107 protein-coding genes, 3 tRNA genes, 1 pseudogene and 1 riboswitch (1 of these 112 only partly in view) are annotated in these 115,343 nt (G+C 48.6%); of the genes and pseudogenes, 39 read left to right on the top strand and 72 right to left on the bottom strand.

All coding sequences use genetic code 11. From position 1 onward, the window contains the following. Positions 1 to 1,211: the 3' portion of a D-arabinono-1,4-lactone oxidase gene (locus ACOQOZ_RS18410; RefSeq protein ID WP_420589612.1), read on the top strand. 211 nt of this gene lie to the left of the window's left edge; 1,211 of the gene's 1,422 nt are visible here — the last part of the coding sequence; the start codon falls outside the window, past its left edge; it ends in the stop codon at positions 1,209 to 1,211. Positions 1,212 to 1,403: 192 nt separating this feature from the next. Here the strand turns inward: ACOQOZ_RS18410 and ACOQOZ_RS18405 are convergent, their stop codons facing one another. Continuing rightward, positions 1,404 to 2,252 carry a phosphatase PAP2 family protein gene (locus tag ACOQOZ_RS18405; RefSeq protein WP_420589611.1) on the bottom strand — a complete coding sequence of 283 codons (849 nt, stop codon included), beginning with the start codon at positions 2,250 to 2,252 and terminating at the stop codon, positions 1,404 to 1,406. Positions 2,253 to 2,386: 134 nt separating this feature from the next. On the opposite strand from ACOQOZ_RS18405, the gene ACOQOZ_RS18400 reads away from it, so the two are divergent. Both ACOQOZ_RS18400 and ACOQOZ_RS18395 read left to right on the top strand, forming a co-directional pair. Then, a complete protein-coding gene (locus tag ACOQOZ_RS18400; RefSeq protein WP_420589610.1) occupies positions 2,387 to 3,289 on the top strand; it encodes an alpha/beta fold hydrolase in 903 nt (300 codons plus the stop codon). Positions 3,290 to 3,469: 180 nt separating this feature from the next. Continuing rightward, a complete protein-coding gene (locus ACOQOZ_RS18395; protein ID WP_420589609.1) occupies positions 3,470 to 4,555 on the top strand; it encodes a BMP family ABC transporter substrate-binding protein in 1,086 nt (361 codons plus the stop codon). An 81-nt stretch (positions 4,556 to 4,636) separates the two neighbouring features. On the opposite strand, the gene ACOQOZ_RS18390 is transcribed toward ACOQOZ_RS18395, so the two are convergent. Then, positions 4,637 to 7,651, bottom strand: a complete 3,015-nt coding sequence (locus ACOQOZ_RS18390) for a ricin-type beta-trefoil lectin domain protein (RefSeq protein ID WP_420589608.1) — start codon at positions 7,649 to 7,651, stop codon at positions 4,637 to 4,639. A 492-nt stretch (positions 7,652 to 8,143) separates the two neighbouring features. Between ACOQOZ_RS18390 and ACOQOZ_RS18385 the strand changes: the two genes are divergently transcribed. Beyond that, entirely contained in the window at positions 8,144 to 9,898 is a 1,755-nt protein-coding gene (locus tag ACOQOZ_RS18385; RefSeq protein WP_420589607.1) for a GGDEF domain-containing protein, read from the top strand. Here the strand turns inward: ACOQOZ_RS18385 and ACOQOZ_RS18380 are convergent. Then, complete coding sequence (locus ACOQOZ_RS18380) at positions 9,891 to 11,687, bottom strand: diguanylate cyclase (RefSeq protein WP_420589606.1); 1,797 nt, start codon at positions 11,685 to 11,687, stop codon at positions 9,891 to 9,893. The two genes, ACOQOZ_RS18385 and ACOQOZ_RS18380, sit on opposite strands and share 8 nt — an antisense overlap. 221 nt (positions 11,688 to 11,908) lie before the next feature. On the opposite strand from ACOQOZ_RS18380, the gene dapC reads away from it, so the two are divergent. Both dapC and ACOQOZ_RS18370 read left to right on the top strand, forming a co-directional pair. Further along, positions 11,909 to 13,102, top strand: a complete 1,194-nt coding sequence (dapC, locus tag ACOQOZ_RS18375; protein WP_420589605.1) for a succinyldiaminopimelate transaminase — start codon at positions 11,909 to 11,911, stop codon at positions 13,100 to 13,102. Between the two features lie 12 nt (positions 13,103 to 13,114). After that, the gene (locus ACOQOZ_RS18370) at positions 13,115 to 13,549 is read left to right on the top strand and encodes a SufE family protein (protein ID WP_420589604.1); all 435 of its coding nucleotides are present in this window, start codon (positions 13,115 to 13,117) and stop codon (positions 13,547 to 13,549) included. A gap of 218 nt (positions 13,550 to 13,767) precedes the next feature. On the opposite strand, the gene ACOQOZ_RS18365 is transcribed toward ACOQOZ_RS18370, so the two are convergent. From ACOQOZ_RS18365 to ACOQOZ_RS18355, 3 genes are all read right to left on the bottom strand, one after another. Continuing rightward, complete coding sequence (locus ACOQOZ_RS18365; RefSeq protein WP_420589603.1) at positions 13,768 to 14,415, bottom strand: hypothetical protein; 648 nt, start codon at positions 14,413 to 14,415, stop codon at positions 13,768 to 13,770. Next, complete coding sequence (locus tag ACOQOZ_RS18360; RefSeq protein WP_420589602.1) at positions 14,412 to 15,770, bottom strand: peptidylprolyl isomerase; 1,359 nt, start codon at positions 15,768 to 15,770, stop codon at positions 14,412 to 14,414. The genes ACOQOZ_RS18365 and ACOQOZ_RS18360 overlap by 4 nt, the downstream gene beginning before the upstream one ends. Positions 15,771 to 15,874: 104 nt before the next feature. Beyond that, positions 15,875 to 16,906: a phospholipase gene (locus ACOQOZ_RS18355; RefSeq protein ID WP_420589601.1), complete on the bottom strand. Its 1,032-nt coding sequence runs from the start codon at positions 16,904 to 16,906 to the stop codon at positions 15,875 to 15,877. Positions 16,907 to 17,178: 272 nt separating this feature from the next. Here ACOQOZ_RS18355 and ACOQOZ_RS18350 point away from each other — a divergent pair, with 272 nt between their 5' ends. Together ACOQOZ_RS18350 and ACOQOZ_RS18345 are read left to right on the top strand one after the other, a co-directional pair. Then, the gene (locus ACOQOZ_RS18350; protein ID WP_420589600.1) at positions 17,179 to 17,583 is read left to right on the top strand and encodes a MarR family winged helix-turn-helix transcriptional regulator; all 405 of its coding nucleotides are present in this window, start codon (positions 17,179 to 17,181) and stop codon (positions 17,581 to 17,583) included. 7 nt (positions 17,584 to 17,590) lie between these two features. Then, positions 17,591 to 18,055 carry a PaaI family thioesterase gene (locus tag ACOQOZ_RS18345; RefSeq protein ID WP_420589599.1) on the top strand — a complete coding sequence of 155 codons (465 nt, stop codon included), beginning with the start codon at positions 17,591 to 17,593 and terminating at the stop codon, positions 18,053 to 18,055. A gap of 43 nt (positions 18,056 to 18,098) precedes the next feature. Here the strand turns inward: ACOQOZ_RS18345 and ACOQOZ_RS18340 are convergent, their stop codons facing one another. From ACOQOZ_RS18340 to fba, 3 genes are all read right to left on the bottom strand, one after another. Then, positions 18,099 to 18,740, bottom strand: a complete 642-nt coding sequence (locus ACOQOZ_RS18340; RefSeq protein WP_420589598.1) for a hypothetical protein — start codon at positions 18,738 to 18,740, stop codon at positions 18,099 to 18,101. Between the two features lie 71 nt (positions 18,741 to 18,811). After that, positions 18,812 to 19,279 carry a bacteriohemerythrin gene (locus ACOQOZ_RS18335; protein ID WP_420589597.1) on the bottom strand — a complete coding sequence of 156 codons (468 nt, stop codon included), beginning with the start codon at positions 19,277 to 19,279 and terminating at the stop codon, positions 18,812 to 18,814. A gap of 204 nt (positions 19,280 to 19,483) precedes the next feature. Further along, on the bottom strand, positions 19,484 to 20,548 hold the full coding sequence (gene fba / locus ACOQOZ_RS18330) for a class II fructose-bisphosphate aldolase (protein WP_068657787.1): 1,065 nt from the start codon (positions 20,546 to 20,548) through the stop codon (positions 19,484 to 19,486). A 206-nt stretch (positions 20,549 to 20,754) separates the two neighbouring features. Between fba and ACOQOZ_RS18325 the strand changes: the two genes are divergently transcribed. Then, complete coding sequence (locus tag ACOQOZ_RS18325) at positions 20,755 to 21,657, top strand: fructose bisphosphate aldolase (RefSeq protein ID WP_420589596.1); 903 nt, start codon at positions 20,755 to 20,757, stop codon at positions 21,655 to 21,657. A 75-nt stretch (positions 21,658 to 21,732) separates the two neighbouring features. Here the strand turns inward: ACOQOZ_RS18325 and ACOQOZ_RS18320 are convergent, their stop codons facing one another. The 3 genes from ACOQOZ_RS18320 to ACOQOZ_RS18310 all read right to left on the bottom strand — a co-directional run bounded on the left by ACOQOZ_RS18320 (position 21,733) and on the right by ACOQOZ_RS18310 (position 24,459). Next, positions 21,733 to 21,906 carry a hypothetical protein gene (locus tag ACOQOZ_RS18320; RefSeq protein WP_420589595.1) on the bottom strand — a complete coding sequence of 58 codons (174 nt, stop codon included), beginning with the start codon at positions 21,904 to 21,906 and terminating at the stop codon, positions 21,733 to 21,735. Between the two features lie 7 nt (positions 21,907 to 21,913). Then, entirely contained in the window at positions 21,914 to 23,074 is a 1,161-nt protein-coding gene (locus ACOQOZ_RS18315) for an ankyrin repeat domain-containing protein (protein WP_420589594.1), read from the bottom strand. A gap of 224 nt (positions 23,075 to 23,298) precedes the next feature. Next, the gene (locus ACOQOZ_RS18310) at positions 23,299 to 24,459 is read right to left on the bottom strand and encodes a phosphoglycerate kinase (RefSeq protein WP_420589593.1); all 1,161 of its coding nucleotides are present in this window, start codon (positions 24,457 to 24,459) and stop codon (positions 23,299 to 23,301) included. Between the two features lie 184 nt (positions 24,460 to 24,643). On the opposite strand from ACOQOZ_RS18310, the gene ACOQOZ_RS18305 reads away from it, so the two are divergent. Then, entirely contained in the window at positions 24,644 to 25,819 is a 1,176-nt protein-coding gene (locus ACOQOZ_RS18305) for a tetratricopeptide repeat protein (RefSeq protein WP_420589592.1), read from the top strand. 82 nt (positions 25,820 to 25,901) lie between these two features. Here the strand turns inward: ACOQOZ_RS18305 and ACOQOZ_RS18300 are convergent, their stop codons facing one another. The 9 genes from ACOQOZ_RS18300 to alaS all read right to left on the bottom strand — a co-directional run bounded on the left by ACOQOZ_RS18300 (position 25,902) and on the right by alaS (position 35,327). Continuing rightward, positions 25,902 to 26,960: a type I glyceraldehyde-3-phosphate dehydrogenase gene (locus ACOQOZ_RS18300; RefSeq protein ID WP_420589591.1), complete on the bottom strand. Its 1,059-nt coding sequence runs from the start codon at positions 26,958 to 26,960 to the stop codon at positions 25,902 to 25,904. An 80-nt stretch (positions 26,961 to 27,040) separates the two neighbouring features. Beyond that, positions 27,041 to 27,934, bottom strand: a complete 894-nt coding sequence (locus ACOQOZ_RS18295; RefSeq protein ID WP_420589590.1) for a thioesterase family protein — start codon at positions 27,932 to 27,934, stop codon at positions 27,041 to 27,043. Between the two features lie 158 nt (positions 27,935 to 28,092). Further along, complete coding sequence (locus ACOQOZ_RS18290; RefSeq protein WP_420589589.1) at positions 28,093 to 30,021, bottom strand: methyl-accepting chemotaxis protein; 1,929 nt, start codon at positions 30,019 to 30,021, stop codon at positions 28,093 to 28,095. A 332-nt stretch (positions 30,022 to 30,353) separates the two neighbouring features. Beyond that, positions 30,354 to 30,430, bottom strand: a tRNA-Arg gene (locus ACOQOZ_RS18285). 43 nt (positions 30,431 to 30,473) lie between these two features. After that, positions 30,474 to 30,550, bottom strand: a tRNA-Arg gene (locus ACOQOZ_RS18280). A gap of 81 nt (positions 30,551 to 30,631) precedes the next feature. Continuing rightward, a tRNA-Ser gene (locus ACOQOZ_RS18275) sits at positions 30,632 to 30,721 on the bottom strand. Between the two features lie 98 nt (positions 30,722 to 30,819). Further along, complete coding sequence (csrA, locus tag ACOQOZ_RS18270; protein WP_420589588.1) at positions 30,820 to 31,014, bottom strand: carbon storage regulator CsrA; 195 nt, start codon at positions 31,012 to 31,014, stop codon at positions 30,820 to 30,822. A gap of 193 nt (positions 31,015 to 31,207) precedes the next feature. Beyond that, a complete protein-coding gene (locus ACOQOZ_RS18265; RefSeq protein WP_420589587.1) occupies positions 31,208 to 32,440 on the bottom strand; it encodes an aspartate kinase in 1,233 nt (410 codons plus the stop codon). Between the two features lie 244 nt (positions 32,441 to 32,684). Next, a complete protein-coding gene (gene alaS / locus ACOQOZ_RS18260; RefSeq protein WP_420589586.1) occupies positions 32,685 to 35,327 on the bottom strand; it encodes an alanine--tRNA ligase in 2,643 nt (880 codons plus the stop codon). Between the two features lie 242 nt (positions 35,328 to 35,569). On the opposite strand from alaS, the gene ACOQOZ_RS18255 reads away from it, so the two are divergent. The 5 genes from ACOQOZ_RS18255 (at position 35,570) to ACOQOZ_RS18235 (ending at position 39,480) form a co-directional block, all read left to right on the top strand. Beyond that, on the top strand, positions 35,570 to 35,773 hold the full coding sequence (locus ACOQOZ_RS18255; RefSeq protein ID WP_420589585.1) for a YgaP family membrane protein: 204 nt from the start codon (positions 35,570 to 35,572) through the stop codon (positions 35,771 to 35,773). A gap of 111 nt (positions 35,774 to 35,884) precedes the next feature. Further along, positions 35,885 to 36,898, top strand: coding sequence for a hypothetical protein (locus tag ACOQOZ_RS18250; protein ID WP_420589584.1), 1,014 nt, complete (start codon positions 35,885 to 35,887; stop codon positions 36,896 to 36,898). Positions 36,899 to 36,900: 2 nt separating this feature from the next. Then, positions 36,901 to 37,143 carry a hypothetical protein gene (locus ACOQOZ_RS18245; protein WP_420589583.1) on the top strand — a complete coding sequence of 81 codons (243 nt, stop codon included), beginning with the start codon at positions 36,901 to 36,903 and terminating at the stop codon, positions 37,141 to 37,143. Positions 37,144 to 37,190: 47 nt separating this feature from the next. Further along, complete coding sequence (locus ACOQOZ_RS18240) at positions 37,191 to 38,081, top strand: alpha/beta fold hydrolase (RefSeq protein WP_420589582.1); 891 nt, start codon at positions 37,191 to 37,193, stop codon at positions 38,079 to 38,081. A 103-nt stretch (positions 38,082 to 38,184) separates the two neighbouring features. After that, positions 38,185 to 39,480 carry an NAD(P)/FAD-dependent oxidoreductase gene (locus ACOQOZ_RS18235; RefSeq protein WP_420589581.1) on the top strand — a complete coding sequence of 432 codons (1,296 nt, stop codon included), beginning with the start codon at positions 38,185 to 38,187 and terminating at the stop codon, positions 39,478 to 39,480. On the opposite strand, the gene ACOQOZ_RS18230 is transcribed toward ACOQOZ_RS18235, so the two are convergent. The 4 genes from ACOQOZ_RS18230 to ACOQOZ_RS18215 all read right to left on the bottom strand — a co-directional run bounded on the left by ACOQOZ_RS18230 (position 39,455) and on the right by ACOQOZ_RS18215 (position 42,860). After that, positions 39,455 to 40,495: a helix-turn-helix domain-containing protein gene (locus tag ACOQOZ_RS18230; RefSeq protein WP_420589580.1), complete on the bottom strand. Its 1,041-nt coding sequence runs from the start codon at positions 40,493 to 40,495 to the stop codon at positions 39,455 to 39,457. The two genes, ACOQOZ_RS18235 and ACOQOZ_RS18230, sit on opposite strands and share 26 nt — an antisense overlap. A gap of 240 nt (positions 40,496 to 40,735) precedes the next feature. Next, entirely contained in the window at positions 40,736 to 41,200 is a 465-nt protein-coding gene (locus ACOQOZ_RS18225) for a regulatory protein RecX (protein ID WP_420589579.1), read from the bottom strand. Beyond that, positions 41,181 to 42,218 carry a recombinase RecA gene (gene recA / locus ACOQOZ_RS18220; protein ID WP_420589578.1) on the bottom strand — a complete coding sequence of 346 codons (1,038 nt, stop codon included), beginning with the start codon at positions 42,216 to 42,218 and terminating at the stop codon, positions 41,181 to 41,183. Before recA ends, ACOQOZ_RS18225 begins: the two co-directional genes overlap by 20 nt. A 159-nt stretch (positions 42,219 to 42,377) precedes the next feature. Then, positions 42,378 to 42,860 carry a CinA family protein gene (locus ACOQOZ_RS18215; protein ID WP_420589577.1) on the bottom strand — a complete coding sequence of 161 codons (483 nt, stop codon included), beginning with the start codon at positions 42,858 to 42,860 and terminating at the stop codon, positions 42,378 to 42,380. A gap of 99 nt (positions 42,861 to 42,959) precedes the next feature. Between ACOQOZ_RS18215 and mutS the strand changes: the two genes are divergently transcribed. Both mutS and fdxA read left to right on the top strand, forming a co-directional pair. Further along, positions 42,960 to 45,587 (top strand): DNA mismatch repair protein MutS, encoded by a 2,628-nt coding sequence (gene mutS, locus ACOQOZ_RS18210; protein WP_420589576.1) that lies wholly within the window; start codon positions 42,960 to 42,962, stop codon positions 45,585 to 45,587. A gap of 185 nt (positions 45,588 to 45,772) precedes the next feature. After that, on the top strand, positions 45,773 to 46,096 hold the full coding sequence (fdxA, locus tag ACOQOZ_RS18205) for a ferredoxin FdxA (protein WP_420589575.1): 324 nt from the start codon (positions 45,773 to 45,775) through the stop codon (positions 46,094 to 46,096). Between the two features lie 239 nt (positions 46,097 to 46,335). Here fdxA and rpoS read toward each other — a convergent pair whose 3' ends face one another. The 11 genes from rpoS to ACOQOZ_RS18150 form a co-directional block, all read right to left on the bottom strand. Then, positions 46,336 to 47,307 carry an RNA polymerase sigma factor RpoS gene (gene rpoS, locus ACOQOZ_RS18200; protein WP_420589574.1) on the bottom strand — a complete coding sequence of 324 codons (972 nt, stop codon included), beginning with the start codon at positions 47,305 to 47,307 and terminating at the stop codon, positions 46,336 to 46,338. 106 nt (positions 47,308 to 47,413) lie between these two features. Then, positions 47,414 to 48,187 carry a peptidoglycan DD-metalloendopeptidase family protein gene (locus ACOQOZ_RS18195; RefSeq protein ID WP_420589573.1) on the bottom strand — a complete coding sequence of 258 codons (774 nt, stop codon included), beginning with the start codon at positions 48,185 to 48,187 and terminating at the stop codon, positions 47,414 to 47,416. A 260-nt stretch (positions 48,188 to 48,447) separates the two neighbouring features. Next, entirely contained in the window at positions 48,448 to 49,350 is a 903-nt protein-coding gene (locus tag ACOQOZ_RS18190) for a DUF368 domain-containing protein (protein WP_420589572.1), read from the bottom strand. A 50-nt stretch (positions 49,351 to 49,400) separates the two neighbouring features. After that, the gene (locus ACOQOZ_RS18185; protein WP_420589571.1) at positions 49,401 to 50,033 is read right to left on the bottom strand and encodes a protein-L-isoaspartate(D-aspartate) O-methyltransferase; all 633 of its coding nucleotides are present in this window, start codon (positions 50,031 to 50,033) and stop codon (positions 49,401 to 49,403) included. A 38-nt stretch (positions 50,034 to 50,071) separates the two neighbouring features. Next, positions 50,072 to 50,824 (bottom strand): 5'/3'-nucleotidase SurE, encoded by a 753-nt coding sequence (gene surE / locus ACOQOZ_RS18180; protein WP_420589570.1) that lies wholly within the window; start codon positions 50,822 to 50,824, stop codon positions 50,072 to 50,074. A 34-nt stretch (positions 50,825 to 50,858) separates the two neighbouring features. Next, positions 50,859 to 51,995, bottom strand: a complete 1,137-nt coding sequence (gene truD / locus ACOQOZ_RS18175) for a tRNA pseudouridine(13) synthase TruD (RefSeq protein WP_420589569.1) — start codon at positions 51,993 to 51,995, stop codon at positions 50,859 to 50,861. A 12-nt stretch (positions 51,996 to 52,007) separates the two neighbouring features. Beyond that, positions 52,008 to 52,484, bottom strand: a complete 477-nt coding sequence (ispF, locus tag ACOQOZ_RS18170) for a 2-C-methyl-D-erythritol 2,4-cyclodiphosphate synthase (RefSeq protein WP_420589568.1) — start codon at positions 52,482 to 52,484, stop codon at positions 52,008 to 52,010. A 54-nt stretch (positions 52,485 to 52,538) separates the two neighbouring features. Beyond that, positions 52,539 to 53,285: a 2-C-methyl-D-erythritol 4-phosphate cytidylyltransferase gene (gene ispD / locus ACOQOZ_RS18165; RefSeq protein ID WP_420589567.1), complete on the bottom strand. Its 747-nt coding sequence runs from the start codon at positions 53,283 to 53,285 to the stop codon at positions 52,539 to 52,541. Then, positions 53,282 to 53,569: an FtsB family cell division protein gene (locus ACOQOZ_RS18160; RefSeq protein ID WP_420589566.1), complete on the bottom strand. Its 288-nt coding sequence runs from the start codon at positions 53,567 to 53,569 to the stop codon at positions 53,282 to 53,284. Before ACOQOZ_RS18160 ends, ispD begins: the two co-directional genes overlap by 4 nt. 384 nt (positions 53,570 to 53,953) lie before the next feature. Then, complete coding sequence (gene eno, locus ACOQOZ_RS18155) at positions 53,954 to 55,246, bottom strand: phosphopyruvate hydratase (RefSeq protein WP_255857537.1); 1,293 nt, start codon at positions 55,244 to 55,246, stop codon at positions 53,954 to 53,956. An 86-nt stretch (positions 55,247 to 55,332) separates the two neighbouring features. Beyond that, entirely contained in the window at positions 55,333 to 56,955 is a 1,623-nt protein-coding gene (locus tag ACOQOZ_RS18150) for a CTP synthase (protein WP_420589565.1), read from the bottom strand. A gap of 357 nt (positions 56,956 to 57,312) precedes the next feature. Here ACOQOZ_RS18150 and ACOQOZ_RS18145 point away from each other — a divergent pair, with 357 nt between their 5' ends. Together ACOQOZ_RS18145 and ACOQOZ_RS18140 are read left to right on the top strand one after the other, a co-directional pair. Then, positions 57,313 to 58,236, top strand: a complete 924-nt coding sequence (locus ACOQOZ_RS18145; RefSeq protein WP_420589564.1) for a hypothetical protein — start codon at positions 57,313 to 57,315, stop codon at positions 58,234 to 58,236. After that, positions 58,233 to 58,823: an outer membrane beta-barrel protein gene (locus ACOQOZ_RS18140; protein WP_420589563.1), complete on the top strand. Its 591-nt coding sequence runs from the start codon at positions 58,233 to 58,235 to the stop codon at positions 58,821 to 58,823. The genes ACOQOZ_RS18145 and ACOQOZ_RS18140 overlap by 4 nt, the downstream gene beginning before the upstream one ends. A 63-nt stretch (positions 58,824 to 58,886) precedes the next feature. Here ACOQOZ_RS18140 and ahr read toward each other — a convergent pair whose 3' ends face one another. Further along, positions 58,887 to 59,888, bottom strand: coding sequence for an NADPH-dependent aldehyde reductase Ahr (ahr, locus tag ACOQOZ_RS18135; RefSeq protein ID WP_420589562.1), 1,002 nt, complete (start codon positions 59,886 to 59,888; stop codon positions 58,887 to 58,889). A 262-nt stretch (positions 59,889 to 60,150) separates the two neighbouring features. Then, a pseudogene (locus ACOQOZ_RS18130) lies at positions 60,151 to 60,351 on the bottom strand (VF530 family DNA-binding protein); the annotation flags it as partial. A gap of 220 nt (positions 60,352 to 60,571) precedes the next feature. On the opposite strand from ACOQOZ_RS18130, the gene ACOQOZ_RS18125 reads away from it, so the two are divergent. Continuing rightward, positions 60,572 to 61,747: a hypothetical protein gene (locus ACOQOZ_RS18125; RefSeq protein ID WP_420589561.1), complete on the top strand. Its 1,176-nt coding sequence runs from the start codon at positions 60,572 to 60,574 to the stop codon at positions 61,745 to 61,747. A gap of 273 nt (positions 61,748 to 62,020) precedes the next feature. Then, positions 62,021 to 63,346, top strand: coding sequence for a YncE family protein (locus ACOQOZ_RS18120; protein ID WP_420589560.1), 1,326 nt, complete (start codon positions 62,021 to 62,023; stop codon positions 63,344 to 63,346). Between the two features lie 62 nt (positions 63,347 to 63,408). On the opposite strand, the gene ACOQOZ_RS18115 is transcribed toward ACOQOZ_RS18120, so the two are convergent. Together ACOQOZ_RS18115 and alr are read right to left on the bottom strand one after the other, a co-directional pair. Then, complete coding sequence (locus ACOQOZ_RS18115) at positions 63,409 to 63,816, bottom strand: MmcQ/YjbR family DNA-binding protein (protein ID WP_420589559.1); 408 nt, start codon at positions 63,814 to 63,816, stop codon at positions 63,409 to 63,411. 157 nt (positions 63,817 to 63,973) lie between these two features. Beyond that, the gene (gene alr, locus ACOQOZ_RS18110; protein ID WP_420589558.1) at positions 63,974 to 65,056 is read right to left on the bottom strand and encodes an alanine racemase; all 1,083 of its coding nucleotides are present in this window, start codon (positions 65,054 to 65,056) and stop codon (positions 63,974 to 63,976) included. A gap of 141 nt (positions 65,057 to 65,197) precedes the next feature. Between alr and ACOQOZ_RS18105 the strand changes: the two genes are divergently transcribed. From ACOQOZ_RS18105 to ACOQOZ_RS18095, 3 genes are read left to right on the top strand one after another with little or no spacing between them, the layout of a single operon-like run. Then, the gene (locus ACOQOZ_RS18105; protein WP_420589557.1) at positions 65,198 to 66,448 is read left to right on the top strand and encodes a DnaT-like ssDNA-binding domain-containing protein; all 1,251 of its coding nucleotides are present in this window, start codon (positions 65,198 to 65,200) and stop codon (positions 66,446 to 66,448) included. Then, entirely contained in the window at positions 66,360 to 67,019 is a 660-nt protein-coding gene (locus tag ACOQOZ_RS18100; RefSeq protein ID WP_420589556.1) for a replication protein P, read from the top strand. Before ACOQOZ_RS18105 ends, ACOQOZ_RS18100 begins: the two co-directional genes overlap by 89 nt. Before the next feature lie 42 nt (positions 67,020 to 67,061). After that, positions 67,062 to 68,102, top strand: coding sequence for an AraC family transcriptional regulator ligand-binding domain-containing protein (locus ACOQOZ_RS18095; RefSeq protein WP_420589555.1), 1,041 nt, complete (start codon positions 67,062 to 67,064; stop codon positions 68,100 to 68,102). 51 nt (positions 68,103 to 68,153) lie between these two features. Here the strand turns inward: ACOQOZ_RS18095 and ACOQOZ_RS18090 are convergent, their stop codons facing one another. Both ACOQOZ_RS18090 and ACOQOZ_RS18085 read right to left on the bottom strand, forming a co-directional pair. Then, a complete protein-coding gene (locus ACOQOZ_RS18090) occupies positions 68,154 to 69,275 on the bottom strand; it encodes a hypothetical protein (RefSeq protein WP_420589554.1) in 1,122 nt (373 codons plus the stop codon). A gap of 124 nt (positions 69,276 to 69,399) precedes the next feature. After that, a complete protein-coding gene (locus ACOQOZ_RS18085; RefSeq protein WP_420589553.1) occupies positions 69,400 to 70,461 on the bottom strand; it encodes an AraC family transcriptional regulator ligand-binding domain-containing protein in 1,062 nt (353 codons plus the stop codon). 161 nt (positions 70,462 to 70,622) lie between these two features. Between ACOQOZ_RS18085 and ACOQOZ_RS18080 the strand changes: the two genes are divergently transcribed. Together ACOQOZ_RS18080 and ACOQOZ_RS18075 are read left to right on the top strand one after the other, a co-directional pair. Next, positions 70,623 to 71,075 (top strand): hypothetical protein, encoded by a 453-nt coding sequence (locus tag ACOQOZ_RS18080; RefSeq protein ID WP_420589552.1) that lies wholly within the window; start codon positions 70,623 to 70,625, stop codon positions 71,073 to 71,075. A 39-nt stretch (positions 71,076 to 71,114) separates the two neighbouring features. Continuing rightward, on the top strand, positions 71,115 to 71,501 hold the full coding sequence (locus ACOQOZ_RS18075; protein WP_420589551.1) for a tautomerase family protein: 387 nt from the start codon (positions 71,115 to 71,117) through the stop codon (positions 71,499 to 71,501). A gap of 117 nt (positions 71,502 to 71,618) precedes the next feature. On the opposite strand, the gene prfH is transcribed toward ACOQOZ_RS18075, so the two are convergent. Next, positions 71,619 to 72,242 (bottom strand): peptide chain release factor H, encoded by a 624-nt coding sequence (gene prfH, locus ACOQOZ_RS18070; protein WP_420589550.1) that lies wholly within the window; start codon positions 72,240 to 72,242, stop codon positions 71,619 to 71,621. Then, complete coding sequence (locus ACOQOZ_RS18065; protein WP_420589549.1) at positions 72,239 to 73,411, bottom strand: RNA ligase RtcB family protein; 1,173 nt, start codon at positions 73,409 to 73,411, stop codon at positions 72,239 to 72,241. The genes prfH and ACOQOZ_RS18065 overlap by 4 nt, the downstream gene beginning before the upstream one ends. 527 nt (positions 73,412 to 73,938) lie before the next feature. Here ACOQOZ_RS18065 and ACOQOZ_RS18060 point away from each other — a divergent pair. The 3 genes from ACOQOZ_RS18060 (at position 73,939) to ACOQOZ_RS18050 (ending at position 77,397) form a co-directional block, all read left to right on the top strand. After that, positions 73,939 to 75,903 (top strand): hypothetical protein, encoded by a 1,965-nt coding sequence (locus ACOQOZ_RS18060; protein WP_420589548.1) that lies wholly within the window; start codon positions 73,939 to 73,941, stop codon positions 75,901 to 75,903. A 152-nt stretch (positions 75,904 to 76,055) separates the two neighbouring features. Beyond that, positions 76,056 to 76,307 carry a hypothetical protein gene (locus tag ACOQOZ_RS18055; protein WP_420589547.1) on the top strand — a complete coding sequence of 84 codons (252 nt, stop codon included), beginning with the start codon at positions 76,056 to 76,058 and terminating at the stop codon, positions 76,305 to 76,307. Positions 76,308 to 76,719: 412 nt separating this feature from the next. Beyond that, a complete protein-coding gene (locus ACOQOZ_RS18050) occupies positions 76,720 to 77,397 on the top strand; it encodes a hypothetical protein (RefSeq protein ID WP_420589546.1) in 678 nt (225 codons plus the stop codon). Positions 77,398 to 77,499: 102 nt separating this feature from the next. Here ACOQOZ_RS18050 and ACOQOZ_RS18045 read toward each other — a convergent pair whose 3' ends face one another. Continuing rightward, a complete protein-coding gene (locus tag ACOQOZ_RS18045; protein WP_420589545.1) occupies positions 77,500 to 78,093 on the bottom strand; it encodes a 2-hydroxychromene-2-carboxylate isomerase in 594 nt (197 codons plus the stop codon). A gap of 97 nt (positions 78,094 to 78,190) precedes the next feature. Beyond that, positions 78,191 to 78,937 (bottom strand): SDR family NAD(P)-dependent oxidoreductase, encoded by a 747-nt coding sequence (locus ACOQOZ_RS18040; protein WP_420589544.1) that lies wholly within the window; start codon positions 78,935 to 78,937, stop codon positions 78,191 to 78,193. 115 nt (positions 78,938 to 79,052) lie between these two features. On the opposite strand from ACOQOZ_RS18040, the gene ACOQOZ_RS18035 reads away from it, so the two are divergent. From ACOQOZ_RS18035 to ACOQOZ_RS18025, 3 genes are all read left to right on the top strand, one after another. After that, entirely contained in the window at positions 79,053 to 80,042 is a 990-nt protein-coding gene (locus ACOQOZ_RS18035; RefSeq protein WP_420589543.1) for a LysR substrate-binding domain-containing protein, read from the top strand. 71 nt (positions 80,043 to 80,113) lie between these two features. Further along, a complete protein-coding gene (locus ACOQOZ_RS18030; RefSeq protein WP_420589542.1) occupies positions 80,114 to 81,319 on the top strand; it encodes a MalY/PatB family protein in 1,206 nt (401 codons plus the stop codon). Positions 81,320 to 81,395: 76 nt separating this feature from the next. After that, the gene (locus ACOQOZ_RS18025; RefSeq protein ID WP_420589541.1) at positions 81,396 to 82,328 is read left to right on the top strand and encodes a patatin-like phospholipase family protein; all 933 of its coding nucleotides are present in this window, start codon (positions 81,396 to 81,398) and stop codon (positions 82,326 to 82,328) included. 36 nt (positions 82,329 to 82,364) lie between these two features. On the opposite strand, the gene ACOQOZ_RS18020 is transcribed toward ACOQOZ_RS18025, so the two are convergent. Both ACOQOZ_RS18020 and ACOQOZ_RS18015 read right to left on the bottom strand, forming a co-directional pair. Further along, positions 82,365 to 83,534: an acyl-CoA dehydrogenase family protein gene (locus ACOQOZ_RS18020; RefSeq protein ID WP_420589540.1), complete on the bottom strand. Its 1,170-nt coding sequence runs from the start codon at positions 83,532 to 83,534 to the stop codon at positions 82,365 to 82,367. A gap of 101 nt (positions 83,535 to 83,635) precedes the next feature. Continuing rightward, the gene (locus ACOQOZ_RS18015) at positions 83,636 to 84,544 is read right to left on the bottom strand and encodes an SDR family oxidoreductase (protein WP_420589539.1); all 909 of its coding nucleotides are present in this window, start codon (positions 84,542 to 84,544) and stop codon (positions 83,636 to 83,638) included. 173 nt (positions 84,545 to 84,717) lie between these two features. On the opposite strand from ACOQOZ_RS18015, the gene ACOQOZ_RS18010 reads away from it, so the two are divergent. Beyond that, a complete protein-coding gene (locus tag ACOQOZ_RS18010; RefSeq protein ID WP_420589538.1) occupies positions 84,718 to 85,695 on the top strand; it encodes an AraC family transcriptional regulator in 978 nt (325 codons plus the stop codon). Positions 85,696 to 85,820: 125 nt separating this feature from the next. On the opposite strand, the gene ACOQOZ_RS18005 is transcribed toward ACOQOZ_RS18010, so the two are convergent. The 3 genes from ACOQOZ_RS18005 to ACOQOZ_RS17995 are packed head-to-tail and all read right to left on the bottom strand — an operon-like array spanning position 85,821 to position 87,553. Further along, the gene (locus tag ACOQOZ_RS18005) at positions 85,821 to 86,411 is read right to left on the bottom strand and encodes a hypothetical protein (protein WP_420589537.1); all 591 of its coding nucleotides are present in this window, start codon (positions 86,409 to 86,411) and stop codon (positions 85,821 to 85,823) included. Positions 86,412 to 86,415: 4 nt separating this feature from the next. After that, positions 86,416 to 86,601 carry a hypothetical protein gene (locus ACOQOZ_RS18000; protein WP_420589536.1) on the bottom strand — a complete coding sequence of 62 codons (186 nt, stop codon included), beginning with the start codon at positions 86,599 to 86,601 and terminating at the stop codon, positions 86,416 to 86,418. Continuing rightward, the gene (locus ACOQOZ_RS17995) at positions 86,591 to 87,553 is read right to left on the bottom strand and encodes a GlxA family transcriptional regulator (RefSeq protein ID WP_420589535.1); all 963 of its coding nucleotides are present in this window, start codon (positions 87,551 to 87,553) and stop codon (positions 86,591 to 86,593) included. The genes ACOQOZ_RS18000 and ACOQOZ_RS17995 overlap by 11 nt, the downstream gene beginning before the upstream one ends. Positions 87,554 to 87,690: 137 nt before the next feature. Here ACOQOZ_RS17995 and ACOQOZ_RS17990 point away from each other — a divergent pair, with 137 nt between their 5' ends. Then, positions 87,691 to 88,158 carry a nuclear transport factor 2 family protein gene (locus ACOQOZ_RS17990; RefSeq protein ID WP_420589534.1) on the top strand — a complete coding sequence of 156 codons (468 nt, stop codon included), beginning with the start codon at positions 87,691 to 87,693 and terminating at the stop codon, positions 88,156 to 88,158. 6 nt (positions 88,159 to 88,164) lie between these two features. Here the strand turns inward: ACOQOZ_RS17990 and ACOQOZ_RS17985 are convergent, their stop codons facing one another. Further along, positions 88,165 to 89,223 carry an AraC family transcriptional regulator ligand-binding domain-containing protein gene (locus tag ACOQOZ_RS17985; protein ID WP_420589533.1) on the bottom strand — a complete coding sequence of 353 codons (1,059 nt, stop codon included), beginning with the start codon at positions 89,221 to 89,223 and terminating at the stop codon, positions 88,165 to 88,167. Between the two features lie 126 nt (positions 89,224 to 89,349). Here ACOQOZ_RS17985 and ACOQOZ_RS17980 point away from each other — a divergent pair, with 126 nt between their 5' ends. Both ACOQOZ_RS17980 and ACOQOZ_RS17975 read left to right on the top strand, forming a co-directional pair. After that, the gene (locus tag ACOQOZ_RS17980; RefSeq protein WP_420589532.1) at positions 89,350 to 90,360 is read left to right on the top strand and encodes a pyridoxamine 5'-phosphate oxidase family protein; all 1,011 of its coding nucleotides are present in this window, start codon (positions 89,350 to 89,352) and stop codon (positions 90,358 to 90,360) included. Positions 90,361 to 90,439: 79 nt separating this feature from the next. Continuing rightward, positions 90,440 to 91,021, top strand: a complete 582-nt coding sequence (locus ACOQOZ_RS17975) for a hypothetical protein (protein ID WP_420589531.1) — start codon at positions 90,440 to 90,442, stop codon at positions 91,019 to 91,021. An 86-nt stretch (positions 91,022 to 91,107) separates the two neighbouring features. Here the strand turns inward: ACOQOZ_RS17975 and ACOQOZ_RS17970 are convergent, their stop codons facing one another. The 10 genes from ACOQOZ_RS17970 to rpsF form a co-directional block, all read right to left on the bottom strand. Next, a complete protein-coding gene (locus ACOQOZ_RS17970) occupies positions 91,108 to 91,566 on the bottom strand; it encodes an NfeD family protein (protein ID WP_420589530.1) in 459 nt (152 codons plus the stop codon). A gap of 14 nt (positions 91,567 to 91,580) precedes the next feature. Next, positions 91,581 to 92,522: an SPFH domain-containing protein gene (locus tag ACOQOZ_RS17965; RefSeq protein WP_420589529.1), complete on the bottom strand. Its 942-nt coding sequence runs from the start codon at positions 92,520 to 92,522 to the stop codon at positions 91,581 to 91,583. A 51-nt stretch (positions 92,523 to 92,573) separates the two neighbouring features. Beyond that, a complete protein-coding gene (locus ACOQOZ_RS17960) occupies positions 92,574 to 93,359 on the bottom strand; it encodes a hypothetical protein (RefSeq protein ID WP_420589528.1) in 786 nt (261 codons plus the stop codon). Between the two features lie 17 nt (positions 93,360 to 93,376). Further along, positions 93,377 to 93,913 (bottom strand): GNAT family N-acetyltransferase, encoded by a 537-nt coding sequence (locus tag ACOQOZ_RS17955; protein ID WP_420589527.1) that lies wholly within the window; start codon positions 93,911 to 93,913, stop codon positions 93,377 to 93,379. After that, the gene (locus tag ACOQOZ_RS17950) at positions 93,913 to 94,518 is read right to left on the bottom strand and encodes a hypothetical protein (protein ID WP_420589526.1); all 606 of its coding nucleotides are present in this window, start codon (positions 94,516 to 94,518) and stop codon (positions 93,913 to 93,915) included. Before ACOQOZ_RS17950 ends, ACOQOZ_RS17955 begins: the two co-directional genes overlap by 1 nt. A gap of 302 nt (positions 94,519 to 94,820) precedes the next feature. Further along, positions 94,821 to 96,212: a replicative DNA helicase gene (gene dnaB, locus ACOQOZ_RS17945; protein WP_420592431.1), complete on the bottom strand. Its 1,392-nt coding sequence runs from the start codon at positions 96,210 to 96,212 to the stop codon at positions 94,821 to 94,823. A 168-nt stretch (positions 96,213 to 96,380) separates the two neighbouring features. Continuing rightward, positions 96,381 to 96,827 carry a 50S ribosomal protein L9 gene (gene rplI, locus ACOQOZ_RS17940; RefSeq protein WP_420589525.1) on the bottom strand — a complete coding sequence of 149 codons (447 nt, stop codon included), beginning with the start codon at positions 96,825 to 96,827 and terminating at the stop codon, positions 96,381 to 96,383. 40 nt (positions 96,828 to 96,867) lie between these two features. After that, on the bottom strand, positions 96,868 to 97,725 hold the full coding sequence (locus ACOQOZ_RS17935) for a hypothetical protein (protein ID WP_420589524.1): 858 nt from the start codon (positions 97,723 to 97,725) through the stop codon (positions 96,868 to 96,870). A 40-nt stretch (positions 97,726 to 97,765) separates the two neighbouring features. Next, the gene (rpsR, locus tag ACOQOZ_RS17930; RefSeq protein ID WP_068659206.1) at positions 97,766 to 97,996 is read right to left on the bottom strand and encodes a 30S ribosomal protein S18; all 231 of its coding nucleotides are present in this window, start codon (positions 97,994 to 97,996) and stop codon (positions 97,766 to 97,768) included. A gap of 14 nt (positions 97,997 to 98,010) precedes the next feature. Beyond that, complete coding sequence (rpsF, locus tag ACOQOZ_RS17925; protein WP_420589523.1) at positions 98,011 to 98,445, bottom strand: 30S ribosomal protein S6; 435 nt, start codon at positions 98,443 to 98,445, stop codon at positions 98,011 to 98,013. A gap of 317 nt (positions 98,446 to 98,762) precedes the next feature. Here rpsF and ACOQOZ_RS17920 point away from each other — a divergent pair, with 317 nt between their 5' ends. Continuing rightward, positions 98,763 to 101,897 carry a DUF7151 family protein gene (locus ACOQOZ_RS17920; protein ID WP_420589522.1) on the top strand — a complete coding sequence of 1,045 codons (3,135 nt, stop codon included), beginning with the start codon at positions 98,763 to 98,765 and terminating at the stop codon, positions 101,895 to 101,897. A 165-nt stretch (positions 101,898 to 102,062) separates the two neighbouring features. Here the strand turns inward: ACOQOZ_RS17920 and ACOQOZ_RS17915 are convergent, their stop codons facing one another. The 8 genes from ACOQOZ_RS17915 to ACOQOZ_RS17880 all read right to left on the bottom strand — a co-directional run bounded on the left by ACOQOZ_RS17915 (position 102,063) and on the right by ACOQOZ_RS17880 (position 112,946). Further along, a complete protein-coding gene (locus ACOQOZ_RS17915) occupies positions 102,063 to 102,794 on the bottom strand; it encodes an MORN repeat-containing protein (RefSeq protein ID WP_420589521.1) in 732 nt (243 codons plus the stop codon). Between the two features lie 742 nt (positions 102,795 to 103,536). Then, a complete protein-coding gene (locus ACOQOZ_RS17910) occupies positions 103,537 to 105,822 on the bottom strand; it encodes a TonB-dependent siderophore receptor (RefSeq protein WP_420589520.1) in 2,286 nt (761 codons plus the stop codon). Positions 105,823 to 106,082: 260 nt separating this feature from the next. Then, positions 106,083 to 108,116: a TonB-dependent receptor gene (locus ACOQOZ_RS17905; protein ID WP_420589519.1), complete on the bottom strand. Its 2,034-nt coding sequence runs from the start codon at positions 108,114 to 108,116 to the stop codon at positions 106,083 to 106,085. A 56-nt stretch (positions 108,117 to 108,172) separates the two neighbouring features. Then, positions 108,173 to 108,484: a DUF2149 domain-containing protein gene (locus tag ACOQOZ_RS17900; RefSeq protein WP_420589518.1), complete on the bottom strand. Its 312-nt coding sequence runs from the start codon at positions 108,482 to 108,484 to the stop codon at positions 108,173 to 108,175. Then, a complete protein-coding gene (locus ACOQOZ_RS17895; RefSeq protein ID WP_420589517.1) occupies positions 108,481 to 108,945 on the bottom strand; it encodes a MotA/TolQ/ExbB proton channel family protein in 465 nt (154 codons plus the stop codon). Before ACOQOZ_RS17895 ends, ACOQOZ_RS17900 begins: the two co-directional genes overlap by 4 nt. A 164-nt stretch (positions 108,946 to 109,109) precedes the next feature. Continuing rightward, a riboswitch (cobalamin riboswitch) is annotated at positions 109,110 to 109,410 on the bottom strand. Positions 109,411 to 109,550: 140 nt separating this feature from the next. Then, positions 109,551 to 111,245 (bottom strand): alkaline phosphatase, encoded by a 1,695-nt coding sequence (locus tag ACOQOZ_RS17890; protein WP_420589516.1) that lies wholly within the window; start codon positions 111,243 to 111,245, stop codon positions 109,551 to 109,553. 287 nt (positions 111,246 to 111,532) lie between these two features. Beyond that, a complete protein-coding gene (locus ACOQOZ_RS17885; RefSeq protein ID WP_420589515.1) occupies positions 111,533 to 111,940 on the bottom strand; it encodes an NUDIX domain-containing protein in 408 nt (135 codons plus the stop codon). Positions 111,941 to 112,061: 121 nt separating this feature from the next. Further along, entirely contained in the window at positions 112,062 to 112,946 is an 885-nt protein-coding gene (locus tag ACOQOZ_RS17880; RefSeq protein WP_420589514.1) for a LysR substrate-binding domain-containing protein, read from the bottom strand. Positions 112,947 to 113,089: 143 nt separating this feature from the next. Between ACOQOZ_RS17880 and ACOQOZ_RS17875 the strand changes: the two genes are divergently transcribed. Further along, entirely contained in the window at positions 113,090 to 113,551 is a 462-nt protein-coding gene (locus tag ACOQOZ_RS17875) for a hypothetical protein (protein ID WP_420589513.1), read from the top strand. On the opposite strand, the gene ACOQOZ_RS17870 is transcribed toward ACOQOZ_RS17875, so the two are convergent. Together ACOQOZ_RS17870 and ACOQOZ_RS17865 are read right to left on the bottom strand one after the other, a co-directional pair. Then, positions 113,548 to 114,045 (bottom strand): nucleotidyltransferase domain-containing protein, encoded by a 498-nt coding sequence (locus tag ACOQOZ_RS17870; RefSeq protein WP_420589512.1) that lies wholly within the window; start codon positions 114,043 to 114,045, stop codon positions 113,548 to 113,550. The two genes, ACOQOZ_RS17875 and ACOQOZ_RS17870, sit on opposite strands and share 4 nt — an antisense overlap. A 34-nt stretch (positions 114,046 to 114,079) precedes the next feature. Continuing rightward, the gene (locus tag ACOQOZ_RS17865) at positions 114,080 to 114,517 is read right to left on the bottom strand and encodes a hotdog fold thioesterase (RefSeq protein ID WP_420589511.1); all 438 of its coding nucleotides are present in this window, start codon (positions 114,515 to 114,517) and stop codon (positions 114,080 to 114,082) included. A gap of 184 nt (positions 114,518 to 114,701) precedes the next feature. Between ACOQOZ_RS17865 and sigZ the strand changes: the two genes are divergently transcribed. Then, the gene (gene sigZ / locus ACOQOZ_RS17860) at positions 114,702 to 115,253 is read left to right on the top strand and encodes an RNA polymerase sigma factor SigZ (RefSeq protein WP_420589510.1); all 552 of its coding nucleotides are present in this window, start codon (positions 114,702 to 114,704) and stop codon (positions 115,251 to 115,253) included. Positions 115,254 to 115,343 lie beyond the last annotated feature (90 nt).

Below are 115,343 nucleotides of genomic sequence, written 5' to 3'. Positions count from 1 at the left end.
AAAACGAAGAACAACTACTGGATGCTATTCGTGGTGCTAACCAGAATATTCGTGCCGTAGGTTCCGGCCATAGCTTCTCAGGCCTGGTTCCGACCGATCAGACCTTACTATCTTTGGCCCGTTTGCGTGGTATTGAGAACGTTAATCCGGAAACCATGGAAGCCGATGTATGGGCCGGCACTCGTTTATCTCAAATCGGTAAGAAGCTGTGGAAACACGACATGTCGATGCTGAACATGTCTGATATCGACACTCAGGCTTTTGGCGGTGCACTGGCAACATCAACCCACGGCACCGGTAAAGACCTGGGAACCCTGTCGACTCAGGTGACCCAGCTGCGGATTGCCGATGCCGCAGGCAACATCACCGAGTGTTCAGCCAACAATAACGCAGATCTGTTTAATGCCGCCCGTAACAATCTGGGTGCTCTGGGTATTGTCACTAAAGCCCGCATCAAAACCGATAAAGCGTATTACCTGAAAGAACACAGCTGGATGATGTCGAAAGACGAGGGCCTGGAACGCGCGGAAGAATTGCGCGACAAGCACCGTCATTATGAAATGTACGCTCTGCCACACGGCGATTACATGCTGGGCATCAGTCTCGATAAAGTTGAAGAGAAAGATATTCCGACCGAACCGCCAAAAGCCAGCGGCGATGCTTATGAAGCGTTCCGCTTGTTATCCAATGTAATTGATTATGCTCCGTTCCTGCGGGCCTGGTTGGTTAACATGGGCGCCAGCGGTGTTGAGCCGGAAACCCGTTACGGTAAATCGTGGGAAATCTACGGCAATCTGCGTGATATTCGTTTTAACGAAATGGAATACACAGTACCTGCAGAAGTCGGCCCGCAGTGTTTGCGCGAGATTCTCGATACAATCGAGAAGCAAAACATCCCGGTCGTATTCCCGATTGAAGCGCGTTATATCAAGGGCGACGATGTATGGCTGAGCCCGTTTTATCAGCGTGATGGCTTTGCCATCAGCTGCCATAACTTTCATGACAAAGACTATAAAAAGTACTTTGCTGCGATTGAGCCAATTTTCTGGAAGTACGACGGCCGCCCACACTGGGGCAAGATCCATTCTCTGGATGCCAATGAATTTGCTGCTCGTTACGATCGTTTCGAAGACTTTAAACGCATTCGTCAGGAAATGGATCCGGATGGTCGCTTCCTGAATGACCACCTGCGTTACACCTTAGGCGTTTAACCCAAAGGTCAGAGGAGTAACCCAAAGAATACGGAGTTTCAGGTAAAGGATTACCAGTGCACCTGAAATAAGCTATGGCTTATCTCATGCAAGGGTAAAATTCGCGTCAACGATTTCACCCTGCTTTCAGCGGCATTTTATGGCCGCTTTTTTATTGCCGATCATAAATAATCCGACAGAAAAATTATCAACTTAATGCGAACTGTCGATATGGTGTTTATTGCGGTTAATCAGCTTCAGAGCCAGTAATGCCAACGCAGTAATCACAACCGTTGCCAGAATGACACTGCTGCCTTCCGCAACAAACATACTGAATAATTCGAACGCTCTGGCCATATGTTTCAGATTCAGCGCCAGCACAATCACAATAAATACCAGACACAAACGGAATAACCATTTACCGATCATTTCGCTGTTATTCAGTTTAAATCGCGCCCAATAAAAGCCGGCTCCCATTAAACCACCCCAGACAATCCCGGCAGCAATATCCATCAGTAAATGCTGCTTCACCAACACCGTCGACGCCATAATGGTCAGCGGCATCCAGATCAGCCATAACATCGGTCGGCCGAATTTCATAAACAATAAAATCCAGCAGTACAGATTTAATGATACGTGCAGGCTCGGACAGTTATTGTAGTCAGTATCGCTGTACTGTTGATGGTAGGTAAGTCGTGAAAAAATATCATTGCCAGTGGCGTAGTCTTTATCCATATAAACCGGGAAAAATTTAAACACCAGAAACGCCAGCGACATACCAATAATAAAGATACTGGCACCCCAGAAATAATCCGCTCTGTGTTTAAACAGCAGCATCGGAACAAACACAAAGATATAACCCAGAGTATAAGGAACAATAAACTCGGGAATTAAAGGCACCAAGGCATCCCATTCGCTGTTACCGTAAAAGGACGTTTCAATACTGTGGCCGCGTTGTCCCCACAAATAACCCACTTCGAAATAGATAAATACCACGATCCCCAGTACTACCCGTTGCCAGACAGGTAAGCCCGGGCGCAAATGATCAGGCGGGTTTAACACCGTTATCTCCTTATTTTTCTACAACATTACTCAACAACTTTTCTTACATAACACGCAGTTAGGCAAGATTGTCCCTGTTCAGGCTGACGGGGATATGCACAATAACAGCATTCATGGAACTTGGAAGTATACGCATGTTAATCAACTACTGGCAGAATCTCAGTGATCTGATCAATGGTGAGCACTGGAGTCTGCCACTGGAAACCGTTAAGCAGCGTCATTGCTTAACTGATTCACGCTTTATCGACATTGATGGCATGCAGATTCATTATCGCGATGTTGGGAATGGCCCGGTGCTGCTGTGTATTCATGGTATTTTTTCTTCATTACACAACTGGCTCGACTGGACTGATATTCTCAGTGATGAGTACCGAGTTATCAGTCTTGATATGCCGAATTTTGGCATCACCGGCCCACACCCGAACGGTTTAACCAAACACCTCTACAGCAATTTTCTTAATGCTTTTACCGATGCGCTGGATATTCAGCAATGTACCATTGCCGGTAATTCGCTGGGCGGATGGATGAGTTATGAATTTGCTTATCGGTATCCGGAAAAAGTCAGCAAACTGATTCTGATCGACAGCGCCGGCTTTCTGTTTATTCCGCCCATGGCACTGGTTGGTATGGGAATACCCTTCGCAGGCTGGTCACTTAATCACACCGCCCTGCCGCGCCAACTGGTACATAATCTGGTGAAGGGAACATACGCCCAGCCACAGAAGCTGACGACCACTATCCTGGATCGTTATTACGACATGATGCGGCGCCCTGGAAATCGCCAGGCAGGCACCCGGGTCATTGCCTATATTCGCAATCACGTCGGCTTCGATACCTCTTACCTGGAGCAAATTCAGCAGCCAACACTGGTGATGTGGGGCAAGCAGGATAAATGGATTCCAGCCAGCCACCTGCAAAAATTTGCTGATCGGATTCCTGGTGCCAAAGCCATTATGTACGACAATTGTGCTCACTTACCGATGGAAGAATTGCCCCACGAATCCGCAGCCGATGCCCGATATTTTCTGCAAAGCTGACAATTAAGCGGAAAATTCGTCGTTTTCCGCCACCCCTCCGACTAAAAAACACCCAGATGTAAACCTAAAAGACTGACTCTGCTTTCGCCAGCGACAGAGTCAGCAGTTCCGTTTGATTTTTGACCAATCAATCAGGAAAATGCGCCGCCTGTTTTTTGTACTTTGATTTGTAGGTTACCAATGCTGCAATTTTCCAGTCGTTCCGGCGCCGTTATCCGCTCTATGCTGTTGGCCATAATATTTCTGACCACATTGCCAACTCAGGCTGCAATAAAAGCGGCATTTATCTATGTTGGCCCGGCCAATCCGGTTGGCTGGAGCCACCAGCACGAGCTGGGCAGACAAGCAATCGAACGCCAGTTCGGCACTCAGGTTGAAACCAGTTTTGTTGAGTTTGTGCCGGAAGGCCGTGGATCGCGCGAGGTACTGCAAAAGCTGGCAGACGAAAACGACATCGTCTTCGCAACCTCACTGGGTTATATGATTCCATCGGCCAGCATTGCCCGTAAAAACCCTCAGGTTAAATTCGAACACGCAACTGGTAACCGCAGTGCCGATAATCTCGCAAACTATGCAACCCGTGCCTACGAGCCGCGTTATCTGGCTGGCATCGTCGCTGGCAATATGACCCGCAGTGGCAAGATTGGTTACGTTGCGGCTCATGCCGTGCCGGAAGTGATTCGTGGCATTAATGCATTTACGCTCGGCGTTAAAGCTGCAAACCCGGACGCTGTCGTCGAAGTTGAATGGGCCAAATCCTGGTACGCCCCAGAGAAAGCCACCCAGCTTGCCAACAAACTGATGGATAAAGGCGCCGATGTGATTACTCATCACACCGACTCTCCGGCAGTGGCTGAAGCCGCGGAAAAACGTCAGGTTTATGTGATTGGCTATCACTCCGATATGTCAGCTTATGCACCGAAATATCACCTGGCTTCTGTGGTTCATGACTGGGCGCCTTATTATGTCAAACGCATTCAGGCCGTTCTGGATAATCGCTGGGCCAGCAGCAGTGAATGGAGCGGTATGAAAGAATCAACCTCCAGGCTGACCAACCTCAGCGATAACATCCCGCCGCTGATTCGTGCTGAAATCGAGCGTGTCCAGGCCGAAATTATGGCCGGAGAAAAGCAGATTTTTGTTGGCCCGATTGTTAATCACCGTGGCCGTACCCGAGTTAAAGAAGGACAGTCATTAAGCGACGATGAGCTGGACCGGATGAACTGGTACGTTGATGGCGTAAAAGGTTCGCTGCTTTTTTTCTGATCATAAAAAAAGCCCTGTGAGATTACTCCCACAGGGCCAACGCCTGACTAAGGCCGTCTTAAATCGTTAAAATTCTCTGCATTAATTCAGTGTGCCGTGCCAACGCTGATTAGCGTTACCATGACCACGGAACATAATCAGCTCATTACCCGCAGCGTCCAGCGCCTGACCGGTATTCAGACGAGCACGAAACATATTGCCAGAGAAGTTAAACTGCTGGTTTTTATTGTTGGCATCACAATCCCAAACCTGAAGTTTGGAATGATCATTGGTGTTACCAGCCGGAATATCCAGGCATTTTGCACCGGCAATTTTCGAAATCACCAGACCCGTCGCCGGATCGTATTTCCATTGCTGATTGTCGTTGCTGTTGCAGTTTTCTACCCGGACTTTGTCGCCGTTATTACCACCCGGTGCAGTAATACACTGGCCTGAGCTCTGCACCCGGAACTGTGCCCAGCGGCCTTCCGGATGCTGCAGACGTAACTCCCATTGCTGGTTCGCCCCGCCGTGATGGCTCCATTGGCCAACGTTTGCACCGTTACCAGTTCCAAATGCATCCGCAACAAACTGACCATTGTGCTTGTTGGCGATTTTGTTACCGGAATAGGTCCAGCGCAGGTTGTTATGATCGATACAATCCCAGATCACAATCTCACCACCGTCGCGCAGGTGACCACGGTTATCCAGACACTTATTCGGATTGGCTTTGTTACGGAACATCTGTGCCTGCTTGTCCCACTGCCACTTCTGATCATTAGCGGTTAGCTGACAATCCCACAGCTGTACATTCACACCGTTGTTCAGATTGTTATCGTCACCCGGAATGTCCATACACTTACCACTGCGACGATCGACAATCGAAACATAGCTGGCCGCCGGATCGATATGTTTGGCCGAGTTGTTAGCCACCGAGCGTTCCCACATCTGCAGGTAAGCTTCAGCCGAGTTCATGATTGCATCATAAACACGACGGCTGGCCTGGTTACGGATGTCTTCCAGGTGATCCGCCAGCAAGCCGTAGTGAGCAATCCCGTCTTTGTTGTAATCAAAGATACGATTACCGGTTTTCTGCTTATCAATGCGGGTGCCAAACTCGGTTTCGAACGGGTAAATCAGTGGGCTGTTGTCAGCGGTATTACGAGGACCTGCCTGGGAACCAATACCACCCATATCGGTTGAGAAAGCCACCGCGTTCAGGAACTCAGTGTCTTCCATTAACGACAGGTACGGGCTCAGACTGCCTTCGATACCATTAGAGCTGCCGTTATAACGCGCCAGGAATCCACCGGCTTTGGCAATGCGCTCATGCAATTTATGTGGACGCCAGCCCGGAGCGTGATTGAGGTGACTGTGAGTCGACACCACACCGGAATAATTGCGGCTTTCGACGATGTCCATAATCGAGCGCGCGGTCTTCGTCGAGGTATGATCCAGTTCGATGATCATGCCCTTGTCAATCATCCGGTTCACCAAATAATTACCCAACTCACTCAGACCATGACGATTACAGTGGAACACACTTTCGTCATAGGTCGGATTCAGACCAATCACATTAAGAATATCTTTCAGCACTGGCAGTTTGCCGATCAATGGGAAACCGGAAGTGAACTTAGCACCCTGAGTTTCTGCATCACAGCCCTGGGTTTCGAAGAAACGACCGGTCGATAACTTCTGACCGACGTTGATGAAACCATCTTCCATCCGTGCGCCACCAAGCTTGTTATCAAAGCGGTGTAACGGGTACATCACACGTACACCGGCGTCGTAGATATCACGCAGCTGGCGCTCAATGCTTTCTTTATTACAGTGGCTGTCTTTAAGGCCACAGTTGAACAGTTCAGAAGCCTCAATCCCCATCAGAACCGCCAGCTTACCGTCAGCAATCACCTGACGTGCCTGAGCCGGAGAGGTAACGATACGGAAGAAGCCTTTCCCCGGACCGCCCTGTTGGGCATCAATATAATCCTGCATTTCGCGTAAACGCTGAATCTGCAAATAGATACTGGCCATGGTGTTACAGTTATTCGGATTGATCCAGCTGGCCGGATTCACCGTTTTCTGCACATTACACAACACCTCGTTTTCCACCAGGTGAGACACCAGAATCCGCTGTCCACCTTTGTGTGCACGTTCAATCCACTTGTAGTACTGCTGCATGTGAGAGATTTGCTTGTGGTTTGGCCAGAATGGGAAATCCGGATAACCACGGGTGTCGTAGCGATGATTCACATCGTCATAACCCATCAGGTTTCCGATAATATCCAGCGCCCCCCATGGGCCATGAATACCTTTACTGTCATTCAGTGCGTTCTCAATACCGAAGCGATGGAACGGCTTACCATGTAACATTTTTCCGCCCATAAACTCATTCGACGTGATATGGGTATGCGGATCGATAAAGCCTCGCACCGGCTGATCCGCGGCGGTCTTATACGGCTGATTTTCCACCAGATTTAATTCGGCTTCCGGGAACGGTCGGCAATCGCTTTGAGGCACCAGGCGGAACGCCGTTTCATTGTTCAGGTTGGCCGGGTTCAGTGCATCAATAACGTATAAGCCACCGTGGCGGTAAGCACCGATGTTGCCATAGTTATGCTGCAGCACTTTCTTCAGCGCAGGGCCGTAAAAACTGAAGTGAATCTCACCATTATTACCGGAATGGGCGGTCACTTTAAATTCAGCAAAACGCCCGGCATAACGACCAGCCGACACTTCATTCGGCAAATGAGTGGCCAGGTAACGACCATCTTTATCGGTCAGCATGTAATGCGAGAAGCTGGTTGGCTTAAAGTAGAAATGTGCCGCTTCGCCAATGTTGTTGGCGGTAAAGTTATAACTCAGGCCATCGTCGACCAGAGCTGCGGCCTTTTTAAAGCGGCGCATGTATTTGCCGTTTTGTGGCGATTGTACGGCGTAGCACCCTTGAGCCAGACCATAAACGGCATCTAATGCCTGCTGTTCACCCAGGCTGGGAGAAGGTGTTGGCGGAGCTTGAGAAAATGCAGCGGCGTTGGCGGCGCCGAGCAGACCGGCCATTACAGCACCGGTCGCCAGTGCCGAATGACACCAGCGTTTGAGTTCATGATGTTTCATGCTGAATTCCTGTGACGTAACACCGCCTCGGCGGCACGTGGTTATATGAGAGTGGTCGGACAGCTGCAACGACCCCCTCTGTTTTTATTGTTCACTGTTCCCTTAACTTCCAGAGCTGCAGACACAGCTGCACAGAAATCCGGAAGTGGTTTCAGAATGGCAATAATGACCAGGCCATGAGTAGGAAGAATCGGGTCAACCGCTATGCAAAAAAACAGAACTGACATCACACAGCCGAACCCCGACTGTGCAGAAAATAAAAAAACGCTGTGCATTATCTAAAATGCAATAAACAAACTGTTAAAACAATAACTTAGCCAATCATTTCGATGCATAAATGACGCAAAATGGCACCATTCGATGGCTGAAAAACGACCAGTCAGAAATAGTGATTTTCACTGGAAAAATTACGACAGACCATTCGTTTAGCGGTCATATTTCTGTCATGTCAGCGTTATAGGGTGTTACTGATAAGTTTGCTGAGAACTGTTTATGGCGCCACAATTGCTGGAAGTCAGCTTGGATGATCTACTCAGCAGGGAAGCCATATTTACCGTATTACAACCCATCGTTGACCTGCGAAATTTCCAGGCTCTGGGTTATGAGGCCCTCACTCGTGGAGAGCCCGGGCACATGTTGCAGCGGCCTGACTTAATGTTTCAGGCGGCACAGCAATTCGAGCAGGTTCCGCAACTGGAACGTCTGTGTTTGCGCTCAGCGCTGTTCCATTTTTGCCACAGCGATGTTGATGGCTTGTTGTTTATTAACATCACACCACAAAGCCTTGACCAGCTGGCGTTTGAAGAGCGGTTACTGCTGCAGCGGCTTGAAGAGCTGGCAATCAGCCCTTCTCAGGTGGTCTTGGAAATTTCAGAACGCTTTCCGATTACCCAGATGGATCTCTTCATCGACCAGATCGGGCGTCTCAAATCCCTCGGTTTCAGCATTGCCATCGACGACCTCGGCAGCGGTTATTCCGGGCTGAAATTGTGGTCCGAAGTAAAACCGGATTTTGTCAAAATCGATCGCCATTTTATCGACCGGATTGATCAGGACACGGTGAAGCAAGCCTTTGTCACATCAGTGGTGGATTTATGCGAGCAGCTGAAATGCGAAGTTATTGCCGAAGGCATCGAACAACCCGCCGAACTGCAGCTAATCCGTAGTCTGGGCATTCACCTTGGCCAGGGCTACCTGCTGGGGCGGCCACAGATAAAGCCCCAGGTGTTAACCCCCAGTGGAGAGCGCCAGGAACATCGGCGCCGTAACGGCAGCCCGCTGGAGCAACCGGTATCTCAGCTTTGTCAGCCGGCAACCTGCGTCAGCGCCGATGCCAGCCTGGCGGAAGCGGATGAATTGTTTCGCAACGATCAGCAACTGATGTCGATTCCGGTAATCGAAAATGAGCGGCCAGCAGGCCTGTTACACCGTCGCAAGCTGCTGGAAATGTTTGCCCTGCCGTATGGCCGTGCCCTGTACGAGCGCAAGGATGTATCACTGCTGATGCAGCAGGATCCTTTAATTGTCGATGCGGCCATGAGCCTGGAAGCCGTCAGTAAAATCATCACCGACGACGAAGACCATTACCTGCGCCAGCATTTTATCGTCACTCATATGGGGCGTTATCAGGGTGTCGTCAACACCAAGGATTTGCTGAAATGCATCACCGACAGCCAGATACAAAAAGCCCGCTACGCCAACCCTTTAACCTTGCTGCCAGGCAACGTACCTATTGATGAAGAAATTGAACGGCGACTGCGACTCAATAAACGCTTCCACCTGTGTTATGTCGATCTGAATTTCTTTAAACCGTACAACGATCACTACGGTTATCGCCAGGGAGATTCGGTATTACGCTGGTTGGGGAAACTGCTGCAACAACATTGCAGTCAGGAGTGTTTTATTGGCCACGTGGGTGGCGATGATTTTATTGTAATTACCGAACGTGATGACTTTACCGCCCTGTGTGCCGATTTTATCGCCGCTTTTGATCAGGGCAGGCGTGATTACCATAACGAGCAGGACTGGCAGCGTGGCTATATTTGCGGCAGCGACCGCAATGGCAACCATGGCCAGTTTCCGTTATTGGGGATTTCGATTGGTATTGTGCCGTCCTCGCTGATCGATGACGGCAGCGCCCAGCATATGGCGAATCTGGCTGCCAAAGCGAAAAAGCAGGCCAAGCAATTAACCGGCAGCGCTTATTATTGCCTTACCGCACAGCAGACCCAGCCAGCGCTCAGCTGAAACGGTAACCGTTGCGGCCGTTGCGTTTCACTTCATACATGGCTTCATCCGCCTGGATAACCAGCTCTTCCCAGCTGTCTTCCCCCAGGCGGCCAATGGCAATGCCAATACTGGCGGTGACGTTGCGCAAATCCGGATAGTCTTCAAATTTCAGCTGAGTTAATGCCGCCTGCAGGCGCTTGGCGTACACCACCGCGCCAGGTTGATCACAATCCAGCAACAGCAAGGCAAACTCTTCCCCGCCAAGTCGGCCAATGCGGTCCTGGTCCCGTGCCAGCTCACGTAATAACTGACCAAAACGTTTCAGCACATGATCACCGGCCACATGGCCGTGGTTGTCGTTAATGTGTTTGAAGTGATCGAGATCGATCCATAGCAGCGCAACGTTAACCGACAACTCCCCCAGCTGCTGCATCTGCTCAATAAACGCCCGGCGGTTCAGTAATCCGGTTAAACCATCCACATTCGCCAGAATCTGCAGCTGGTTGTTCGCCATCTCCAGCGCATGGGCTTTATCAGCCAGATCACGGGTTCGCAATTCAACCCGCCGCTCCAGCTCACGATTAGCCGATGCCAACTCACGACTGAGAAATTCAATCTGACGGCGCTGCATCACCCTGAGGCTGAGGAAGTTACTGGTCTGAGTCAGAATAAACAGCAGCAGGCCGGTGCCGATCCATGGGCTGCCCTGAATCAGCTGATTATTCAGCATCAGGTCATGGACCACGGCTCCACCCAGAGCAATCAGCCCGGCCAGTAACAGCAATGAACCATGACGGCGGCGCCAGCTGATCTGTAACAACAACACGCAGCCAATCAGCACCACCAGCAACAACATAACGCTGAACAGCCCGAGCAGCTGGGTGAACCACAGCGGTGGCAGAATCAGACACAACAAGGCGCTCAGCGCAAAGGGCAAGGAAACTAACAGGCTGGTGCGACGCTTCAGATCCTGCGGAAAACTGTTATGAATCCAGGCCAGGAAAAACAGCGGGCTGACCAGCATAGAGATGTACGCCAGACGCATATGTAACGTCCAGGGCAGCTGGAAATCCAGTAACCAGTAAAACGGCGCATTACCAACGATGCCGATGCGTAATCCCAGCGCCAGAGCCAGCAATCCCAACCACAACCCCGCACGGTCTTTGGGATCAACCAGATATTCAAGAATCAGCAACCCCGCCATGATGATCATCAATAGTGAGATCAGAGCATCGTACAACTGACGAAAATAGAATCCCTCCGTTAATGGCTGGCGCAGGCCCAGCTCAATCGGTTGCCAGGGGCCACCACTGTTGTGGTGAAAGTTACCAACCTGAAGCACCAGCTGTAATTCGTTACCGGGCACTTCACCTAAAACGGCCCAACGATTTCCAATATAGGCCTCGCCATCCCGGGCTGCCGTAGCAACACGACCACCTTCGGTGATCAGTTTACCGTTGGCAAACAACCGGAAAGCGGTCGACACTTCAGGAACAAACACAGCGTATTCTTTGCCAGGCGGCAGTTGTGTCACTTTCAGGTAGAAGCTGGCGTAACCCTGGCCAGAATGATGCCAGCCAGCGGTACCGCTGGAATCCCAGGTAGAGGGCATAACAAACCAGGGAGGTCCGGGTTGTTGCCATTGTGCGGGGGAGTCGAGTCGCTGCCAGGAAAAACCCCATTCTCCGGACAGCAACAGATTGCCGGATTCCGGCGCCCAATCAGCAGCATTAAGCACGCCCTGGCGGGCAACCGATGCCACGGGGGATGCACTGATAATGGTCGTTGGCACGAGGAACAGAAGCAAAATTCCACACATCATGGCCAAGCGATACGAGCGTAAAAATATTCCCATAGTTCAATTTAAAGCCAACCCGTCAGCGACTGACTTGGCTTGTATCAAGCTTCCTGCGTAACGAACCTATTATTTTTCTCAGTGTATTTTAACCAGCATAACAACGGCAGCAGCCACTATCACAAACTGGTATACTGCCGCCCCGAATAACGCTTGCAGAACACTGGTGTGGTATGAATCCGGATCTTAACAAATTACAGCCTTATCCGTTCGAAAAACTAACAAAATTAAAAGCGGCGGTATCACCGAATACCGAGCTGCCACACATTGCTTTATCGATTGGTGAGCCAAAACATCCGGCGCCGGACTTTGTCCAGCAGGCTCTGACCGGCAATATTAAGCGACTGGAAAATTACCCGACCACCAAAGGTCTGCCAGAGCTGAATCAGGCCATTGCCGACTGGCTGAAACAACGCTTCTCGCTTGATGCGATTGATGCGGTTTCTCAGGTCATTCCGGTAAACGGTACCCGTGAGGCTATTTTCGCTTTCACTCAGGCCGCAGTTGATCGCAGCGCCAGCAACCCTCTGGTTGTCAGCCCGAATCCGTTTTATCAGATCTATGAAGGTGCAGCTTACCTCGCAGGCGCAGAGCCTCATTTCTTGCCTTGCTTAGAAGAGAACGGCTTTATGCCGGACTTCGACAAAGTCGCTCCTCAGGTATGGGATGACTGTCAGTTGTTGTTCCTGTGTTCTCCGGGTAACCCAACCGGCGCGGTGATTCCATTTGAACAACTCAGCAAGCTGATTGAGCTGGCAGACAAACACGACTTTATTATTGCCAGCGACGAGTGCTACTCAGAGATTTTTGTCGACAGTAAGGAAGCGCCTATCGGACTGCTGGAAGCGTGTCAGCGCTTAGGCCGCAACGATTACAAGCGTTGTGTGGTGTTTCATTCATTGTCCAAGCGCTCCAACCTGCCGGGATTACGTTCCGGTTTTATCGCCGGTGATGCCGACTTACTCAAGCCTTTCCTGCTGTACCGCACCTACCACGGCTGCGCGATGCCAATCCAGACTCAGCTGGCCAGTATTGCTGCCTGGAATGACGAGCAACATGTCGAGGAAAACCGTCGTCAGTACACCGAAAAATTCCGTGCCGTATTAGAAATACTGCAACCGGTTGCTGATGTTCAGCAAACCGACGCCAGCTTTTATTTGTGGCTGAAGACACCGGTGAATGAAGAAACATTTGCCCAGCAGTTATTCGCTCAGCAACACGTTACAGTCCTGCCCGGCTCTTATCTATCCCGTACAATTGATGGCATTAATCCGGGTGAAGGCCGGGTGCGTATGGCACTGGTTGCCAGCGTAGAAGAATGTATTGAAGCGGCACAGCGCATCAAAACCTTTATCGAAACCCTTTGATTCAGAAGTATTATGGCAATTACACAAAACACTTTTGGTAACGACATAACCAGCGACGATATTCTCGATACACTGGGATTTTTTGACGACTGGGAAGAACGTTACAAATACATCATTGATCTGGGCAAACAGCTGCCGGCAATGGCTGACGACAAAAAGAACGATGATTTCCTGCTGCGCGGCTGCCAGAGCCAGGTTTGGATTGATAGTGAAATCAATGACGGTGTCTTAAGCTTTGAAGCCGACTCCGACGCTCACATTGTGAAAGGTTTATTGTGTGTTGTGCTGGCAGCGTACAACCACAAATCTGCCGCAGATATTATCGCTTTTGATATTGACGCGTATTTTGATGGCGTTGACCTGGTGAAACATCTGAGCCCGACCCGGGGTAATGGCTTACGCTCCATGGTTCAGAAAATTAAAGATACCGCGCAACAGAATCTTTAATCCATTAAAAGACATAATTATCAGCAGTTATTTGACGCAAAACTGCGTCAAATAACCGAGTATGACAATTAAGTTAAAGGTCTTATTGTGATTGATGGAAATTAGCGGTAAATTCACCTTTCCACTCTATTTTTAGACGGACGAGTTATTTTTCGTCCGTTTTTTTTACCTGATTGATGACCCTTCGTTTCCTGAAACAACGTTTAAAATATTAACCGTTAGTTATTATTTTCAGCGGCCTGTGGATCTTCAACACCAAGATTATTCGTCAGCCAATCATCGGCTGGTGCGTAGTTATCTTCCATAATATCCGGATATTCACGTTTCAGTTCTTCAGCCATTTCCTGAATACCCTTAATTTTATTACGGGCAAATTCAAGCTGCTCCTCATCCACGCCTTCGCGCTGGCCACGCTCAATCATTTTTTCCAACTCTGCAACTTTGCTTTTACTCGCTTCAACATAAGCACGGTAAACACGCATCTTCTGACGCCGTTCGTATTGTTCGTATTGCTGCGGATCTTCCAGTTGCTCTGGCGACGGCTCTTCATCACGCTGCCGGCTTTGATTTAAAGCCGGTGCTCTCGGGTCGCCGTTTTCAATGCTGTCGCGAAAGGATGCTATCGCCTGCTGGTCGAGTTCAATCTCCGCACGGGGCTCAATAACGGATTCTGTCTCCGGCTCAACCGCGTCAACGGTCTGAGGCACAGCCACCACTGCAGGCTTAACCGGCTCCAACGGATCACCGTCTGCCATAACGGCTGAAACACTTTCACCCGACTGAATCTGAACCAGCTCGTCATTTTTCAGGTTCAGCAGTAACACAGTCAGCAATGCAGCGACTGCAACTGCAACACTCCACTTCATGGTTTTTTCCGACGTTTAAAAGCTTGGGGATTAAGGTGTACATCCGCACTGTTACGTAATTTTTGCTGCAGGGCATAAAATTCGTTTTTCAGTTGTTTTAACGCAATATCGCGACTGGCTTCGTAATGCACCGTTGCATCCGTTACGTCCAGGTAACCATCTTCCCGTTCATCGATATAGAGAATTTCGTAAACCACTTTGCCGTCACCTTGTGGGCTACGAAACGGCATCGACGTTTGTCCTTTCTGATGCGCAAAGGCAACGGAATGAATCCAGCCACGATTGCTGTCTTTACGAATTAACCAACCAAGGTCGCCGGGAACTTTGGCATTTTTATCGTCAGCAATCGAATACCGGGCAATGGCATCCTCAAAACTCAAACCATGTTCCAGCTCATGTTTTACTTTGTCAGCCTGCTCCTGCGTTGCCAGCTGAATATGGCGGGCTTTTACTTTTTCGACCACGGCAAATTCATCTTTGTGCTCGTTGTAGAAAGCCAGCACCTGATCTTGCGGGATTTGCTCTGCGCGCTGGCGTAATACCGGGTTGTCGTCATGGACATCAGCGTATAAACCCATGCTTTGCAGTAGTACCGTTTTATCCTGCTCGTTAGCAACAATCTGCTGTACCGCGGCAACGTCTTCCGCCGGAATGTTATTTTCTGCCCAGTTCATAACAAATAAAGAACCGGCACGCTGACGGGCCTCGGCATGTAAATGTTTCAGGTCGGCATTGAGCATAGACAAGCGCCCCTGAACATTCTGGCGACGATAAATATCCCACAGACTCAGACTGACTTTTTTATTTCCCAAATCAATTTCAGCCACCTGGGTATTGCGGGCAACGTTTTCCTGCTCCGCGGTTGCCTCGATATTGACGCTGGAATTCAGAGCAAATATTGCTTTGTATTGTTCAGCTGTCAGCTGTGGATTAAAAGTCAGAATGCCATCCAGTGACTTTTCCGGTAATGCCTGAATGGCCGCAAACAAATCTTTTTCATGGGCTTTGCGCAGCAACGCAACACTGCGGTCTTCACGCTGCACCTGACGTAAAAAACCCACTTTGTTTTCTTCCGCTAATAATTCGGCGGGTAAATTCTCACGCGCATAAGCAGCCAGCAAAGCATCATCCACAATGCGCTGCATCGCCTGCGGCGGACTCACCGGCTGGCTTGGATGGTTATAAGAACGCCAGAAAATTTCAAGTACCGGCGCACTCAGTGTCAGCTCACCCATACGCGCAACGAGCCGAGGATCTTTAATATCATTATGAACAGCCGACATAGCTGTGGAAGTCGCCAGAATCAGAGTGGCAGCGAATGATGCGTTGCGGCAGAAGTTAAATAATTTCTTCATTTTTGTCTCAGGAAAAGCGGTGACACGATAGCGTTTAATTATGGAGCCATTAAAACAAAAAAGGCGGACCTGAGTCCGCCTTCCTTACGCAGTCTGACGATTAATCAGAAGCGTTCAACTGCGTGGTTCAGCACATGAACGGTCATTGCAATCGCATGAGGAATAACAATCTGTGCCGTCTCGCTACGATCCGCATCACTGGTGCTGCTCAGTACAATACCACCACGGCTGTAAGAGATTGCGCCGCCTTCGGTCAGCAGTGGACGAATATCGTTCTGACCTTTAGGAACCGGTGTGAAAGACTTCAGTGCTTCGGTTACTGCAGCTGAATCATTCATGTTTTTCTTGTCGTAGTTGTCCTGTACCCAAGACTCCCAACCACCGTGGTTGTTAGCAGAAGTTGACCAGGTGTGGTGCGGCTGCAACAAGTCAGTTGTGTGCAGAGCGAAACCCAAGGTCTGAGCCGTTGGCTTTTTCAGGAACTGGTTGTACCAGTACTGACCCAGGTTATCGATTGGCTGGAACGCCGCTTTTTCGAAATCTTCGTAATGAGACTTATGAGAGTGAGTATCCAGACGGTAGTTCTTTTCAGTAATACCGTAGGAGTTGTACTCGGAATCTTCATTACACCAGCGCCAGAAGCACCAGCCCGTCATACCACCTTTACCATCGTCCAGGTGATCGCCAACTAACCAGGCACCTAACAGCTTATCTTCAGTACCTTTTACCGGAATCTGGCTGTTGTTGTAGCCAGGAATATCGTTACCGTGAACATCACCGCTGCGAGAGTGGTTCTGGAAGTGCCACCAGGCGGTGTAAGTTGCAACAAAGCTACCAATACCGAATACCGGAGCCTGAACACAGTCGCCGGTTACCGCGCCACACAGATAAGTGTCTTTGAAATCATCGACGTCATAGGCGCCCTGGCCAATTGCATCACCAAACTGTTCTACCGTCAGGCCTGCCGCTTTAGCAGCCGCTTCCAGCTTGGCAAAGTTGGTTGTACCCGGGTTCGCTTTCATATAAGCCACAGCATCAGTAACGATACGTTTGTGCGTTGGCTGAGTGAATGCATGGCTATCGATTGCAGCCAGCGTCAGCATGCTACCCATGGCAAGAGTTAAAGAAGTTTTCATTGGCGAGCCACCTGTTATTTTTTTGTTGGCTGATTCTTTATTTGGCTCAAACGTCAGTAAATTTAAGCCATTATTCTTATAAAATATGGATCGAAGCTTACCGGTTAATGAAATATCACTGCAACAAAAAATTAACAATTGGCTTCCTCTGTCCTGCAATGGCCTCTATTTTCCAACATCAGATCAGCATCCTGTCATAAAAGACCAGAAAGTCTTGCCCCGCTTTCTACGAATAATTAGTATGCACTCAAATATTTTGCACGCAAAACAATATGAAAAACGACGACTGCATTTTTCATCTGCTCAATAAAGCCGCACGTTCCGCCGGTAAACACTGGCATAGCCGGGTTAAAGACCTGCAACTGACGGCAACCCAGGCCAAGGTACTGACGTTTATGCTGGACCTCAGCAATCCCACCAGCCAACAACTGGCGGAGCACTGCGCTCTTGATAATGCCACGCTGACCGGTGTGATTGATCGCCTGCTGAACCTGCAATTGGTTGAGCGCAAGCCCAGTGACTCTGACCGTCGGGTATTACACATTAACTACAGTGAGCAAGGCCGGGAGATTGCAGAGCAGCTTAAGTCGCGTCAACAGCCCGCCAACGAAGAATTCTTAACTGCACTGACAAATGCAGAGCAACAACAACTCAGACAACTATTACAAAAACTATGAGGCTTATATGAGCGATTCTCAGCAGAAAGACGATCATTACCGCGCACTGGAAGAGATGTACCAATGCGCTCCGGTAAACGAGTATTACAAGCCGGTGATGACCATCAGCGAAGCAGAAGCCGAAATCACCATCGATATCCAGCCGTCCATGTTCCACACGGCAGGCGCCACCCATGGCTCGGTGTATTTTAAAATGCTGGATGATGCCGCATTTTTTGCAGCGAACTCGTTAGAAGAAGAGGTGTTTGTATTAACCACCTCGTTTACCACTTACATCACCCGTCCGATTGCCAGCGGTAAAATGATCGCCAAGGGCAAGGTTGTGAATAAGAACCGCAGCCAGTGGATTGCTGAGGCAGTAGTTTACGACGAAGAAGGACGGGAACTCGGCCGTGGTAACGGCATCTTTGTGCGCTCAAAAATTCAGCTGAATGATACCCGCGGCTACAAAGACTATATGGCTGCTCGCTGAGCAGATTAACGGCCCGAAGCTTCGGGCCGGACAGTCGAACCAGTTAAAACATATAACCAACACGCAACGTAGCAAGTGCAAGGTTTGGATACCAGGTGAGTACATTCTCTGCGCGTCTTACCGTATCGCGATCTCCTTCTGATACCCGCTCCTGAACAGATTGAGTCACTTCACCAGATAGTGGCAATGTCAGAGTGATCCAGTCCACCGCCATACTCCAGTTATCAAACTGCCAGTGATTAGAAATGCCCAGTTGCGCCATATGGGTCTCAGCTTCCGTGCGGAAGCCCTGGTCTGTTACCGGAATATTGTAAATCTCCGGGTCCAGAAACACCTCATTACTGCGATACACATAAGCACCACTGAGATTAAAGCTGTTACCAAAAAAACGACGTAATACCAGACCTGCATGCCGCTCTTTAAAACCCGCTAACTTAAGCTTGGAAAAGTTTACTTCGAAGCCACTGTTCATATAAGACAAGCCAAGCTGCCACTGATCCGACAAGTTGAAGTTAACAGCAGCGCCTTTTGAGCCCGGGAATGGCAGAGAGACCAGCGACAACCCCAGATCAACGCCCACGGTATGATCAGCTCTGAATTCTCGTGAAGTTTGCGCTGCCGCGCCAGATATAAGAAAGGCGCTTAAAAGGAAACAAACACCTTTAGCGAACAAGGTTCTGAACATCTTCCGTCCCTGAATTGAGTTAAAGGACAGCAAGATACCTGAATTAGCGGTTAATTGCAGAATATGATCACTCAGGCTTCTTCAGTCTGACCAAAAATGCGATCAAGCGCGGCGTTAATCCAGCCTTGTTTTTTATTCAGCACCTTTTTAACCACCGGCACATAGTCCACATCTTCATGTTTAATGTGCTGAATCAGCCACGCCATCAACGAAGTGCGGATGCGGCGAGCAACGCCAAACGGATCCTGGCCGTTTAACAACGAGTCTTCGAGCTTTTTGATTTTATCTTCGAAACGACGATGTACTTGCTGATGAGCTTCCAGCAGCACGTAACCAGCTTGGTTCATCAGTTGCTCTTCAAAAGCGAAGTGATCAAGGGTGTAGTCTTTCAAGCGCTCCATCACATCAAAGATCATCGCTACGTCTTCATGAAAAATCGCGACGTTAATCTCGTTGATGTAATCGACAATGCGCTTATGTTGAGAGTCAATAATATCGATACCGAGGTTGAGGTCCTCGGTCCACTCGAAATGGTCCATATTTCCTAGCCATCCCTGTTGCTGTTTAGTAATTACTCAGTAGTTTAGGGAGAGGATTGGGAAAAAAATTGATCCAGATCAATTCACATACTTTTTGAGTGGTCTTTTTACATTCGACGAATTTATCCCGACCAGAGCCATAAATCGCAGGCAATAAAAAACCGGCCTGGGCCGGTTTTTCAGAACGATCAGAATTGCCTGAAATTAAGCAATTTTCGGATCCAGTTCACCAGACTGGTAACGATCAAACATCGCATCCAGAGACAGTGCCTTGATCTTTGAAGCGTTACCGGCAGTGCCAAAAGCTTCATAACGATCAACACAGATCTGAGACATAGCCTTAACAGACTGAGCCAGATATTTACGTGGATCAAACTCACCCGGGTTTTCTGCCATAAAGCGACGGATAGCACCGGTCGATGCCAGACGCAGGTCAGTATCGATGTTTACTTTGCGCACGCCGTGTTTGATGCCTTCAACGATCTGCTCAACCGGCACACCGTAAGTTTCAGGAATATCACCACCGAATTCATTGATAATCGCCAGCCACTCCTGCGGTACAGAAGAAGAACCGTGCATTACCAGGTGAGTATCCGGGATACGCTTGTGAATTTCTTTAATCTGGTCAATCGCCAGAATGTCACCCGTTGGTGGACGAGTGAACTTATAAGCACCGTGGGAAGTACCACAAGCAATCGCCAGTGCATCAACACCGGTTTGCTTAACGAAGTCAGCAGCTTCTTCCGGATCGGTCAGCATCTGATCGTGAGTCAGAGTGCCTTCAGCACCGACACCGTCTTCTTCACCGGCCTGACCGGTTTCCAGAGAACCCAGAACACCCAGCTCACCTTCAACAGAAACACCACAACCGTGTGCCATTTCTACGGTGCGCTTGGTCACATCAACGTTGTACTCATAAGACATTGGCGTTTTGCCGTCTTCACCCAGAGAACCGTCCATCATGACCGAGCTGAAACCCAGCTGGATAGAACGCTGACATACAGTTGGAGAAGCACCGTGGTCCTGGTGCATACACACAGGAATATGTGGGAATTCTTCGATTGCTGCCAGAATCAGGTGGCGCAGGAAAGGAGCACCTGCATACTTACGGGCACCAGCAGAAGCCTGAACAATAACTGGAGAGTCAGTTTTGTCCGCCGCTTCCATGATGGCGCGCATTTGTTCAAGGTTGTTAACGTTAAAAGCAGGCACGCCGTAGCCAAATTCGGCGGCGTGATCCAGCATTTGACGCATGCTAATCAGGGCCATTGTATTACCTTCTAATAATGGGGGTTCACGGTTGGCGGCATTGTACCACTCAAAGGCAGACTTTCAGACCCCGAATATCAAATCTCACACAAATGAGAATCAGAATTATTCATTGAAATTTAACGCAAAAAAGCTTAAAAATGCCCACCGGATTCTCAGGGTTACGGACACCCTAACTTTTAACGATACCTCAGGAGCGTTACACAATGGCCTCATCAGCACAGCAAGCCATGCTGGAAAAAGTCATCAGTCAAAATGGATTTGTTGCCGCACTGGATCAAAGTGGTGGCAGCACCCCCAAAGCATTAAAGCTGTATGGTGTTGAAGAGTCGGAATACGATGGTGATGAAGCCATGTTTGCCAAGGTGCACGAGATGCGCACCCGCATCATCACCGATCAGGCGTTTGATGGTCAGCGTGTATTAGGTGCCATTCTGTTTGAGAATACGCTGGATCGTGAGATTGAAGGAAAATCATCTGCCCATTATTTATGGCAGGAAAAACAGGTTGTGCCGTTTCTGAAAGTGGATAAGGGTCTGGCCGATGAAGCCGACGGCGTTCAACTGATGAAACCTATGCCAGAACTGGATCAGCTGCTGGCCAAAGCTAACACCCAGGACGTATTTGGAACCAAAATGCGCTCGGTGATCAAACAGGCCAATGCCGAAGGTATTAAGGCTGTTGTGGCGCAACAGTTTGAAGTCGGAAAACAAATCATTGCTGCGGGTCTGGTACCGATTATCGAACCGGAAGTGGATATCAACTGCCCGCAAAAAGCTGAAGCGGAAGCACTGCTGAAACAAGCGTTAATCGAAAACCTGCAGCAGCTTAATGCCGATCAGAAAGTGATGCTAAAAGTTACTCTGCCAGAACAGGCTAATTTCTATAAAGAATGCATCGAACAGGCGAACGTTATTAAAGTCGTTGCGCTCTCCGGTGGTTACAGCCGTGACGAATCCAACACTCGCCTGAGTAATAACACTGGCATGATTGCCAGCTTCTCCCGCGCATTAACTCAGGGGCTTTCCGCTCAGCAAAGCGATGCGGATTTTAATAGCACACTGAACGAAACCATAGAATCGATTTATCAGGCTTCCATCGCAGGTTAAACCTCGCTTGATTCGTATATAAAAAACGCCGTACAGAAGACTCTCTGCACGGCGTTTTTTTATGCATGTTTTTACTCAGAAGCGTCCGCTCGGTGGCGTACCGCCAGGAACAACCAGAATCGGATGCTCCGCTTGTTGCTGCACAGTATCTTTTGCCGATTGAGCAGCAGCACTGTCATCATCGGTAACAAAAGGTTCAGTAGCACAAGCGGTTAACATCACGGCAAAAAACATCAGAGCATATCGCATTATTTATTCACTTCTTTTTTCGCGCATTTTTAATCAGGAATGAAAACAGATCGACCGCTGCGCGTACCTGAGCTGCCGTTCGCTTGTCTTTATCATTGCTGAACAAATCAACAACATAACCATTGTCACTTCCTCCCGAAGACGATGAAGAAGAAGCCACTGCTGAAGCACGCACTTCGTGACGTAAGCTGGTCATTTGTGACTGCATCATTTCCATCTGTTTAACCATTAACTGACGCTGTTTAAACAACACATCAATTCGTTTGCCTTCGTAGGTCTCACACACTTCCATTTCATTATCATAACGACATACTCCTTTGCCGTGTGGAATTCCGTTTGCCAGAGGTCCGTCCCAAACCAGATCGTTATGCACATACATTTTGCCATGGTGCATTTCACCCTTGTGAAACTCACCAATAAAACGTTTTCCCAGGGCGGTTTTCGCCTCCCCTTCGCCATGGGCAACACCGTTCTCACAAGAGTCCGTCAGCAGATAATATTCGCTGTCGGTAATCGGGCAAGGCTGGTTCTGTTCCAGTGTTTTCTCCAGATTTTCCAGAGCCAATTCCTGGCGCTCAAGGGCTGTTTCGCGATAGCTGCCGCGCGGCATATTTTCGAGATATTTCTGATAACTTTCGTAGCTGTCTTTTAAACGTGCCTGTTGCCATAACGCCTGATCGCTGCGGTAACTGGCGACAATGCCTGCAGCTCGGTTCAGGTCACAGAATTCAATCAGCTGGTTAACCGTCAGACCAATTTTACTGCGTTTTCTTGCCGTACACGCAATCGACTTGGTTGATGCCAGATTGAAGTCAGGGTTAAACGGCAATAACCGCGAGATCGAGTCGGGTCTGTTCAGCACCGCCAGGTGCAACGGCGTCATGCCACGCTTGTCAGTCACATTCACATCAATGCCGGCATTAATAAGGGGTTCAATCATCCGGCTGCTGGATAACACCGCCTGATGCAGCAGGGTACGGCCGAACGGGTCACGCTTGTGCAGACGTTCCTCATCCACCAGCACAGCATCCAGATCCGGCATATATCCGGTTTTCACAATGGTGAATTCGGCTGGTTGACGTACTGAAGCACAGCCTGTGGTAATTGCGATCAGAGCGATGCAGAACAATCGCGGGAGTAAGCCTACGGAGATGGAGAAGCGTGCCATAACGTTCCTTGTTTAAAATCCATAACAGAGCATAAATTGTCTGCGATAACCCGGATGAATATTGCGGGTTGCTTCACATAATGACAATTATATTTCTAATAGCAGCAAAACAGAATGGTTATTAATCTGGAACAATCAGCAAGCAATAAAAAACCGGTAGCAACCCATGCCACTACCGGTTTATCAGATCTGTGAGCGCAATCGCTCAGCGCATTATGACACGCTTATTTAGCGCGTTGCTCCAGGATAGCAACGGCTGGCAGTGTTTTGCCTTCAACGAATTCCAGGAACGCACCACCACCGGTGGAAATGTAAGAAACCTTATCGGCGATTTCGTACTTATCCACGGCAGCTAAGGTATCACCGCCACCAGCGATAGAGAAACCGTCGGAGTCAGCAATTGCCAGAGACAGCGCTTTGGTGCCTTCACCGAACTGATCGAATTCGAATACACCCACCGGGCCATTCCAGATGATGGTTTTTGCTTCTTTCAGCTGTTCTGCCAGTGCTTTGGCAGAATCAGGACCGATATCAAAAATCATATCGTCTTCAGCCACGTCATCCGCAGACTTCAGAGTTGCCTCAGCCGTTTCAGAGAATTCTTTACCACACACAACGTCGGTCGGAACCGGAATAGATACTTTTTCCATCAGCGCTTTGGCGTTTGGAATCAGGTCGTTTTCACACAGAGACTTACCAACCGGTTTGCCTGCAGCGGCCAGGAAGGTGTTCGCAATACCACCACCAACAATGATCTGATCACAAATATCAGACAGGCTTTCCAGCACTTCCAGTTTGGTCGAAACTTTAGAACCACCAACAATCGCCACCAGCGGACGCGCCGGGTTATCCAATGCTTTGCCTAACGCATCCAGTTCAGCAGCCAGCAACGGGCCAGCACAGGCAACCGGTGCAAATTTAGCCACACCGTGAGTTGACGCTTGTGCACGGTGAGCCGTACCAAAGGCGTCCATAACGAATACATCACACAGCTCAGCGTACGCTTTCGCCAGCTCGTCTTCGTCTTTCTTCTCACCTTTGTTGAAACGAACGTTATCTAACAGAACCAGTTCGCCTTCAGCCACTTCAACACCGGCTTTAAAATCTTTAACCACATTAACATCACGACCCAGCAAACCCGCTAAGTGATCAGCAACCGGCTGCATGGAGAATTTCTCTTCGTATTCACCTTCCGTTGGACGACCCAGGTGAGACATTACGATAACCTTGGCACCGGCTTCCAGCGCGTGCTGAATAGTCGGTAAAGACGCACGAATACGAACGTCAGACGTTACTTTGCCGTCTTTAACCGGCACGTTTAAGTCTTCACGAATCAGGACGCGTTTTCCCTTCAGGTCCAGATCGGTCATTTTTAATACAGTCATGGTCACTCCGCTGCTATAAGCCGTTGCACCCCTTTGTTGCCAAAGGGCGAATTTGGATGGCGCGCATTATAACAGCTGCGCTGGCGGTATCCATCGCCATAAAAGTGAGATAATTATCACTGACAAAAGCGATTCAAGGTTCTAAACTTAGCTCGTCTATTTGTTATGTATTTCAGGGACTTACATGAAAACATTGATTCAATCTGTGGCGCTGACTGCAGCGGCACTTTCCTTTCAGGCAACGGCCGGCGAAATATCAGTACTGAGCGCTGTGGTCAAAGACCAGACCATCGAAGATGCCAAAGTAACCTGGCAGCGCAATGGCGACAGCTCCAAACGTGCAGTTACCTCATCAGCGGGTAAAGCCAAAGTGCCCGCAGATCTGATTGATGATGCCGAAACCACCATGATCATTAACAAGCCGGGTTATTCCACCCTGGTGGTGAAATGTCCATGTGACGACTTTACCTATGCGTTGTCGCCGGTAATGCAGAACCTGGATGGCTTGCGTGCAGTATTAACCTGGGGAGCAACCCCGCGTGATCTGGATTCTCACCTGAGCTATCCCAACAACCACGTTTATTACGTCGATAAAACCGGCACCAACGCCAACCTGGATGTGGATGACACCGACAGCTTCGGTCCGGAAACCATTACCATTGAACAAAAACACGATGGCGAGCGTTATGTGTATGCCGTACATGACTACACCAACGGCTCACGCAACCGCAAAGATTCCAAAGCCATGGGCTTTAGTAATGCCCGGGTTGAAGTCTATGTTGGCCAGACGCTGATCCGTACCTACCGCGTACAGCCCGATACCACCGCCACCAGCTGGATTGTGTTTGGTATCGACGAAAATGGCGCGTTCCACGATATCAACCAATATCTGAGCCTGAGCCGCTCCGGACTGGCCAGTCATATGGACAGCCTGATTGCTGCCGAATCATTCGAAAGCCATTCGTTAATCACTCCGGCGATTAAGAAAGAAGCGAAACGAATCAACACCCGTGGTGAAGCTCTGTACCAGGAAAAACGCCTGGAAGATGCCATGTACAAGTTTCAGGATGCCATTAACCTTTACCCATCTTATGGTCAGGCTTACAGCAACTTAGGATTAACCTATCAGAAGCTGAACCGCACCGCCGAAGCCTTATGGGCGAATCGTAAGGCCATCGAACTGGCTAGCGGTAAAAGCAAAAACCGGGTTCAGGCCAGCAGCTACTACAACATCGCCCGTATCTACGAAGCCAGCGAGCGTTGGCAGGATGCTTTAGACAACTTTAAGAAAGCGAAATCGCTGCGTCAGCACAGTGCTTACGACAAAGGCATTGCCCGCATGCAGGAAAAGCTGCAGTAATACAGCAAAAAACCCGGTAGCCAGGGGCTACCGGGTTTTAAAAACAGATCAGTTTAATCTGCAAAACGCTGATCCGACTCAGCTAGCGTTGAGCCTGCTGCAGCTGCGACATCAGTCTTGCGGTATCCAGCATACGATTGGCAAAACCCCATTCATTATCAAACCACACCAACAGTTTTAATAACTTGCCACCACTGACCCGCGTCTGAGTAGCGTCTACCACCCCGGATCTCGGATCGTGATTAAAGTCGATCGACGCGTGCGGCTCAGCGCTGATACCAACGATGCCTTTCAGATTGAGATCGGCTGATTTTCCTTCCGCAGCCGACTGCAACAGCTCATTCACCGTCTGCGCTGTGGTGTTCTGTTTAAGCTGAATGCTAAGGTCAAGCGCTGATACATTCGCCGTTGGCACACGCACGTGCAGGCTTTCAATTTTGCCATCAAGATGAGGCATTAACCGGCCAATACCTTTTGATAAACCGGTTTCCACCGGAATAATGCTTTGGCCGGCTGCACGGGTACGGCGCAGGTCAGAATGGTAAGCATCAATCACCGGCTGATCATTCATCGCCGAGTGAATCGTGGTGGTCACTCCGGCTTCCACACCAAAGGCCTGATCCAGCAGAGTTAAAACCGGGATCAGGCAGTTAGTTGAACAGGAACCATTGGAAACAATACTTTGATCGGCCGTCAGCGAATGATGATTCAGACCATAAATAATGGTGTTATCGACTGATGCATCGGCAGGATTGGAAATCAACACGCTGGACGCACCGCGATCCAGATGAAGTTGTGCACCATCGCGACTGGTAATCTGACCGGAACATTCCAGCACCAGATCAATATTCAACTCATCCCAGTTCAGTTCAGCCGGATCTTCGATATGGCGCACACAAATGCGATCACCATTAACCATCAGATGGCGATCGTCAGCAACGCTGACATCTCCCGGAAAGCGACCATGAGTACTGTCGTAGCGCAACATATAACTGAGCGACTCAATATCCGCCAGTTCATTAATCGCAACAACCTGAAGCTGATCGCGATAACCGTTTTCATAAAGAGCGCGCAACACGCAGCGGCCAATACGGCCAAAACCGTTAATTGCAACGCGGGTGATTGATTGAGCAGAGGTCACTACAAATCCGGAATGGCTAAATGAAAGCCGTTATTTTCGCGGATTTAAGCGGTAACGGCAAAACATATTGCGATTACTACCTATTTTCTGCGCCAGTTATCGACTGCCATCACCGCACTCGCCGCACGCATACTGATCTTTTGTGTTTTAGAAACATGACCACGCTTAAACTGCGCTAACTGACGCGAGATGGCCACTAAATGACCTTCTTCATCCCAGATTTCACCATCCTCTTCCACCAAACCATCGGTAATATAGTTAGAGCGGAACACACATTTTAACCAACGACTGGTCGGAATTTTGCGCAGCTGCACCGAAAGCTCGATGGTTGGAACCCAGGCCACCATACCCTGGCTGGCCAACACCGGCGGAGGAAATGCATCGGAGGCAAGAATTAACGACAAAGCATCCCAGGGACGTTCGTCCGCCAAGCGAATCCAGCCTTTATGCTCAGAACGCTCCGAAGGTTCATCTTTCATCCAGCCAAACGAAGACGGCTCCATCAAAGAAATAACATTGCGAAAAATGCTGTAATTAGGGAAAGGCAACATACGCTGGCATTCGTCTCGTGGCAGGACTTCAGGCTCAGATCGTTCATAACGTAATTCACCATCACCGGGAAATTCGTCCATCAGAGTAACAAAAGCACGAATGGCTTCTTTTTCATCGCCATCTTTATTTTTTTGCAGCGCTTTAATTTCCAATCGATCAAACTGACCGGAGCGATTCATTAACTCGTGTTTGAACGCCATCTCACCGGGCACACTGCGACGCAGAAAATTAGCCGTCATACTGACTGGCGCCTGGCGCTCACTGTGACTTAAAGCAGCGTTCGCCATCATGGCCATCAGGTAACCACCATTGGGCACACCGTTTACCAGAAAATTATCAGAAACCTGACCAAAATCGGCCAATTCCTGCTCTGGGCTTTGGCAAACCGTTAACTGAATATCGCGATCAAATAGTGTTGTCATGTTTCACTCTGTGTTGTTCATCGTGCGAATGGATAAGGATTCAACAAAAACAGATGAAAGAAAACCACTCAGGTGACAACGGGAACTGTTTTTTCGGCAAAAATAGCTGGCAAAAGAAAGCCCGGTATTAACCGGGCTTTCTGATCTGAATTCGTTAATTAATAACGGAAGTTAGAAACAATGTCTTTTAAATCAGCGGAAGCGGCTTCCAGCTGCTGCTCCGATACAACCGCCGTCTCTGCAGAAGCTCCCAGAGTTTGCTCTGCCAGATCATTGATATGGGTGATGTGTTTTTCCAGATCGGCTACAACAGTCGATTGCTCTACCGTTGCCGTCGCAACCTGAGTAGCCATATCCGTCATCTCATTAATCGAAAGCAACACGGTATCCAGTGCCGCCAGCGCTTTCGACGACTCAGACACAACATTATTACAACGCTCTCCGCCTTTACGCATTGCTGCTACCGCAAGACCAGAAGCACTTTGAAGATTTTCCAGCATGCTGTTTATTTCTTCCGTTGCCTGCTGAGATTTACTGGCCAGATTTCTCACCTCATCGGCCACTACCGCAAATCCTCTGCCTTGCTCACCAGCCCGGGCAGCTTCAATCGCAGCATTTAACGCCAGCAAGTTGGTTTGCTCAGAAATGCCGGAAATGACATTTAATACTGAGCCAATTTGTTCGACCCCGGTTGCCAGGTTTTCTACCGCATCCGACGCACCAACTAATTCATGATTCAGATTACCCATTTCAACCGAGGTGTGATTCATCACTTCCTGGCCGGAGTTTGCTTGTTCAACCGCAGCACGACTGGAGGATGCGGTTTTTTCAGCATTAGCAGCAATTTCTTTCACCGTGGCACCCATTTCTGTAATCGCGGTTGCCACCAGAACAATACTTTCAACCTGATCCTCAGAATTCTGCTGCGAAGATTTTGCCGATTGCTGTACCTGTGCCGACACATCCCTTACCTGATCCGATGTATCCGCCAACTGAGCAATCAGGGTTCTCATATTTTCACTGAAACGATTAAATGCACCGGATAAAACGCCAACTTCATCATGACTGGTCACTTCGAGCCGCTGAGTTAAATCCGCTTCGCCATCGGAAATCGCCTGCAACATCGATGACGCTTTGGTAATTGGTCGGGTAATTAATGCAGCCTGCCACACGGCAATCAGCATAAACACTCCCACTAACGCCAAGTTCAGTAAAACCGCCAGTAACGTCATATCATTTAATGGAGCAAATAACTCGGCAGTTGGCAGCTCAGCAATCACATACCAATCCAGTGACTCAATATATTGGGCTGCAATCAGACGTGGAGTTGGTTCAGAAATTGAGAACACCTGAGTGCCGGATTTATTCAGGAGTTTGGGAATCAGGTTGGCTAATTCTGCTCGTTCATTCAGATGAGCCGCATTGGATTTCTGTTTATCCGGGTGAATTTTGACCGCGCCGGATGAGTCAACCAGATAAACCAGCCCTTCATCGCCCAACTGGTATTCACCAATAAAATCCGACAAACGACTTATCTCAAGACCCAAACCAGTAATAACTGGCATGCCCGGAATTCGGTGATTAATAAACAGGGTTGGTACCTGAGTTGTATTAGCGATACCAACTTCCAGCCTGAGAGTCTCGCCACTACCAATCAAATCAAAGAACCAGGCGTCCCGTTCGTTATTTTTATCCAGCTGCAACGCCACGCCTTCATGAGTGTAATAATTGCCAGAAATTCCCGACACTAAATACGTTGTAATAGCAGACTCTTGCTGCTTAACCTGCTGTAAGTAATCCAACACATCGTCTTTTAACGAAGCATTTTCTCCGGAAGCAAGCCATTGGTTAACCGGCGTATTAGCAACCATCGTTTTTGCAACGGCTAAGCGGGTTTCAATCTCCAGCGCAACCTGCGCCGATACCGCAGCCAGAGTCGTTGGAATTTCACTTTCCGATATTCGCTCGACCGTATTTTCACGCACTAAAAAAGCAGTCAGCAGCGTAGACAGGGTAATTGAAATTAGCAGGGCGCCCGAAATGGCGAATATTAACTTTCGCTTCAGGGGAATATGAGACCAACGCATATACATCTCCAAACATGAGTTTTGAGACTAGCAGATGGCACACAACACGCCGTTACGAATTGTTGGTTAATCGTTATAAAACAATAAGTTGGCTCAATGCAGCACACGAACTGGACAATTCAGTGAAAACGACAACAAGGTTGTTACATTCGTCGCGGATGCGAAGAAATTCAGATAGCCAGGATAAATAGGAATATTTGATTTTTCAGGAAGGGTGCTCAAACGGCGCGCTCAGTACGAACCAGAAGGTTCTCACCTTCGTCGCTGATGCGAAGAAATTTAAAATAGCCAGAATAAATGGGAATATTTTATTTCTTGTAAGAATGCTTAAATGGCGCGCTCGGAAGGATTCGAACCTTCGACCGCCTGGTTCGTAGCCAGGTACTCTATCCAGCTGAGCTACGAGCGCGTCTCTTAAGGCAATTCACGATTGGAGGCATTCTAAAAAAGAATGGCGCGCTCGGAAGGATTCGAACCTTCGACCGCCTGGTTCGTAGCCAGGTACTCTATCCAGCTGAGCTACGAGCGCGCATCGTGGGGCGCGTATTATAGGTAGTTAGCATTAGTTGTCAACTATCTTTATACGCTTCTGCATGAAGCAGAAAGAACGTGGCGGAGAGAGAGGGATTCGAACCCTCGATAGGGGTAAACCTATACACCCTTAGCAGGGGTGCGCCTTCAGCCACTCGGCCATCTCTCCATGTCACGGCGCGCATAATACCACGTTCTTCAGAAATTCAAAGAAAAATTTCAAAGAAATTAAGGCTTTAGGAATTTCTTTTAACTGATTGATGAAAATCAGTAGTTGCCGTTAGCCTCACCACCGTCTTTTTCACGTTGGATTCGCTGATAAATTTCTTCACGGTGCACAGCCACTTCTTTTGGTGCATTCACACCAATTCGTACCTGATTTCCTTTAACACCAAGGACAGTAACAGTTACATCGTCACCAACCATCAGTGTTTCGCCTACACGACGGGTTAAAATAAGCATAGGGTTCTCCTAACATTCCTGTTCGATTTTAGGGTGCTGTTGGCAAAAGCCGGTTTCTCATCCCTTTGCTTCCAGTATTGACCAGTATGACCAGATTGAAAGCGGCTTAAGTGGGATATTGAGAATTTTTAGTTATTAGAGAGAGATCAATCATTGAGCTCTCTCTAACACTAACTTTGGAAAGGAGCGGAGGTTATTCGTTGCCTGCTTCAGCATCTAAGCCGAAAGCAGTATGGAGTGCTCGCACTGCCAATTCCAAATACTTTTCTTCGATCACAACAGAGATTTTAATCTCAGAAGTGGTGATCGCCAGAATATTAATATTTTCATCCGCCAGAACTTTAAACATCTTGCTGGCCACGCCTGCGTGGGAACGCATGCCCACACCAACCATAGACACCTTACAGATATCATCAGTTCCGGTAACTTCACGAGCTTTTAATTCTTCAGCCGTTGTGCGCAGAATCGTTAAAGCTTTCTGATAGTCGTTGCGGTGAACGGTAAAGGTAAAGTCCGTAGTACCGTCGGCAGATACGTTCTGGATAATCATATCCACTTCAACATTCTGATCACTTACCGGAACCAGAATTTTCGAGGCAACACCTGGGATGTCAGGTACACCTTTAACGGTAACTTTGGCTTCATCGCGGTTAAAAGCAATACCGGAAATAACTGGATTTTCCACGGAGCTGTTCTCCTCCATTGTGATCAGGGTGCCGTCTCCTTCCTCAAAGCTGGAAAGAACACGGAGCGGAACTTTGTATTTACCTGCAAATTCAACCGAACGAATCTGCAGAATTTTCGAACCTAAGCTGGCCATTTCCAGCATTTCTTCGAAGGTCACTTTTTCCATACGTTGCGCCGACGGCACAACACGTGGATCAGTGGTATAAACACCATCAACATCGGTATAAATCTGACACTCGTCGGCTTTTAACGCTGCAGCCAGTGCAACACCGGTTGTGTCAGAACCACCACGACCCAGCGTAGTAATGTTGTTGTCTTCGTCGATACCCTGGAAACCAGCAACAACACAAACACCACCAGCGTCTAACTGCTGACGCATGGCATTGGTATCAATGTCTTCAATACGGGCTTTCATATAGGCGTTGTCAGTTTTCATACCCGCCTGCCAGCCGGTGAAAGAACGGGCATTAATGCCACGCTTCTGCAAAGCCATAGATAACAGAGCAATGGTGACCTGCTCACCGGTAGAGACCAACACATCCATTTCACGTGGAGTCGGGTTGTCGGAGATATCATTTGCCAGGCCAATTAAGCGGTTGGTTTCACCACTCATTGCCGATACTGCAACCACGATCTGATGGCCAGCATCATGGAAAGATTTCACTTTATCCGCGACGTGTTCGATGCGTTCGATGGAACCAACGGAAGTACCGCCGTATTTCTGTACGTATAACGCCATGATAATTCACTGGGTCGACTGATTTTAAAGGGCGCTAATTAAACACTAAATGCCCCATTCAGAAAAGATTTGGCTGGAATTTAAGCAGTGTTCAGGCGAATTTCAGTCAGGAAAACTGAGTTGCAGCAAAAAACCGGGTTGCAGACCGGTTTACAAACAGATGCCAGACAAACAAAAGCCGCGTTATTCACGGGGAATAACGTGGCTTTTTATCAGCTTAAGAGCTTGGGCTAACCGGGTGGAATTAACCCAGTTGCTCCGCGGCCCAGCTTTCAAAGGCTTCAAGCGCCTGGTCGATACCTTCCGGCTTCTGACCACCCGCCTGAGCCATTTCCGGCTTACCACCGCCACGACCATCAACGTATTCGGCTACGGCTTTTACCGCATCACCAGCTTTGGCTTTACCAATCACATCTTTGGTCGCACCCGCCAGCAGAGTTACTTTGCCGTCATTATCGGCAGCCAGCATAATCAGTGCAGAACCTAGCTTGTCCTTCAGACCGTCCATAGTGGTTTTCATGGTTGGAACATCGGTGCCATCGATACGGGCTGTCAGCACTTTTACACCAGCGATGTCTTTTGCCTGGGATGCCAGATCGGAACCCGCAGAGCTGGCCAATTTGGCTTTCAGCGCTTCGATTTCTTTTTCCAGCTGACGGCTGCGCGCCACCAGTTGTTCAACTTTGTCACCAACGTTGTCAGTGCTGCCTTTAACCAGACGAGCGATACCACTCAACGCCGCTTCTTGTTCAGCAACAAAATCCAGTGCCGCCTGACCAGCAACCGCTTCAATACGACGAACACCCGCTGCTGCAGACGCTTCGGTCGTAATCTTCAGCAGACCCAAGTCACCAGTACGCTTGGCGTGAGTACCACCACATAATTCAATCGAGAATTGCTCAGCACCCTCACCGGTACCCATCGACAGCACGCGAACTTCGTCGTCGTATTTCTCGCCGAACAGCGCCATTGCGCCGCTGTTTTTCGCGTCGTCGATATTCATCAGCTTGGTAACCACTTCGCTGTTATCGCGAATCTGGTCGTTCACCATGGTTTCAACCGCTGCGATTTCTTCTGCCGTCATGGCTTCCAGGTTGGAAAAGTCAAAACGCAGTTTGTCGTAGGTTACCAGCGAGCCTTTCTGAGCAACGTGTTCACCCAGAACCTTGCGCAGTGCTGCATGTAATAAGTGAGTTGCAGTATGGTGCAAGGTGGTTGCTGCACGTTTTTCTGCGTCCACTTCGGCGGTCAGCTGATCGCCAACTTTTACGCTGCCTTCAACCAACACACCGTGGTGTACGTGGTTGCCGTCTTCTTTGGTGGTGTTTTTAACCTGGAAAACCACACCGTCGGTTTTCAGGAAACCGCTATCACCGGCCTGACCACCACTTTCACCGTAGAACGCCGTAGCATCAAGCACCAGCAACGCTTCGTCGCCAGCATTCAGTGCATCCACTTTTTCGCCGTCTTTAATCAGCGCCTGAACAGAACCTGTGTTGCTCAGCTGGTCGTAACCACAGAATTCAGTTTCACCATCCAGACCTAAGCCACCCGCCGCTTTGGCTGAGAAGTTACCGGCTGCACGGGCGGTTTCACGCTGATGAGCCATGGCTTTATCAAAGCCTTCTTCATCAACTTTCAGATCTTTTTCACGAGCGACGTCAGCGGTTAAATCCACCGGGAAGCCATAGGTGTCGTACAGCTTAAATACGGTTTCGCCAGGAATGGTGTCGCCTTCCAGCTTGGCAATGGCATCGTTAAGAATGCCCATGCCTTTATCCAGCGTCTTAGCGAACTGCTCTTCTTCCAGTCGTAATACTTTGGATACCTGATCCTGCAGCTTCACCAGCTCAGGATAAGCTTCACCCATCTGCTCGGCTAATGCCGGAACCAGTTTATGGAAGAAACCCGCCGGTGTACCCAGCATATGACCATGACGTACCGCACGACGGATAATACGGCGTAATACATAACCGCGACCTTCGTTCGATGGGTAAACACCATCAACCACCAGGAATGCAGTTGAACGAATATGGTCGGCAATTACACGCAGGGATTTGTTTTCAGGATCGGTACAACCGGTAACGTCACCCGCCGCTTTTAACAGCGCCTGGAACAGATCGATTTCGTAGTTGGAGTGAACGCCCTGCATAATCGCCGAGATACGCTCCAGACCCATACCGGTATCCACCGATGGCTTCGGCAGCGGCTGCATTTCACCGTCTTCGGTACGGTTGAACTGCATAAATACGTTATTCCAGATCTCGATAAAGCGGTCGCCGTCTTCTTCCGGCGTACCTGGCTTACCGCCCCAGATATGTTCACCGTGATCGTAGAAAATTTCGGTACACGGACCACAAGGGCCAGTATCACCCATTTGCCAGAAGTTATCGGAGGCGTATTTTGCACCTTTGTTATCACCGATACGGATAATGCTGTCCGCCGGGATACCGACTTCTTTGTTCCAGATGTCGAAGGCTTCGTCATCTTCAGCATAAACCGTTACCAACAGCTTTTCGGTTGGCAGATTCAGCCACTGGTCCGACGTCAGGAATTCCCAGGCGTACTTGATAGCATCGTGCTTGAAGTAGTCGCCAAAGCTGAAATTACCCAGCATTTCAAAGAAGGTGTGATGACGCGCGGTGTAACCCACGTTTTCCAGGTCGTTGTGCTTACCACCAGCACGCACACAACGCTGTGATGATGTGGCACGAGTGTAGCTGCGCTTATCCTGACCCAGAAAACAATCTTTAAACTGCACCATACCGGCGTTGGTGAACAGCAGCGTTGGGTCATTAGCCGGAACTAATGGGCTTGAAGCCACCACTTCGTGGCCTTTGGAAGCAAAGAAGTCTAGGAACTTCTGACGAATCTCTGAGCTTTTCATACGGTGCTTAAATCCGAACGGACAAAATAAAAGCGGGAGTATAGCGGTTAGCCCCGGTGTATCGCCAGCCAAGCCGTAAGGGGAACGCCAATTTGCCGGATAAAACTCCGGTTATTTAACCGACTGTTGCTTCAGAACAGGACTTATCTCCAACACAGACAAGCGATACATTAAAAATCATTGACATAACTAAATAAGAATACTCTAATTTTAGAATTATCTAATTCAACTGGAGTAACACAATGAATGTTGATCGCTTAATCTTTGCCATTGCTGGTATATTCATTCTGCTGAGCATCACCCTTTCGCAATTTCACAGCATCTACTGGTTGGGATTTACCGCATTTGTCGGAGCCAATATGTTCCAGGCAGCGTTTACCGGCTTTTGTCCACTGGCGATGATTCTCAAGAAGCTGGGGGTTGAGCCTGGCAATGCATTTAACTGAATTACGCAGCCATGACCGATCAGGCTATTAACAAATTACTTGGCCTGATCACACCTACTCAGCTTGCGGTGGCTCTCTATAATCGCGGCCTTCACCATGAAGGTTGTGTTTATGCTTCGTAAGCTTTTTTCGTTATCTGGCGCCATTGTTCTTTCTTTAATACTGCTCTGCAACAGTGCTTTCGCCAGCTCAGATGCTGCTCTTCAAGCGGCTTCCTGGACACCTTACCCGGAAACCCTGAGCCAGTTCGATTACAGCGGAGACAAGCTTAAACAGCATTGGCCAGAGCTGACCAAAGCAACCTTCATCGATTATCCCAGTGCAGACAACCTGAAAAAAGAAGCACTGCAATATCCAAAGCTGATGGAATATGCTCAGCAACAGGCACAGCGCAGTGATGCCCACCCCGCTTTAAAAGCGGCAGCAGCCGATAATTTTGAGCCTCTGGCAAGCGAAGTTCAGAATATCTGGCGTCTGCATTTTCAGGGCGATTTTGAGCAAGCTTACAAACTCGGTCAGAAACTCGGTCCGGCGGGCCTGATTCCGGCGCTCTATTCCCGTCTGATGCACACCGCGCTGATTGAAAGCGATGAAGCCAAACGCCTGGCGGCTTACCGCGAAATTTCAGTGCTATCAGAAGAACTCTTGCCACTGGCACCCGACCATACCTTTTCCCTGTTTGGCCTGGCCTACGCCCACGCCAGGGAACTGGAGTTACTGAGCACATCTGCCGCCGCTTCAACCGATTACCTGAGTAAAACCCGGGATATGCTTGAGCAACTGCAACAGCGTTATCCTGAACGCGCCCTTTATCCGGCCATGTTAGGTGGTTTACACGCTGGGGTTGTCGAACGTGTCGGTTCCTTTATTGGCAATATGACCTACGGTTCGAGCGAGTCTGGTGCGCTGGAAGAGTTCAGTCGCGCATTAGAACTGGAAAGTGCAGTGCCGGTTATTCTTAACGAATATGCTACGGCACTTGCACGGATTGATGCCGACGACTTCGCCAAAGAAATCACCCAGGCATTAACTCTGTGTAGCCAGTTACCGGTTTACAGCGCAGAAGAAGCATTAAACCGGCAGGCATGTCAGAATAAGCTTTCTCTGCTGTTAGCCTCGGATTAATAATGACTTTGCCTTTTGCCGCTGAAATAGCCACACCATTACTGTTAATTGCACTGGTCGTAGCCGCAACCCTGCTGATGCTGCAGCTGGCAGTTGGTCCGTTTGGCCATATGAAGTTTCTTCACCTCCATCAGGCCTATATCAAACAACCCAAAGCTCTGCGCTACCCGATTACTACGATGGCAGTGATTGTTATCGTGCTGGCAGTTTCCCATCTGCTGGGCATCTGGGGCTTTCAACGCTGACCTTGCTGACTATTAACGGTTCGCAAACCAATATAAAAGAGGAAAGGATGTCCAGTTATCTCGATCCGTTATCCAGCACCGCTGTGCTGGTCGATAACGCAGGTATTAATCTCGAAGTTCATGATTTCGGCCCTAAATCCGGCGAGCTGGTGATTTTATTACATGGTTTTCCAGAGTGCTGGGCGGCCTGGCGTCACCAGATCACACCGCTGGCGACCGCGGGCTACCGTGTACTGGTGCCAAACCTGCGTGGTTACGGCAAAGGGGATAAACCTGCAAAGCTGATCGACTATCGCATCGATCAGCTGGCAACCGATATTGATGCACTGCTGGCGTTTGCAGGACAGCAGAAATGCCATTTAGTTGGCCACGACTGGGGCGGTGGTATCGCCTGGTGGTATGGTATTCATTCCTCAGACAAGCTGCACAGCCTGAGTATTCTTAACGCTCCGCACCCTCTGGCCTTTCTTGAGGTGCTTAAAAAGAACCCGCTTCAATGGCTGAAAAGCTGGTATATCTTTTTCTTCCAGCTGCCCTGGTTGCCGGAAAAATTAATCTCACTGTTTAATTTTAAACGCCTGCGCGACACCTTAACCAAAACCTCAAATGAAGGCTCTTACGATCAGCGCGATATCGACATGCTGACACACACCTGGAGTCAACCCGGCTGCACCAAAGCCATGCTGAATTATTACCGTTGTATGTTACGGGATATCCAGCAGCCCCAGGCTCCGGCCATGGTTAGCGCACCGAGCCAATTATTATGGGGCGAGCAGGATCTGGCTTTGAGCCTGCCGATGGCAGAATTGAGCGTGAATTATTTAGCCAATGGAAAGCTGGAGCGTTTTCCTGATGCCAGCCACTGGCTGAATCATGACAAGCCGGAAGCCATTACCGCAAAATTGTTACGCTTTTTTGACCAGCACTCATCCAGCTAAAGGAGCATTGTATTAAATTCTGAAAAGTGGCCACAAATGACCAGTTTGTCCGTATAATGCGTGCAGTTTTTTCACTTTTTCATTCACTTTTCGGAGTTCGCTTATGCAACGTATCGTCATTGTTGGCGGTGGCGCAGGCGGATTGGAACTGGCAACCCAGCTCGGACGCTCATTGGGGCGTAAGGGCAAAGCTCAGGTTGAGCTGATTGATGCCAATCCAACCCATCTGTGGAAACCACTGCTGCACGAAGTCGCCACCGGCGCTTTGGATTCAGGAATCGACGAACTGAACTATCGCGCCCATGGCAAAAAGCATGGCTTTAACTTTCAACTCGGCCGTATGTCTGGCCTGAACCGGGAAACCAAACAGATCATTCTGTCGCCGATGTTAGACGACCAGGGCGAAGAGGTTCTGGCTGAACGCAAGGTCAGTTACGACACTCTGGTACTCGCCATTGGCAGTGTGACAAACGACTTCGGTACAGAAGGCGCCAAAGAGCACTGCATCTTTCTCGATAGCCGCAAACAGGCGGACAAATTCCACCAGACCCTGCTCAATGAGTTCCTACGTGCCAACGCAAAAGTGGGCGACGATGAGCAATTACGCGATCTGGAAATTGCCATTGTTGGCGCCGGTGCAACCGGTGTTGAGCTGTCAGCTGAACTGTATAACACCGCTGAAGAGCTGGTGAGTTACGGCATGAAGAACCTCAAAACCGAGAATCTGAAGGTCACTCTGATTGAAGCCGGAGATCGCATTCTTCCGGCGTTGCCAGAGCGTATTTCTGCGGCAGCAACCAAGGAATTGGAAAACCTTGGCGTAACCGTTCGCACCAATACCCTGATTACCGCAGCAACCGCAGAAGGGTTTGAAACCAAAGACCAGGGGCCCATTAAAGCCCGGTTAAAAGTCTGGGCGGCTGGCGTTAAAGCGCCCGAGTTTATGAAAACTCTGGGGCTGGAAACCAACCGAGCGAACCAGATTATGGTTAACCGTCATCTGCAGACCGAAGACGATGCCATTTTTGCCCTCGGTGACTGTGCCTGCATGCTGCAGGACGATGGTAAACCGGTACCACCCCGCGCTCAGGCAGCACACCAGCAAGCCAGCCACTTATTTAAGGCATTAAAAGCGCGCCATAAAAATAAACCCATGCCGGAGTTTATTTATAAAGACAAAGGGTCGCTGGTATCACTCAGCCGCTACAGTACTGTCGGGAGCTTAATGGGGAACTTAACCAAAGGGTCAATGATGATTGAAGGTCGTCTGGCGCGTCTGGTTTATGTATCACTGTACCGCCTGCATCAGATTGCACTGCACGGCTACTGGCATACGCTGCTGCTGACGCTGGTTGGCCATATCAACAAGGTCATCAGACCTCGTCTAAAACTGCATTGAGGTCTGACTTTTCAGCCTCGGGCGCTAACGTCAGGCGATATTCGCCTGGCGTTTTACCGGTCCAGCGCTTAAACGCTTTGTAGAAGGCGCTGGGCTCGGTATAACCCACCATAAATGAAATCTCATACAGCGGTGTTGCTTCATCTCGGATCAGCTTCATGGTTAATGCCTGACGTGCTTCATCAAGCAGATTCTGGTAGGACGTACCCAATGCTTTTAAACGTCTTTGCAGGTTACGCACACTGATATCCATGCGTGCAGCGACAACTTCCTGACTGACGTTACGTTCCAGCAAACACTGCTCCAGTGTCTCTTTCAATTCGTCATAAATCGCCAGATATTCACGGAACTTCTGATCGTCCTTTTCCACTTCACGTAAGGTATGACGAAAAACGGTGGCGTTATGCGCCGGGTTTTGTCGCTGCCAGGCCGGTAACTTGATCTCCAGCGCAAAGCCTTCATCTGCAACAACCGGCACCAGCAGCAGCTCTTCCATTTTGCTGTGATCCGCAATATGCCAGGGAAGATGAAGTGATAATTCGCCCGCTTTCAGCGTTCCGGCGAGAACACCGGCAATCGCACGTGACAAACAAGCCAGCGCCATCAGCAGCTGACAATTACAGTCAGAACTTTCGGCAGGTACGATTCGGACAACCTGAAATTCATCACGTGGCTCCAGTTCGAACTGCACATTGCCAACGGTCAGGTGCGTGAAGCGAATACACTGGGGCAGGCTTTTTTCCAGCGTTTCACCACACGCCAATAATCGGGTAAGCGGCAGGTTCTGTTGCGCCAGGTATTGCCCGGCCTGAACCACCAAAGCTTCACCAAAGCCTTGTTCAATCAGGTATTCATGAACGCCAGACAGGCGTTCGGCTGCTACCCAGCGCGGTAATGGCTGAGTGGCATCAATATCAAGTACCTTCCAGATCGGGTTAATATCGATATTGCGGCTATCCCAAAAATTCAGCAAATGCTGAAGTACCACGACATCAACCTGTACAGTCGGGCTCATATCCCTCCTCGACACGGAGCTATGTTTATTGTTTTAAGACTTCCGATGAGTGCAAACACCGCACTAAGCCCACTTACCGGGCGAGTTTGTTAACCGGTGCGTTTTATGTCAATAGACTGAGGCGACAGTGAAACAAATGTAAGGTAAAAAGATCACCCGAAGTTACAAAGAATGGATTATTGCGACAACAATTTCTGTGGGAATTATGCATTGCACCAGCCTGGTGCAAATATACAAATTTTACATTTCGTCCATGGCGTAAGCGATCTGATCACTGTTAAAACCACGATAAGCCAGAAAACGAAATAATTTTTGTTTTTTATTAGGATCAGATTCTTTCAACGAATTCGCTTTTTTTTGTGCAACGTCGAAAGCCAGTTGATACCAATCAACTTCTAAACTTTCCAGAGCCAGCAGAATAACATCATTGGCCAGACCTTTATCACGCATTTCCTGCTTTAAACGCATGGGCCCAAGACCACGCTGATAACGGCTATTCAGAAATGATTCGGCAAAACGCTGATCGGATTGCCAGTTACGCTGCTGAAAATCATCGAGTATTTGCTCTAATAATTCTGCATCGTCGCAACGTTTTTTTAATTTACGAAATAATTCAAGGCGGGAATAATCGCGACGGGACAATAAATCAATTATTGTCCGCCGCAATTCTTTTTCATCGAGAAACTCAGGCTTCTTCGGTTGCATCTGCACCTTCAGAATCAGTAGTTTCCGCAGGCAGGTTTAATAATTGAGCACGGATTTCGTTTTCAATTTCTTCTGCAATTTCCGGGTGCTCCTCCAGATACTTAGACGCATTGGCTTTACCCTGGCCAATTTTATCGCCCTGATAGCTGTACCAGGCACCGGATTTTTCAACCAGACCACACTTAACACCCAGGTCAATAACTTCACCCATGTGGTAAATACCCTGGCCGTACATAATCTGGAATTCAGCTTGTTTAAACGGTGGAGAAACTTTGTTTTTAACAACCTTAACGCGGGTTTCGTTACCAATAATTTCATCGCCCTGCTTCACCGAACCTGTACGACGAATATCCAGGCGAACAGAAGAGTAAAACTTCAGTGCATTACCACCGGTTGTTGTTTCCGGGCTACCGAACATCACACCAATTTTCATACGAATCTGGTTAATAAAGATCACCAGACAATTGGCATTTTTTACGTTACCCGTAATTTTACGTAGTGCTTGTGACATTAAGCGAGCCTGCAGACCAACATGAGAATCACCCATGTCGCCTTCGATCTCAGCTTTTGGTGTTAATGCAGCAACGGAGTCAACCACAATCACGTCAACGGCATTTGAACGCACCAGGCTGTCACAGATTTCCAGTGCTTGTTCACCGGTGTCTGGCTGAGATACCAGCAGACTGTCTAAATCGATACCCAGCTTTTCAGCGTATAACGGATCCAGTGCGTGCTCAGCATCGATGATAGCAACGGTTTTGCCTGCCTTTTGCGCCTGCGCCATAGCGGACAAACACATGGTGGTTTTACCAGAACTTTCAGGACCGTAGATCTCAACGATACGTCCCATTGGCAAGCCGCCTATGCCCAGAGCAATATCCAGACCCAGAGAACCGGTTGATACTGCTGGAATGGCTTCACGTGGCTGCTCACCCATCTTCATGATGGCGCCTTTACCGAACTGGCGTTCAATCTGGCCTAAGGCGGCATCAAGAGCTTTTTGCTTGTTAGCGTCCATAACAATTCCTTTAACTTTGTAGCTTTAAGACCAGCGGGTAAAACCCCGGTTCAGATCACTGTAAATTTAACCAGTATTTAACCATAGCTTTTTTTAAGCGCCAACCCCAAAACAGAAAAAATACTGGAAAGATATACAGGACTATTTATCAGTAGCCTCTTATGACGACAACCAGCGACACAAGCCTTGCACTCCGGCAACAATTGCCTGCTGCCTGACTTCACTGCGATCGCCGGCAAAACAAAAACAGCGGCTAACCTGATGACTTGCGTCTCCCCAGGCAAACCAAACGGTACCAACGGGTTTTTCATCACTGCCGCCGCCCGGGCCAGCAATGCCGCTGACCGCCACTGCCACATCACCAAGACTATTGTTTACTGCACCAGCAACCATCGCCCGCACGGTTTCTTCGCTGACAGCGCCATGACTTTCGATGATGGCAGGGGCAACATCCAGATAACGTACTTTGGCTTCATTTGAGTAAGTCACAAAGCCACACTCAAACCAGTTTGAGCTACCTGCCACATCAGTCAGCGCCGTTGCAATTCCGCCACCGGTACAGGATTCCGCCGTCACCAGTCGCATATCCCGGCTTTGCAGCATTTCTGCCAGAGAGTTTATCGAATCAATCAGTTGTGGCATGTATTTCTCCTTGAGAACAAAAGCTAATCACTTACAATTCTGTCCCTTTCGATTTGCGCTAAGCATCGTTTCAGCTATCAGCGATTAAGGACACCAGTCATGGCAGCTCAGCAGCCCACAAAATCCGCCCCGAAACACACACCTATGATGCAGCAGTACCTGCGTATCAAGGCCGATTTTCCTGACACTATTCTGTTCTATCGCATGGGCGATTTCTACGAATTGTTTTATGACGATGCCAAGAAAGCGGCTCAGCTACTGGACATCACCCTGACTGCACGTGGCAAGAGTGGCGACGGTCAACCGATTCCCATGGCAGGTGTACCGTTTCATGCAGCTGAGAACTACGTTGCCAAGCTGGTAAAACAAGGCGTTTCGGTGGCCATTGCTGAGCAGATCGGTGATCCGGCTACGGCAAAAGGCCCGGTAGAACGTAAAGTCGTGAGGGTTCTGACCCCGGGTACTCTGACCGATGAAGCGTTATTGGATGAACGCAGCGATAACCTGTTGGTATCCCTGTGCAGTGATCAGCAACGCCATGGTCTCGCCGTTCTGGAAATCAGCTCCGGACGTTTTTCAGTGATGGAAGTGGACGGACAGGAAGCATTGGACGCCGAGGTCGAGCGCTTACGCCCGGCGGAACTGTTATTTAACGAAGAAAGTCCTTACCCGGAACAAATCAGCGAGCGTGCTGGTGCAAAACGCATGGCCCCCTGGCATTTTGAATCCGACACCGCGCTGCGCTTATTGACCCAGCAGCTGAAAACCAAAGACTTACGTGGCTTTGGCTGTGAAGGAATGAACGTCGCTATCTGCGCTGCGGGTGCATTGCTGCATTACGCTCAGGAAACCCAGCGCAACGAACTGCCCCACATTCGTTCGTTGATGGTTGAACAACCGGATGACGCCATTGTGATTGATCCGGCCTCCCGCCGTAATCTGGAAATTGACATCAACCAGAAAGGCGACGATCAGCACACCCTGGCCTGGATTCTGGATAAAACCGCAACCGCCATGGGCAGCCGTTTATTAAAGCGCTGGCTGAACCGTCCGATTCGCGACAAACAACAGCTACAACAACGTCAGTCTTTTATTGGCCAGCTGCTGTCGAGCTACGCCTGGGAAGACATCAATCGGGCGCTGAAGCAGGTCGGTGACATTGAGCGTATTTTGTCACGAGTGGCGTTAGGTTCTGCCCGTCCAAGAGACCTGGCACGCCTGCGCGACGCTTATTCAGTACTCCCGGATATTCGCCAGCAACTGACTCAACTGGATACACCGCTGGCATGTAATCTGCACGAACGGGTACAGGAATTTCCGCAGTGGGTTGAACGTTTAACCAAGGCGATTATTGATAACCCTCCGGTTGTTATTCGTGACGGCGGTGTAATTGCCGAAGGTTATGATGCCGAGCTGGACGAGCTTCGAGGCCTGAGCGAAAACGCCGGAGACTTCCTGGTAAAACTGGAAGAAACGGAAAAAGAACGCACCGGACTCAACACCTTAAAAGTGGGCTACAACCGGGTTCACGGCTATTACATCGAAATCAGCAAATCTCAGTCAGACCAGGCGCCGACCGAGTACATCCGCCGCCAGACTCTGAAAAACGCGGAACGTTTTATCACCCCGGAGCTGAAAGAGTTTGAAGACAAGGCCCTGAGCGCCAAAAGCCGTGCTCTGAGCCGTGAAAAAATGCTGTACGAAACACTGGTACGCGATCTGGGCGAAGACCTGATTGCCCTCCAGGTAAGTGCTGCGGCATTGTCTGAGCTGGATGTGTTAACCAACCTCGCAGAACGTGCAGAAACCCTGCGCTTTGTACAGCCGGAGCTGGTTGATGAATCGGTTATGAACATTCAGCAAGGTCGTCATCCAGTGGTTGAGAACCTGATTACCGACCCGTTTGTCGCCAATAATACAGTCCTGGATCAACAACAGCGGATGCAGATTATTACCGGCCCGAACATGGGTGGTAAATCGACGTATATGCGTCAGGTGGCAGTGATCACGTTGCTGGCTTATATCGGCAGCTATGTTCCGGCCGACAGCGCCACACTTGGGCCAATTGATCGGATTTTCACCCGTATGGGCAGTGCCGATGATGTTGCCGGCGGCCGCTCCACCTTTATGGTTGAGATGACCGAAACCGCGAATATTCTGCACAACGCCAGTGAAAACAGCCTGGTGCTGATGGACGAAGTGGGTCGTGGTACCAGCACCTTCGACGGTTTATCACTAGCCTGGGCCAGCGCTGCTCATCTGGCAGATTCCATCAACGCTTTTACCCTGTTCGCGACTCATTACTTCGAAATGACGGGCCTGCCGGAACAGCACAGCAACGTTCGTAATGTTCACCTCAAAGCCACCGAACATGACGATAAGATTATTTTTCTGCACTCGGTGGAAAATGGCCCGGCAAGTCAGAGTTATGGCCTGCAGGTCGCACAATTGGCTGGTGTTCCGGGCAATGTGATCGACCAGGCCAAGGCCCAGCTGCTGCAGCTGGAACAGCAGTCTCCGACTGAAGTGAGCGTGACTGCGGTATCCAGTCCGATGGAAACGACAGTGCAGCCAGCAGCCTCTGCTGATACCGAGTTTCCAATGCAGGGTGATATGTTTTCCGCAATGCCGTCTGCGGTAGAAGAAAAGCTGGGCGAGTTAAATCCTGACGATTTAACGCCACGCCAGGCACTTGAAATCCTGTATAAATTGAAAGAATTATTATAAAAACCATTTATATACAGCGGTCTTTTTAGAACCAGACGAAAGGAACGTATAACCCTTTCGTCTGGTCGAACGCTTGCGACTCGGGCAACGCCTACCTAGAATTGCCGATTATTACTAAAAAAATCTCTGTGGAGCCCGTTGTTTTGGCGCACAGAATAAGCGACTGATGATTAGGAGAATGCCGCATGACATTTGTGGTAACTGATAACTGCGTTAAGTGTAAATATACCGACTGTGTGGAAGTCTGCCCGGTCGATTGTTTTTATGAAGGTCCGAACTTCCTGGTGATTCACCCGGATGAATGTATTGACTGCGCTTTGTGTGAGCCAGAATGCCCGGCTGAAGCCATTTTCTCGGAAGATGAAGTACCAGCGGGTCAGGAGAAATACATTGAATTAAATGCCGAACTGGCAGAAGAGTGGCCAAACATTACCGAGCAGAAAGATCCACTGCCGGATGCTGAAGAATGGGATGGCGTGCCCGATAAGCTTGAGCACCTGGAACGATAACTACCCTGTCGTTTTTGCTGATCAGCAGCCAATAAAAAAGCAGAACCATCCCGGTTCTGCTTTTTTTAGGTCATTCGAAAATCGTCTGACCCAACACCCTAAGTCCTTTTTACAACCTTCCTGGTCTTTACGCCTCCTGGCTCCTGACTCCTGTCAGGTAATACGGAGAGGAGTGTGCGGGCTCTGCTCCTGATTCGGTTTCGCCCGGCCTGTCGTCAGGCCTGGTAAACTGGTGTCGCTCAGGCTTCACCGAACAGAGTCATGGCATTCAGACCCTGCTTTTCCATAATTTCACGCAGACGCTTCAGAGCTTCTACCTGGATCTGACGAACACGCTCACGAGTCAGGCCAATCTCACGACCCACATCTTCCAGTGTGCTGGTTTCGTATCCGCGCAGACCAAAACGGCGTGACAGAACTTCGCGCTGCTTCTCAGGCAGCTCTTCAATCCACTGATCCAGATTGGAGTGAATATCCTGGTTTTGTAATTCTTCGCTTGGGTCAGAAACACGATCATCAGCGATGGTGTCGAGAATCGACTTGTCGGAACTTGGACCTAATGGTGTATCAACTGACGTTACACGCTCATTCAGCTTCAGCATGCGCTTAACGTCTGCTACCGGCTTTTCAAGCAGTTCTGCAATCTCTTCTGCAGTTGGCTCGTGATCAAGCTTCTGAGTCAGCTCACGAGCAGCTCGCAGGTATACGTTTAATTCTTTAACAACATGAATCGGCAAACGGATGGTACGGGTCTGATTCATGATCGCGCGCTCGATGGTCTGACGAATCCACCAAGTCGCGTAGGTAGAGAAACGGAAGCCACGTTCCGGATCAAATTTTTCTACCGCACGGATCAGACCCAGGTTGCCCTCTTCAATCAGATCCAGCAGTGATAAACCGCGATTAACATAGCGACGGGAAATCTTAACCACCAGTCGCAAGTTACTTTCAATCATGCGGCGGCGACCCATTTCGTCGCCTTTACGGGCCAGACGTGCGTAGTGCACTTCTTCTTCTGCTGACAGCAATGGCGAGAAACCAATCTCGTTCAAATACAGCTGTGTTGCGTCCAGCGCTTTATAGGATGTGTCCGCCGCAAATCGCTCATCGGATTTGTCGTTGGAGTCTTCTGAGTTTGCTTCTACCAGCGCCAGAGCGTCTACATCTTCGAAAACGTCTTGTTCACGCAATTCACGTTGTTGTACTGCCATGTCATTACCCGCCTTTTTGGTTATCGTCCTGAACCTGAACCGAAACAGGTTTCATACCAGAACGATTGATTATTTTTTATCCGCTCTGGTCCGGTTATCGGACGTATTACCCAGGGTGTTTGGGTAAGTGGTTGAGCGGATCAACCGGCTTGCCATTTTTCCGGATCTCAAAGTGAAGTTTCACTTTGTCGGTACCAGTAGATCCTATTTCGGCAATCTTCTGGCCAGCTTTAACAACGTCTTGTTCACTGACCACAATGCGACTGGTGTGGGCGTAAGCGCTCAGGTAAGTATCGTTATGTTTGACGATGACTAAGTTCCCGTAACCGCGTAAGCCCCGACCCGCGTAAACCACGGTGCCAGCCGCTGCTGCCAAAACAGATTCTCCCAAAGACCCGGCGATATCAATCCCCTTGTTGACCGGCTTTTTGGTCGAAAAACGACCTATTAAACGACCGTTCAGAGGCCATTTCCAGTCAGCAGAGGTCGCACGGACTGTCTTCATTGGCGGCTTATGACTGTTTTTAGGTTTTACCTTAGGACGAACTTTGTTTGTAACGGGTTGTTTTGACGTTTTTTCGACAGTCGGCCTTTTGGCTAGGGCAACCGGCTTAGGCTCAAAATCGATGTCAATTTTCTGACCTGGATAGATAGTATAAGGCTTAGAAATCGAGTTAGCGTTTGCTAACTGCCGGACATCTAGTCCATAGCGCCAGGCAATGGAAAACAAAGTTTCACCTTTGCTAACGCGATGGAAACCTGACGGCATTTGTTCTTTACTGAACTTTCTTTCAACTGACACAAAATCGCGGCTGGAGATACACCCTGTTACGAGTGTAACTAACATGACTAATATGACAGGGGCCGTTATCTTCATCATTGCCTACAGATGGTTGTTTTTTGACACTCAAAAATGACAGCTTTTTGAGTAGCTAAGTTTTAACGCTTCTTTTTAACTTTTTGAATCTAAAACGGATTTATATATTCCAAAGTTATCTAAAAAAAACAGTTTTTTTTACGCTGTTATCGCTTGAACACGCTATCAATACGCTCAGATACAAAAAAGCGGCAATTGTCACTTGCCGCTTTCAATATTTACTGAACACTCGTTTGTATATTTAACCAACAGGTGCTACCCGATTATTCACCGCGACTGGCCACTTTTTCCATGATCAAGACCATAGCCGCCCCGGCAATCATCAATAAAACAGCGGCAATAAGCATGTCAGATTGCTGCCCCAGCGGCAAAATATTGTCCTGAATAAAGGGCACTTCCTGTCCTTTTGAGTTCAACCGGGTGCTGATGGTCTCTTTCCAGGGCCAGACTTTGACCAGCGATCCCAGCATAAAGCCGGTTAAAAGTGCAAACATCAGGTCTTTATAATGATGCAAACACCAGCTCAGAAGGCGCGAGAACACCAGTAATCCAACTCCTGCACCTGCAGCAAATACCGCCATAATGCCAAGATCCAATGCTTTAACCGCCCCCAATACCGGTTCGTACAGGCCCATCAGCAACAAAATAAAGCTACCTGAGATCCCTGGCAGAATCATGGCACAGATAGCAATGCTGCCAGCACCAAAGATAATCAGCGTTGTTGGCGTAACGGACGAAGGCGATGCCAGGCTAATACCGGCCGCAATGACGATTCCCAATACCAGAGTCGCAACCTTGCTCAGATTCCAGCCCTGTATCTCTTTACCGATATGCCAGCTGGAGGCGACGATCAGACCGAAGAAGAACGACCACAGCAGCTCAGGCTGGGTCAGTAATAAATGGTGTAAGACTTTGGCCAGAGACAACAGAGCTAACAAAATACCGCTGCCCAGTACCAGTAAAAAGGTGCCGTTGATTGACTGCCAGGCGGCCTTTGGGCCTTCCTTAAACAGCGTACGAAGCGCATCCAGATTGATACTCTTGATTGAATCCAGCAGTTCGGTATAGATGCCGGTGATAAATGCGATGGTTCCACCAGACACACCTGGAACAACATCCGCTGCCCCCATGGCAATGCCCTTCAGAAACAACCAAAGGTGTTTCATAGCGTTTCCTTTATATAGAAGTAAGAAATTATTGGTTTGGCTGGTGCGGATTAACGCTGTACGCCGGATAAAAACGGAACAAAGCGCGCAGGTTCAAGAACCTTACGGGCAAAATGATCTCCACGGCGGGTAATCAGCACCAGTTTTTGTTCCTCAGTACCGACCGGCAGTACCATACGTCCACCATCCGCCAACTGATCCAGCAATGATTGCGGCACTTCTTCCGGCGCCGCCGCTGCCAAAATCGCGTCATAAGGGCCATGTTCCGGCCAGCCCCAGGTACCATCCGATAATGCCAGCGTGACATTACTCATTTGTAACGCTTCGATGCGCAGGCAAGCTTTGTTGTGTAGAGCTTCGATACGTTCAACACTGTAAAGGCGCTCAACCAGCGGGCTCAGCACCGCCGTCTGATAGCCTGAACCGGTACCAATCTCCAGTACTTTGCCCAATGGCCCGGCCGCCAGCAGAACTTCGGTCATGCGGGCAACGGTGTAAGGCTGGGAGATGGTCTGGCCATTACCAATCGGCAAAGCCGTATCTTCATAAGCGCGATGCGCCAGCGCTTCGTCCACAAAGAAGTGTCGTGGCGTGCGGGCAATTACATCTAATACGTTGTCATTTTTAATCCCAGACTCACGCAAGCGCTCAACCAGGCGGTTACGGGTTCGTTGAGATGTCATGCCAATACCGGCGAAATATTGCTCGTTCACTGCCTATCTCACTCGCGGATCAGATCCTGAAAATGTTGTTCAACGTCAGACTGAGCACCATGCAGTGTCATGTCCATATGAATGATGCTGATCGATACTTTACCCTGTTCAATCGCATGAAAATCAGTTCCCTCACCGGCATCGGCTACGTCACCAGCTGCTGAAATCCAATAACATTCTTTGCCACGTGGGTTAGTAGTCAGCACCGGGTTATCTGAACGCTGACGATGACCCAAGCGAGTAATGGCATAGCCATTCAACTGCTCAAACGGACAGTCAGGCACATTGATATTAATGACCGAGTTCGCCGGCAGACTCAGCTGTTCAAAACGGGGGAGTAGTTCGATAACAACCTGTGCGGCGGTGACAAAGTGCTGCTTACCTACCAACGAGACGGCAATGGGAGTTTTATCGAGAAAGCGACCTTCCATCGCAGCAGCCACGGTACCAGAGTACAGCACGTCATCGCCCAAGTTGGCGCCGGCATTAATTCCGGAGATAACACGCTCACATTCACCATCAAAAAACGCATTCACACCCAGATGCACACAATCTGTTGGCGTGCCGTTCACACTGATAAAGCCATTATCCAGATGAATCGGATGCAACGGACGATCCAGTGTTAATGAATTGCTGGCACCACTACGATCACGATCCGGTGCAACCACATGAATCTGATGACCCTGTTGTTCCAATGTCTGGGCCAGGGTTTGCAACCCCGGAGCGTGTACACCATCGTCATTGGAAAGCATCAGTTTCATGGTTAATTCCGGTTTTAAAGGACTTAGTATTTGTTTACGACTTATTACTGGTTTGCGAATTACTGTTTTCAGAGGGTCCGCCGTCAATTTGCCAGACCGGCGTTCGCTCCAGTGGAGATAACAGCTCACGAATAACAGAGGTGGCATAATACCCACTTGGCAGAGAAAAACAGAGGGTTAAATCTTCACCACTGCTACCTTGCCAGGCCGGGTCACCACTGGCAGCCATCTCAGGAGCAGAATCTGCCCATTGCCAGGTCAGATTCTCCACAGCGGCAATCAGGGCACGTCGCTCCTGATTCAGGCCTTTATGCTCCAATCCTTCGCAGATATCGGCATAACGTTCCGCCACTTCCGTTTCCAGCACCAACACATCAGCGCTGGTCTGCAAACGACCGCGTCCCCACAGTGGTGCTGTGGCAATTGGCTGGCCGTTAAGTTGCTGTTCTGCAGCAATATCACCGTCTAACATCTGCGATTGGGTCTGCTGCTTGATTCGTGCAGCAACCACTTCGTTAAAAATCAGCGAACGCGCCGCCGACAGATAGATACTTTTTTTGCTGCGGTTTTTAACGGTTATCTCACCGGTCAGCATCTGACGAGACGCCTCGATATTGCCGCCGTTATGGCCAAAACGCTGTTCACCGAAGTAGTTGGGTACACCGCTTTGTTTAACCAGTTCCAGATTACGTTCCAGCGCGGCTTTGTCAGCACCATCGTTATAACTGATATCACGCAGACGAATTTCAAAGCGGTTACCCAATAATTCACCGCGACGTAATTTCTTCGAATGACGTTTTACCTGCAGGATTTTGATTTGCTCACCGTCGTCGTTCTTTTCGATAAAGGAAAAGTCCGGCTCACCATTTGGTAAACGCACCAGTGGTAAATAGATGCTGAACCATTGACGGGTAATGGCGTGGCGATCTTTTAAACCGGCATAACCCACGTCCATTTCTTTAACACCCACCAGATCTGCCAGTTGTTTGGCAATCCAGCCAGTGTTCACACCGTTTTTCTCGATTTCCAGCCAGATGTGCTCACCTTCTCCACAGGGCAATGCCTGCGGAATTTCGACCACACAAAAGTCCTGGTTGTGGCATTTCAACCAACCAGTGGCTCCGGTCTCTGGGTACAATTTTGGCCAGACGGGTAATGCAGATTCAGTCATTCAATTAATTCTTTATTCGGCTACCAGCAGCAAAGCGACAGCATGAGTCGAGATGCCTTCTTTACGGCCTTCAAAACCTAACTTTTCAGTGGTGGTGGCTTTTACGTTGACATCGTCGAGGCGAACGTTCAGGTCTGCGGCGATATTTTCGCGCATCGCCTGGATATGCGGAGCCATCTTCGGCGCCTGGGCAATAATTGTGATGTCGACGTTACCAACGCGGTAACCTTTATCGCAAATTAGTTCGACAACATGGCGCAATAGAACACGGCTGTCGGCACCCGAGTAGGCATCGTCGGTATCCGGGAAATGTTTACCAATATCGCCCAGAGCAGCCGCACCTAATAACGCATCGGATAACGCGTGCAGCGCAACATCACCATCAGAATGAGCGATCAGACCTTTTTCATAAGGAATTTGCACACCACCTAAGGTAACAAACTCCCCTTCGCCGAATTTATGAACATCAAAGCCGTGGCCAATACGCATAATCTGATCTCAGTGTTTAAAAAATTAAAAACGGAAAACTAGTTCCGGTAAAAGCTACCGTGATAAAAACAACTCGGCTAACGCCAGATCTTCCGGACGGGTGACTTTAATATTGTCAGCCCGGCCTTCCACTAATAACGGTTGCTGTTTTATCTGCTCCAGCGCCGACGCTTCATCGGTTACTTCCAGTTTATTCTGCAAGCAGAATTCCAGCGCTTGTTTTAACTCGCCATAACGGAATACCTGTGGTGTTAACGCGTGCCACAGTTGTTCACGTTCGACGGTATGATCAATGGCAATGGTACCGTCTGGCTGTTTAACACCACGCTTCATGGTATCGCGGGTTGGTGACGCTAAGATGGCACCACAAGCTCCGGTCTTTTCTGAATCGGAATTTTCCAATGATGAAAATAACGCATCCAGATCTGAGTGCTGCAAACACGGGCGAGCCACATCGTGGACCGCCACCCAGTCATCATCGGCAGCAATACCTTCCAGCGCTTGTAAGCCGTTTAATACTGAATAACAACGCTCGCTACCGCCCGGTGCACGAATAATACGTGAATCACTGGCGAACAAACTTTCCGGCCAATAGGGATCGGTTTCCGATAACACCAACACCAGTTGCTCAAACTTGGGATAACTCAACATCACCTGCAGTGTGTGATCCATTAAAAACTGGCCGTGCAATGGTAAATACTGTTTCGGTCGGTCAGCCTGCATACGACTGCCAACACCAGCCGCCGGTAAAATTGGCCAGAATTTTGGAGAATCAGTTTGTTGTGAAGTACTGGAGGTCATTTTTTCGCAGGATCAACAAATAGAATAAAGGTTTCACCTTTACGCACTAAACCGAGATCTTCGCGCGCTTTTTCTTCGAGAATTTCATTCCCGGTTTTCAGGTCTTTAACTTCAGCCAATAACGAATCATTCTGATCTTGCTGAACTTCGTTATCTTGTTGCAGCTGTTCAATTTCCTGCTGCAATTTTTCACTGGCAATCAGACCGGTATCGTCAAACCACAAACGATATAAAAGGATCAGCAATAAAGCTGCTGGGATAAGTGTGTAAATCAACCAACGCATACGCCCTCCTTTCTTGTTGTTATGGTTTTCTCGAATAATAAAAAAGAGGCTGCTTATTATTCTTAAAACAGCGACAGGAAGTCGCGGTAGGATCGAGGGCCATGGATGGCCCACCGATCCGGTGGCTAAGAATAATATGCAGCCTCTTTTACGATTTCAATCAAGCTCTGTTTCCGCTATCAGGATAAACCAGAATTTGTAAGCCGCCCGCATCGCAAGGCACGTCACTCGCTACTTCCCTGTAGCTCGCCCTTCGGGCAGCGACGCTGTGCAAAATTTGCATCCTGCAATTTTGTCCCTGTGCCTTCGATGCTCACGCAACATCCTGTTGCTGCTATTACAAACTCTGATTCATCCCAACAGCTAAACCAGAGAAGTCAGATGTTACTGACCTTTAATTTCTTTCAGACCATTATACGGAGCTTTAGCACCCAGCTGCTCTTCGATGCGCAGCAGACGGTTGTACTTAGCAACACGGTCAGAACGACACAGAGAACCGGTCTTAATCTGACCAGCACAAGTACCAACCGCCAGATCAGCAATAGTCGTGTCTTCAGTTTCACCGGAACGGTGAGAAATCACAGCGGTGTAACCCGCGTCTTTTGCCATCTTGATCGCTTCCAGAGTTTCGGTCAGAGAACCGATCTGGTTGAACTTGATCAGGATAGAGTTAGCGATGTCTTTTTCGATGCCTTCTTTCAGGATCTTAGTGTTGGTTACGAACAGGTCGTCACCCACCAGCTGTACTTTAGCGCCCAGTTTTTCAGTTTGGTACTTCCAGCCATCCCAGTCAGATTCGTCCTGACCGTCTTCGATAGAAACGATTGGGTACTGGTCACACAGTTCAGCCAGGTAGTCAGAGAATTCTTCTGCAGAGAATACTTTGCCTTCGCCTTTCAGGTCGTACTTGCCGTCAACGTAGAATTCAGAAGAAGCACAGTCCAGAGCCAGAGTAGTATCTTTGCCCAACTCATAACCAGCGTTTGCAACAGCTTCTTTAATAGCGGCCAGAGCATCAGCGTTAGATGCCAGGTTAGGTGCGAAACCACCTTCATCACCTACTGCCGTGTTCAGGCCCTGAGAAGACAGAACTTTTTTCAGGCTGTGGAAGATTTCAGCACCGGCACGCAGCGCTTCAGCGAAAGTTGGTGCGCCAACTGGCTGAACCATAAATTCCTGAATATCAACGTTGTTGTCTGCGTGCTCGCCACCGTTAATGATGTTCATCATTGGAACAGGCATAGAGTACTGGCCAGCAGTACCGTTGATGTCAGCGATGTGTTCGTACAGCTCAACACCTTTAGCCGTTGCAGCTGCTTTAGCCGCCGCCAGAGATACAGCCAGGATAGCGTTTGCACCCAGGTTAGCTTTGTTGTCAGTGCCGTCCAGCTCCAGCATTTTGTTATCCAGAGCACGCTGATCAGTACCGTCCATGCCTACCAGTGCAGACTTGATGGTGGTGTTTACGTTTTCAACCGCTTTCAGGACACCTTTGCCCAGGTAGCGGCTCTTATCGCCATCACGCAGTTCCAGTGCTTCACGAGTACCGGTAGATGCACCACTTGGCGCACAAGCAGTACCAAAAAAACCACCTTCCAGAGTGACATCTGCTTCGATGGTTGGGTTACCACGTGAATCCAGAACTTCGCGTGCTTTGATGTCGATAATGTTAGCCATGCTATTTTAATCTCCGTAAAAAATTCTGCGTTGAGAGCTGGTCAGGCAGCTCTCAAAAATCGTTAGTCACTTATTCAGCTTGCTACTTATTTGGTCTGATCCAGAGCAGCAGCGATAAATGCTTTAAACAGTCCGTGTCCATCACGTGGTGTAGACGTAAACTCAGGGTGGAACTGACAACCCACAAACCAAGGGTGATCAACCACTTCAACTACTTCAACCAGATCGCCATCAATGGAGCGACCGGCAATGCGTAAACCGGCTTTTTCCAGCTCCGCAATCATATTGGCGTTAACTTCATAACGGTGACGGTGACGTTCAACAATCACGTCAGAACCGTAAGCCAGCGCGGTATTAGAACCTTCCGTCAGACGACACTCCTGACCACCTAAACGCATGGTGCCACCCAGATCAGAGTTTTCTGTACGGGTTTCAGTATTGCCAGAAGCATCGGTCCATTCGGTAATTAAACCAACAACCGGGTGCTGAGTGTCATTGCTGAACTCAGATGAATGGGCGTCGGACCAGCCAACCACGTTACGGGCGAATTCGATTACCGCACTCTGCATACCTAAACAGATACCCAGGAATGGGATTTTGTTTTCACGAGCGCACTGAACCGTGCGGATCTTGCCTTCCACACCACGATTACCAAAACCACCCGGAACCAGAATTGCGGCTTTATCTTTCAGGATATCAGTGCCTTTGCGCTCAATGTCTTCAGCATCGATAAAGTCGATTTTCACCTTCACTTTATGGTGAATACCGGCGTGATCAACGGCTTCGATAAGAGACTTATACGCGTCCAGCAGCTCCATGTATTTACCAACCATGGCGATATGAACTTCGCGCTCCGGGTTCAGCTTGGCATCCGCCACTTCAGCCCACTCGGATAAATCGGCTTCGTTGCAGCTCAGGTCGAACTTCTCAACGATATATTCGTCCAGGCCTGCTTTGTTCAGCATCGCCGGGATTTTATAAATAGTGTCGGCATCTTCCAGCGGGATTACCGCACGCTCTTCCACGTTGGTGAACAGCGCAATCTTACGCAGGGAAGAAGCATCAATGGTGTGATCGGAACGACAGATCAGAATGTCTGGCTGCAAACCAATGGTACGCATCTCTTTAACGGAGTGCTGAGTTGGCTTGGTTTTGGTTTCGCCTGCAGTAGCGATATAAGGAACCAGAGTCAGGTGCATCGACAGCGCGCGCTTAGAACCCAGCTCTACCTTCATTTGACGAACCGCTTCCAGGAATGGCTGAGATTCGATATCACCCACGGTGCCACCGATTTCCACCAGCGCCACATCAGCGCCTTCAGCACCTTCCAAGACACGACGTTTGATTTCGTCAGTGATGTGCGGAATCACCTGAACCGTGCCACCTAAGTAATCACCACGACGTTCTTTTGCCAGAACATCGGTGTAAATACGACCGGTGGTGAAGTTATTGCGACGAGACATCTTGGTACGGATAAAACGCTCGTAGTGACCTAAGTCCAGATCGGTTTCTGCGCCATCTTCGGTAACAAAAACTTCACCATGCTGAAACGGGCTCATCGTGCCAGGGTCAACATTGATGTAAGGGTCCAACTTGAGCATGGTGACCTTGAGGCCACGCGCCTCCAGAATAGCAGCCAGAGATGCTGAAGCGATGCCTTTCCCTAAAGAAGAAACAACACCACCCGTAACGAAAATAAATCGTGTCATAGAAGGTCCGCAGAACGAGAAGATAAATATAAAAATGGAAGACTCAGCAGGGTCGCTAACCTGTGTCGGTCAGAGTTGCCAAAGCTTCACTCAAGATGGGAGGGCAGGATACCAGAAGAGCCCCTGCGGGTAAATTTATTTGCGCGCTTTTTGCCCCTTTTCCCTCCCTTCAAAACAGCCTGTACCTGAGCGATCAGCGCGGATTCCGTTCATATTATGTTCATCCGCTAACACGATGATAACGGCTTGGTATTCACCGCAGAATCGACCGACCAACGAATTCCTGAAGTGGTGCAGTTTATCTGGCCATATTCAGTATAATGATTTTTATTAATTGCAAACTTCACGGACGAACCTATGCGCACGCATTTTTATCTACGCATGAGCTGCGCGATATTGCTCGGGGCGCTGAGCAGCGGCTGCAACAAATCCGATGACAAACCAGAAAATATCGCCAGCGAAGGTGTATCGCTGCGCATCCGGGCTGATTTACCCGTCGACCAACAGCAAGCCAGCGTCGCCGCTTCTGCCTATCTCAACGGCCAGCTTCGCCCGTTGGTTGGTGGCGATATTTTTTATGCCCGCAACACCAGCCAGCAGCGCGAACTGCGTTACACCGCCGATGTTCCGGGGCTGTATCAGAATTCGTTAGACGATAATAACAGCGGCACGGAAGTCATCATTGATATTCGCTTCGAACCCGACGTTGCCCGCAATCAACGTTGGTATCCCAGCGATCTGCTTAAAGTCGAGAGCCAGGCTGGCAGACTGGTTGGCTATTCCGCCCGTGGAGTTTTCCCGCCGTCGGTTCGCATCAACGAACCACTACCAGACACAACCTATCGCAGTCGCACAGACGAAGCCATCGTTAGCTGGAACACTACAAACGACAACTATCAGGCGGAAGTCATCAGCATCGCAGCCTGTCACTCCGGCGTGCATTCCAGCAGCTTCACCAAAAAATTTACCACTACCGATAATGGCAGCTTCACCCTTCAGCTGGAGCAAGCTCTGCCACAATCCGTTGAGGTGAAAGAAGACGTAAAACCCGGCGGCATATTTTTCCCGCTGTACCGCTCTCTCGGAGTGCCGTTTCTGGATATTGTTACCTTCGGATTGTTCAGCCTTAAGTCCAGTGTCACCCGCTCATATCCGATTGAATACTGCAATCTGGAGCTGAAACTCTTCCGTATTCAAATTGGGCAACTCGGCTCAGGGGTGAACGGAGGCAGTGTCACCATGAGTCGCAGCGACAGCGTTAATGTGAGGTATGAGCCATGAAGACGACATTCTGGATGTTGCTATCCACACTGCTAGCACCACTGGCACAAGCCGATACATTCCAGCTGGAGTTAGGTTGTTGTGGCGCTAATCAATCCACCAACGCCGATACCAAGCTCGAAAGTGACCAATACCTGAATATACGCGGCCGCTTTTCGATTGGTGACAGCTGGGGAGCAGAGGCTGGCCTTGGCGGATTTAATGACCTTCGATCAGAAACCCAGCGTGACAACGCCGGTGATTATTATCTGAAGTTTAAATCAAGAGAGCTGATGCTCGGGCTGTTTGCTTATTCAGACATCGGCCGTAACTGGCAAATTTCAGCCAGCGCAGGCTGGCTGAAATACCAAACAAACATAACGCTGCACGAGAGTTATCTGGATCTGCAGCCTGCAAAACAGCAGAAAACAGAAGAAGATGGCCAGGGCTATTACGCAAACCTTGGTCTGCGCTGGCGTTACAACCACTTGTTATCCATTGGTCCGGAGCTGATCTATCGCAAACAGAAAGCGTTGTTTTCCGGTAATCAGCGCGCCTTTGATCTGACGACCAAAGGGGCATTATTAACGCTGACTGCCACGTTCTGACGTCAGGCAGGCAGCGTTTGTTTGCGGCATTATTTATTCAGCTCTGGTACTTCTTCGGCCCTGCTATTTCTTCAACACCACACGATAACGTGGGCTGCCATTCTCCAACCGCTCAACCGCCTTATTAACGTCAGCCATATCAAAGACTTCCACTTTAGGTTCGATATCGTGGCGGTTAGCGAAATCCAACATCTCAGCAATCACCGCCGGGCTGCCCACAGGTGATGAAGACACACTGCGCTGTGCCCCCATTAACGCAAATACACTCACCGCTACCGGCTCCAGAACCGCACCTACAAGATGTAAGCGGCCGCGTGGTTTTAATGTGTTGATGTAGCTGTTCCAATCGAGGGAAACATTCACCGTCGACAGAATCAGATCGAAGCTGTACGCCGCGGTTTTTAATGCGTCTTTATCGCGTGAATCCAGCGTGTGATGAGCACCCAGTTCAAGTGCTTCCTGACGTTTCGATTCCGAAGAGGTAAACGCAGTGACTTCGCAGCCCCAGGCATTAAGAAACTGCAGCGCCATATGACCGAGGCCACCAATACCCACCACACCCACGCGGGCAGTTGGCTTCACATCAAACTGAACCATCGGGTTATAAACCGTGATGCCGCCACAAAACAGCGGGCCGGCTTTCTCGCTATCCAGACCTTCAGGTAACGCAACCACACTGGATGCCTGAGCGCGAACCTTATCGGCGAAACCGCCATGGCGGCCAACAATGGTGCCCTGAGCAGAACCACACAGGTTGTGATCACCTTCCATACAGGTCTGACATTCATTGCAATAACCGGCATGCCAGCCCAAACCAACACGATCGCCGACCTTGAATTTAGCGACGTGTTTACCGACGGCAGCAACTTTACCCGCCACCTCATGACCAGGAACAAACGGGTATTGCGTAATGCCCCACTCGTTATTCAGCATGCTCAGGTCACTGTGACAAATGCCGCAATATTCGACATCAATTTCCACATCGTGATCACCGAGAGGGCCCGGATCGTATTCAAACGGCTTTAGTTCACCACCCGGTTCGGTTGCGGCGTAGGCTTTAATCATGGCGATTCTCCTTTGTAATTATGAGCCACGGTATATCGGTTTACCGTGGCGAATGGAGAAACAATAGAAGGGTTAACGAAAGAATAAAAGTAACGGACTGTTGCCGTTTGACGTATTGCTAATAAAAGAATCAGCGTTTTGCCCAGGGATTCACCTTTTCGCCCGGCTTATCCGCAGCAGCCGGTTTCTGTTTGGCAGAAAAACCGGCCATCTCTTTCACAATGGTACTGATTTGCTGATTATCTTTGCCCTCTTTATAGGCAATAAATACCGCTTCTACCTGAGCACGTGCCCAGGGCGTTTTGCGTAAGAATTTCAGACTCGACTTAATGCTCGGGTCGGAACGAAAACAGTTAATCCGCACCCAGCCGGATAAGGTTTTCCAGCCATACTGATCCACCAGCTCATTCAGCAGCTTTTCCAGGGTAATCCCATGCAGATGATCGGTTTTGTTTGCAGTCACGGTTGGTCACTCATTCATAATAAAGAAGCAGGATTCTAACATCTTTATTGATCATCCTGAGCCAATTATCCGGCCACGGCCAATTGGTCGCCAATTGCCCTATCCAGCCACTGACAACAAACCTAGACTGCGGCCACAACAAAACCATCGTACCACTAGTGTTTTTTAATCGAACCTGATTCCAATAACTCCCAACTCGAATAACAAAAGGGATTTACTTATGAAAGCTGCTTTCTCACCCGTTCTGAAGCGCTGCCTGCTGGGTGCTTCAGCGTTAATCATGAGCGCTCAGGCGCTGGCCATGAGCGAAGTACCGGTTCCGGTATCGGATGACTACAAAGCCATGACCTTTAACCTGCGCGATAAAGAGCCGGAAACCGATGAAGGTAATCAAATCTGGAAGAATCGCTTTGGCGCAGTTATCCGTGGCATTGAACATCATAACCCGGATTTTGTTGGCACCCAGGAAGGTTATAACTCTCAGCTGGCATCGCTGGACACCGGCTTCCACCATGCTGGCGGCAAGATCGGCGTTTCAATTATCGAACTGTGGAATAACGCTGACAGCAAATTATCAGACACCTATGACCGCATCGGTCAGGGTGACGACGGCCTGACCATTGGTAAATTCAACGCCATTTATTACAACAAAGTGCGTTTCGAAGTACTCGAGCAAGGCAACCGCTGGTACAGCTTCAAAGAACTGAAAGACAATGCTCTGGCGGCAGCCGCCGAAAAAGGCATCGCTGAAATTGCCATTAATATCGGCACCCAGGCCGTACCGGTATTAAAAAACATTGCGATTGATTTTGGTGAATTTGAAAACCGCATGTTCACTTACGCTAAGGTTCGCGACAAGGGCACCAACCGCGAGTTGTGGCTGTTCAATACCCAGATGTATGAAAACAAAAAACCTGACGACGCCGGTCACAGTCTGATTATCACCGCAGCACGAACCTTTGCCATTAACCAGCTGCGTGAATTTATCTTTGAAAAAGCCATGGTCGACGGTGAACTGCAGCCGGTGATCCTGATGGGCAACTTTGGTGACAACTACCTCAACCTGCCAATGTCGATTGCATTGTCGGCACTAAAAAATGGCCAGGCAATCAATGATGATTTCTTTCGTTTAAATGCTCGTTGGTGGGCACTGGGTACTCTGCCGGATGACTCAGAAACCTTCCACAACTTCGGTGAAATTGAAGGGAAATTTGGCAAGCCGGTTTACCCGGTCGACTGGACCTACAGCGGCGGCAAAGATGCCCAGGGAACGGAGTTCCGTCGCGTCAGCTCCAGCATTGATAAAGACAAATACCTGAACTTTGCTAATGGCGAACTGGTGTGGCCTTCCGATCACTACCCAATCGTATCTGAGTACACCTTCTCTCAAGAATAATCACCACCGTGCGCAGGCCTTAATCAGGCCTGCGCCACCTTCACTGCAGCTGATCGTTCTGCTGCAATCGTTGGTTCGCACATCTTAATCATTCACTCGCTAGCTTGCGCCAGATCGTAAAACCTTCCTTGTTTAACCACCCCAATTTAAGCCATGCATACAGCAATTCCTGCCATTAAAGGAATTGCATTGTCTCTGACATATGGCTCAGCTAGCCTGCTGATTCCGAAATCGGAAGCTTTCGCATTATAAAAAACAGAAAAAGGATAATTTATGAACTCACTGCGTAATAAAGCGTCAGGACTACTCCTGTTCAGCGTTTTAACCTTTACCAGCGCGCCCGCCTCCGCTGGTTTTATCGACTGGCTGCGCTGGTTGTTTAAAGTACCACCACCGGTGGTAGAACCGGTTACTCCGGAGCCAACAGACCCGGGTGATCCGAATCAATATCCCGACGGCCTGCGTCCGGCTATTTTTGTTGGTAACAACTGGGATGGCACCATTGATGTGATCGACGGTGACAATTACGACTTACTCGGCCGTATTAACGGTATTCCGGATCGCCAGGAGCGTATGGAAGAAATCTGGAGTGACCCGGGTCGCCATATCGTTTTTCTTGGCATCCGTAACCTGATTGGTGAAGGTAACGACCAGTTTGTGGATGACATGTACAGCACCCCAGACGGTGAATTACTGATTGTCTCCCGCCCGAGCTTTGCCGACGTTGTAGCCATTGAACTGGCAACCGGTAATATCCGCTGGCGCAAAGAAATCGAAGGCAACCGTTCTGATCACATGGCACTGTCTCCGGATGGCGAACAGGTGGCCGTATCGGCTTCTACCGGTAACGTAGTGCAATTACTGAATGTACGTACCGGCGAAGAAGAAGCGCGTTTCCCAACCGGTAACTCACCACACGAAAACCTCTATTCGAAAGATGGTAAACGTATTTACCACTCCAGTATTGGTTACGTATTTATGCCGTTCGACGGCAAGCTGTTACGCGAGTCGACCCGTGGTCAACGTAAGTTCCTGGTATACGACACCGAAGCGGATGAAATCATCAAAGACTTCGACATCAAAGCCAAACTGGATGAAGCAGGCTTAGGTCACCTGAGTCCGGCGATTCGTCCAATGGCTCACACCAGCGACTTCCGCTTTTTCTACTTCCAGCTGTCGTTCCTGCATGGTCTGATCGAATTTGATATGGAAACTGAAAAAGTAACCCGTCTGGCCGAACTGCCAAACCTGATTCCTCACACGCCAAAAATCAGCTACGTAAACGACTCGGCTCACCATGGTCTGGCTATGAGCAAAGATGATAAGAAGCTGTGTGTTGCCGGTACGATGAGTGACTACGCGGCTATCGTTGATCGTGAAACCTTCGAATACAAAATCCTCGAAGACTTAGGTGAAAAACCTTACTGGGCTGTGACAGACCGCTCTGGTAAAAACTGCCTGATTTCCTGGAGCGCAACCGATCAGGTTTCGGTGATCAGCTATGAAACCGGAGAAGAAGTGAAGCGTATTGATGTGGGTAACCACCCGCAACGTGTACGTGAAGGTATGCTGAAAATTGACTGGACATCTTTATACTAATTAAAGACTGATAGTTAAATGCAGATAAAAAATAAGCCCCGGAATTTTATTGATTCCAGGGCTTATTTTTTATACAACTCCTCCACCGAATACGCCGCTTCCAGCGACCTTCTCTCAGCCTTAGTCATTCCTTTCACCACCAGCGCATACGAATTATCAATCATACGCTCCAGCTCGCCCATAGGTACTTCGCCATTCAGAATAACGGTGTTCCAGTGTTTTTTATTCATATGGTAAGCAGCGGTTACCGACTCAAATACATCACGTAATTGAATCGCTTCATCCGGATCACATTTTAAATTCATTCGGAAGTGATTGCCGTGCTCTTCGATTTCTTTGGCATTAGCATGCGATAACGTCGCAAACATTTTGTTTTTGACTTTCATCACCGCGACATCCGGGTAGAACGGAAAATCCTCCCAGGCTTCGGGTTTGGATAATAAATATTCGCGAATTTTTAAATGATCCATTTAAGAAGATTCCTGATAAGAAATTAAACGAGAGGATTAATTTTCAAAGCAGCCACAGGATGTGGCGGTAGGATCTAGGGCCATGGATGGCCCACAGATCCGGCGGCTGAAAAATAATGCTCTTGTTTGATTGCGCTATCGCCAGATAAAAGCCCGGCTACCCCTCAGCCGCAACTCGTTTCACTCGCGGTGTCAGCTGGCAAAATAATTCATAAGCAATGGTGTTACACAGACCGGCGATTTCATCCACATCGATATTGTCGCCCCACAACTCCACTTCACTGCCGACCTGAATATCCGCGTTTTCGGAAATATCGACAGTAATCATATCCATCGATACCCGGCCCACCAGCGAACAACGGTGACCTTCGACCAGAATCGGAGTACCGGAAGGTGCCTGACGCGGGTAGCCATCGCCATATCCGATAGCGACGACCGCAATGCGGCTGTCTTTTTCAGCGGTCCAATCACCACCGTAACCTACTTTTTCGCCAGCTTTTACGTCGTGTACGTGAATCACCTGTGACTTCAGCGTCATAACGCTTTTCAGGCCCAGATCGGCAGCCGATTGTTTAGCCAGCGGCGACGAGCCGTATAACATAATGCCCGGACGACTAACCGAACCGTCATCCTCCAGCTCTGCTGCCAGCTGGGTAATAGTAGCGGCGCTGTTGGAAACACTCAGAGGCAGTGACCAGTCCTGGGCTTTCATAACCTCAATTGCAGCAGAAAACGCTTCCGGCTTAGCCAGATCGGCATCAGCAAAGTGAGTCATCACATACTTCAGCTGCAGCTGCTCATCGTCATTAATCAGCGCTATCAACGATTCGGCTTCTGTTGCACGAATACCAAGACGATTCATACCAGAGTTGATCTTCAGCCAGACATCAACCGGCTTATCGAGAATCGCCAACTCACGTTCGACCAATTGCTGAGCATGATGAACAACAAGCTGGAGGTTATTGGCACTGGCGATCTGCCATTCTTCGGCATCGTATGCTCCCTGCAACACCAGCACAGGGCGTTTAATTCCGGCCTGACGCAATAACAACGCTTCATCAACACAGGCAACAGCAAACCCATCGGCATCACCCAGCGCCCGGGCGCAGCGCACCATGCCATGGCCATAGCCATCGGCTTTGATAACTGCGTACACACTGCCTGGCGCCTTACTCTTGGCCAACAGGTAGTTCTGGCGGAAATTTGACCAGTTAATTAACGCATAAGTGGGTCGTGTCATATTGGTAGTCGCTTGTGGTAAAAGTAGTCGCCAGCGGCAAAACAGGTACAATAGCAGAATGACTCTGTGCCTTGTAACTTACTGCGTTATCAGGCAACTCTGGCCAAATACAAATAACCCCTGTTGTTGGAATCAAACTGAATGCCCAGCCATCCGCTGTTTACCGATAAAACCATCCCCCTGTCTGCCACACTGGCGGCCACCATTGGGCTGGAAGAAGCGGTGTTATTAACAGTACTCAACGATGCCGCCAGCTTGCAGGGACAGAGCCGGGCACGACTGCACAACCAGGCGTTACGTAATCAGCTGCCATTCTGGGATGATGTCTCGATCCGGCGGGTGTTGCGCAGTCTGATTGATAAAGGTCTGATTCAGGTGCAGGGCGATATCTTTCCTGATGGTGAAGGGCTGGTGTACCACTTTGGTCAGTTGCAGCAGTCACAACCATCTGCGGCAACATCCCAGACAGCCTTTCAGTCTGCGCGAACGACACACAACAACGCTGCCAATATTCCTACGCCGCACCAGCCGCTGAATAATCAGTGGCAACCCAGCTCAGACACGCTGAAGCGTCTGGAGCAACACGGCATCAACAGCGCATTTGCCATGTCGTTACTGGATGGCTTTATTCTGCGCGGTCAGGAACAAGGGGCCAATCGCAGCGACTGGAACCACCGCTTTTTCCAGCATGTAAAAAGCCAGTGGGTGTATACCCAGAACGATGCTGCGCGCCAGCAACAGCAGATGCAGCAACAGAAGTTCGGCAAGCACGCCAACCAGGCTGCTTTCAGCCAACAGAACAGCCAGCCCTCGCGTGATCGCAGCGCCTTTAACGTTCAGGCCGATGAAGCCAAAGCGATTGAAAACAACTGGCACCCGAGCCAGGACGCCTGCCAGATTCTGCAACGTGCCGGTATTGATCCGCAGTTTATTAATGATGCAGTGCCGGAGTTTGTGCTCTATTGGGCAGAGCGTGGCGATGCCTTTAAAACCTGGAACAGCAAATTTATTCAGCACGTACGCCAGCAATGGGCGCGCTACAGTGCGTCGGTAGAACACTCAACGGTACCAACCCGTATCGCAGAAAACTGGCAACCCGATCCGGATTGCTTTGATATCCTGTCGATGGGCCATATCGATCATCAGTTTGCTCACAGCCTGGTGCCGGAATTTGTACTCTACTGGCGCGATTCCAATCAGGTACACACCAGCTGGAACAGCCGCTTTCTGCAATATGTGAAACAACAATGGGCCAAACGCTTAGCTCAAACCAGCCATCAAGCTAACAACCCGGGAGAACAACATGGACAAAACACCCAGCACGCAGCTGCTCAACCGGGTTACACAACAGCTGAAGCAAGCGTCCAGCGACTCAAAGACACCAGCTGGTAATGGCCAGCCGGACGCAACGGTTGAACAGAAAGAAGCCATTAACCAGATTTTTGAGTTATTCCGCTTCAACTACCACAACCAGTTTTTAAAAGCGTTTCCCGACTACGACACCATGATCATGGCCAAGCGCCTGTGGTCACGTTTACTGGTGGAATACAGCGGTGAAGTGATCATGCGCGCCGCGGAAAAAGCGGTAAAAGAAAGCCGTTTTCTGCCCAGCGTTCATGAGGTGCTGGAACGTTGCGACAGCGCTGAGATTCTGGGTTTGCCCAATGCCTACGCCGCTTATATTGAAGCCTGCCGGGCGCCATCACCGAAAAAAGATTATCGCTGGAGTCATCCGGCGATATATTTTGCCGGGCGAGCCAGCGACTGGTATTTCATTGCCAATACAGCAGAAGAAAAGGCCTTCCCGGTATTTAAACGGAACTATGAGATTCTGTTAAAACGTATTCAGAACGGCGAGGAGCTGGAAATGGAGATTGCCAAAGCCATTCCACAAACCATTGAGCGGCCGCTGGATCACAAGGAACAAAAACAGCGTTTAGCTGCTCTGATAGACTCGTTATAATCCGTTAATGATAAATCGCCAACTTCAGACCTGCGGGGAATTATGTCCAAAGCCAATGCTTCAGAACCTCTGGTTTCGACTTACCACCTGTACCCGATCATCCAGTACTTCCAGCGCCAGGGCGTCAGCCAAACTGACGTTCTTGCCTCACTCGGACTGAGTTCCTTAGGGAAATCGCTGGCTGAGTTACCGGCGGTAATTCCGGTACGCAAGTTCTCTGAAGTGGGTCACAAAGCAAAAGAAGTCAGTGGTGACCCGCTGGTTTGTGTCCGCGCTGGCAGTGAGCAATCTTCCAGCGATTTTTCTCATCTGGCACAACTGGCGTTTAACTGCGAAAACGCACGTCAGGCACTGGAGCTCTATTGCCAGTACGTCAGTGTGTTTAATCAGGCGTTTCCGACTGAGCTGGCCTTCCATTCGTCGGTTGTCGATATGCCGATTGAAAATCCATTTTTCAGTGCTGAAGAAGCCGCTCCGATTATGGAATTACGGGCTGCCAACTACCTGCGTATCCTGCGGGTGATGACCGGTGAAATTCAACCGGACTTTGTGCAGCAGATTTATTTCCAGCATGCGCCGTCAGCCGACATTGCAGAATATGAGAAGCTGTTAAAAGCGCCGGTTATTTTTAACCAGAAAAAATCCGGCTGTAAGCTGCACAATTGGTTGCTGGATAAACCGGTTATTTCCCACAACCCGGAGCGCCTGCAAGGTGCCATCGAAGATGTGCTCAAGCAAAAAAACACCCTGGAAGATTATTCCGACGATTTATTGCTGAAGGTAAAAAGCGCGATCCGCAAAGGTCTGGAAGATGGCAGTTTCTCGCAAAAACAAATTGCCGAAACACTGGGTTTAAGCATCAGTACACTGAAACGTCGACTGGCATCCAAGCACAGTAAATTCCAGGATATGATTGATGAGGTGCGCGACACCGAAGTCAAACAGCTGCTGCGTACAACCAATATCAGCATTGAACAGATTGCTAAAAAAGTGGCCTATGCGTCGGTAACCGCACTCAATCAGGCGTTTAAACGGCTGAATAATATGTCGCCCAGCGAATACCGTCAGAAACATTCTTCCTGAATAAAAAAACGCCGCAAACTGCGGCGTTTTTTTATTTAAATCGTTCCGTTCTTACAACGGGCCCTGGGCTGGCAAACTGCGCTTACGGAAAAACTGATCTTCACTTTCACCGTTATAAAACAGCTGCTCCGCGGTCACGCTGGTGCCCTGGTTACCGTTAATCTGCAACTGTGCTTTTAACTGCGCCAGTGCGTTCGCATCACTGATCAGTTGCCATTGGCTGTCGTAGGCCTGCTCCTGCCAGTTTGCATCACAGGCGCGCAGGTAATCATCCGCTATTTTGTTATCTGCACACTGCTTCAGATACGACACCGCGCCAATACCGGGCTTAATTAAAGCAGCAACCACACTCAGGTTATTATCAAAAATAATACGCCCGGCAATACGCTGTTCTGACAATTGGCCCGCGCTGTTTTTACGCTCTGTCAGTGTTACTGAACGAATATTGGTGCCATTGGTCAGACGATCCTGCAAGGTGGAACGGATCTGTTTGATAAACTCAGAATCCGTCGCCGACTGATTCAGGTCGACCCGGGTTTTCGTACTGTCGATGCCCGGCTGCAAATTCACCAGAATACCCACCGAATCAATCTGCAATTCCTTCGCCGACTTCTCACTCACCAGGTTCGCAGGTAATGTCCAGCTGGCGAAATAGCTGTTATCGCCGTCATCAAAACTGGTTCTGACGGTACTGACAGCCTCGGCCGTAGTCACCTCTGCGGAGTGATTAAATACCTGCGCACGGATAATGCAGTCATAAAATACCGTTTGTGCCTGCAGGTTCTGAATAAACTGCAATGCGCTGTTGTTGAAGTTGGCCGCCTGTGGTGAAGCATTCCAGACATCACTGGCTTTACTGCAGTCAACGGCATCAAATTCGATCGGCTCAGCCTGAGTATCCTCTTCTGCCAGCAAACGGATGGTTGGCTCCGCGGTCGCCACTTTTTTCTGGCCTTGCGCACCATCCTGCTGAACTTCCGTGTCATTCTTACGATCAACCTGCAGAACGTGCCGCAGTGGCCGGGCAGGACCCGACGTTAATATATCGCCGGCAAATTTAGGCATGTAACCGCGATATTTTTTGTCGGAATCATCATCCGATCCGCAGCCATAAAGAAACAATGCACTGCTACAAGCGATAGCAGGCAATAACAGTTTGATTGGGGAACTCACATCTTACTCCGGTTGGAATCAGTCACCCAACGGTGCTGATCCTTATTATGTCATCTTGCGATTATTCAGCTCATATCTTAACCCAGGCTGAATCAACAAAAGGTGGCGTAATGTTACGGAATCATTAGTGTGATCTTTTATGACGGAGCCGATATTGCCCCGGTGTTTGGCCGGTCCAGCGATTGAACGCCCGGATAAAACTGGCGGGCTCACCATAACCCAGGCGTTCACTCACCGCTTCGACTGACAGCTGTGCCACGGTTAATAATTCAATCGCCAGAGTCTGACGAACATCATCCTGCAACTTCCGCAGACTGGTGCCTTCATCGGCCAACCGCCGGCGTAGCGTTCTCGGGCTGATATGAAACTGCTCAGCCATTTGCTCCAGCGTAAAGGACTGCGCAGCCTGACTCAGCATTTGCTGACGAATTTTTGCGACAATTCCCGTGTACGGCTGGCGCTGGTTCAAGATCTGCTCGCACTGCTGCAAACAAAACGCCGCGGTTGCCGGGTCGGCCTGGGGTAACGGTTGGCTGAGCCGATCCAGCTCAATACCAATACGATTTTTCTTACAATTAAAGTTCAGGCTTTTCAGAGCCGACACCGCAGAACCGGGAAGATTCGCATCCGTTAATAGCCGCGCTAACGGCAGTGTTGGCAGCGCGATATCAATCGCAACGTGCCCTGGGATATGCTCACCATAAATTTCCTGCATCAGACGCTGCGCTACCGCCAGGTGACGCCCTACCAAAAACGGCTGCAACCGCTCGGGAAAAGCCGCGGTATCAAATTCCAGCCATCCCATGCCAGTGTCAGAATCACCTTCCTGCGGCTGATAAAAGTTAAAATCCGCCAGTACAAAAGACAGGTCTAGGTACTTCAGCCCCACCTCAATCGCCGACTTCAGATCCGGACTGCTGATCATGGCAAAACCCCAGATGCCAAAGGTTGTCAGCCTGTAGCGCAGCCCTGCCTGAATCCCCAGATCAGCGATATCCGGCAGTTCAGTTACCAGATTATCGATAACCTGCAATTCCTGTTCGGCACTGACCAGCAAATCTCCCTGATTCAGTTCCTCGATACCGAGACCGGTATTGCGCAGACACTCAGCCGGAGTCAGGCCATGCTCACAACCTAACTCCACCATAATCTGAATACTGGAAGCAGCACGCTGATTGTTATTCATAGAGGGATGATTCCTGAATCCGGGTAGTAATGTGAGTGGTAATGTGGGTGATAATGTGGATGCCGTGGCCATTTGTATCAATTTTCTGACCTCAGGCCTCATGGTATCAGCCCCCTTCTCAGCGCACCATAAAAGCCGTTCAATGAATAACAGGCACTCCGATGAAGAAAATACTCGCCTCCATTCAGCAAGGGCAGTTCGATCAGTCGCAACTGCAACGGCTCGAAGCATTGCTGATCAGCAGCTACCAGCAACACGTCAGTAACGACAAAACCATCGTTGTCTGGTGTGAAATCCCACCGGGTCAGGCATACACGGCGTATCAGCCATCACAGTCATCGCTGATCACCATGGAATGCCCTACCGGATTTGAACAACAGCGTCGCGTGGTATTTTTGCAATCACTGGCTGAACAGTGGATGGCCATCACCAAACAACACCCGGACTATGTGCTGTTATCTCTGATGGAAGAAGACCTGTTTAATCAATTTGTCCGCAGCAACCAAAAACGTTTATCCGCAGTTGGCAAAGTTCGGTTTGTTCTGCACATGCTGCGCAGTTTTATTCGTTCGAAACGACGTAACGATTTGTTCCGTTTTAATCCCAATCTATAACCCTGACTTTCAATAAGAAGCCTAAGACGGAAACATGTTATGCCGGTATATACCCTTGCTTGTAAGAAGCCACTAAAAACATCGACGAGTCAGAAAATCGCAGAAGCCATTACCCATGTTCATGTTGAAACAACCGGGGCTCCTGCCGAGTTTGTCAGCGTTGTCTTTATGTATGGCCATCCGCTGAAGCGAAATGTTCGCCTGTCCATTAACGGTAATGTGCGCAGTGGTGGTAACCGCAACCGCGAGTTAACCGAAGACCTGAAACGTAAATTAATTCAGGCCGTTGCTGACGCAGCTGATTTAGCACAACCACAGGTGGAAATTAACCTGCTCGGCTTCCCCGCCAGCTGGGTGATGGAAGGTGGTGAGATATTGCCCGAGCCCGGTGAAGAAACCAGTTGGTTAAAAAGAAAGGCTGGTTAACAGTGCGCTGATAACGTCATAGCGCTTTTGTATTCGAAAATACTGGCAGCTAACGATAATAATCCCGCTCGCTGCCAGTATTTTTATTGTGGCTCTGGTGCAGAAGTCATCAGAGCATCATAACTCGCTGAACCTTTCTCCCTTAAATACCCTATTTGGATTGCCACGTTCCAACTGATGATGCGTCATTCGTCGTTTGGCATTTTGTAACGAAGCACCTGCTTTTTCCTGCTCTGCTAACTTATGCGCCAGCAGCTGGAGCGCCAGTTTTTTATTGGCATGTTGGCTGCGTTCAGTTTCTACCCGAACGCTCAAACCGCTGGGAGCATGTACAGCCCGAACAGCAGAGTTAGTTTTATTAACATGCTGGCCACCGGCTCCGGAAGCGCGGCAATTGGTAAAGGTTATATCCTTTTCATTCAGCTCACTTTTTTCCTGTTCGGCATCAATTCGCTGACCACTGAAAAACCAGTTCTTGCGCTTATGGCCAATCCGGAATGGGCTTTGGCAAATCCAGACAAAATTACCACTCCAGCGCTCCACAACAGAGACTGAAGCGTCACCTTCCAGTGACAGAATTAACGACTGATAGCAGTGCTTCTGTTTACTCGGTTGTGACTCGACGATATCCAGTATTACGTCAGTGCGCTGGCAATCTTGCTGAATTTTACCCAGCGCCAGAGCTACGGCTCTGGCACATTCGTCCGGGCCCTGCCCGGCTGATAGTTGCAGTAATATCATGCCGAACAAGTCCCTTGAGTTTTAAACGTTAATACCGGGCGTAAGCGTGCTACTACCTGAATCAGACCCGCCTCCGTCATCGACGCAATCACCTGATCACAGTTTTTGTAGGCTTGTGGCGCCTCTTCATACAACAAGTCTTTATTGCCACAAATCACCCGACTGCCGAGTGATGTTTTTAATAAATCCTGCTGTTTGAAACGTTTATGTAAGCGATCTTTGGCTTCGGTTCGTTTCCACTTTCTGCCAGCACCATGCGCCAGCGAAAACAAACTGTCAGCGATATTCTGCTCAACCGGTTTCACCAGATAGCTGTAATCCCCGCGTGATCCGGGAATCACCACCATGCCCTGATCAGCCGGTGTTGCACCCTTGCGATGCAACCATCCTTGTTGTCCGGAAACGTCTGCTGGTAATACCGTGTTGTGATTGATATCCAGCAAACACTGTCCGTCTGCTTTGACCGCTTCCAGAAAACGCCGGGCGATCAGCTCACGATTTAATTCAGCCCAACGAACGGCTTCATCATGTCGCTGAATATAATCCTGCTGCTCCTCACTGCCTGCGATTAAGCCATCATGATTAAACTGCTGAATATGTTCAGTCAGTATTTTTTGACCCAGGCCACGGGAGCCTGAATGCACCAGCAATAACAACCGGGTTTTATCAATGCCTGCCTGCTCGGCTAACTCAGGCAATAAGATGTCATCCACCGCCTGAAACTCAGCAAAATGATTACCGCCACCAATGGTTCCCAGCGAACGGTCAAAATCGTTGCATTGAATATTCTTATCGCATTTACACTCAGCAATAAGATCAGTCCAGCTGTTATCCAACGGTTGCTCGACATTACTCAGGCGTTTGGCAATTTTATCCAAATGCAGGCGAGAGACCTTGATTGAGCTTTGCCACAAGCTCATACCACAACCAATGTCATTGCCGACCAACGCTGGATATAACTTAGCGGCAGAGAAAAAAGCCGCACCAATCGGATAACCCCGACCCGGGTGTAAATCCGGCATACCTGCAACCGCAACCATACCGTCTAGCTCAGCCGTTTTCTGTAACTGCTGCAGCGCTGCACCTTCCATCCAGTTTTCAGCTGACGAAATAACCTTAACGTCGGCACAGGAAGAAGCTGCAGGAGTTTGATTATGAGAAGTGCCCATAAACCAATCCTGTTTTAAATATTTAATAAATTTTGAAATCAGATTGGCAGGCCAGTGGCCAGGCAAAGCAGAATTTTGAAGAGTGCTTAAGCGGCCAGACCTGCGAACAGAGTTTTAGATAAAGACATAACAACCTCCTTCGCAGTTGGGTAAATAGAAAAGATGCGCGGAGCTTAATGGTTTTGTTCTGCAAGTCAAGGGTTGAGATCAGCCGTGGTTTGATTCCCGACCTGACGATAAACCTTAGGCCTCAACGGCTACCATCCACTCTGAAAGCTTGTCTGCATGCCTCACTGGTGATATTTTAAACACTAACAACAAATGCGCTTAAACGCGTATTTCAAAGGAATGGTCTTGCTATGGAGGGTTTCTGAATGAAGTCTGTTTGTTGTCCCAGAGCTGCCGAAGAGTTTATTGATTCCTTGCAAGTTCAGTTAGCTTACAAAGTATGCGACTTTGCAAGGGCGAATTATTAAAGTGTTAGCTTTTAGGCATTTTAGAGAATTTACGAATAATTAAGGATTAGTATGCAACGTACAACATGGGATCCTCTGCTTTCGAGTAAAGATGCAGATGCAGAGATAGTTTCAGCCGCCCAAAAGCGAGAGATTAAAAATATTCTCAAGTCATATGTGGGAATGTATGATTCGTTTTCAGAGCTTATTCAAAATGCTATGGATGCGGTAGATCGGAGAGCACTGGCCGAAGAAGATGGTTACCAAAGGAAATTATGGTTGACTATTGACCTTTCCGAGAATTCATTTTCGATCACTGATAATGGGGTTGGATTTAACGAAAAGGAATTTGAAGCTTTCCTAGCTCCCAACATCTCTTTTAAAAATGGCGGAAGTACTCGCGGGAACAAAGGGGTCGGTGCGACATACATTGGCTATGGTTTTGATTACCTTCAGTTTGGAACAAAAGGAAATGGCCATGAGTTTGTTGGCGAAATGATTGATGGTAGAGATTGGGTTGAAGATTACAAAGGTATAGTTACCAGGCCTGTTGTTAATGCTTCTAAATCAAATAATCCTGCTTTTTCGGAAATATCGAGGGGATCTACATTTAAGATAAAATTTGGTGGTGAGCATACCAGGCCGAAAGATTTATCTTGGTATTCAGCTACTACCCCTGAACAATGGTTATATCTATTGCTGATTAAGACACCGCTAGGATCAATTGACTATTTGAATGAAGATTCGGAAAAGATATTATTTGATCTAAAGGTTATTGATAGAAAAGGTAATGAAAGATTTTTATCTAATAACGAAGCAGAGTACGTATACCCACATACTAAAATTAAGGCTAGCGTGAACCTTAAAGATATTATTCAACTTCAGAACAACCTAATTTCGAAAGGCAAAGATGCTTCAGCCATACCTACAAAATACCTTAAATCGAATGGAATCTACGAGCACTTTGATACTGACGAAATACTAGCATTAAGAACAAACGATGAAAATTACGAAGAACTGGTAAAAGAATATAATGTAGAAGCTTACGGATATTTTACATATTCGACGTCAGTTTGGGATCAATTCAACGACTCCTTAGCTAAATTAAGAAAAGGATATAGGGTATTAAAAGGAGGTCTTCAGCTTGCTAACAACAATATGACGCAGGGTGAGCTAATCGCAATTCCTCTGACATCTAACATTGGTTATCAAAATCAATGCCATATCATTGTCCATTTTAAGGATGCAGACCCTGACCTTGGGAGGAAGGGCTTTCAACCTGAGCTTAAAGAAGCTGCTGAAAAAGCATCTGTGGCTATAGTTAATCGTTTCAAAAAATGGAAAAGGCTTTTAAAGTCGGATAGTGGCGTAAAGCCAGACATTACTAAAGAGATAGAACTTCATGAGTGGATAAAGGCACAGGAAAGCCATGAAGCAGAACACCCGCTAGTTTTAACTAATAAAAACTTCTTTGCTCCTATAAATGAAATCTCTATAACTTCCGAGCCTCAGTCAGAGCAAGATGTAATTGTACTGTTCAACCAGTTAATAGCAGGGGGAGTTATTAGAGGCATAAACCTACTGGCAACTAGTCAAGTTAAGCAATACGATGGCGTGTATAAATATGTCGTAAAAGAACCTTTCGACAATCATGTCTTTGATAAAGAAAAAAACCCGCTTGGAGTTGATGAGCTTCACTTCCAATCGGAACACGTAAGTCCACCTAAAATCTTAGAATACAAATATAACCTTGATGCTCTTATTCATGAGTTTGAAAGTGAATATAAGAGTGAGAAAGATATTCACTTAGCTGTGGCTTGGGAAATGGGTAAGGAATGGCAGAAAAATTATGAAACGATCTCATTGCTAGACTTAGATAATCTACATCAGAGAGATTTTCACGGACTTACACACATTTTGGATTCCGGCACTACGCGATTTCACGTGGTTGTTTTAAAAGAGCTAGTGACCTATTTGAATGACGTTGATGGAGTGCAACAATATCATAAAGAAAATTATGGTGATGATTTATTCTAGAGAAAATCTAACAAAGGCCAGAAGCGGACCGTCAAACCTGTCACTTTTTGTGCGCTTCGCTGTACAAAAAGTGCCAGCTTTTCCAGTCGTTGTGGCCAGCGTTATTCTTCTAAGGAGAGTTTAGGTTTATGAAAGAAGGAGAGTTTAGGTTTATGAAAGAAGTAGAAGAAGCAATTGAATGCTGGGCATCACGCCCCACATGGTTTAGCTCTCACCCAAGTGATACGAAGGAATTAAGACAGGCTATTTCTAACTTAAAGCAACTCAAGCACCTTCCAAGTGAAGAAGACCTTAGAGAAGCAATATACACAAGAGTTAAAGATTTGCCCGTAATGCTTGGTACACCAAAAAACATTGAGCATGAAGTTCGGCAGTTCTCTGCAAAGATATTTTCAAAGTTATAAAAGACGTACATTTCGAAAACATGACAAAGCCGTCAAGTACACTCCGGGCCTTAGATCCAGCGCGTGATGCAGCAAACTGCGGCCCCGTAGTGTTAAGTATTTAGATCAAAGGAGAAACATTATGGACTGGAGTGAAAAGAAACTAGGAAATGAAGAGTGCCCTGAATGCGGTTTAGTTTACTCTGTGACTTATCACAACCTGCCAGAGAAAGATAATGATAACTTTATTTGCTTATGCGGATATGAAATGCGCTCTTGGCGAGAGACTGGGTACTACACATATACATTGCTAGAAGACTAACCTCTGCATAGTCTTACTAGAATACAAAAAAGTTGACAAGGCGATCAAGCATGGACGGGGTAACGCCCCTTTGTTTGGCGTTATACGAATAAGGTCTCGTAGGAAAACATAGTGCAGGAAAAAACACAGAAAGCCATTGATAAGCTTTATAAGACATTTAGTGACTACAAAATTGAAGATTTTCACAAAATAGGTTGTATTGATTTAGGCCCATCACCCAAGGAAGTTAAAGCATTATCAAATGGCCTTAAGGAAATTCCGGATGAAATTCTGAAGATAATGGAGTTCTATGGAGAAGGTTGGAATTCTTGGGGATCAAAGGAGGATGTAGGGTACCTCCTTCCGCGATTAATGCAGTACCTTGCAGATGATATTAGCAGGCTTGATTCGGGGGTTTTTAGTCTATTTGATTTTAAACTGGTAAATTTCTTTTCTGATTCAAACTCTGACTGGACTAACGATGAAAAAGACTCTTTAAATGATTTCATAACAGCCCTTATAGAAGAAAGGCTTTCTGTAGATGTTGATATTGGTTTATTAATTGAATGTGCTCTAACACTAAACTACGACCTACAGAATGTAATTTCAAAATGGAAAAGTAATGAAAATTTATATAAAGATCAGATAATTCTTCTGCTAGATCACTTTAATTACGATATACCGTTTGAATCGTCACCAGAAGGGTATCATTTTTTTGACAATGATAAAATTAGGGCTTTCTTAGATTCATTGTTAACGCAGCTAACTAAAGGTGAGATTGATGAAATTTTTTCCAACCAAATCACATAACAAAGCTCTGAAACCGACAGTGAAATTCCCTAGATAAAGCGGACACCTCAACCCTAAGTAAATTTAAGGTGTCTGCATACCTCAGCAAGGCAAAACGCCCTGTCAGCCCTGCTGTAAAATCTCTTCAATAAAGTCGAGGCGATCCTGACCAAAGAACATCTCGTCGCCAACAAACATCACAGGGGCGCCAAAGCAGTTACGCTTAACCGCAGCTTCAGTAGCATCAATCAGCTGTTGTTTGATTTCCGGGTCTTGAGTTAACGCCAGCAGTTCATCTGCAGGTAAGTTGTTATCCACCAGCACTTGTTTGACCACTTCCGGGTCACTCAGGTTTGCGCCATCAATCCACAGAGCATCAAACACCGCATTCACATATTCCGCAGAAACACCCAGTTTTTCCGCAGCAAATGCGCCACGCATCAGTGGCAGAGTATTAATCGGGAAATTCGGATTCATCTTAAACGGCACCTGATAACGTTTGGCAAAACGTGGTAGGTCATACTGCAGCATATACATGCCTTTTAACGGCACTGTAATCGGCGGCGAATTCTTAGTCGCTTTATGCACACCACCTAACAACATCGGCTGGTAGTTGGTTTCGACATCGTATTGCTCACGAAAATAGTCGAAACGCTTGTGCGCCAGGTAAGCCGTTGGGCTGCCAAAGTCATAATAGAAATCGATTGTTGTAGTCATAGTTATTCTCTTCTTTAAATTCTTTTAATTCTTTTAATTCTTTTAATTCTTTTAATTCTTCAGATAACTCTGCAGAACCAATGCAGATAGTTTCGCTTTACCATTTCTCAGCCCACGGGCGGATATCGAGTTCAAACGTCCAGCTATTACGCGGCTGCTCATGCAACATCAGATAGTTTTTCGCCAGATCATCCGGCACCACTACTCCATCTTTGTCTTTTAATTCTGAATACTTCGGATGATTATCACGAATCCACTGCGTGTCCACCGCTGCGTCGATAATCACATGGGCCACGTGAATATTCTGCGGCCCTAATTCCCGCGCCATGCTCTGCGCCAAAGCCCGCAAGCCATGTTTAGCACTGGCGAAAGCACCAAAGCCCGCCGCGCCACGTACACTGGCAGTAGCGCCGGTAAATAAGATCGTGCCACGTTTACGCTTGGTCATCACCCGCGCCGCTTCACGCCCGGTCAGGAAACCTGAGAAACAGGCCATCTCCCAGATCTTCATAAATTTACGGCTGCTGGTCGACAGAATACTCATCGGCACATTGGCACCGATATTAAACACCACCACTTCCAGCTCACCGATATTGGCTTCAATCTCGGCGAACAGCTGTTCGACCTGCTCTTCGTTGCGGGCATCACAGCTAAAGGCACGGGCATCGTGACCTTCCGCCATCAGCTCCTCAACCACGGAAGCCAGCTGATCACCATTACGGCGCGCCATACAGGTGATAAACCCGGCCCGGGCAAACTGGCGACTGATGGCGGCACCAATGGCATCACCGGCGCCCATTACCAGAGCGACTTTTGCTTGCTGGTCTTTTGTTTGCTGTGACATAACTGAATCTCCGACATTGTGTATAACAAAGTTATTCAATGCCAAAGTCGCTGACAAACCATGATTTCTACGCTATAAAAAACCTCTACTTTTCTATAGCGGATTCTGCAGACCCATGTCGAGCCACCTGCGTCCACCACCCATCCAGTTTATTCCGGTGTTTGAAGCCGCGGCCCGTCATCTGAGTTTTAAGAAGGCTGCCACCGAGCTTAACGTTACCGCACCAGCTGTTGGCCAACAGGTCAAAGCGTTTGAGAACTGGCTGGGTGATGTCCTGTTCCTGCGCCATACCCGCAGTCTGAGCCTGACCGAAGCGGGTGAATATTACTTCCATATCGCACAGCAGATAATGCAGCAACATCGCCAGGGATTTGTTGAATACCAGCGTCGTTTTCATAATCGCTCATTGCATATCAGTGCGCCGCTGTTTATTGCCCAGGAACTGCTAATGCCGAACTACCTCGGCTTTGCAGACTTTACCCGTGACATCGCCAGCGACATCGAACTACGCGTGGAAGCCCGTAATCGCTACGTTGATTTTGAAACGGAACAGGTTGATGCGGCGATTCGTTTTGGTGATGGCAACTGGCCCGATCTGTATTGCCAGCGTTTGTGTTATTCCGCGGTTACGCCAGTGTGCAGCCCGATTTATGCCGCCGCTCACAGCTTTGACGAGTTACGTGATTTATCCCAGCACCGTTTAATCAGCGAAACCGAAGATATGGCCAGCTGGAAAATGGCGCTTACTCAGGTTTCTAGTGGGCGGATTTCTGACGATCAGATTTCCGCTGACCAGAACTCAGATAATCAGGTTTCGCAGCGAATTATTTGTGACTCGTATTTGGCGGCAGTAAAGGCTGCTTCAGACGGCCTGGGTATTGCGCTGGCATTATTGCCAACCGCAAACAGCTGGATTAACGACGGCCGCCTGGTAACGCCTTTTCCCTGGCAGTTCCAGACCGAAAAAGGTTATTGGTTAGTAACGCCGAAATACAATCAGCATAAGCCGGAAATCAGCGCATTATTAAATTGGCTGACGGCATTGTTCAGCTATATTCCGGCGCTGCAAACACCATTAAAAAACTATAAGTATTCACTGAACTAAAGCGTTCCAGAAAATTTACTCGTCTTTTGCCGGACGGTTGCGTCATAGTAATCGACCAGAGAGGAAACACTATGCCAGATTTCGATAATACCAATCGCAGCTATCAACATCAGTTTATTCGCCAGAACAGTGCCATGCTGAAATCCATTTATGGCACCACCGAGGTTGAACCTTATTGGATTGCCGATATGGATTTTCAGGTGGCAGAGCCTGTTACGGCCGAGCTGCAACGCCTGGTCGATCGTGGCCGCTACGCCTACGAAATGGTCGGTGATGAAGTATTCAGCGCTCCGACAAGCTGGTTCCAGCGTCGCCACCAGCTCGGGTTAAATCCCCAGCGCTTTATTATGGCGCCAGGGGTTTTATCCGCCATGTCACTGATCGTGCGTGAGCTGACGAATGAAGGCGATAAAGTGCTGACCCAGATTCCGGTGTATCACCAGTTTCGCAAACTGATTAACAGCGCCAATCGCACGCTGGTGACGAACCCACTTATTAACGACGAACGGAATGACGGCAAGAATGGGTACAGGATGGACTTCGCCGATCTGGAGCAGAAGTTTACCGATGGCGTTAAAGTGATGATTCTGTGTAACCCCCACAATCCGGTGGGCCGGGTGTGGCAGGAAAACGAACTGCAACAAGTGCTGGAGCTGGCGGATAAATACGACGTCACCATTATCAGCGATGAAATTCATGCCGATATTCTGCTGCACAATAATCGTTTTACCAGTCTGGTTTCTCTGCTGCAAAAACAGCAAAAGCCGAGCAAACATATTGCATTATTAGGCTCTCCGGCAAAAACCTTTGGTATGCAGGGAATCGCCACCGGTTTTATTTATATTGAAGATCAGGCATTACATCAGCGCTTTAATAGCCTGTTGGAATCCATGTATTTAAATCATGGTAATGCCCTGAGCAGTTACGCCACCATCGCCGCTTATACTCATGGCGATGCATGGCTTGATCAGATGCTGGCCTATCTGGAAAACAGTCTTAGCTGGATCACTGAGTTTATCGAAAAAGAGCTGCCCGGCGTGGTGTTATCACAGCCTGAAGGCACCTATCAGATCTGGCTGAACTTCGAGCAATCCGGCTTCAGTGCCGAACAAATAAAACAGGCACTGGTAGCTGCGGGAATGGGGTTATCACCCGGCGGATGGTTCCAGAGCGACAACGACTTCTACTTCCGTATGAACATCGCCGCGCCGCTGGCACCTATGCAGCAAGGGTTTCAGCAGCTGAAGCAGCAGTTATCAGCAAAAGCTATAGACTGATTTAACTTAACCAATTATCCAGCTCGCGGGTTAGCGCATACAGTAGAGTCACTCATCCATCAGGAGTGACTTTGCCATGACCAGCACCTCCAGCCAACGAAGCGGAACCTTAGTCCAGTCGAACAATCCTTGTACCAGCTGCGGTCCGGAACTTCCCACAGCTAAAACGGCATTGGTTGCTGAAGGTGGTGGTCAGCGCGGTGTATTTACTGCCGGTATTCTCGATGCCTGGTTGGAAGCGGGTTTTAATCCGTTCGAAATTCTTATTGGCACTTCGGCCGGAGCACAGAACCTTTCCAGCTATATGACCTGCCAACCGGGTTTTGGCCTGAATGCCATTACCGAGTTTTCGTCACAGCCGCAGTTTTTTAAATGGCAACGTTCTTTAATTGGTAAACATGCAGTGGATCTGGATTGGTACTTTGATCAGTTAAACAGCTCTGCCAGTCAGCTGGATATCAACCGTGGACATTCACGCTTACAGCAACGTCAGTTGTATTTTTCTGCCACTCGCAGCGATAACCGCCGGGCCGAGTTCTTCTCACCCGATAAAGACAACTGGCTGGAGATGCTGAAGGCGTCCAGCGCCTTACCCATGCTGTACAAAGGTGGAGTAAAAATTGGTGAGCATTTCTATGTGGATGGCGGATTATCAGCACCTTTGCCGGTGGAGGAAGCCTACAAACGTGGCGCGCGGGAAATTACCGTGCTGAGAACCGTCAGCGAAGAAGCCAGCTTAACCTCGCCCTGGGCGCATAAAATCAAATCGATGATTTGTAATCAGCATTATTGCCCGAAGGTGATCGATTTAATTACTCACCACGAAGACAGCTATCAGGAAAATCTGGCGTTTATTAACAACCCACCCGCCGACGTGACGATACATCAGATATTTCCGGACGAACCATTAGCCAGCTCGTTAGTAGGCAGCCAGCCACAGGCGTTAAAGCAGGATTATCAGCTGGGCTTAGCGGCAGGAATGGCGTTTTTAAAACAAACCGCTGCTTAATGGCAGCGGTTTGTTCGTATGCTCTTTTGGCAGCAATCAGAAACCCAACTCACGACCAGCCAGATCACGCATAATTTCTTCCGAACCACCACCAATCGCCAGTACCCGTACCTCGCGGTAATTACGCTCAGTCACCGAACCTTTGATATAGCCTGCACCACCTAAAATCTGCAGACATTCACGGCACACCGATTCCGCCGTTAAGGTCGCCTGTACTTTTAACAGAGCGATATCCGAGGTACGCGCCGTACCGTTATCCACCTGGGTAATACAGGTATCCAGGTAAGCGTAAGAAGCATTCAGCTGGCGAATCATTTCCGCAAACTTATGGCGAATCACCTGATGTTGCGCCAGTGGTTTGCCGAAGGTCTCACGATTTAATGCCCAGTCCGCCGCTTCTTCGATACAGGCACGGGATGTGGATAACGCCACAGCAGCTAACGCCAGGCGTTCGTGGTTAAAGTTATTCACAATCGCCAGGAAGCCACGGTTTAACTGACCAATAATATTGGCCTTAGGCACTTTGACATTATCAAAATAAATGGTCGCGGTTTGTGATGAATGCCAGCCTTGTTTTTTACCCAGCGAGGTTGCCGATACACCTTCCGCATCCGCCGGAATTAACAACAGCGAGATACCACCCATTCCGGCATCACCGGTACGTACCGCGGTCACATACCAATTGGCGCGTAAGCCACCGGTAATAAAGGTTTTAGAACCATTCACCACAAAGTGATCACCACCATCTTTGGCGCTGGTTTTTAAGTTCGCCACATCGGAACCACCGGACGGTTCGGTAATCGCCAGGGAAATAAACTTATCGCCTGCCAATACCTGTGGCACGACTTCCTGTTTCATCTCATCCGGGCCAAAACCCACCACCAGCGGCAGCGCAATGTTTTGTACTAACAATGCCATGGCCACACCGGCAGCAGCGCGGGACAGTTCTTCGACGGCAATGGTACGGTGGAAAGTATCGATTCCTTCACTCATACCACCCAGCTCTTCCGGGTAACAAATACCTAAAATGCCCACTTCCGCAGCCTTCTTGAATAATTCCTGCGGCACATCACAATCGTCTTCCCATTGTTCGACGTGGGGCATAATTTCCGTATCAACAAACTTGCGTAATTGTTGCTGCCATTCACGATGGCTGTCGTTCATAAATGACGTTGGGTAACGCAGGGAATCAAAAGAAACAGTCATAATTTTTTATCCTTATTAGCAGCGAACAGATGTCAGAAGGCGGCAGCTATAAACAGGTTATAGCTGCTTGATTTAAAGTTGTTCGGATTAAGTTGGGCTAATTATTCTTCTAATAATTCATCAAGATTAGAGCGATGGAAGCCATCGTATAACTCAACATTATTTTCTTTTGGTCGTGGTAACTGCATATACATATGGCTGGAACCAAACTGCGCACCACCATCGACGTGCAAGGTTTCACCGTTAATAAAAGCCGCAGCCGGTGTTAATAAAAATACGATGGAAGCGCTCACTTCCGCTTCGGTGCATAAACGGCGAGCTGGCATCATCTCGCCTGCCATTAACAGTTTTTTGCGGGTCATTGGATCGTAGGTGGCTAAACCGCTGGAAGCGACAATACCCGGAGCAACTGCATTCACACGTACACCATAACGGCCCCATTCCCAGGCAGCGGTTTTGGTAAAGTTTTCCATCCCGGCGCGGGCCGCACCGGTGTGAGCCATACCCGGGAAACCGTTATTACAGTCGGCGGTGATGTTCACCACGTTTCCGCCATGCTCTTTCATGGTTGCTTTGTACACTTCGCGCGCCATAACAAAGCCACCAACCAGGTTGTTTTCCACCACCGTCTGGAAACCGTTTTTACTGATGTCTTCGACCTTGGATGGGAACTGGCCCCCGGCATTATTCACCAGCGCGTGAATACGGCCATGTTGCAACACAATATCGGCAATCGCTTCGATCACCCGCTCTTCATCACGAATATCGGCAACCCGGTAATCGGCCCGACCGTAATAAGAGCCACCTGAGCCGGATTCTTTGCTGTCTGCTTCGATCTCCGCCACCACTTCCTGCAGCTTTTCTTCACGGCGGCCCATCAGCACCACAGTGGCACCCAGGCTAGCCAGCTCATGGGCGGTACAACGACCAATACCACTGCCACCACCGGTGATCACAATCACCTGATCTTTAAACAAACCCGGAGCAAATACTGACTGATATGAAGACATACAAAACTCAAATTATTGTTATTGACCAGAGCACAGCCTACCGCCGACAATTGACACTGAAATTGACAAAAACTGGCAAGAGATAGACTTTTTCTGTGAATCCTGAAGTGACTCCCGATTCCACTCAGCCTTCTGCCCCACTTCAGCAACCGAGGCGCAAACCTACGGTCTCTATGGCATTGATTGAAGATCTGTGTGCTGGCGGCCGCGATAAAGGCCTGAAGTTGGCTGAGTTGTTTGCCGAGATCGGGCTGGAGCCAGACAGCCTGAAGCGCAAACGCTTTCCGGCGCATAAGGTTGATCATCTGACCCAGCTGTTAAAAGAACAGCTGCAGGATGAGTCTCTCGGTTTTTTCGACCGCCAGCTGAAACCCGGCAGCCACGAATATTCCTGCCGCTCGTCGATTAACAGCCGTAACCTGCGCGAAGCTTTTGTCCACATCAGTAACTTCTTTAACCTGGTGACGGACGATATGTATTTTGAACTGCAGGAAGACGGTAACGAAGCACGGCTAATTCTCGACTATCCCAACCCCAAACAGCTAAATGGTATTGTTTTTCTCGCGCTGGTGATTCTCACCTATCACCGCTGGGGCAACTGGTTAACCGGCAAAAAGGTGTTATTAAGTCGGTTACACCTGGCGTTTGATAAACCGCCCTACGCCGATGAATACGCCAATATGTTTTCCTGCGAACACCGCTTTAATCAGCCAACCAATATGATTGTGTTTGACCGTAAAGCGCTGGATTTACCTGTGATTCAAACCATGGATAACCTGCAGCAGGTATTACCGGAATTCCCTCAGGATCTGGTCGCGCGCCTGCGGCTAGATAACAGCGTCAGCGCCCAGGTACAGCGTATGCTGCAGTCCGGTAAAGAATATGAAGGATTAACTCTGGCGGAAGTCGCCGGGCGGTTAAATATCAGTACCGATACCTTACGGCGACGGTTAAAAGAGGAAGGGAATTCCTACGCGGAAATTAAAGAGCGCTTGCGACGTAACGCCGCTTTGTTCTGGCTGACCAGCACCCAGATGCCGATTAACAGTATTGCGTTGCGTTTGGGTTTTTCAGAGCCCAGTGCGTTTAACCGGGCGTTTAAGAACTGGACCGGGAAAACGCCGGGGCAGTATAGGGCTGGGGCATTATAAAGCGTGGCTTTCAGCGAAACTTGCTGCTTTCCAGGCTTCGGCATAAGTCTTCTCCTGAAACGTCTTTCAGGTTGGCTTACGCCGTTAAGCGATCAATATGAAAGAGGCACTAGAGTGGGCCCTAGTTATTCAGCAGGAATGGGATGAAGAAAAGATATTTTTCCATCAGTTTTTTCGTAGCTAGTTGATAATCTCTGAAATTCCTTACATAAAAAATCTTCGAATGTTGCCCAAGAATTTTCTACAACTCCCCAATTACCATCAAGTTCTCGTGTCACAACGCCTGAATGAATATTGATCTTCAAGTTGCTTTTGTCAGAAGCGTATCCGCCAATATAGATATGATCTTCATCAAATACCTCTTTTCCTGAGTGATCTGTAGGTAAATCTATAATGTTTTGATAAAGAATCGAAATCGGCTGAACACCTTCAATAGCCAAGCTGCCCTTTAAATATAGTGAAGAACAAAACATGTCCAGTCCATTAGCAATAATATAAAATTCTTTTAATTCATCTGGGATTTTTCTTCTTATTTCATTCGAAGCTAGTTCAATCTTCTCCATAGGTATAGGATCATATACACAATGCAAACACCCACTTTCAAACAAACCTTCATCATCCGGGTGAAATCTGCCAACCTCAGCACATCCATTGTTAGATATTAATGGCTTTTGATAATTTTTAATTCTTTCAACTATATCTTGTAATCTACTCACCAATTTATTCCTTAGCAGTCTCTTCAATAGGAGAAAAATTATCTGGAAGATCCAACATATCATAGTTTTTAGAATATTCTGATCCTTCAGTGTGCATTATATATGTTAGAGGATTTAGATAATCTGCCACTTCAAGTACACCAGCTGAAAAACTTAAGGTGGCGCTTTCATGGTCAACCTCAAGCGCCACTTATACCAAACTTCCCCCGATACTCACTCGGCGCCAGCCCGGTATTACGCTTAAATAATTCACGGAAAAAACGCACATCTTCGTAGCCACATTCGCGGGCAATCACATCCACTTGTTTTAAGGTGGTTTCCAGCGCTTTTTTCGCCACTTCCATACGCAACGCCTGAATATACACCAGCGGTGTTTGTTGCACCGCTTGTTTAAATCGCCGTTTAAACTGACGTTCGCTGAGGTTAATTAATTCCGCCAGATCCTGCTGGGTAAATTGCTCACAACCATGTTGTTCCAGCCAGTCCTGAACATGATGAATCAAATGATCCTGGTGCTGGCGTTGCGGCATAAAGCTGGCGTATTGCAGCTGGCTATGGCGATCCAGATCGATCAACACCGATTTCGCCACCTGCCGGGCAATCACTTCCCCAAAATACTGACGCACGAGCAACAGGCTCATATCCTGGTAAGCACTCGCTCCGCCGGAACAAGCGACCTGGCCGTCCTGAGTAAGCATGGCGCCCGGTTGCCAATCACAGTCCGGAAACTGCTGTGCCAGCCAGTCGATCACCGCCCAGTGACTGGTCACGCGTTTACCGCTTAACACACCGGCACAGGCCAGCACATAGGCGCCCGTGCAAATACTCACTAACTGGCTGCCCTGCTGCTGCAACGCCTGAATCCACTGCAGCGTTTGTGGCGCAATGCCTTCAGGGCGCATTCTCGGGTCGCCAATCGCGCCGATAATCAACAGATCGGCTTGTTTGACGTCAGTAATGCGTTGGTGCGCTGTCAGGCTGACACCGCCGTTACAGGGCAGCTGCAGCTGATTCTCGGCAACAATTTCGATACTCCAGTCCTTCACTCCGGCCAGACGACAGGCCAGCAGCAAGATCTCCATCGGCCCGGAGACCGACGATAGCGGGCAGTTATCCAGGGCAAGAATCACGCAGCGTTTCATAGATATCTCAGCAATTTGGAATATTTACGTCCTGATTATCCACCCAAGGAGGCATAAATGCCACTAACCCGCGATAACTGACAGGCGCTACACTGGATACCAGTTAATCACTCCTCTGACAGAACAAGAGCAATACTATGAGCGCCAACAAAGAGCTGATCGAAACCTTTTATACCGCGTTTCAGAATTTAGATTATGAAACCATGAAAGACTGCTATCACCCGGATGCCTATTTTCGTGATGAAGCCTTTGAGCTGAATGGCATTGAGCCAGGCGCGATGTGGCATATGTTATGTGAGCGTGCTCAGGGGATGACGATTGATTTCTCTGTGACTGAGAAAGACGGCAAGGTCACCGCGCACTGGGAACCGAAATACGACTTCAGCCAGACTGGTCGTTTTGTCCACAACATCATTGATGCTGAATTTGAATTTAAAGACGGCAAAATTATTAAACATATCGACCGTTTTGATTTCTGGCGCTGGAGTCGCCAAGCGTTAGGTCTGCCGGGTTTATTACTGGGCTGGACGCCGTTACTGCGCAACAAAGTCAGCAAGATGGCGATGGGCAATCTGAAGATCTTTATGGCGAAAAACTATTCCTGATCGGATTTATCCGGCCTGAGTCTTTAACCAACGCTTCCTGGCTTTATAAAACGAGCTGGGATCGTTGAACCCTAATAACTCGCTCATTCTCACATTATCACTACCTTCTTCACCTTTTGCCGCTACCAAACCTTCCCAAAGCTGGTAGCGGTATTTTTCTAATAAGTCGCTGAAGCTGGTTTGTTGAGCTTTTAAACGGCGATACAAGGTTGCCCGGCTCATATTCAGTTTTTCAGCCGTTAAATTAATCTGCGAATAGCTTTGTATATCCCGCTCAAATAAATCCCAGATCTGCTGAGCCAGTGTCTTTTCGATTGAAGTGTCACAGGATAAGGCTTGCTGAGAAACCAGCTCGGCAATCAGCGCATTTGCCTGAACTAAGGGTTTCTGGATTTCAGATAACGCTAACTGAATTTTATTAATCAGCTGATTGTAATACACAGGACACTGAAAAATACGCTCAATCAGTTCTGCATCAACGTCATTGGTATTTACAGTCAGAAATAAAGCGCTGACCTGAAGATCGTCACCGGATAAATATTCCCCCCAGCTTTTAATACTGGCCAGACTGCGCTGAACCGCAATGTGTGGATACGCCTTTTCTGCAGGGTAATGGAAACTTAACTCGATGTAAGAAGAACTACGCTCAACCTGCCAACCTTCAGACGCATTTAACAAATGCACATGTTTAACGAAGGTTAAAAATGCCTGTTCCAACGTCTGACAGTGGCGAATCCAATGCGCCAGTATTCCCTGTGCCGGAATAACAACCTGGGAGCCGATATTCCAGCCCAGATTTTTATCCCCTGTTTTGTCTGCCAGCAGCCACAACTGAATCAGCTGCTGCTCTGGCAAACGCTGAGTCAACACTTCCGAAATATCTTCGCCTTGTTGCAATTGTTGGCAATAAGCCAGACTGGAAACATCCAGAGCCTCCTCAAGCTGCGCCTGAGTCAACACATCGCGCTGCAACAGCTCACGTGCCAGATCAATCACAGCAATGGCCGAAACAGTGCCAGATAACGCTTTATTGTCCGATAAGGGTGTCTTTGATTCTTGCGACATTGAAACCAGATTCCAGAGATATGCAACCAGCCGCCTGCGAGATTTAACACAACTGTGTCAGCCTGACAGCTGTTCGGTAACAGCCAATAAACAGCGAACGACAGCAACATCAAAGCAGGAGCAGACATGCAGAATACGCAACATTTTATAAAAACAGAAGCTCAGCTACGACAGCTGATTCCAGCCTACCCAAAGCTGTTAGATAAACGTATTCAGCCACAGCTGGATCATTATTCACTGGAATTTATTGAGCTTAGCCAGCTGGCAATTTTGTATATTCACACTCAGGAAGCAGACTGCAGCAGCTTTTATTATCTGTCTCCCGAGCAGTGGAAAGTTCAGTCTCCCCATCAACTGGCGTTACCAACACTGGTCACTTCGCCGGCTCAGGCAAGCATGTTATTTCTGATTCCAGGTATTGATCATTTATTGCGAATTAACGGTGTGCTGGAGGCGCACAGCAGTCATCACACCGGCAGCAACAGACTAAAGATAAATCAGGTGTATTTTCATTGTGGCCGTGCCGCCATGCGTTCTGAACTCTGGTCCGTCAATAATCTTCCAACACAAGCCATCAACAAATCTGAGACGCTTAATATCAACCAGTTTTGCCAACAGGCTCGTTATGCACTGCTGGCAACCTCAGGCTCATCCAACACACAACAGGCGCCATTATTATCACCCCGTGGTGAGCCTCAAGGGATGTTCTGCTTACGGGATGACAACACCCTGATTATTCCAGACCGCCCGGGAAATAAAATTGCCGCCAGCTTACGTAACCTGCTGGATAACCCAGTGATTAAGGTTCTGTTGATGATTCCAGGCAGACCTGAAGTGCTGGAAGTTCATGGTAATGCTTATCTGAGTCATGACCCTGATTTATTAGCGAATACAGAGACTCAGGGCAAACAAGCCAGGTTAGCGATTGTGGTCGATATCGATTGGTATCAGATTCGTGTGGATGAAAACCTGCAGCAGGAAGACATCTGGAATAAACAAAAACAACGCAATAAAAATGAGCTGACGTCTTTCTCCAAAGCGTTATCAGCACATATCAATGGCACGGGTTTGATGGGGAAAATGACCCATCTGGTGGTCGATCAGGTGGTGAAAAAAGATGCAAAAAACCTCTACTAGTTCTCACAGCAGCTATAGACGAGATACATTGTGTTTCTTACTATCCGGTATTCTTTTCAGCAGTAAGAATTAAACAACAATGAAAAAGCTCCTCACCATTCTGGCAATCTCTGCCGCAGTTTCCAGCCCGGTTCAGGCCGACGAAGTGTATCAACAAAGTGCTGTTGATCTTTGTCAGAGCATGAAGCAAAAAAGTTACACCAAGCAGTGTTTATCTTTAGTGAAAGAAGCACGCTTCAATGAGCAGGCGCTGAAGCACTGCAAAGGCATTGGTAGCTGGAATAAGGTGAAGTCGTGTCTGGAGCTGATCAAAGATAAAGATTACCAGCAGAACGTGTTAACTCTGTGTCAGTCATCCAAGTACTTCAACAAAGATTTTAAAGGCTGCATGAACGAAATCGCCGATAAAGCTTATGTATCCGATATTGAAGTTGGCTTGTGTGAAAAAGAGAAGACTTTCAGCAAACAGGTTAAGTGTTTAAAAACCGCTAAATCACGCCCTTATAGCGAAGCACAAGCGGAAGAGCAGGCAAGCAGCGTTGAAGCTCTGGCCGAATTACAACAGCAAGTGAAAGAGGCTTACGAGCTGCTGCGTAATAACAAGTCAGCGGATGCCACCATTCTGCTACACAACCTGGTTACCGGTTTCGACAAGAAATAATCCGACAATAGACAGCGACAGACACAAAAAAGCACAGCCTATGCTGTGCTTTTTTATTATGTGATTAGCGAAGGTTTGTTTATGACTCAATCCTGAGCTTCAACCCACATCACACCCACTTCCGTTTTCACCACTTTAACCACAGTACCAGAGGCAATCGGTTGCTGACTTTTCAGCTTCCACTGTACGCCGGAATATGCGCGGATGGTTTTACCCTGCATATCGACATCGTCTTCAAGAATAAAGGTATCGGCGGCGAAGTCGTTATCCACTTCCTTACTGCCCACTTTATTCTGCATACGGCTCAGCGGTTTCCACAGAGAAACAGCCAATACCCCGGTGAGTAAGGTATTGCTCCACAGAGCGGTGATCAAGGTTGCTTCCAGGATGCCAAAGTTCATGGCAACACCGGTCAGCAGCAATGAGATACCGAGGAAAAATAAAACAAAGGTGGAAAAACCCAATACCGCCACTTCGATAATCAAAGCAGCAATCCCCAGAATCATCAGAATTTCAGCGATATTTTCTAAACGGAAGAATTCCATAGTGAATACCTTTCTTAACTCTGCTGTTTGTTCAGAGAATTAATAATTGACATGGAAGAAGCCACCAGCGAGCTGGCATCGGTTTTATCTTCCGGCAGCAGCACCACTGACGATTCACGGGCAATGGCTTCTTTTGCAGCAATGGCTTTGGTCGCCAGATCCAGCTGAATCGCTTTCTGGCCCTGAACAGTATCGGCCGCTTCACCGACCTTGCGTAACGCGTCTGCCTGGGCTTCTGCAACCGCCAGAATGGCACGGGCTTCACCTTCGGCCTGTAAGATCTGCTCGGTCTTATCCGCTTCTGCCGCCAGAACCTGCGCCTGCTTCTTACCTTCCGCGACGTTAATGGCCGACTGACGATCACCTTCGGATTCAAGAATCTGGGCACGCTTAACACGTTCGGCTTTCATCTGAGCTTCCATCGCATCCATCACTGAACGCGGTGGCACAATATCTTTAATTTCGTAACGCAGCACCTGGATACCCCAAGGCTCGGACGCTTCGTTAATAGACTCAACAATCGAAGCGTTTAACTGGCTACGCTCTTCAAAGGTTTTATCCAGTTCCATTTTACCCAGCTCAGAACGCATGGTGGTCTGCGCTAACTGAGTCACCGCAAATACATAATCGTCCACACCATAAGTCGCTTTGTATGGATCTAATACACGGAAATACAGCACACCATCCACCGATAAGGTGATGTTGTCGCGGGTAATGGCCGACTGGCTTGGTACGTCAACCGCCTGCTCTTTTAAGCTGCGATCCGCAGCAATCTGATCAATAAACGGCAGAATAAAATTCAGACCCGCTTCTTTGGTTGATTGGTATTTACCAAAACGCTCCACTAACCAGGCACGGTTCTGTGGTACAAATTTGATGCTGCTTTTCAGCAGAATAATCACCAGAATCAGCGCAAAGGCTTCAACCGAGAAAATGATGTTTAACAGAGAGTCCATTTATATTTCCTTAATGAAAAAAGCTGCTCAGCAGCCGGTCTAACGATTTCCTTAATAGATTAAGGAAAGTCCCATTCCAATGCCATCCAGCGAAGTATCAGCGGTATCCATACTGCGATAAAAAAACCGCGCATACCAATGATCTTTACCATAAAACAGTGAGTATTCACTATCAGCCAGGTTCAGGTTATTACCACTCACGGAAACACGTGAATATTCGAATGCGAGGTTTTCCCTGATTTGATGGTTAACGCTTAACTGGAATGAGCCACTTTTATAGGTTTTGTTGCCGTCTAATTGGTAATCGCCCACTCCAAGACTGAACTCAGTACGATTGCCAAAAAGTAGCCGGTAATTAAACCCGACATTGGTGATTTCCAGGTCATCGTCTTCATTTGTCTCAACGTATTGCGATTTGCGAGCAAACAGACTGAAAGGCCCTAAGCCCATTTCTGCCCGGATATCACTCCACTGAATATCAGAGCCGGAACCATAGCCCAGATCCAGCTGCAACAAAGGCACGCCAAATTCAGATTCAGCGTCTTCTGATAAATCCGGAATCTCAACTTCCTTGCCCAGGCGCTGATTGGCTTTTTGCATACTGCCAGCAGTACCAGCGGTCGTCAGATCGACAGCCAGACGCGCAGTACCTTCAACAATCGGTCGTAGCAGGGCTTCCAGCAACGAACTGGCAAAGCCGCCGGATGAGTCAGAAGAAGATGAAGAAGATCGTTTCTCAGATTTCGGCTTGGTGGCTGATTTTTCGAAATCATCGAGCTTACCCGCACTGGCAGGTAAGCTGATTAAAACAATTAAAAGCGCCGATATAATACGCATCCATGCTCCTGAATTATTTAGCGGCGATCTCCTGCTAAAAAGGAGTACAGCGCCAGATCAATGGTTTTACCTTCGAATTCCTGCTGAGCTGGCAAACAACCTTCATACTGGAAGCCGATTTGTTTCAGGTACTCTTCATGAAGCGTCGAACCTGCCACCACACGCATTTCCAGACGATTGAGTTTCAGCTCGTCAAAACAGAAATTCATCACGGCCGGAATTACTTCGGCCAGAATGGTAAAATCAATTTTATCACTAAGCTCCCACCAAAACTGTGCGCTATCCGTCATCCAGTTAATTTTCTGAATACCAACACGAGCAATCAGTTGTTTATCAAAGCTACCCTCAACCAGCCAGCAAGCACTTTCGCGCACTTCAAAACGCATGGCGACACGACGCAGTTCATCCAGCGATTGTGCGGAAACTGACATCGACGCTTTTGGGATATGAGCCATCACATCTTGCTGACTCAGCAGCTCGTATAAGGCATCACCATCCTGATTGGCATCCGGCAGGCGCAGAGAAAAGTTGGGAGTCGAAAAATTCCAGTTCATTATTCTTCTCCCTCGCTCATACCAAGATTACTGCCACTATCGTGACGGCCGATGACCCGGTTTAATTGAACAATATCAACGTAAGATTTTTCACCACTGTCTGACACCAGTTTCCAGCCTTCACGCAGGGTTGCGCTGCGCTCAAAACCGATATTTTCCAGCGTTGCTAATAACTCTTTATCCTGACCTTCAATCCACTGATAGGCGAAGTTACGCAGGTGGTATTTCTCCGCCATAAAATCCATACACACAGCCAGAGCACTGGCACGTTGTTGATTGGTCAGTGCTTCAAGACCATCAACACGTAAGGTGGCACGCAAGTGTGACGGCTGCCAGTCAAATACGCTGACCATGCCCTGAAATTCGTCGTTAATCTCCAACGCCCACATAATGCCGCGCTGGGTGGCTGCCATTTGCACACTGAGTTCAATCATACGGGCAATATGGTCTTTGGCCTGATCCGATTCCGGATCCAACGCGCGCTGACCGGGTAATTCAGGATGCTGATAAAGATTTAACAGGTTGGCCTGGTCGTCGTCGCTCAGTGAGCGAACTCGGCCGCGGAAGTCTGCACCTTCAAATTGCAGCTCGGGAGTAAAATTCATGCAGTTTCACCAATGCTTGGTTTAATCGCCGATTTCAGTAGAAATAGTAATGGAGGGTGATCGTTGTTTTTCAAAAGCAGCCACAGGATGTGGCGGTAGGATCTAGGGCCATGGATGACCCACAGATCCGGCGTCTGAAAAATTACGGTTACTCTTCGTTACGGATGTCCGTAAAAATAACAGCCTAATATTTTCTGCCGCCGCGCCGAAGGCACATCCCTGTGCCTGCCGCGCTAACGCAACATCCTGTTGCTGCTCTCGAAAACATTAGACTGCTATTTTTTTATTCGAAATTTGCGATCTTAATAATCGTCGTCGCCCTCATAACCATGGGCGAGGTTTTCAAATCGGGTAAATTTACCTATAAACGCCAAACGGTCAGAACCAATCGGACCGTTCCGGTGTTTACCGGTAATAATTTCTGCCACGCCTTTATCCGGCGTATCTTCGTTATACACTTCGTCGCGGTAAATAAACTGAATAATATCCGCGTCCTGCTCGATCGCTCCGGATTCCCGCAAGTCAGAGTTTACCGGGCGTTTGTTCGGACGTTGCTCCAACGAGCGGTTAAGCTGCGATAGCGCAATCATCGGGCAGTTAAATTCTTTCGCCATCGCTTTTAACGAGCGAGAAATTTCAGAAATTTCCTGGGTACGACCTTCCGATGGGCCAGACACCCGCATCAGCTGCAGGTAGTCGACCATAATCATGGCCAGGTCGTTATTGTTTTCGCGATACACCTTACGCGCACGGTTACGCATTTCCTGCGGCGTTAATGCGGCGGTATCGTCGATATAAAGTGGTAAATCTTTTAACAGGTTTACGGCGGCGGAAAGCTTCGGCCAATCCTCATCGATTAACTTACCACTACGGATTCGGGTCTGATCGATTTTGCCGATGGAAGACAACATCCGCATCACAATCGATTCTGACGGCATCTCCATCGAGAACACCAAACACGGGCGCTTAGTGCCCATTAAGGCGTTTTCCACCAGGTTCATGGCGTAAGTTGTTTTACCCATGGAAGGACGTGCGGCAACAATTACCAGATCGGCCTTCTGCCAACCGGAGGTACGGTTGTCGATTTCGGTGAAACCAGTGGTTAAACCCGACAGACCATCCGGCTGATTAAACATTTCATCCAGCTGATCCAGAGTATTTTTCAGGATCGGTGCAACCACCTGCGGGCCACCATCCTGACGGTTACCTTCCGCAATCTGGGCAATCGACTTCTCAGCATCAGACAACAGATCCAGCGCCGTATCACCATCAGGCTCGTAAGCCTTCTCCATGATATCGGTAGCCGCTTCAATCAGACGACGCTGCTGTGAACGCTCACGCACAATCTCAGCGTACGCAGCGCAGTTGTCGATGGATGGCGTCATATCCACCAGGCGACTCAGATACGCCGCGCCACCAACTTTATCCAGCTGGCCACGCTCTTCGAGCTCTTCTGCAACGGTTACCACATCAATCGGTTGCTCCGACTTCACCAGGTGAGCGATTGCACGGAAAATCTGGCGGTGATCGTGACGATAAAAATCGGTATCGGCGGTCGATTCAGAAACGGACTCCCAAGCACGCTCATCCAGCATTAAGGAGCCGAGCACAGATTGCTCAGCTTCAACCGAGTGCGGCGGCGTGCGCTGACTGATGGATTCGGTGTCAGCGTCCGGGATGTAATCGTCGTTTATAAAGTCAGACATACAGATCTGTTTTCAGAAAACCCAGGGGCAAGCGTTATTCAGAGCCTTGAATAGAGCTCAATTAAGAGACAATAAAAAAGGCACTATCAGAAAGGATCTAATAGTGCCTTTTTCTTGCAGCGCTGTCATTAAACAACGCTGCGGGTTATCGCTAAATTATTCAGCAACAACGTGCAGTTTCAGAACTGCATTTACTTCTGCGTGCAGGTGGATCGCAACGTCGAACTCACCAACAGAACGGATAGGACCGGTAGGCAGACGAACTTCAGACTTGCTCAGTTCAACGCCAGCTTCGGTAGCCAGTTCCGCGATGTCACGGTTGCCCAGAGAACCGAACAGCTTACCTTCGTCGCCTGCGCGTACTGCAACAGACAGCTCGATACCTTCGATTTTCTCTTTACGGCTGTTAGCGCTAGCCAGTTTCTCAGCAGCTGCTTTTTCCAGCTCAGCACGACGAGCTTCGAATTGCTCAACGTTTGCTTTAGTTGCAGGAACTGCTTTGTTCTGTGGGAACAGGAAGTTACGAGCGTAACCTGGCTTAACGGTTACTTGTTCGCCCAGTTCACCCAGGTTTGCTACTTTTTCTAACAGGATAATTTGCATTTTTTAATTCCTCATTACAGGGCTAAGACTGTTTATATGTTCAGCCTGCCGTGTCTTTTGGTAGTCGCGCGCGGAAGTTCCAGGCACTATCCAGACACGCTACGAAAATTAGTAATGTGTACATGTAAGGCCCTAACACGAATAAGCCGATATAAATAACGACCATCCAGGTTGGGCTGGCTTTGGTCTGCGTGACCAGGCCATGGAACAGAGCCAGTCCGGCGAGCATCAGCGGTATGGTAAATACCGGCATCAAACCTGCCAGCTCGGGATCCAACTGACTGGCGCTGAACATCACCAAAATCACCGGTAATGTAAAAGCCAACGGCAGTCGAAGCTGTTTGAACTCGGTACCAAACCCTCCCGGGTTATAAAAGGTACTTTGCCAATAGCGTCCCAGTAACAGACACAACATAAATACCAGCGAGTGTAATGCGGCAAGCACACCACTCATCATCGGGCCAACCAAAGGTTTTAACTGAGCAGCAATTTCTGGCTGATCACTTAACGCTTTGACGACGGCTTCTTCACTGTTAGCGACTACCTGAGGTAATACATCAGGCAACATCGACGGCAACAGAAAATACACCACAATGCCCAACACCGAAGACACCATCACCGTCCAATCAAGACGGATACTGGCCCTCAGCATCACCGCCAGGGCGCTGGTGCCCAAAGCAGTTAACAAAGGAGTCGGGTCGCCCATGGCTAACCAGGTAATACCCGGCAACAACGCCCACAAAACAACCTGACCGGCTTGTTGCCAGCCGTACCGCAATATGACCAGCGCCAGCAAAGCAGCACCAAGCCAAAACAACAACGGGACGGCCAAACAAGCACCGGCCGCGGCAGTTGCCTGCCAGCGACCGGACATGGCCCATTGAGCCAATTTTTTCATAACTAAAATCCTTCAATTGCTGCCAGAGGCAGCAAAGAACTTAGTTGTCGTGCTGATCGGTGTACGGCAGCAGTGCAATGTAGCGCGCGCGCTTGATTGCAGTAGACAGCTGACGCTGATACTTAGCACGGGTACCAGTGATACGGCTTGGTACGATTTTGCCAGTTTCAGTGATGTAGCCTTTCAGAGTATCCATATCTTTGTAATCGATTTCGGATACGCCTTCAGCAGTGAAACGGCAGAACTTACGACGACGGAAAAAACGTGCCATGATTAAATCTCCTATTACTCAGCGCTGTCTTCAGCTTGGGTCTCTTCAGCAGCTTCTTCAGCTGCAGGTGCTTCTGCTTTCTCTTCAGTGTTTTCCTGACGAGACTCAGAACGACGACGATCTTCGCGGCTTTCAGCAGCTTTGATCGGAGAGATTTCGGTAATAGCTTCATCACGACGGATTACCAGGTTACGCAGAACAGCGTCGTTGTAACGGAAGTTGGTAGTCAGTTCGTCCAGGGCTTCCTGAGAACACTCAACATTCATCAGAATGTAGTGTGCTTTATGAACGTCGTTGATTGGGTAAGCCAGGTGGCGACGACCCCAGTCTTCGAAGCGGTGAATTTGACCACCGTCAGCTTCGATAGTGTTGGTGTAACGCTCTACCATTGCTGGTACTTGTTCGCTCTGATCTGGGTGTACCAGAAAAACGATTTCGTAGTGACGCATTGTCAGCTCCCTATGGGTTTTAGCCTTCCGGCCCATCCGGTAAGGCAAGGAGTTTGCCCTCACTGCTAACAAGAGCAGGAGGTTTGCCAAATACAAAGCCCTGGCAAACCAACGGACAAAATGGAGCGCGGATACTAACAAACCTGCAGCAACAGATCAAATAATGAACGCCCACCCGGATATCGGCATTGCGATCAGTTACTGACTGTTCAGTCACTATGTTTCAGGATGTATCTGAATGTAAGAAAATGTATTGAGATCACTGCATAAAAAACATACTCTCCTACCACTTTGTGTTGTAACCACCGAGAGCCGATATGTTTTTCTCATCCCCTTTAAAGCTATCAGCACTGATGCTGACACTGACGCTGACTGCCTGTGGTAGTGACAGCGGGTCTGGATCGAATAGCAACAATAATCCCGCAACAACGAATCCTGGCCCATCAGCTCCGGCAGGAAATGTGCTGTTACGCAGCCAGGCTATTGCAGCCGGAGAGCAATGCGCTGCGGCAGGGATACGTGTGGATACCGGCCTGGACAGCAATGCCAACGGCCAGTTAGATGACGACGAAGTCTCCAGCAGTCAGTTTATCTGCAATGGTGTAAACGGCACGAATGGCAAAGACGGCGTGAATGGTACTGACGGTAAAGACGGTGTGAATGGTACCGACGGCAAAGACGGCGTGAATGGTACCGACGGCAAAGACGGCGTGAATGGTACCGATGGCAAAGACGGTGAAAATGGTACCGACGGTAAAGACGGCGAAAGTGGTACCGACGGCAAAGACGGTGTGAATGGTACCGATGGCAAGGACGGTGTGAATGGTACCGATGGCAAAGACGGCGAAAATGGTACCGATGGCAAAGACGGCGAAAATGGTACTGATGGCGAAGACGGTAAAACACCTCAGCTACCTAAGATCAACAATGCCCAAACCACAGAAAACAGCAGCCATATGGTTTTTACGCTGACCTTCCCGGAGCCCGTTAGCGAAGTGACCACCGTTACCTGGGGAACCGTTGACGTTACCGCCAAAGCGGGTGAAGACTACCGCGCCAGTGCGGGCCAGCTGGCCTTCGCGATTGGAGAACAAAGCAAACAGGTTCAGGTAGAACTGATTAACGATGATGCCTATGAATGCAGTGAATACTTTATGCTTCAGGCAAACAGCACCATCGGGAATTCTGCCGGTTTTGGTCGTATCGACCATGATGGTGACCGCGGTCCTGAACTGAGCGTCAGCAAGACACACATCAGCGTAAATGAAAACGCTGGCAAAGCAGTGGTTAATGTCGAACTTGCCGCTCCAAGCTGCGTCGACAACCAAGTCAACATCGCTTATTCACAAGTCTCGACATTGGCGTTATATGCCGAGCATGCGGAAGCGGGCAGCGATTTTGATGCGATTTCCAGCTTTACGATTAATGCCGGTGAGACATCCGCCAGCTTCGAGTTACCGGTTATGGATGATAACGACAAAGAGCTGCGCGAAAGCCTGAAACTCACCCTATCCAGTGAAGGCCAGCTCAGCATGGGAGAAAACTCAGCCCAGATCGATATTCTGCCGGTAACGGCAAAACTGTTTGGTGGCTTCTACAGCAACTGCGTTTTATCACAGGACGGCCTGGTGAAGTGCTGGGGCTACGGTGACGACTACAACTTTGCTACCGGCGAGACCAAAGAATACTCCATCGACTATGGCGAAGTGCGCAAAGCCGATCTGAAAGAAAGCTGCGATCAGGGTAATAGCAAAGGCCTGATCGTTATCGACACCATCGCCAACGATAACAGCACCTGCTCCGCCGGATTTGGCGGCATCAGCTATCGTCTTGGACCGGACAGCAACGCTAACGGTGAGTTAGAAGAAGACGAACAAACCAAGACCGGTAAATTCTGTAATACCAGTACAAAAACCTACCTCTACCGCCAGGAGACGTTAACTCCCAACAAATTTGTTTGTGAACAAGGCGGTAGCGGTTTGTATGTCGGAACCGATGCCAATAACGACGGCATTCTGCAGATTTCAGACATGGGCGCCAACTTACCGCCCGCCCAGCTGGGAGACGGCAAAGTTGTCGATCTGGGATTAGGTGAATACCACGGTTGTGCATTGTTTGCCGACGGCACGGTAAAATGTTGGGGCAATAACCGCTACACCGGTCTTGGTATTGATTACAGCAGTAATGCCCATACGGGAAACATTGCAGCCGAACTCGGTAACGCGATGCCAAACGTTGATTTTGGTGATGGCCGCAGCGCAAGCCAGCTGACCGTGGGTGAAAACCACAGCTGCGTTATTCTCGATAATGGTCGGGTTAAGTGCTGGGGCAGCAACAGCGGAGGCAGCCTGGGTTACGGTGATTCAACAGCCCGCTCCCAAAGCGTTGCTGAACTCGACTACGTTGATTTGGGTACCGACGGCTCCGATCAGCCTTACACCGCTACTTACATCTCAGCCGGTGACGACAGCACTTGCGCAATTCTTAACAATGGTGGGGTTAAGTGCTGGGGCAAAAACTCCAGCTACCAACTGGGTTACAACGATAACCAGAACCGCGGCGATGGTCCGGACGAGATGGGCAACAGCCTGCCATTTGTTAATCTTGGTGGCGTTACTGCTACATCCGTTCTGATTGGTTACTCCACCGCCTGTGCTCAGCTGGCCGATAACACCAGCCGCTGCTGGGGCAGCAACGGTGATGGCCAGGTCGGCCTGGGTTGGCCTGACCGCCTGGTTAATGAGGTCGGTTATGTAAGCAGTGGCTCTTATTGCGGCACAGAGGCGGCAAAAAACATCACACAAACTGTTGAAACTCAGGAGTGCGACCTGGGTGGTTTCTGGCTGGAATACGGTCTTGATGCCAACGACAACGGCGTACTGGATGATTCCGAACGCTCTAGCCGCAGCCGCTATTGCAATACCGAAGGCCACACAGCCAAAGCGCTGATCACACCACTCGCGGCAGGCAATGGCGGAGACTGCGATCAGTTCGGCGGCAATAGCTACAAGCTTGGCTACGACCATGGCTTAGGCTTCCCGGTTTCGGCTTTTGCACAGCAACAAAACGTGCTGCGATTTAACAACGACGCCAGCGTCAGCAATATTGCCATGTCCTACTACTCAACCTGCGTTGTGCTGAGCGATGGTAACAGCCACTGCTGGGGCGATGGCGGTGATGGCGCATTAGGCAGTGAGAGCAATAATGACTGGGGCGATGACTCCGCTGAACTCGCCAGCAATGCACCGGCACCAGACATGGGCAACGGCCGCACAATCAAACAATTCGCCGGCCGTGGCTATCAGAACTGCGCGCTGCTGGATAATGATGACGTGAAGTGCTGGGGCTACAGCGAATACGGTGAATTAGGTCGCACCGAATTTTATGATGAAACCCTCGGTGATGACGTTGGCGAAATGGGCGACAACCTGCCCGCCGTCGAAATTTATTAATCGCTAAGGGCAACCAATACAGCTGCGACATCCTGTCGCAGCGACAGCACCAGAAAACAGCGATAGTATAATTTCTGAGCTATGAGGGTGGCTCAGCAGTTTCAGAAAGCGCCCCCAGATCAATCTTCGGCACCGGTCAATGTCAGGATTTATCTGGGGGCGTTTTTATATGGCCATAACCTCACAACCTTCTGGCAAAACCTCTTCCTGATACTCGTTGTTTTTCCAAACACCATACAACCGAGTACCGTCGATATACTTGATCTCTCCCTGGCCATGCATCTGACCATTGGCAAATTCTCCAATATAAATATCGCCGTTACTGAAAGTAAGTGTGCCAATCCCGTTCCAGTAACCATTATTGAACTGACCTTCGTACACATCTCCATTTGGCATCAAAGATTGTCCATTGCCGGACAGCAAACCGTGCTTCCACTCCGCATTAACAACGGTATTGTTCGGATAACGGCAACTTCCCTTTCCATGCATCAACCCGGCCTTAAACTCAGCGTTACAAGAGTCGCCGTTACGGCTGGTATATGTACCTTTGCCATCAAACTGGCCGTGTTTGAACTCTCCTTCGTAATGATCACCACTGGGGTCAGAATAAACGCCATGCCCATTTAGCGAGCCATCTTTGAACTGCCCTTTATGAGTCCAGCCAGCAGCGGAGACATATTCCCCCTGCCCTTCGATTAATCCTTTACGAAAGCGGCCTTCATACGACGAACCATCACGCCATTTCAGCTTCCCCTGACCATGAAATAAGCCATCAATGCAGTTACCTGAATAAGATGAAGAATCCGGTAAGCGCGCCTCACAATACTCAGCATGGGAAGCTGAGCTCAGCATAAGCAACACAATCGCAAAAATAAGTTTGACCGAAGAAGCTTCCATTTACCGGTATTCCTTTTATTTAGTAAGTGACAAAAAAGCCAAAGAAAAATACTACCATGCGCGCTTTGGAGGTAGTGATATCAATCGACAATCCTATTGGGGCACAGGAGGGCTTCGAGATATCCGCAACTCCTCACATCATCAAAAAACGATCGATCTCGCTCAGCAAGTTCGGCCAGTAGCTCAGCAATACTGCCTAATCCGCTAAACAGTGTGCAGTTGTGCACAAGTCAAGCCCTCCTCCGATAAAAAACCGCCTTTTTTTGCCTCTGGCATCGTTGTGCATAAACATTGGCTGTCAACATCTATCTTTCCCACAGAATCTGTGGGTAACTTTGTGAGTATTCTGCGAAAAACCGTCACAAAGCCTGTAAATGCGGGCTTATAGCAAAACGGTCTATTTTTTACACAGCTCGGAAAAAATTAGAAAACCCTTATATATCAAGGGCTCCAGAGCTATTTGATACAAAAGTGCCATTTTTATGTCGGTCAACCAAAGTCAAGCAAGGATTCGCAGAATTTGTGACAAAAGCGAAATATGGGTGGGGAAAATTCACGCATGATTTCCACAGATTCTGTGGATAATTCTGTGAATGAGTTGCTTATAACGATGCCAAACGGGCGTTTACATTAGCCCTCTGACAAATTGGTTGTTTTTCAACCAGGCTATGTTTTCTTCAGCTAAAAAAAAGCCGCACCTGAATACTTCAGGTGCGGCCCGGTTGTTCTGAATAATGTTTAATCAGAACTTATAACGTACGTCAGCAGATACTGTACGCTCTTCACCAGCAAAACAGTCACCGCGTGACAGACACGAGTTTAAGTGACGCTTATCAGTGATGTTACGTCCGTTAACGCTAAAGAACCAGTTCTTCATTTCATAACCAACCATGGCATCAAACAAAGTGTAAGCATCCGTTTCCAGATCCTTATTGTCAGTACCGTCATAAGTTTTACCTACATAACGCGAACCTAAACCAACACGTAAGCCAGTTAACTCATCAGCTAAACGATAAGTAACCCAAGCCGACGCCTGCTCTTCTGGTACAGCTTCAAGCTTGGTTTTAGAGCCGCCTGCCTGCGGCTTACGGTTTGCATCAAGATTTGTGTAGCTTGCAATAAAGTCAAACTGACCCAGGCTACCCTGTGCTTCTAATTCATAACCGTTGATTTCAGACTCTGCCTGAATTCGGCCCAGAGGGTTAGCCGGGTTTGTAATCAGACGATTCTTTTCATCAATCTGGTAGTAAGCAGCAGTCACTAACAACTTAGTGCCTTCTGGCTGATATTTAACACCAATCTCAGTTTGCTCACCGGATGCTGGCTTGTAACGTTTCTTCGTCACTGAGTCAGTGCCAGGAATTGCTTCGAACGACTCTGCATAACTTACGTATGGCGAGACACCGTTGCTCAGCTGATACAAGGCACCCAGTTGATAAGTGGTTTCGTTGTCTTTATCCGAGTCTTTACCCTGAGTACTGTTCTTAACACTGTCATGACGTACACCAGTAGATACAACCAGATCCTTATAACGAATCTGATCCATCAGGTAGATACCCTGCTGTTTCAGCGTCGATGATGGTCCATTGACTGGCTTCAGAGCTTTCAGAGCGCTACGCGCATCCGCTGATAACTTGCCATACTGCGGGTTATAAACGTCAATAGTCAGTGGCAGCAGCGCTTGTTGCAGTGCAATTACACCAGCCTGCTGCGCCGCAAGAGGACTATTAAACGGGTCAAGAGGATTACCGCCGGCCTGCGCCAGAGCAGGTAAAAATGCAGTACGGAACAAAGTCGCGGTATCGTTCAGATTCGCAGAGTCATTATCAGTAGTAATATCCTGGGCGTCTAAACCGAATACAACGCGGTGTTCAGCAGGGCCTGTACGGAAATCAGCGTTTAAGCGAATATCCAGAGTCTTAGCGTCGGCAGAACGATCACTTGCCAATGCAGTCCGGTTCAGAGTGCGACCATCAGCAGCAAAACCAACGGTTTGACTTCCTGGGTAGATAAGCGGTTGGAACTGCGCAGGGAACAGCAAAGGATACATCGTTCTGTATTCGCTTTCGCTTTGCGAGTCACGATAGTTAGCGGATAACGAGAATACTTCGTTGAAGATATGATCGAAGCTCATCGTGTAAGCAGTCTGCTCTGTATCAAAGCGATCGAACTCAGGCTCACTCAGGAATACAGTCTGATCGATACGACCATTAGGGTTTGGCAGAATGGTACCAGCGTGAGGAAGGAACTGGGTTGATGAACCCGTCTCATCTTCCTGTCGGTTCACCATAAATGTCAGAGAGGTCTGAGCAGATGGGTTCCATGTCAGAGACGGCATAAAGATGGTGCTGTTGTCGTCTACCATATCGGTTTGCGATTCAGCATCACGGCCCAGGGCAACAACACGATATAGCCACTCGCCATCGTCATCGATTGAACCGGTAACATCGACTGCCAGTTGCTTACGATCGAAAGTGCCTACTTGTGCCCAAACTTCCCCACCAAACTCTGACTGTGGACGCTTGCTCACCATGTTAACAATACCGCCAGTACCTGATTGGCCATAACCAACAGATGCAGGGCCTTTCAGAACTTCAATACGCTCCAGCGTGAATGGGTTTTGGCGAGTGTTGTTAAAGCTGCCAACAGATTTACGCATACCGTCGAGGTATAAAATTGGCGCAACACCACGAATAGTGGAGGAGTCTGTACGGGTATCGATACCGAATGAGGCACCGTTTACACCCGCCGAGTATTGCAGTGCGTCCTGGAGAGTTTTCACACCAGTTGCAGTGAAGAAGTCTTCCGTAATAACAGAAACTGAGTACGGAGTTTCTGAGATCTCAGCATCCATACGGCCAACGCTTGCAGTACGGCCTTCGAAGTTATCACCAACAACGATAACCTGATTCAATAAAACGTCATCTCCGGAAGATGAGTTACTGCTTTGCCCATCGGTTTTTTCCGCCTGTGCAGCATTCGCGGCAATAACACCTAATGCTAAAGCACAAAGGGTCATTCTTTTCATGAGACGTGCTCCTTTCCTTTAATGATAGTCATTACTATTCGTATAAGGCGCACACTATATAGTCAAAAGTATTAGTTGCAAGAGCTTTTGATAAGCATTCCTATTCATATCTTTACAATAATTTGGAATAAGGATCTGGCATAAAAAAGCCGCAGCGGTTATTAGCCCTACTGCGGCAAAGGCCTTTCTCAAGGCCCGGTGTGACACAAAGCGTTTCAACGAAGTCTTTAACAGAATTCGTGAGTCTTACCCTGTGGGTATCAGAACTGATAGGTCAGGTTTGCACGAACCATGCGCGGCTCAACCGGATGGAAGTGCACGTCTTCAATACCTTCTGCGCCTGCGGGTACGGTTTCGCCCGGCAGACGGGATTCATACAGGTAAGTGATGTCGTTGCCTTCTTCGTCGGTGATATTAATCAGCTCCAGACCTAACTCCAGCGCCTGGTTAACCTGATAGTTCGCCTGAGCGTTCAACAGAGTTACCGCATCGGCTTTTTTGCTGTTGTCTTCGTTCAGGGCAAATTTACCGAAGTGGCGTAAACGCAGACCTGCATCCCACGGGCCTAAACCGTCAATGGTCATGCCTAAGCTGAATACCTGCTCAACCGCACCTGGAATGTGTTGTTCTTTTTCACCCTTTGGCTTAAGACGGGCACGGCTGAACGCCAGATCGGAATCGATAATCAACCAGTTGTTAGCCTGCCAGAACACACTGGCTTCCAGACCGCGACGTTCAGATTTATCCGACGCTTCGGTTGTGCCGTCATCACCAACAAAAATTAATTCAGAATCCAGTGTTAACCACCAGAGAGACACCGCCAGTTGCAGATCATTATTAAGCTGAGTCTGCAAACCTAAGTCTGCGCCTTCACTCTGCACCATGGGTGTTGCGTCTTTTTCGGCAAAGCCACGGGCATCGTTAGAGTGGAAACCCTGACCATAGTTAGCAAACACATGGGTGTTGTCTGCCAGCTGATAAATCAAATTAAATTTCGGGCTGACACGGGTATCGCTTTCACCACTGTTGTTTCCGGTCAGGCGGTTATCAACAATGGCCGACAGGTAATCAAAACGTGCACCAACCTGAGTGCGTAATGCATCATTCCATTGGTAATTATTTTGTACAAATAAACCCAGACCGGTTTCTTCAACACGGTGGCGTACACGACGCTCATAAATTACACGGCCTTGTGTACCCGCCAGGCCAACATCGGAAATACGATCGTGGCGTACATCGAATCCGGCTTGCCACTGGCTCTGGTCACCGTTGTATAAATCCAGTAATGCTGAACCACCGAGAATTTTACGCTCATCGTGCTGACGGAATTCGTCGCCATTGGCCTGATCAATAGCGTAAGTGTGGTTAGCGTATAACTTCAGGCCGTAATCAATCAGATAGGCGTTGGTTTTTAATTCACGTCCGGCAAAATCGTTCCAGCCCTGATAACTCAGGCTGCGGCGGTGAGTTTTACCACCCGGGTCTTTATCCAGCGAATCAAAACGGTCGCCGCCGTTATCAACAAAACGCTGTGGCAGCTGATCGGTTGCCGTCCAGTCATTCTGATAAGCCATGGCGGTAACCGAACCACCATTCACGCTGTCACCAAAGGTGTATTTTAATAACGCAGAATATTTTTCCTGATTCTGCGCCACTTTCCATGGGCCGTCGTAGCGGCTGGTATCAAAAGCGGCTAACAGGTTATTACCGTTTTCCAGTTCATTACCACCGGCAACCAATAGACGCTGATAGCCGTGTTCACCAATACCCAGTTTTACCAGATTGTTATCCAGTTGTTCGCGGCTGTGTAAACGCACCGCACCGGCATTAGCAAAATCACCTTCGCTGGCGTAATACGGGCCTTTTTTATAATCCAGAGATTCAATCATTTCCGGAATAATAAAATTAATATCGGTATAACCCTGGCCATGGCCGTGGGTGCGCATATTCACCGGCATGCCATCGATAAAGGTGGCGAAGTCGGTACCGTGATCGAGGTTAAAACCACGCAGGAAATACTGGTTCGCTTTACCTTCGCCGCTGTGTTGAGTAACGATTAATCCCGGAACGGTTTCCAGTACTTCGCCGGCACGGCTGATCGGACGTTGTTCGATTTGCTCAGCAACCACGGTACCCATTGATGCCGAAACCGCACTGCCTACCTGCGCCTGGCTGGATACCGTCACATTGGTTAACTGTGCTTCGTCTGTGGATGAATTAATTCCGGCTGCATTTACCTGAGCAACGCACAGGGAAGCTGCCGCAATGGACAACGCCAACGGTGAAAGTTTCATATTGTTACCTTATAACAAATAATTAAATGAAATATTTAATACGATGAATTAAAAATTTATTTACCTATTAAAACCAGCTTACCGGTTTGTGGATCCCGGTATACCTGTCCCATTGACTGGTAACCACTGCCCTCACCGTTTTCTAATTGCTGCCGCAGTGATTCCGGAATATCGGTTAATTCCTGGCTGCGTTCTAATTTAATATTGTCTTCTAATTTAAAATGCTTTTTTAATTCCGGGCTGACGGCCACCAGTGCCGCAATTAAGCCACAGGCAAACACCAGCATAATGTCGACCAGATTGGCTAATGGACCAAGCGGTTCATCATCCTGGGCATCAAATGAAGAAGAGCGCCAGCGATCGCTCATGATCCTGCTCCGGCGTCTGTCTGACGATCTTCCATTTCCTGTACCGCGCGGTCATACCAGCGACGGCGTACTCGCCCGAGCACAAAACCGACAATACCGGCTAATAAACCAATCACAGTAGTATCAAAGGCAACCGTCATAGCCGTGGTAAGAATGGTTAATTCACCGTCACCCAATGCCGCCAGGCCAGGTCCAAGAGGAATCAGCGTACCCATCAGGCCTAACATCGGTGCAATACGGGTAATAAAATCCGCGCGTTCAATCCGGCGTTTACCCACCTGAATCAGCAGCGCCTGATCACCGTTCCGGACTAAACGACGAATGCCACCAAAACGCTCCCCCAGTGCTAAACCGGATTCGTATAACGCCAGCAAAATAAAAAACAGTAATGCCCACACCACAGGTTCCAGTAACACACTGGTCAGCTGATGCATCAGATTGAGAGAAACAGAGGAAAACACAACACTCTCCATACAGGCCTGAACGATTCAGGATTACCTGATTCAACAAGGTCTGTTCAATAACCGTTAATGGCCAGGGAGTTGATGCGAAAATACAGATACAACGACGAAAAAATACGTCGCAGAAAAACAGAGTTGTATCATGTCGCTCAGGTCACCCCGCCTGAAATCATGTTGCTCCAGGCCGGTCTCCGGACTCAAAGTCAGAACTCTCAAGAAGTTCCGGGTTTACCTTCCGGCGTGTCACAACTGTTGTGATCTCACCGTGGTCGAAAAACCAATTCGTCTGAACTTACCAATTTACCGATAGCAAAACCTATCCTGGTAAGCGACAAACACTTCATACCGTTGCGGGGGCAGTACAGGAATAGCATTGACCGTAATGGAACGCCTTACCTGTTTCCCGATTATCCCGTGTCTGCAATTAAATATCGCCACACAGGCACCTGAAACGAGGCCGCACAGTAACAGGAATGTCAGCTTATGAAAAGCCGACTAACGTGAAAGCTACTCACCATCATGATGAGTCACGTTATTGAAGCGCATAAAAAAACGCGGCTTAACACCGCGTTTTCACTGACTGATTTGTTTAATTAATCCGAGGATTATTCAACAATCAGCGCATCCATCATTTTCTGACCCAGATCGGTGTGATGCTGCATGGTCGAGAACTTTTTGGTGATCGCTTCCGGACCAAAAGCGTATACCGGAACCGGCGCTGCGGTGTGAGTACCATTACCCCAGGAAACACTTTGCTTAGCCGCTACTTCACGCGCAATTAATGCACCCGTGTCTTCGTCGGCGTATACGTAGAAGTCAGAGAAATCATTAAACTTCGGAATGTTGGTCGCTTTCAGGTACTTATGGTCAGCATGAACGTCTTCTGCTGGCACATCGTAACGAGCCGCGATGCGCTCACCGGATTCACTGTTAATGTGGAAATCGGCGTGCATGCTTTTGTTCACTTCTTCAACCCAGGCCGCAGCCGTGGTATTGGAGAAATCCCAGTCGCCATTCACAGCACTCAGAATATCGTAGAAAGAACGGTCCTGAGCGTAGATTTTATCCAGAGTCGCCAGTGCACCAAAGTTATACTGAGGCTTATACGGACGGTCGCTACCATCGGCATTCACCATGCCGTCACCCGCCAGCGTTTTTGCTTCCGGAATATCATGCTTGTGGTAAGCAAAACCAAAACCACCGGTTTCGTGGTCGGCAGTTACAACCACCAGAGTGTCATCACGCTCTGCTACCCACTCATGAACCGCTTGTACCGCTTCATCAAACTTCAGCATTTCGTGTAATAACCAACCGGTGTCATTGATATGACCCGCCCAGTCAATCTGGCCACCTTCAATCATCAGGAAGAAGCCATCCGGATCCTGCGACAGAATATCCAGCGCTTTTTTGGTCATTTCCACCAGCGACGGCTCATCGGCACACTTGCTGCCAGCTTCCGGAGCGGCGGTATTTTTACAGGCGGTGTATTCAATACCATCGTTCATGGCGGAATCGTCGAATAAACCTAACAGCTTGCCCTGATTAACGGCAGCCATTTGAGTTTTATCAAACGCCAGAGAGTAGCCCGCACTTTTTGCTTCGTTAAACAGATTGCGATCATCGTCAGCGCTACGCTTGGACTTTTTAATCACATGGGTTGGTGCATTTAATTCCTGAGCCAATTTGCCAAAGTCATCCACTTTTGGCGCCCAGTGACGTGAACCACCACCTAACAAAACATCAACACCAGCGTCCAGCAGGTCGTTGGCGATTTCATTTTCCATCGAACGGTGTGGACGGTGAGAAGCAAAACCAGCCGGAGTCGCGTGGGTCAGACGAGTATCGGTAATCAGACCCGTCGCTTTACCCATTTTCTTGGCTTTTTCCAGAATGGTTTCGACTTTATTACCTTTGTCGTCGAGGCCAACCGCTTCAGAAATCGAACCTTTACCGGTTGCTAACTGAGTAGCAGAACAAGCGGAATCAACAATTAAGCCCGGGTTGGCACCCATTGGCGCAGTCATGGATAAACCTAACGCACCACCTTCAGCCAGTTTCTGTAAACCCGTTACCTTGTTCACTTTTGCTGCATTGGCAGGCGAACGACGCGCGTATTCTTCCAGCAGGCCGACCTGCTGTGGACCCATGCCGTCACCAATCATCAGAATCAGGTTTTTAACTTTGCCATTGTTGGCAACCGGAGCCTTGTCGGCGTCAGATTTAGAATCGGAGTCGCTGCCACAAGCAACCAATAAGCTGGCTGCAATAACGGCTGCAGAAAGTTTAGCGAGTGTTTTCATTGTGATGCCTACCACATTTTATTTTAGAAATTGTCTGACCTGAATTAACAAGTCAGTTAATGGCGCGGCATGCTAGGCGGGAATTATTACAGTTTTATTTTCGTTTGAATGATTATTCAAAAGTCGGCCGAAACGCGACAAGAATCGGCTTATTTCATAGAAATGGACGCGGGCAGACATGTTATAAAATAACATTTATTTCGGGTTTAAATGGAGTTAATCCGATAACCACCTGCACGAACAGGCTGCTGCTTAACAGCAGCCCAATGGGGATAAAATACCCATAATTACGACAAATACAGGCGGCGGGCTTCGTTAACCGCAATACGATCGGGTTCAGCATCCAGTTGCGATAATTCGTCCAGACTCAGCCAATAAACCGCTTCAGCCTCCAGTGCTTCAATATCCCCCTGCCAGTCGCTTACCAGGTAATAATGCAGGCGCTGTACTTCAGATTCTGAATCCGATTCTGCCGTGTGCACCAGAGAACAAACATAACCGGCAGACTGCGCCTCGACATTCAGCTCTTCCTCAAGCTCGCGCGCCAGTGTATCCAGCTGATCTTCGCCCTCTTCCATATGGCCACCCGGCACCATCAATAACGAGGGATCAAACTCTTTATCGTCGCGACGCTTTTCAACAAGTACCGCGCCGTCCTGAATCAGGATAAAAGATACGCACTCGGCAAACTCCATAGAACAGACTCCTTGCGGTTTTTAATAACCTTAAAAATACAGCAAATAAAAAACTAAACAGCGATAAAAAATAGCCGACCAAGCTTACCTTAGTTTGGTATTTTGCCGCGATGAATTTTAACTATTGCGAAAAAATTTCCACCAGAAAGTCGATAAACACCCGGGTCTTTTGTGGAATAAATTCACGATCCGGAAATAACGCACTAAGAGGATAACTCTGCCCCGGACAATCCAGTTGCAGCGGCAATAAGCTGCCCTGCTGAATCGCCTCACGAACAAAAAAGCTGGGTAAACTGGCAATCCCTAATCCGGCATGAACCGCATCAATCACGCAGTTCGCCTGGCTGAGAATAATCGAACCGTTAATTTCCACGTGTTTCATCTCGCCATCGATAACAAACAGTAAAGCGTCCTGGCGTGGGTGATTGGTATCAAGAATAAACTGATGGCTGGATAAATCCTTTACCGACTCAGGTTTGCCGCAACGCTCAATATACTCGGGTGAAGCCACCAGCACGTCATGGAAATCGCATAATTTACGGGCATACACACCGGTGTCCGACAGTTGCGCAATGCGCACGGCAATATCGAACGAGTCGTTAATTAAATCGATGTATTGATCATCAAAATCGAGCTTAAGACGCAGTTGCGGATGACGCCGGGTAAATTCCGGTAAACGTGAAAACAGATACGGGCTCAGGCCAATCGGCAGCGACACTCGCAACTCACCCTGCACAGTTTGGCGCTCCTCCGTCAGTGCCTGTTCCAGACATTCGATACGCCCGAGAATCTCTTCACTTTCCTGCAACAGGCGTTTACCCGCAGCGGTAATTTCGATGCTGCGTGTGGTACGCAGAATCAGCCGGGTATTCAGCCATTGCTCCAGTTGATGCAAAGCCCGGGTAACCGACGCCCGCGACGTCTGTAATGAATCCGCCGCGGCGGCAAAGCTGCCTTTACTGGCGACTGCCTGAAACATCTTTAATGCCGTTAAACGATCACTCATAGGCCAACAGGTTCCCGGAAAATAGTTTCACATTCTGAAATAATGATTTTCAGAATAGCAGTTTGTTTCTTATACAGTAACTAATTACTCTGACTTCATCGCTTAAACAGCTCAATTATTAACCAGACGCAGGAAACAAACCGATGAAACAGAATCAACTCAACCTTATCAAAAACGCAATCGCCACCCTGACACTGCTCACTGCGGCCAGCAGTTACGCCGCCGATGCGCCATTTCAGCAAATCACCTACAGCTGGACCGAAGGTGCCCTGGCAGGCAGCCAGTACCAACTGATTCTGTCTGACCAGTCGCTGCACTGGCACGGACTGAAAGGTGCCGAGCAAGGCTTATCGGGTACCGAGAATCAGGTGGAATATCGTGACCTGGGGAATGACCGTCAGCTGGTAAGCTGGCTGGAAAACGGCGGTTACACCGTCACTCTGGTGGTGAACAGCCACAACCATCAGATTGATGGCGTGCTTTCTAAAGAGAAGGAACATCATGTGATCAGCGGCAAAATTGAAAGCCTGACGCCGGCATCTGCCAGCCAGAAAACTCAGCGGCCACTGGCACAACGCCAGCAAACCGGTCGCCGCCCTTCTTAACTGCCTGAAATAGCGCGGACATCCTGGCAATCAACCGTCCGCGCTAAACAATCTTTGTAAGCAATCAAATCTGCTTGTGCCATAAAATCAGCAGTTACACCGGCCACCTGCCCTCGGACTTTGGTTTCAAAGTTAATATTCAAACTAGTCCAACGCTGTGTGTTGGCATCAAAAATACGAACGTCTTTATGACTGCCAATTTCGATTTTTGTGTTGTGATAAATCAACTGGAAATAGTCCAGGTCCCAACCTTCGCTCTGTTCCAGATAACGTTCCGGTGGCCGACTAATATATTCGGAAGTCAGCCTAACTATCTGTTGAAAATATTCTTCAGCAACAAATAAATCGATATCGTTAAGTTCTCGCTGCGAACCATAAAAGTTCGCAGCCAAACCACCACAAATCAGATAAGGAATATGATGTTGCTCCAGTAAGGCAACAATCCATTGCAGGGCTATGACTTTATTCAACGGCACAGCCTCCTGATGTTCCATCACGCCTCCCCTTAGATGTTTGAGCAATTAAAAGTCATTGTACCTTAGGTACCGGAATAACCGCCATAGTCAGGCGGGAGATACAACTGAGTTTATTTTCACTGTTATAGATTTTAATTTCCCACACCTGAGACGTACGGCCACGATGCACAATAGTAGCGACACCACTTAGTTCCCCGGAACGTACACCACGCAGGTGATTGGCGTTAATCTCCTGACCCACGGCGTATTCTTTACTGTTATCCAGAGCCAGATTGGCCGCCATGCTGCCCAGGGTTTCGGCAAACAGTACGTTCGCGCCGCCATGTACCAGACCGACCGGCTGAAAGGTGCGCTGATCGGCAGGCATGGTGCCTTTTACCCAATCCTCTCCGACCTCGGTGATTTTAATACCCAGATTACTGCAGGCGGTATTTTCCATCTGACGGTTCATATCGGCGATGTCGGGAGTAGCAAACCAGATTGCGCTCATAAGGAGTCTCTTTACTGCGTGAGTGAAATTTTCGCTAGGCGCAATTTACTAAATACACAGTATTCGAGAAAGGAAAAATTCTTTTCGTCTTTTCGCGGCAACCGTCGTCATATCTTAAATGGCCGGGCTAAACTGGAAGCAGCACCCAGATATGTCTTTCTCTGGCCCAACACAGGAGAAGATCATGCAACTTGAACAACTCTGGTCGGAATACCGCTCCGCCCTGAACGCGTTTTTACTCAGCAAAGTCAGTAACCCACAAGATGCTGAAGATCTGCTGCAGGATATTTTGATCAAAACCCACAAAAATCTGGATAAACTGCGTGAGGCTCGCAGCATCAAAGCCTGGTTATTTCAGATTGCCAACAACACCATCATTGATTTTTACCGCACCAGAGCGCGCAGTCATGAAGTTCAGCAACAACTGGATGAAGAGTCCTTGTGGTATTCCCAGTCTGAACAGAGCATCAAGGCTGAGCTGTCGCATTGTATTGAGCCGTTTATACAATGCTTGTCCGAAGCCAACGCCGAACTGCTAACGGCCATTGACCTTAACGGTGAATCTCAAAAAGTTTATGCCGAACAACTTGGCATCAGTTATTCCACCTTGAAATCAAGGGTGCAAAAAGCCCGTACCGAGTTACGTGGATTGTTTGATCGCTGTTGCCATATGCAGCTGGATGCCCAGGGCAATCTGATGGATTACGAGCGTAAAGATAGCTGTAACGGTTGTTAAGCAATAGAAGGCTCTTTGCTAAATGAATCCCGATTTTTAATCGCCATCATTATTTTCGTCTTTTTATCCGCCCCTGCGTCTTAACCACTG

The organism is Bacterioplanoides sp. (assembly GCF_965219715.1).
Classification (GTDB): domain Bacteria; phylum Pseudomonadota; class Gammaproteobacteria; order Pseudomonadales; family Oceanobacteraceae; genus Bacterioplanoides.
Note: the sequence above shows the minus strand (reverse complement) of the source record. Positions and strands in the feature narration are given on the sequence as shown.

Bases quoted from the DNA above. Each gene is read 5' to 3' on its own strand.
- ACOQOZ_RS18400 (WP_420589610.1), top strand. From the start codon at position 2,387: ATGTTAATCAACTACTGGCAGAATCTCAGTGATCTGATCAATGGTGAG.
- ACOQOZ_RS18395 (WP_420589609.1), top strand. From the start codon at position 3,470: ATGCTGCAATTTTCCAGTCGTTCCGGCGCCGTTATCCGCTCTATGCTG.
- ACOQOZ_RS18390 (WP_420589608.1), bottom strand. From the start codon at position 7,651: ATGAAACATCATGAACTCAAACGCTGGTGTCATTCGGCACTGGCGACC.
- ACOQOZ_RS18385 (WP_420589607.1), top strand. From the start codon at position 8,144: ATGGCGCCACAATTGCTGGAAGTCAGCTTGGATGATCTACTCAGCAGG.
- dapC (WP_420589605.1), top strand. From the start codon at position 11,909: ATGAATCCGGATCTTAACAAATTACAGCCTTATCCGTTCGAAAAACTA.
- ACOQOZ_RS18370 (WP_420589604.1), top strand. From the start codon at position 13,115: ATGGCAATTACACAAAACACTTTTGGTAACGACATAACCAGCGACGAT.
- ACOQOZ_RS18365 (WP_420589603.1), bottom strand. From the start codon at position 14,415: ATGAAGTGGAGTGTTGCAGTTGCAGTCGCTGCATTGCTGACTGTGTTA.
- ACOQOZ_RS18360 (WP_420589602.1), bottom strand. From the start codon at position 15,770: ATGAAGAAATTATTTAACTTCTGCCGCAACGCATCATTCGCTGCCACT.
- ACOQOZ_RS18355 (WP_420589601.1), bottom strand. From the start codon at position 16,906: ATGAAAACTTCTTTAACTCTTGCCATGGGTAGCATGCTGACGCTGGCT.
- ACOQOZ_RS18350 (WP_420589600.1), top strand. From the start codon at position 17,179: ATGAAAAACGACGACTGCATTTTTCATCTGCTCAATAAAGCCGCACGT.
- ACOQOZ_RS18345 (WP_420589599.1), top strand. From the start codon at position 17,591: ATGAGCGATTCTCAGCAGAAAGACGATCATTACCGCGCACTGGAAGAG.
- ACOQOZ_RS18340 (WP_420589598.1), bottom strand. From the start codon at position 18,740: ATGTTCAGAACCTTGTTCGCTAAAGGTGTTTGTTTCCTTTTAAGCGCC.
- ACOQOZ_RS18335 (WP_420589597.1), bottom strand. From the start codon at position 19,279: ATGGACCATTTCGAGTGGACCGAGGACCTCAACCTCGGTATCGATATT.
- fba (WP_068657787.1), bottom strand. From the start codon at position 20,548: ATGGCCCTGATTAGCATGCGTCAAATGCTGGATCACGCCGCCGAATTT.
- ACOQOZ_RS18325 (WP_420589596.1), top strand. From the start codon at position 20,755: ATGGCCTCATCAGCACAGCAAGCCATGCTGGAAAAAGTCATCAGTCAA.
- ACOQOZ_RS18320 (WP_420589595.1), bottom strand. From the start codon at position 21,906: ATGCGATATGCTCTGATGTTTTTTGCCGTGATGTTAACCGCTTGTGCT.
- ACOQOZ_RS18315 (WP_420589594.1), bottom strand. From the start codon at position 23,074: ATGGCACGCTTCTCCATCTCCGTAGGCTTACTCCCGCGATTGTTCTGC.
- ACOQOZ_RS18310 (WP_420589593.1), bottom strand. From the start codon at position 24,459: ATGACTGTATTAAAAATGACCGATCTGGACCTGAAGGGAAAACGCGTC.
- ACOQOZ_RS18305 (WP_420589592.1), top strand. From the start codon at position 24,644: ATGAAAACATTGATTCAATCTGTGGCGCTGACTGCAGCGGCACTTTCC.
- ACOQOZ_RS18295 (WP_420589590.1), bottom strand. From the start codon at position 27,934: ATGACAACACTATTTGATCGCGATATTCAGTTAACGGTTTGCCAAAGC.
- ACOQOZ_RS18290 (WP_420589589.1), bottom strand. From the start codon at position 30,021: ATGCGTTGGTCTCATATTCCCCTGAAGCGAAAGTTAATATTCGCCATT.
- csrA (WP_420589588.1), bottom strand. From the start codon at position 31,014: ATGCTTATTTTAACCCGTCGTGTAGGCGAAACACTGATGGTTGGTGAC.
- ACOQOZ_RS18265 (WP_420589587.1), bottom strand. From the start codon at position 32,440: ATGGCGTTATACGTACAGAAATACGGCGGTACTTCCGTTGGTTCCATC.
- alaS (WP_420589586.1), bottom strand. From the start codon at position 35,327: ATGAAAAGCTCAGAGATTCGTCAGAAGTTCCTAGACTTCTTTGCTTCC.
- ACOQOZ_RS18255 (WP_420589585.1), top strand. From the start codon at position 35,570: ATGAATGTTGATCGCTTAATCTTTGCCATTGCTGGTATATTCATTCTG.
- ACOQOZ_RS18250 (WP_420589584.1), top strand. From the start codon at position 35,885: ATGCTTCGTAAGCTTTTTTCGTTATCTGGCGCCATTGTTCTTTCTTTA.
- ACOQOZ_RS18245 (WP_420589583.1), top strand. From the start codon at position 36,901: ATGACTTTGCCTTTTGCCGCTGAAATAGCCACACCATTACTGTTAATT.
- ACOQOZ_RS18240 (WP_420589582.1), top strand. From the start codon at position 37,191: ATGTCCAGTTATCTCGATCCGTTATCCAGCACCGCTGTGCTGGTCGAT.
- ACOQOZ_RS18235 (WP_420589581.1), top strand. From the start codon at position 38,185: ATGCAACGTATCGTCATTGTTGGCGGTGGCGCAGGCGGATTGGAACTG.
- ACOQOZ_RS18230 (WP_420589580.1), bottom strand. From the start codon at position 40,495: ATGAGCCCGACTGTACAGGTTGATGTCGTGGTACTTCAGCATTTGCTG.
- ACOQOZ_RS18225 (WP_420589579.1), bottom strand. From the start codon at position 41,200: ATGCAACCGAAGAAGCCTGAGTTTCTCGATGAAAAAGAATTGCGGCGG.
- recA (WP_420589578.1), bottom strand. From the start codon at position 42,218: ATGGACGCTAACAAGCAAAAAGCTCTTGATGCCGCCTTAGGCCAGATT.
- ACOQOZ_RS18215 (WP_420589577.1), bottom strand. From the start codon at position 42,860: ATGCCACAACTGATTGATTCGATAAACTCTCTGGCAGAAATGCTGCAA.
- mutS (WP_420589576.1), top strand. From the start codon at position 42,960: ATGGCAGCTCAGCAGCCCACAAAATCCGCCCCGAAACACACACCTATG.
- fdxA (WP_420589575.1), top strand. From the start codon at position 45,773: ATGACATTTGTGGTAACTGATAACTGCGTTAAGTGTAAATATACCGAC.
- rpoS (WP_420589574.1), bottom strand. From the start codon at position 47,307: ATGGCAGTACAACAACGTGAATTGCGTGAACAAGACGTTTTCGAAGAT.
- ACOQOZ_RS18195 (WP_420589573.1), bottom strand. From the start codon at position 48,187: ATGATGAAGATAACGGCCCCTGTCATATTAGTCATGTTAGTTACACTC.
- ACOQOZ_RS18190 (WP_420589572.1), bottom strand. From the start codon at position 49,350: ATGAAACACCTTTGGTTGTTTCTGAAGGGCATTGCCATGGGGGCAGCG.
- ACOQOZ_RS18185 (WP_420589571.1), bottom strand. From the start codon at position 50,033: ATGACATCTCAACGAACCCGTAACCGCCTGGTTGAGCGCTTGCGTGAG.
- surE (WP_420589570.1), bottom strand. From the start codon at position 50,824: ATGAAACTGATGCTTTCCAATGACGATGGTGTACACGCTCCGGGGTTG.
- truD (WP_420589569.1), bottom strand. From the start codon at position 51,995: ATGACTGAATCTGCATTACCCGTCTGGCCAAAATTGTACCCAGAGACC.
- ispF (WP_420589568.1), bottom strand. From the start codon at position 52,484: ATGCGTATTGGCCACGGCTTTGATGTTCATAAATTCGGCGAAGGGGAG.
- ispD (WP_420589567.1), bottom strand. From the start codon at position 53,285: ATGACCTCCAGTACTTCACAACAAACTGATTCTCCAAAATTCTGGCCA.
- ACOQOZ_RS18160 (WP_420589566.1), bottom strand. From the start codon at position 53,569: ATGCGTTGGTTGATTTACACACTTATCCCAGCAGCTTTATTGCTGATC.
- eno (WP_255857537.1), bottom strand. From the start codon at position 55,246: ATGGCTAACATTATCGACATCAAAGCACGCGAAGTTCTGGATTCACGT.
- ACOQOZ_RS18150 (WP_420589565.1), bottom strand. From the start codon at position 56,955: ATGACACGATTTATTTTCGTTACGGGTGGTGTTGTTTCTTCTTTAGGG.
- ACOQOZ_RS18145 (WP_420589564.1), top strand. From the start codon at position 57,313: ATGCGCACGCATTTTTATCTACGCATGAGCTGCGCGATATTGCTCGGG.
- ACOQOZ_RS18140 (WP_420589563.1), top strand. From the start codon at position 58,233: ATGAAGACGACATTCTGGATGTTGCTATCCACACTGCTAGCACCACTG.
- ahr (WP_420589562.1), bottom strand. From the start codon at position 59,888: ATGATTAAAGCCTACGCCGCAACCGAACCGGGTGGTGAACTAAAGCCG.
- ACOQOZ_RS18125 (WP_420589561.1), top strand. From the start codon at position 60,572: ATGAAAGCTGCTTTCTCACCCGTTCTGAAGCGCTGCCTGCTGGGTGCT.
- ACOQOZ_RS18120 (WP_420589560.1), top strand. From the start codon at position 62,021: ATGAACTCACTGCGTAATAAAGCGTCAGGACTACTCCTGTTCAGCGTT.
- ACOQOZ_RS18115 (WP_420589559.1), bottom strand. From the start codon at position 63,816: ATGGATCATTTAAAAATTCGCGAATATTTATTATCCAAACCCGAAGCC.
- alr (WP_420589558.1), bottom strand. From the start codon at position 65,056: ATGACACGACCCACTTATGCGTTAATTAACTGGTCAAATTTCCGCCAG.
- ACOQOZ_RS18105 (WP_420589557.1), top strand. From the start codon at position 65,198: ATGCCCAGCCATCCGCTGTTTACCGATAAAACCATCCCCCTGTCTGCC.
- ACOQOZ_RS18100 (WP_420589556.1), top strand. From the start codon at position 66,360: ATGGACAAAACACCCAGCACGCAGCTGCTCAACCGGGTTACACAACAG.
- ACOQOZ_RS18095 (WP_420589555.1), top strand. From the start codon at position 67,062: ATGTCCAAAGCCAATGCTTCAGAACCTCTGGTTTCGACTTACCACCTG.
- ACOQOZ_RS18085 (WP_420589553.1), bottom strand. From the start codon at position 70,461: ATGAATAACAATCAGCGTGCTGCTTCCAGTATTCAGATTATGGTGGAG.
- ACOQOZ_RS18080 (WP_420589552.1), top strand. From the start codon at position 70,623: ATGAAGAAAATACTCGCCTCCATTCAGCAAGGGCAGTTCGATCAGTCG.
- ACOQOZ_RS18075 (WP_420589551.1), top strand. From the start codon at position 71,115: ATGCCGGTATATACCCTTGCTTGTAAGAAGCCACTAAAAACATCGACG.
- prfH (WP_420589550.1), bottom strand. From the start codon at position 72,242: ATGATATTACTGCAACTATCAGCCGGGCAGGGCCCGGACGAATGTGCC.
- ACOQOZ_RS18065 (WP_420589549.1), bottom strand. From the start codon at position 73,411: ATGGGCACTTCTCATAATCAAACTCCTGCAGCTTCTTCCTGTGCCGAC.
- ACOQOZ_RS18060 (WP_420589548.1), top strand. From the start codon at position 73,939: ATGCAACGTACAACATGGGATCCTCTGCTTTCGAGTAAAGATGCAGAT.
- ACOQOZ_RS18055 (WP_420589547.1), top strand. From the start codon at position 76,056: ATGAAAGAAGTAGAAGAAGCAATTGAATGCTGGGCATCACGCCCCACA.
- ACOQOZ_RS18045 (WP_420589545.1), bottom strand. From the start codon at position 78,093: ATGACTACAACAATCGATTTCTATTATGACTTTGGCAGCCCAACGGCT.
- ACOQOZ_RS18040 (WP_420589544.1), bottom strand. From the start codon at position 78,937: ATGTCACAGCAAACAAAAGACCAGCAAGCAAAAGTCGCTCTGGTAATG.
- ACOQOZ_RS18035 (WP_420589543.1), top strand. From the start codon at position 79,053: ATGTCGAGCCACCTGCGTCCACCACCCATCCAGTTTATTCCGGTGTTT.
- ACOQOZ_RS18030 (WP_420589542.1), top strand. From the start codon at position 80,114: ATGCCAGATTTCGATAATACCAATCGCAGCTATCAACATCAGTTTATT.
- ACOQOZ_RS18025 (WP_420589541.1), top strand. From the start codon at position 81,396: ATGACCAGCACCTCCAGCCAACGAAGCGGAACCTTAGTCCAGTCGAAC.
- ACOQOZ_RS18020 (WP_420589540.1), bottom strand. From the start codon at position 83,534: ATGACTGTTTCTTTTGATTCCCTGCGTTACCCAACGTCATTTATGAAC.
- ACOQOZ_RS18015 (WP_420589539.1), bottom strand. From the start codon at position 84,544: ATGTCTTCATATCAGTCAGTATTTGCTCCGGGTTTGTTTAAAGATCAG.
- ACOQOZ_RS18010 (WP_420589538.1), top strand. From the start codon at position 84,718: ATGGCATTGATTGAAGATCTGTGTGCTGGCGGCCGCGATAAAGGCCTG.
- ACOQOZ_RS17995 (WP_420589535.1), bottom strand. From the start codon at position 87,553: ATGAAACGCTGCGTGATTCTTGCCCTGGATAACTGCCCGCTATCGTCG.
- ACOQOZ_RS17990 (WP_420589534.1), top strand. From the start codon at position 87,691: ATGAGCGCCAACAAAGAGCTGATCGAAACCTTTTATACCGCGTTTCAG.
- ACOQOZ_RS17985 (WP_420589533.1), bottom strand. From the start codon at position 89,223: ATGTCGCAAGAATCAAAGACACCCTTATCGGACAATAAAGCGTTATCT.
- ACOQOZ_RS17980 (WP_420589532.1), top strand. From the start codon at position 89,350: ATGCAGAATACGCAACATTTTATAAAAACAGAAGCTCAGCTACGACAG.
- ACOQOZ_RS17975 (WP_420589531.1), top strand. From the start codon at position 90,440: ATGAAAAAGCTCCTCACCATTCTGGCAATCTCTGCCGCAGTTTCCAGC.
- ACOQOZ_RS17970 (WP_420589530.1), bottom strand. From the start codon at position 91,566: ATGGAATTCTTCCGTTTAGAAAATATCGCTGAAATTCTGATGATTCTG.
- ACOQOZ_RS17965 (WP_420589529.1), bottom strand. From the start codon at position 92,522: ATGGACTCTCTGTTAAACATCATTTTCTCGGTTGAAGCCTTTGCGCTG.
- ACOQOZ_RS17960 (WP_420589528.1), bottom strand. From the start codon at position 93,359: ATGCGTATTATATCGGCGCTTTTAATTGTTTTAATCAGCTTACCTGCC.
- ACOQOZ_RS17955 (WP_420589527.1), bottom strand. From the start codon at position 93,913: ATGAACTGGAATTTTTCGACTCCCAACTTTTCTCTGCGCCTGCCGGAT.
- ACOQOZ_RS17950 (WP_420589526.1), bottom strand. From the start codon at position 94,518: ATGAATTTTACTCCCGAGCTGCAATTTGAAGGTGCAGACTTCCGCGGC.
- rplI (WP_420589525.1), bottom strand. From the start codon at position 96,827: ATGCAAATTATCCTGTTAGAAAAAGTAGCAAACCTGGGTGAACTGGGC.
- ACOQOZ_RS17935 (WP_420589524.1), bottom strand. From the start codon at position 97,725: ATGAAAAAATTGGCTCAATGGGCCATGTCCGGTCGCTGGCAGGCAACT.
- rpsR (WP_068659206.1), bottom strand. From the start codon at position 97,996: ATGGCACGTTTTTTCCGTCGTCGTAAGTTCTGCCGTTTCACTGCTGAA.
- rpsF (WP_420589523.1), bottom strand. From the start codon at position 98,445: ATGCGTCACTACGAAATCGTTTTTCTGGTACACCCAGATCAGAGCGAA.
- ACOQOZ_RS17920 (WP_420589522.1), top strand. From the start codon at position 98,763: ATGTTTTTCTCATCCCCTTTAAAGCTATCAGCACTGATGCTGACACTG.
- ACOQOZ_RS17915 (WP_420589521.1), bottom strand. From the start codon at position 102,794: ATGGAAGCTTCTTCGGTCAAACTTATTTTTGCGATTGTGTTGCTTATG.
- ACOQOZ_RS17910 (WP_420589520.1), bottom strand. From the start codon at position 105,822: ATGAAAAGAATGACCCTTTGTGCTTTAGCATTAGGTGTTATTGCCGCG.
- ACOQOZ_RS17905 (WP_420589519.1), bottom strand. From the start codon at position 108,116: ATGAAACTTTCACCGTTGGCGTTGTCCATTGCGGCAGCTTCCCTGTGC.
- ACOQOZ_RS17900 (WP_420589518.1), bottom strand. From the start codon at position 108,484: ATGAGCGATCGCTGGCGCTCTTCTTCATTTGATGCCCAGGATGATGAA.
- ACOQOZ_RS17890 (WP_420589516.1), bottom strand. From the start codon at position 111,245: ATGAAAACACTCGCTAAACTTTCTGCAGCCGTTATTGCAGCCAGCTTA.
- ACOQOZ_RS17885 (WP_420589515.1), bottom strand. From the start codon at position 111,940: ATGGAGTTTGCCGAGTGCGTATCTTTTATCCTGATTCAGGACGGCGCG.
- ACOQOZ_RS17880 (WP_420589514.1), bottom strand. From the start codon at position 112,946: ATGAGTGATCGTTTAACGGCATTAAAGATGTTTCAGGCAGTCGCCAGT.
- ACOQOZ_RS17875 (WP_420589513.1), top strand. From the start codon at position 113,090: ATGAAACAGAATCAACTCAACCTTATCAAAAACGCAATCGCCACCCTG.
- ACOQOZ_RS17870 (WP_420589512.1), bottom strand. From the start codon at position 114,045: ATGGAACATCAGGAGGCTGTGCCGTTGAATAAAGTCATAGCCCTGCAA.
- ACOQOZ_RS17865 (WP_420589511.1), bottom strand. From the start codon at position 114,517: ATGAGCGCAATCTGGTTTGCTACTCCCGACATCGCCGATATGAACCGT.
- sigZ (WP_420589510.1), top strand. From the start codon at position 114,702: ATGCAACTTGAACAACTCTGGTCGGAATACCGCTCCGCCCTGAACGCG.